Annotated in this window: 90 protein-coding genes and 2 pseudogenes (2 of these 92 only partly in view); 48 read left to right on the forward strand and 44 right to left on the reverse strand. The window is 60.2% G+C overall.

The genetic code is table 11. The features are described from left to right. A protein-coding gene (locus tag IH404_RS06340; protein WP_194440156.1) for an RHS repeat-associated core domain-containing protein crosses the window boundary here: on the forward strand, window positions 1–2,076 show its 3' end. It extends 2,655 nt beyond the left edge of the window; the window shows 2,076 of its 4,731 coding nt (coding positions 2,656–4,731); its start codon lies off the left edge, out of view; its stop codon occupies window positions 2,074–2,076. Window positions 2,077–2,141: 65 nt separating this feature from the next. On the opposite strand, the gene rhlB is transcribed toward IH404_RS06340, so the two are convergent. Both rhlB and IH404_RS06350 read right to left on the reverse strand, forming a co-directional pair. After that, window positions 2,142–3,608 (reverse strand): ATP-dependent RNA helicase RhlB, encoded by a 1,467-nt coding sequence (gene rhlB, locus IH404_RS06345; RefSeq protein WP_005785041.1) that lies wholly within the window; start codon window positions 3,606–3,608, stop codon window positions 2,142–2,144. Window positions 3,609–3,703: 95 nt separating this feature from the next. Next, the gene (locus IH404_RS06350; RefSeq protein ID WP_005785043.1) at window positions 3,704–4,360 is read right to left on the reverse strand and encodes an alpha/beta hydrolase; all 657 of its coding nucleotides are present in this window, start codon (window positions 4,358–4,360) and stop codon (window positions 3,704–3,706) included. Between the two features lie 346 nt (window positions 4,361–4,706). Here IH404_RS06350 and IH404_RS06355 point away from each other — a divergent pair, with 346 nt between their 5' ends. The 6 genes and pseudogenes from IH404_RS06355 (at window position 4,707) to IH404_RS06380 (ending at window position 10,473) form a co-directional block, all read left to right on the forward strand. Continuing rightward, window positions 4,707–5,738 carry an amino acid ABC transporter substrate-binding protein gene (locus IH404_RS06355; RefSeq protein ID WP_005785045.1) on the forward strand — a complete coding sequence of 344 codons (1,032 nt, stop codon included), beginning with the start codon at window positions 4,707–4,709 and terminating at the stop codon, window positions 5,736–5,738. A 72-nt stretch (window positions 5,739–5,810) separates the two neighbouring features. Continuing rightward, window positions 5,811–6,992: an amino acid ABC transporter permease gene (locus IH404_RS06360; protein WP_194440157.1), complete on the forward strand. Its 1,182-nt coding sequence runs from the start codon at window positions 5,811–5,813 to the stop codon at window positions 6,990–6,992. Between the two features lie 10 nt (window positions 6,993–7,002). Further along, a complete protein-coding gene (locus IH404_RS06365) occupies window positions 7,003–8,100 on the forward strand; it encodes an amino acid ABC transporter permease (RefSeq protein WP_194440158.1) in 1,098 nt (365 codons plus the stop codon). 11 nt (window positions 8,101–8,111) lie between these two features. Beyond that, window positions 8,112–8,876 (forward strand): amino acid ABC transporter ATP-binding protein, encoded by a 765-nt coding sequence (locus tag IH404_RS06370; RefSeq protein ID WP_005785051.1) that lies wholly within the window; start codon window positions 8,112–8,114, stop codon window positions 8,874–8,876. 187 nt (window positions 8,877–9,063) lie between these two features. Then, window positions 9,064–9,218 (forward strand): annotated as a pseudogene (locus tag IH404_RS06375) (GntR family transcriptional regulator); the annotation flags it as partial. After that, on the forward strand, window positions 9,208–10,473 hold the full coding sequence (locus IH404_RS06380) for a CynX/NimT family MFS transporter (protein WP_005785054.1): 1,266 nt from the start codon (window positions 9,208–9,210) through the stop codon (window positions 10,471–10,473). The pseudogene IH404_RS06375 and the gene IH404_RS06380, both read left to right, overlap by 11 nt. Here the strand turns inward: IH404_RS06380 and IH404_RS06385 are convergent. From IH404_RS06385 to IH404_RS06425, 9 genes are all read right to left on the reverse strand, one after another. Continuing rightward, on the reverse strand, window positions 10,470–11,114 hold the full coding sequence (locus tag IH404_RS06385) for a DUF1120 domain-containing protein (protein ID WP_005785057.1): 645 nt from the start codon (window positions 11,112–11,114) through the stop codon (window positions 10,470–10,472). The genes IH404_RS06380 and IH404_RS06385 overlap by 4 nt on opposite strands. 25 nt (window positions 11,115–11,139) lie before the next feature. After that, window positions 11,140–12,279, reverse strand: a complete 1,140-nt coding sequence (locus IH404_RS06390; protein ID WP_005785059.1) for a DUF1120 domain-containing protein — start codon at window positions 12,277–12,279, stop codon at window positions 11,140–11,142. An 11-nt stretch (window positions 12,280–12,290) separates the two neighbouring features. Further along, entirely contained in the window at window positions 12,291–14,717 is a 2,427-nt protein-coding gene (locus IH404_RS06395) for a fimbria/pilus outer membrane usher protein (RefSeq protein ID WP_194440159.1), read from the reverse strand. A gap of 120 nt (window positions 14,718–14,837) precedes the next feature. After that, window positions 14,838–15,542, reverse strand: a complete 705-nt coding sequence (locus IH404_RS06400) for a fimbria/pilus chaperone family protein (RefSeq protein ID WP_005785061.1) — start codon at window positions 15,540–15,542, stop codon at window positions 14,838–14,840. A 32-nt stretch (window positions 15,543–15,574) separates the two neighbouring features. Continuing rightward, window positions 15,575–16,258, reverse strand: coding sequence for a DUF1120 domain-containing protein (locus IH404_RS06405; RefSeq protein ID WP_005785064.1), 684 nt, complete (start codon window positions 16,256–16,258; stop codon window positions 15,575–15,577). A 3-nt stretch (window positions 16,259–16,261) separates the two neighbouring features. After that, complete coding sequence (locus tag IH404_RS06410; RefSeq protein WP_005785066.1) at window positions 16,262–16,882, reverse strand: DUF1120 domain-containing protein; 621 nt, start codon at window positions 16,880–16,882, stop codon at window positions 16,262–16,264. Between the two features lie 16 nt (window positions 16,883–16,898). Then, window positions 16,899–17,519, reverse strand: a complete 621-nt coding sequence (locus IH404_RS06415; protein ID WP_194440160.1) for a DUF1120 domain-containing protein — start codon at window positions 17,517–17,519, stop codon at window positions 16,899–16,901. A 33-nt stretch (window positions 17,520–17,552) separates the two neighbouring features. Then, window positions 17,553–18,170 carry a DUF1120 domain-containing protein gene (locus IH404_RS06420; RefSeq protein WP_194440654.1) on the reverse strand — a complete coding sequence of 206 codons (618 nt, stop codon included), beginning with the start codon at window positions 18,168–18,170 and terminating at the stop codon, window positions 17,553–17,555. 15 nt (window positions 18,171–18,185) lie between these two features. Continuing rightward, a complete protein-coding gene (locus IH404_RS06425) occupies window positions 18,186–18,809 on the reverse strand; it encodes a DUF1120 domain-containing protein (RefSeq protein ID WP_005785071.1) in 624 nt (207 codons plus the stop codon). Between the two features lie 404 nt (window positions 18,810–19,213). Between IH404_RS06425 and IH404_RS06430 the strand changes: the two genes are divergently transcribed. The 6 genes from IH404_RS06430 to dacB all read left to right on the forward strand — a co-directional run bounded on the left by IH404_RS06430 (window position 19,214) and on the right by dacB (window position 25,890). Then, on the forward strand, window positions 19,214–20,032 hold the full coding sequence (locus tag IH404_RS06430; RefSeq protein ID WP_005785072.1) for a response regulator: 819 nt from the start codon (window positions 19,214–19,216) through the stop codon (window positions 20,030–20,032). A 200-nt stretch (window positions 20,033–20,232) separates the two neighbouring features. After that, a complete protein-coding gene (locus IH404_RS06435; RefSeq protein ID WP_005785075.1) occupies window positions 20,233–20,868 on the forward strand; it encodes a response regulator transcription factor in 636 nt (211 codons plus the stop codon). A gap of 91 nt (window positions 20,869–20,959) precedes the next feature. Then, on the forward strand, window positions 20,960–21,430 hold the full coding sequence (locus tag IH404_RS06440; RefSeq protein ID WP_194440161.1) for a nuclear transport factor 2 family protein: 471 nt from the start codon (window positions 20,960–20,962) through the stop codon (window positions 21,428–21,430). 37 nt (window positions 21,431–21,467) lie between these two features. Then, a complete protein-coding gene (locus tag IH404_RS06445; protein WP_005785079.1) occupies window positions 21,468–21,740 on the forward strand; it encodes a GIY-YIG nuclease family protein in 273 nt (90 codons plus the stop codon). Between the two features lie 109 nt (window positions 21,741–21,849). Next, window positions 21,850–24,264 carry a TonB-dependent receptor gene (locus IH404_RS06450; RefSeq protein ID WP_194440162.1) on the forward strand — a complete coding sequence of 805 codons (2,415 nt, stop codon included), beginning with the start codon at window positions 21,850–21,852 and terminating at the stop codon, window positions 24,262–24,264. Window positions 24,265–24,432: 168 nt separating this feature from the next. Next, window positions 24,433–25,890 carry a D-alanyl-D-alanine carboxypeptidase/D-alanyl-D-alanine-endopeptidase gene (gene dacB, locus IH404_RS06455; protein WP_194440163.1) on the forward strand — a complete coding sequence of 486 codons (1,458 nt, stop codon included), beginning with the start codon at window positions 24,433–24,435 and terminating at the stop codon, window positions 25,888–25,890. Window position 25,891: 1 nt separating this feature from the next. Here dacB and IH404_RS06460 read toward each other — a convergent pair whose 3' ends face one another. Further along, a complete protein-coding gene (locus IH404_RS06460; RefSeq protein ID WP_005785085.1) occupies window positions 25,892–26,671 on the reverse strand; it encodes an IclR family transcriptional regulator in 780 nt (259 codons plus the stop codon). Window positions 26,672–26,791: 120 nt separating this feature from the next. Here IH404_RS06460 and hmgA point away from each other — a divergent pair, with 120 nt between their 5' ends. Genes hmgA through IH404_RS06480 form a run of 4 tightly spaced genes read left to right on the forward strand, consistent with a single transcriptional unit; the run spans window position 26,792 to window position 31,427 of the window. Further along, on the forward strand, window positions 26,792–28,075 hold the full coding sequence (hmgA, locus tag IH404_RS06465; RefSeq protein WP_005785087.1) for a homogentisate 1,2-dioxygenase: 1,284 nt from the start codon (window positions 26,792–26,794) through the stop codon (window positions 28,073–28,075). A gap of 3 nt (window positions 28,076–28,078) precedes the next feature. Continuing rightward, window positions 28,079–29,365: a fumarylacetoacetase gene (gene fahA, locus IH404_RS06470; protein WP_078820349.1), complete on the forward strand. Its 1,287-nt coding sequence runs from the start codon at window positions 28,079–28,081 to the stop codon at window positions 29,363–29,365. A gap of 12 nt (window positions 29,366–29,377) precedes the next feature. Continuing rightward, the gene (maiA, locus tag IH404_RS06475; RefSeq protein ID WP_005785092.1) at window positions 29,378–30,013 is read left to right on the forward strand and encodes a maleylacetoacetate isomerase; all 636 of its coding nucleotides are present in this window, start codon (window positions 29,378–29,380) and stop codon (window positions 30,011–30,013) included. A 52-nt stretch (window positions 30,014–30,065) separates the two neighbouring features. After that, on the forward strand, window positions 30,066–31,427 hold the full coding sequence (locus tag IH404_RS06480; protein WP_005785094.1) for an aromatic acid/H+ symport family MFS transporter: 1,362 nt from the start codon (window positions 30,066–30,068) through the stop codon (window positions 31,425–31,427). A gap of 265 nt (window positions 31,428–31,692) precedes the next feature. Here IH404_RS06480 and IH404_RS06485 read toward each other — a convergent pair whose 3' ends face one another. Further along, complete coding sequence (locus tag IH404_RS06485) at window positions 31,693–32,496, reverse strand: tetratricopeptide repeat protein (protein ID WP_005785096.1); 804 nt, start codon at window positions 32,494–32,496, stop codon at window positions 31,693–31,695. A 186-nt stretch (window positions 32,497–32,682) separates the two neighbouring features. Here IH404_RS06485 and IH404_RS06490 point away from each other — a divergent pair, with 186 nt between their 5' ends. Beyond that, on the forward strand, window positions 32,683–33,702 hold the full coding sequence (locus tag IH404_RS06490) for a Glu/Leu/Phe/Val dehydrogenase dimerization domain-containing protein (RefSeq protein ID WP_005785098.1): 1,020 nt from the start codon (window positions 32,683–32,685) through the stop codon (window positions 33,700–33,702). A gap of 55 nt (window positions 33,703–33,757) precedes the next feature. Here the strand turns inward: IH404_RS06490 and IH404_RS06495 are convergent, their stop codons facing one another. Further along, complete coding sequence (locus IH404_RS06495; protein ID WP_005785100.1) at window positions 33,758–34,018, reverse strand: YebG family protein; 261 nt, start codon at window positions 34,016–34,018, stop codon at window positions 33,758–33,760. Between the two features lie 294 nt (window positions 34,019–34,312). Between IH404_RS06495 and IH404_RS06500 the strand changes: the two genes are divergently transcribed. Continuing rightward, window positions 34,313–34,801, forward strand: coding sequence for a phosphate-starvation-inducible PsiE family protein (locus IH404_RS06500; protein WP_003188808.1), 489 nt, complete (start codon window positions 34,313–34,315; stop codon window positions 34,799–34,801). Here the strand turns inward: IH404_RS06500 and IH404_RS06505 are convergent. The 3 genes and pseudogenes from IH404_RS06505 to IH404_RS06515 form a co-directional block, all read right to left on the reverse strand. Then, a complete protein-coding gene (locus IH404_RS06505; protein ID WP_032877639.1) occupies window positions 34,798–35,115 on the reverse strand; it encodes a DUF3509 domain-containing protein in 318 nt (105 codons plus the stop codon). The two genes, IH404_RS06500 and IH404_RS06505, sit on opposite strands and share 4 nt — an antisense overlap. A gap of 267 nt (window positions 35,116–35,382) precedes the next feature. Then, window positions 35,383–36,670, reverse strand: a pseudogene (locus tag IH404_RS06510) (serine/threonine transporter). Between the two features lie 61 nt (window positions 36,671–36,731). Beyond that, window positions 36,732–38,108: an L-serine ammonia-lyase gene (locus tag IH404_RS06515; protein WP_005785108.1), complete on the reverse strand. Its 1,377-nt coding sequence runs from the start codon at window positions 38,106–38,108 to the stop codon at window positions 36,732–36,734. A gap of 137 nt (window positions 38,109–38,245) precedes the next feature. Here IH404_RS06515 and IH404_RS06520 point away from each other — a divergent pair, with 137 nt between their 5' ends. Further along, the gene (locus IH404_RS06520) at window positions 38,246–39,193 is read left to right on the forward strand and encodes a LysR substrate-binding domain-containing protein (RefSeq protein WP_194440164.1); all 948 of its coding nucleotides are present in this window, start codon (window positions 38,246–38,248) and stop codon (window positions 39,191–39,193) included. 212 nt (window positions 39,194–39,405) lie between these two features. Continuing rightward, on the forward strand, window positions 39,406–39,816 hold the full coding sequence (locus tag IH404_RS06525; RefSeq protein WP_005785111.1) for an HPF/RaiA family ribosome-associated protein: 411 nt from the start codon (window positions 39,406–39,408) through the stop codon (window positions 39,814–39,816). 54 nt (window positions 39,817–39,870) lie between these two features. Here the strand turns inward: IH404_RS06525 and IH404_RS06530 are convergent, their stop codons facing one another. Then, a complete protein-coding gene (locus tag IH404_RS06530; protein ID WP_194440165.1) occupies window positions 39,871–41,382 on the reverse strand; it encodes an MFS transporter in 1,512 nt (503 codons plus the stop codon). 106 nt (window positions 41,383–41,488) lie between these two features. Here IH404_RS06530 and IH404_RS06535 point away from each other — a divergent pair, with 106 nt between their 5' ends. Continuing rightward, window positions 41,489–42,361: a LysR family transcriptional regulator gene (locus tag IH404_RS06535; RefSeq protein ID WP_005785114.1), complete on the forward strand. Its 873-nt coding sequence runs from the start codon at window positions 41,489–41,491 to the stop codon at window positions 42,359–42,361. A gap of 135 nt (window positions 42,362–42,496) precedes the next feature. Here IH404_RS06535 and fecA read toward each other — a convergent pair whose 3' ends face one another. The 3 genes from fecA to IH404_RS06550 all read right to left on the reverse strand — a co-directional run bounded on the left by fecA (window position 42,497) and on the right by IH404_RS06550 (window position 46,350). Continuing rightward, entirely contained in the window at window positions 42,497–44,833 is a 2,337-nt protein-coding gene (gene fecA / locus IH404_RS06540) for a TonB-dependent Fe(3+) dicitrate receptor FecA (RefSeq protein ID WP_194440166.1), read from the reverse strand. Between the two features lie 90 nt (window positions 44,834–44,923). After that, entirely contained in the window at window positions 44,924–45,865 is a 942-nt protein-coding gene (locus IH404_RS06545; protein ID WP_194440167.1) for a FecR domain-containing protein, read from the reverse strand. Continuing rightward, the gene (locus tag IH404_RS06550; protein WP_005785119.1) at window positions 45,862–46,350 is read right to left on the reverse strand and encodes a sigma-70 family RNA polymerase sigma factor; all 489 of its coding nucleotides are present in this window, start codon (window positions 46,348–46,350) and stop codon (window positions 45,862–45,864) included. The genes IH404_RS06545 and IH404_RS06550 overlap by 4 nt, the downstream gene beginning before the upstream one ends. Window positions 46,351–46,520: 170 nt before the next feature. Between IH404_RS06550 and IH404_RS06555 the strand changes: the two genes are divergently transcribed. From IH404_RS06555 to IH404_RS06580, 6 genes are all read left to right on the forward strand, one after another. Further along, entirely contained in the window at window positions 46,521–46,823 is a 303-nt protein-coding gene (locus tag IH404_RS06555) for a DUF3649 domain-containing protein (RefSeq protein WP_032877631.1), read from the forward strand. After that, complete coding sequence (locus IH404_RS06560; RefSeq protein WP_194440168.1) at window positions 46,820–48,394, forward strand: PepSY-associated TM helix domain-containing protein; 1,575 nt, start codon at window positions 46,820–46,822, stop codon at window positions 48,392–48,394. The genes IH404_RS06555 and IH404_RS06560 overlap by 4 nt, the downstream gene beginning before the upstream one ends. Continuing rightward, on the forward strand, window positions 48,394–48,720 hold the full coding sequence (locus IH404_RS06565; protein WP_005785124.1) for a DUF3325 domain-containing protein: 327 nt from the start codon (window positions 48,394–48,396) through the stop codon (window positions 48,718–48,720). The genes IH404_RS06560 and IH404_RS06565 overlap by 1 nt, the downstream gene beginning before the upstream one ends. 7 nt (window positions 48,721–48,727) lie before the next feature. Beyond that, window positions 48,728–49,306 carry an RNA polymerase sigma factor gene (locus IH404_RS06570; protein WP_005785126.1) on the forward strand — a complete coding sequence of 193 codons (579 nt, stop codon included), beginning with the start codon at window positions 48,728–48,730 and terminating at the stop codon, window positions 49,304–49,306. Continuing rightward, window positions 49,303–50,280: a FecR family protein gene (locus IH404_RS06575; protein WP_194440169.1), complete on the forward strand. Its 978-nt coding sequence runs from the start codon at window positions 49,303–49,305 to the stop codon at window positions 50,278–50,280. Before IH404_RS06570 ends, IH404_RS06575 begins: the two co-directional genes overlap by 4 nt. 150 nt (window positions 50,281–50,430) lie before the next feature. Further along, complete coding sequence (locus tag IH404_RS06580; protein WP_194440170.1) at window positions 50,431–52,671, forward strand: TonB-dependent receptor; 2,241 nt, start codon at window positions 50,431–50,433, stop codon at window positions 52,669–52,671. Between the two features lie 90 nt (window positions 52,672–52,761). Here the strand turns inward: IH404_RS06580 and IH404_RS06585 are convergent, their stop codons facing one another. Both IH404_RS06585 and yejK read right to left on the reverse strand, forming a co-directional pair. Then, a complete protein-coding gene (locus tag IH404_RS06585; protein ID WP_194440171.1) occupies window positions 52,762–53,112 on the reverse strand; it encodes a glutaredoxin family protein in 351 nt (116 codons plus the stop codon). Further along, window positions 53,112–54,116, reverse strand: coding sequence for a nucleoid-associated protein YejK (yejK, locus tag IH404_RS06590; RefSeq protein ID WP_003171997.1), 1,005 nt, complete (start codon window positions 54,114–54,116; stop codon window positions 53,112–53,114). Before yejK ends, IH404_RS06585 begins: the two co-directional genes overlap by 1 nt. 397 nt (window positions 54,117–54,513) lie before the next feature. Here yejK and IH404_RS06595 point away from each other — a divergent pair, with 397 nt between their 5' ends. Then, window positions 54,514–54,795, forward strand: coding sequence for an HU family DNA-binding protein (locus tag IH404_RS06595; RefSeq protein WP_005785131.1), 282 nt, complete (start codon window positions 54,514–54,516; stop codon window positions 54,793–54,795). 78 nt (window positions 54,796–54,873) lie between these two features. Here IH404_RS06595 and rlmF read toward each other — a convergent pair whose 3' ends face one another. From rlmF to IH404_RS06620, 5 genes are all read right to left on the reverse strand, one after another. Continuing rightward, window positions 54,874–55,893: a 23S rRNA (adenine(1618)-N(6))-methyltransferase RlmF gene (rlmF, locus tag IH404_RS06600; RefSeq protein WP_005785132.1), complete on the reverse strand. Its 1,020-nt coding sequence runs from the start codon at window positions 55,891–55,893 to the stop codon at window positions 54,874–54,876. A gap of 203 nt (window positions 55,894–56,096) precedes the next feature. Continuing rightward, window positions 56,097–58,943 (reverse strand): valine--tRNA ligase, encoded by a 2,847-nt coding sequence (locus IH404_RS06605; RefSeq protein ID WP_005785134.1) that lies wholly within the window; start codon window positions 58,941–58,943, stop codon window positions 56,097–56,099. Between the two features lie 212 nt (window positions 58,944–59,155). Then, complete coding sequence (locus IH404_RS06610; protein ID WP_005785135.1) at window positions 59,156–59,530, reverse strand: hypothetical protein; 375 nt, start codon at window positions 59,528–59,530, stop codon at window positions 59,156–59,158. Window positions 59,531–59,538: 8 nt separating this feature from the next. After that, window positions 59,539–59,967 (reverse strand): DNA polymerase III subunit chi, encoded by a 429-nt coding sequence (locus IH404_RS06615; protein ID WP_005785137.1) that lies wholly within the window; start codon window positions 59,965–59,967, stop codon window positions 59,539–59,541. 51 nt (window positions 59,968–60,018) lie between these two features. Then, window positions 60,019–61,509 carry a leucyl aminopeptidase gene (locus tag IH404_RS06620; protein ID WP_005785138.1) on the reverse strand — a complete coding sequence of 497 codons (1,491 nt, stop codon included), beginning with the start codon at window positions 61,507–61,509 and terminating at the stop codon, window positions 60,019–60,021. 284 nt (window positions 61,510–61,793) lie between these two features. Here IH404_RS06620 and lptF point away from each other — a divergent pair, with 284 nt between their 5' ends. From lptF to tadA, 10 genes are all read left to right on the forward strand, one after another. After that, complete coding sequence (gene lptF, locus IH404_RS06625; RefSeq protein WP_005785139.1) at window positions 61,794–62,912, forward strand: LPS export ABC transporter permease LptF; 1,119 nt, start codon at window positions 61,794–61,796, stop codon at window positions 62,910–62,912. After that, entirely contained in the window at window positions 62,905–63,984 is a 1,080-nt protein-coding gene (gene lptG / locus IH404_RS06630) for an LPS export ABC transporter permease LptG (protein WP_005785141.1), read from the forward strand. Before lptF ends, lptG begins: the two co-directional genes overlap by 8 nt. A gap of 151 nt (window positions 63,985–64,135) precedes the next feature. After that, on the forward strand, window positions 64,136–65,935 hold the full coding sequence (gene lepA, locus IH404_RS06635) for a translation elongation factor 4 (protein ID WP_005785142.1): 1,800 nt from the start codon (window positions 64,136–64,138) through the stop codon (window positions 65,933–65,935). Between the two features lie 5 nt (window positions 65,936–65,940). After that, complete coding sequence (gene lepB, locus IH404_RS06640; protein ID WP_005785144.1) at window positions 65,941–66,795, forward strand: signal peptidase I; 855 nt, start codon at window positions 65,941–65,943, stop codon at window positions 66,793–66,795. Window positions 66,796–66,947: 152 nt separating this feature from the next. Next, window positions 66,948–67,637 carry a ribonuclease III gene (gene rnc / locus IH404_RS06645; protein ID WP_005785145.1) on the forward strand — a complete coding sequence of 230 codons (690 nt, stop codon included), beginning with the start codon at window positions 66,948–66,950 and terminating at the stop codon, window positions 67,635–67,637. Beyond that, the gene (era, locus tag IH404_RS06650; protein WP_005785147.1) at window positions 67,630–68,532 is read left to right on the forward strand and encodes a GTPase Era; all 903 of its coding nucleotides are present in this window, start codon (window positions 67,630–67,632) and stop codon (window positions 68,530–68,532) included. The genes rnc and era overlap by 8 nt, the downstream gene beginning before the upstream one ends. Window positions 68,533–68,686: 154 nt before the next feature. Continuing rightward, on the forward strand, window positions 68,687–69,376 hold the full coding sequence (gene recO / locus IH404_RS06655; protein WP_005785148.1) for a DNA repair protein RecO: 690 nt from the start codon (window positions 68,687–68,689) through the stop codon (window positions 69,374–69,376). A 51-nt stretch (window positions 69,377–69,427) separates the two neighbouring features. Beyond that, the gene (pdxJ, locus tag IH404_RS06660) at window positions 69,428–70,171 is read left to right on the forward strand and encodes a pyridoxine 5'-phosphate synthase (protein ID WP_005785150.1); all 744 of its coding nucleotides are present in this window, start codon (window positions 69,428–69,430) and stop codon (window positions 70,169–70,171) included. 225 nt (window positions 70,172–70,396) lie between these two features. Continuing rightward, entirely contained in the window at window positions 70,397–71,779 is a 1,383-nt protein-coding gene (locus tag IH404_RS06665) for a multicopper oxidase family protein (protein WP_005785151.1), read from the forward strand. Beyond that, window positions 71,779–72,276, forward strand: coding sequence for a tRNA adenosine(34) deaminase TadA (gene tadA / locus IH404_RS06670; protein WP_005785153.1), 498 nt, complete (start codon window positions 71,779–71,781; stop codon window positions 72,274–72,276). Before IH404_RS06665 ends, tadA begins: the two co-directional genes overlap by 1 nt. A gap of 140 nt (window positions 72,277–72,416) precedes the next feature. On the opposite strand, the gene cmoB is transcribed toward tadA, so the two are convergent. The 6 genes from cmoB to IH404_RS06700 all read right to left on the reverse strand — a co-directional run bounded on the left by cmoB (window position 72,417) and on the right by IH404_RS06700 (window position 81,551). Beyond that, window positions 72,417–73,373 (reverse strand): tRNA 5-methoxyuridine(34)/uridine 5-oxyacetic acid(34) synthase CmoB, encoded by a 957-nt coding sequence (gene cmoB / locus IH404_RS06675; protein WP_005785155.1) that lies wholly within the window; start codon window positions 73,371–73,373, stop codon window positions 72,417–72,419. After that, window positions 73,370–74,113: a carboxy-S-adenosyl-L-methionine synthase CmoA gene (gene cmoA, locus IH404_RS06680; protein WP_194440172.1), complete on the reverse strand. Its 744-nt coding sequence runs from the start codon at window positions 74,111–74,113 to the stop codon at window positions 73,370–73,372. Before cmoA ends, cmoB begins: the two co-directional genes overlap by 4 nt. Window positions 74,114–74,148: 35 nt before the next feature. After that, window positions 74,149–74,805, reverse strand: coding sequence for a lysoplasmalogenase (locus tag IH404_RS06685; RefSeq protein WP_194440173.1), 657 nt, complete (start codon window positions 74,803–74,805; stop codon window positions 74,149–74,151). A gap of 1 nt (window position 74,806) precedes the next feature. Next, on the reverse strand, window positions 74,807–75,196 hold the full coding sequence (locus IH404_RS06690; RefSeq protein WP_078820365.1) for a protease inhibitor I42 family protein: 390 nt from the start codon (window positions 75,194–75,196) through the stop codon (window positions 74,807–74,809). A 200-nt stretch (window positions 75,197–75,396) separates the two neighbouring features. Beyond that, window positions 75,397–77,817, reverse strand: coding sequence for an endopeptidase La (gene lon / locus IH404_RS06695; RefSeq protein WP_005785163.1), 2,421 nt, complete (start codon window positions 77,815–77,817; stop codon window positions 75,397–75,399). A 176-nt stretch (window positions 77,818–77,993) separates the two neighbouring features. Next, complete coding sequence (locus IH404_RS06700) at window positions 77,994–81,551, reverse strand: YncE family protein (RefSeq protein ID WP_194440174.1); 3,558 nt, start codon at window positions 81,549–81,551, stop codon at window positions 77,994–77,996. A gap of 350 nt (window positions 81,552–81,901) precedes the next feature. Between IH404_RS06700 and IH404_RS06705 the strand changes: the two genes are divergently transcribed. Next, on the forward strand, window positions 81,902–84,238 hold the full coding sequence (locus tag IH404_RS06705) for a GGDEF domain-containing phosphodiesterase (protein ID WP_194440656.1): 2,337 nt from the start codon (window positions 81,902–81,904) through the stop codon (window positions 84,236–84,238). Here IH404_RS06705 and IH404_RS06710 read toward each other — a convergent pair. The 4 genes from IH404_RS06710 to IH404_RS06725 form a co-directional block, all read right to left on the reverse strand. Beyond that, window positions 84,235–85,656: a pyridoxal-dependent decarboxylase gene (locus IH404_RS06710; RefSeq protein WP_005785172.1), complete on the reverse strand. Its 1,422-nt coding sequence runs from the start codon at window positions 85,654–85,656 to the stop codon at window positions 84,235–84,237. The genes IH404_RS06705 and IH404_RS06710 overlap by 4 nt on opposite strands. A 34-nt stretch (window positions 85,657–85,690) precedes the next feature. Next, a complete protein-coding gene (locus tag IH404_RS06715; protein ID WP_005785174.1) occupies window positions 85,691–86,536 on the reverse strand; it encodes a 2OG-Fe(II) oxygenase in 846 nt (281 codons plus the stop codon). 176 nt (window positions 86,537–86,712) lie between these two features. Further along, window positions 86,713–89,130, reverse strand: a complete 2,418-nt coding sequence (locus tag IH404_RS06720; RefSeq protein ID WP_005785177.1) for a glucose/quinate/shikimate family membrane-bound PQQ-dependent dehydrogenase — start codon at window positions 89,128–89,130, stop codon at window positions 86,713–86,715. Between the two features lie 380 nt (window positions 89,131–89,510). Further along, a complete protein-coding gene (locus IH404_RS06725; RefSeq protein WP_005785178.1) occupies window positions 89,511–91,529 on the reverse strand; it encodes a TonB-dependent receptor in 2,019 nt (672 codons plus the stop codon). A gap of 171 nt (window positions 91,530–91,700) precedes the next feature. Here IH404_RS06725 and IH404_RS06730 point away from each other — a divergent pair, with 171 nt between their 5' ends. Together IH404_RS06730 and IH404_RS06735 are read left to right on the forward strand one after the other, a co-directional pair. Continuing rightward, window positions 91,701–91,934, forward strand: coding sequence for a VF530 family protein (locus IH404_RS06730; protein WP_003188882.1), 234 nt, complete (start codon window positions 91,701–91,703; stop codon window positions 91,932–91,934). A gap of 4 nt (window positions 91,935–91,938) precedes the next feature. Next, on the forward strand, window positions 91,939–92,562 hold the full coding sequence (locus IH404_RS06735; RefSeq protein WP_005785181.1) for a Pr6Pr family membrane protein: 624 nt from the start codon (window positions 91,939–91,941) through the stop codon (window positions 92,560–92,562). A gap of 1 nt (window position 92,563) precedes the next feature. On the opposite strand, the gene IH404_RS06740 is transcribed toward IH404_RS06735, so the two are convergent. Further along, window positions 92,564–93,331 carry a siderophore-interacting protein gene (locus tag IH404_RS06740; RefSeq protein ID WP_005785183.1) on the reverse strand — a complete coding sequence of 256 codons (768 nt, stop codon included), beginning with the start codon at window positions 93,329–93,331 and terminating at the stop codon, window positions 92,564–92,566. After that, window positions 93,328–93,837, reverse strand: coding sequence for a PadR family transcriptional regulator (locus tag IH404_RS06745; protein WP_005785185.1), 510 nt, complete (start codon window positions 93,835–93,837; stop codon window positions 93,328–93,330). The genes IH404_RS06740 and IH404_RS06745 overlap by 4 nt, the downstream gene beginning before the upstream one ends. Window positions 93,838–94,330: 493 nt before the next feature. Between IH404_RS06745 and IH404_RS06750 the strand changes: the two genes are divergently transcribed. The 6 genes from IH404_RS06750 (at window position 94,331) to IH404_RS06775 (ending at window position 101,311) form a co-directional block, all read left to right on the forward strand. Next, window positions 94,331–94,828: a CS1 type fimbrial major subunit gene (locus IH404_RS06750; RefSeq protein WP_005785186.1), complete on the forward strand. Its 498-nt coding sequence runs from the start codon at window positions 94,331–94,333 to the stop codon at window positions 94,826–94,828. A 108-nt stretch (window positions 94,829–94,936) separates the two neighbouring features. Further along, complete coding sequence (locus IH404_RS06755; protein ID WP_194440175.1) at window positions 94,937–97,459, forward strand: CS1-pili formation C-terminal domain-containing protein; 2,523 nt, start codon at window positions 94,937–94,939, stop codon at window positions 97,457–97,459. A gap of 179 nt (window positions 97,460–97,638) precedes the next feature. Continuing rightward, complete coding sequence (locus tag IH404_RS06760; RefSeq protein WP_194440657.1) at window positions 97,639–98,733, forward strand: hypothetical protein; 1,095 nt, start codon at window positions 97,639–97,641, stop codon at window positions 98,731–98,733. 59 nt (window positions 98,734–98,792) lie between these two features. Then, a complete protein-coding gene (locus tag IH404_RS06765) occupies window positions 98,793–99,551 on the forward strand; it encodes a molecular chaperone (RefSeq protein WP_194440176.1) in 759 nt (252 codons plus the stop codon). A gap of 5 nt (window positions 99,552–99,556) precedes the next feature. Then, window positions 99,557–100,039, forward strand: a complete 483-nt coding sequence (locus IH404_RS06770) for a CS1 type fimbrial major subunit (RefSeq protein ID WP_194440177.1) — start codon at window positions 99,557–99,559, stop codon at window positions 100,037–100,039. A 36-nt stretch (window positions 100,040–100,075) separates the two neighbouring features. Then, window positions 100,076–101,311, forward strand: coding sequence for a hypothetical protein (locus IH404_RS06775; protein ID WP_194440658.1), 1,236 nt, complete (start codon window positions 100,076–100,078; stop codon window positions 101,309–101,311). A 99-nt stretch (window positions 101,312–101,410) separates the two neighbouring features. Here IH404_RS06775 and IH404_RS06780 read toward each other — a convergent pair whose 3' ends face one another. The 4 genes from IH404_RS06780 to IH404_RS06795 form a co-directional block, all read right to left on the reverse strand. After that, entirely contained in the window at window positions 101,411–106,591 is a 5,181-nt protein-coding gene (locus IH404_RS06780) for a DUF6543 domain-containing protein (protein WP_194440178.1), read from the reverse strand. Window positions 106,592–106,820: 229 nt separating this feature from the next. Next, window positions 106,821–107,402 carry a hypothetical protein gene (locus IH404_RS06785; protein WP_194440179.1) on the reverse strand — a complete coding sequence of 194 codons (582 nt, stop codon included), beginning with the start codon at window positions 107,400–107,402 and terminating at the stop codon, window positions 106,821–106,823. Next, a complete protein-coding gene (locus tag IH404_RS06790; RefSeq protein WP_194440180.1) occupies window positions 107,399–113,026 on the reverse strand; it encodes a membrane-targeted effector domain-containing toxin in 5,628 nt (1,875 codons plus the stop codon). Before IH404_RS06790 ends, IH404_RS06785 begins: the two co-directional genes overlap by 4 nt. A gap of 143 nt (window positions 113,027–113,169) precedes the next feature. After that, window positions 113,170–115,343: the end of a hypothetical protein gene (locus IH404_RS06795; RefSeq protein WP_194440181.1), read on the reverse strand. It continues 2,677 nt past the right edge of the window; the window shows 2,174 of its 4,851 coding nt (coding positions 2,678–4,851); the start codon falls outside the window, past its right edge; the stop codon is at window positions 113,170–113,172.

A 115,343-nucleotide genomic window follows, 5' to 3' on the forward strand; every position in this document is an offset into this window, starting at 1 on the left:
AGGCAGTACCGGCATGATCCGGTCAGTGGTCAGCCGACCTATTCAGAGAGTGGCACGCTCAAACATGAGTTGTTCCATGATGTGAACGGCTACCCGGAAAAAGAGATACAAACGGTCCTCGGTATGGCACTGGTCACGCAGTATGGTTATTCAATCGGCGGGCGTATGTTGCAACACATCTCGGATGATGGGCAGCGTAGCGAGTTTGAATATGACTCCATGGGCAGGGTTTGCACGATGACTGCTGGGACGGTAGTCATTGAACAGCGCTATGACATGTTTGCGCGACCTGACGTACTGACCACTCGCTACGCCGATACCGAGGTGGTCACGCAGGTGAGCTACGACCCCTTGGGGCGGGAGGCGCAGCGGCGCTTTTTGCACAATGGCGTGCTGCTACACATCATCAGCAGCACTTATCATCCCAACAGCCTGCTGGCCAGTCGCATCGTGCGTGACGCAGCCTCTGAATTGGTGATGGGGGAGACCTTCACCTATGACGCCTTCCTGCGGCTCAAGACTTACAAATGCGAGGGGCGTGAACATCCCCAGGACTCGCTGGGGCGCGACATCGTTGGGCAGCAATTTTGCTTCGACAGCCTGGATAACATCACGCACGTCGTGACGACTTTCGCTGACGGCGCGCAGGACATCAGCGAGCGGTTTTTCACCGACGCAGACCCCACGCGCCTGACCCGTGTGACCCACTCCAACCCGTTGCAGGATGATGCCCTGACCTATGATGCGGCGGGTAATTTGACCGGGGGGCCAGCAGGGCGAACTTACACCTACAACGGCTATGACCAGTTGACCTGCGTGCAGGAAGGTTCCCTGCAGTGCAGCTATCAGTACGATGCCGAGTCTCGACAAGTCGTGGCGACACGTGACAATGAATCACCGGTGGTCATGGTCTATGCGGGGGATCATCTGGATAGGTTGGTGCAGGGCAGTAGAAAACTGCGTTACTTCAACGTCGGGGGCCAAGTGCAGGCGCGTACCGGTGGCGTCGAGGGGCCGCAGCTGCATCTGAATGACGGGGCCGGTACCGTGCGCGGCGTGGTGGAACCTGGGCAAGCGCCTGTGCAGCGTCATTACGCGCCGTATGGCGAGGGCCAGGTTGTGCCGCAGGACGGCAGTGTGCGATCGATGGCGGATCTGCAACTGCCGGCGTTTAACGGCGAGCGTCTGGATGCGGCGGCAGGCCTTTACCATTTGGGTGCGCGTGCCTACGACCCGGGCTTGATGGTGTTCTTTTCGGCTGATCCATTGGCGCCTTTTGATGAGGGTGGGATTAACAGCTACGCCTACTGCGCTGGTAACCCGATCAACCTCATCGACCCGAGTGGGCTTTTTCCAAAGTGGCTGTCTTGGGTGCTGACCGGGATTGCGCTGGCCTTATCGGTGGTGGCGTTCAAGGTTGCAGTGGTCGGGATGGCGGCGGCGCTCGCTAAAGGGGCGGTAAAGGCGGCAAATATTCTGGGCGTCATCGCTACGGGCTCTAGCTCGGTAGGCGGCACGCTGGGGATTACAGGGCTGAGTATCGAGGCCGTCGACAAGCAAATGGGGTGGGATCGTTCGCAGCACATCAAGAACCTGGGATGGGCGTCTTTCGGGTTCTCCAGTGTTGGCGTCGTTGCCAGTGTCGGCCTTTCTGCCACATTGGGGGCTAAAGCCTTTGCAGCCGCAGCGGGCAGATCATCTGAAAAGACCATTGGATTCTTCTCCAGCCCCCTCGGCAGCGGGCTCGTTGCGGCAGGCAAAAACGCGACGGGGTTGTCTTACTCGCTCGCTGTCCCCGCCAAGATAACCACTGCCAGTCAACTTTTCGGCGGTGCCCGCTCGGTACTCAGATGGACTAACTTCGGTCGTGGCTTGGATGCGCGAACCAAAAGCCTGCAAGCTCAGCCGTCGGCCGACGACGAGCAGTCACAGCGCCAGCAGCAACCACAGCCGCGCCCCATAAGCCTGGGGCTGGCAGACATGCCGGGGAGCAGTTTTCAGTTCTATGGGGAATTTCGAAAAGAGGCCATGCGTATTCGTCAGCCTGTCTGGAGTGACCTGGGCGATAGTGACTGATCTGGACAAGGCAGTGGGCGCATAAAAAATGCCAGTCAGGCTCGCTGACTGGCATTGGTTCAACCTTACGGTCGCTTGCGTTCTACAGGACGCAGCAAATGCGTCGGCGGCGTCTCACAGCTGATCTTGCGCCCCAGCAGCGTCTCGATCGACGGCAACTGATACGAGTCATCTTCCCCGGCAAAGCTGATCGACACACCCGCCGCCCCGGCACGGCCGGTACGGCCAATGCGGTGCACATAGTCGTCCGGCACTTCCGGCAGGGTGAAGTTGATCACGTGGCTGATGCCGTCGATGTGAATACCGCGACCGGCCACGTCGGTGGCCACCAGCACGCGGATCTTGCCTTCGCGGAAGCCTTCCAGGGTTTTGATGCGCTTGTGCTGCGGCACATCGCCCGACAGTTGCGCAGCATTGACGCCGTCGCGCACCAGGCGTTCTTCGATGCGGCGCACTTCGTCCTTGCGGTTGGCAAAGACCATCACGCGTTCCCAGCCATTGTCGTTGACCAGGTTGTAGAGCAGCTTGTACTTGTCGGCACCGGCCACGGCGTAGATATGTTGCTCGACGTTTTCACTGGCAACGTTCAGCGCCTCGATCTCGACGATCGACGGGTCGGTGGTCCACTGTTTGGCGAGGTTCATCACGTCTTCGGTGAAGGTCGCGGAGAACAGCAGAGTCTGGCGCTCGGTTTTCGGCGGCGTCTGGCGAATGATCTGGCGTACTTGCGGGATAAAGCCCATGTCGAGCATCCGGTCGGCTTCGTCCAGCACCATCACTTCGACCATATCCAGATGCACGTCGCCGCGCTGGTTGAAGTCCAGCAGGCGGCCTGGAGTGGCGACCAGGATGTCGCAGTGACGGGCTTCGAGGTGCTTGAGCTGCTTGTCGAAGTCCATGCCGCCGACAAATGTCATGACATTGAGGCCGGTGTACTTGGTCAGGTCGGCGGCGTCCTTGGCGATCTGCACCACCAGCTCCCGGGTAGGGGCGATGATCAGGGCGCGCGGTTCACCCATGTAGCGTTCCTTGGGCGGCGGCGTTTGCAGCAGCTGGGTGATGATCGAGATCAGGAACGCGGCGGTCTTGCCGGTACCGGTCTGGGCGCGGCCGATGGCGTCTTTGCCGGCCAGGGTGAAGCCCAGCACCTGCGCCTGGATCGGCGTGCAGTACGGGAAACCCAGGTCCTGGATGGCGTGCATCAGTTCCGGGGCCAGCTTGAAGTCGTGGAAGCGGGTTTTGCCTTCCTGGGGCTCGACGACGAAGTCTTCGAGTCTCCACGGGGTCACCGGCGGCTTGGGCGCGCGCTCGCGACGAGGTTTGGCCGCAGGTGCTGGGGCGGCCTCAGCAGGCGTTACCTGTTCAGGCGGCGTCACCGTGGGTTTTTTCGGTGAGGCGGCAGGCGTAGTCCGGCCAGGCTGTGGACCGTCATTGCGGTTGCCGGGCTTGGGGGCAGGAGCACTGGGAACAGGCGCGAGCGGCTCAGCCTCGCTTTTGCCGAACATCTTCTTGAGTGCTTTGAGCACGGTCATCTCATTAATTGGTTAAGGAATGTACGCCGGCCAGTGTAATGCAAGAATCGGGCGCGGCGTAGTGCGTCTGTCATACGGCTACATAAACGCGGGTTTCAGCGCAGGCGTTCAGCCAGCCAGGTGCCGATATCGCGTATCTCTTCGGGTAACACTTCGTGGCCCATTGGGTATTCCTGCCATGTCACGGTGACACCACGGCTCTTTAAATGCTCGTAGGCGCTACGACCCATGGCGTTCTGGACGACGTCGTCGTACTGGCCATGCAGGCAGAGGGCGGGAATGCGTTGCTGGCTGGCGGACAACTCCAGCTCATCGTCAAAGGTCGGTGCATACGTGGAGAGGGCAATTACGCCACCCAATGGACCCTCCGAGTGTTTGAACGCCGTGTGGAAAACCACTGCGCCACCCTGGGAAAAACCCGCGAGAAAAATTCGCGAAGCGTCTATTCCGGTTCTCTTTTGTGCCTCGATCAAATCCGTGACCATTTTGGCCGAGGTTTCCAGTTCTTCCAGGCTGATCGAACGCGCCGGGCTCATGGCCTTGATGTCGTACCAGCTCGGCATCTCATAACCGCCGTTGATGGTCACCGGACGAGTGGGCGCCTGGGGCAAAACGAAGCGGGTGGTCAGCAAGCTTTCCTGCAGCGCCTCGGCCACCGGCAGGAAGTCGTAGCGATCGGCACCCAGGCCATGCAACCAGATAACGCAGGCGTCTGCGGGCTTGGCGGGCTGAAGAATCAAGGGGTCGGTCATGTCTGCTCCATATATGTGCGCACGCTTGGATTGGGGGCATCGGGACGGTGCGCGACAGGTTGATCTGTTAAGAGAATGTCGCAAGGTTGAATCTTTTACCACTGAACAGGACGGGCAGCGACTCGGCCAGCACTCTGGTACGCGCCTTGCTATGTGTAGGTCGATGTCAGAACTCTCCCAGGGCGGTAACACTATCAGTGACTGCCGCCGGTGGGAAAGCAACTGGAATTACCGCAAAAACCTCATGCTGCTTGACCCCAAAAAAAGCCAACACGGGTCGATATCGCCTCATAAGGGTGCGCTGAGGTTGGAGCTTGGACACAACAAGAGCAACTGGAGGTATGTAATGAAGGTATTGAAGTCCACCCTGGCCATCGTCACCGCGGCGGCTGTACTGGGTGTCAGTGGTTTCGCCCAGGCGGGCGCCACTCTGGATGCCGTGCAGAAAAAAGGCTTTGTGCAATGCGGCGTAAGTGACGGTTTGCCGGGTTTCTCGGTGCCGGATGCCAGCGGCAAGATCCTCGGGATTGACGCTGACTACTGCCGCGCTGTGGCTGCTGCGGTTTTTGGTGACGCCACCAAGGTCAAGTTCAGCCAGTTGAACGCCAAGGAGCGTTTCACCGCGCTGCAATCGGGCGAAGTCGACATCCTGTCGCGCAACACCACCATGACCAGTTCCCGCGATGCGGGCATGGGCCTGAAATTCCCGGGCTTCATCACCTACTACGACGGCATCGGCTTTCTGGTCAACAACAAGCTCGGCGTGAAAAGTGCCAAGGAACTGGACGGCGCGACCATCTGCATCCAGGCGGGTACTACCACTGAGCTGAACGTTTCCGATTACTTCCGCGCCAACAACCTCAAGTACACCCCGATCACCTTCGACACTTCTGATGAAAGCGCCAAGTCGCTGGAGTCCGGGCGTTGCGACGTGCTGACTTCCGACAAGTCGCAACTGTTCGCCCAGCGCAGCAAGCTGGCGGCGCCGAAAGACTACGTGGTGCTGCCGGAAACCATTTCCAAGGAACCACTGGGCCCGGTGGTGCGTAACGGCGACGACGAGTGGCTGGCCATCGTGCGCTGGGTGGGCTACGCCATGCTCAACGCTGAAGAGGCCGGTGTGACCTCCAAGAACGTCGAGGCCGAAGCCAAGTCCACCAAGAACCCGGACGTTGCGCGTCTGCTCGGTGCCGATGGCGAATACGGCAAAGACCTGAAAGTGAAGAAGGATTGGGTCGTACAGATCGTCAAGCAAGTGGGTAACTACGGCGAAATGTTCGAGCGCAACCTGGGCAAGAGCACGCCGCTGGAAATCGACCGTGGCCTGAACGCGCTGTGGAACAACGGCGGTATCCAGTACGCACCTCCTGTGCGCTGATCGCTGATGGTTCTATCACCCGGTGGGCCAACCGCCGGGTGATGTTCTGTTCCATTCCTTGCGGGGCATTCCATGCAAAATCTCATCGGCGCACCCAAGCAGAAGCTCAGCTTCAGCGATCCCAAAGTGCGCGCGTGGCTCTTCCAGATCATCACCATTGTGGCGGTGGTCTCGCTGGGCTGGTACCTGTTTCACAACACCCAGACCAACCTGCAACACCGGGGCATCACCTCCGGTTTCGACTTTCTTGAGCGCAGTGCCGGCTTTGGCATCGCGCAGCATTTGATCGACTACACCGAATCGGACAGCTATGCCCGGGTGTTTGTGATCGGCTTGCTCAATACCTTGCTGGTGACCGTCATTGGTGTGGTGCTGGCAACCCTGCTCGGTTTCATCATCGGCGTGGCGCGCCTGTCGCCCAACTGGATGATCAACAAGCTGGCGACGGTCTATGTGGAAGTCTTTCGCAATATCCCGCCGTTGCTGCAAATCCTGTTCTGGTATTTCGCGGTGTTCCTGACCATGCCGGGGCCGCGCAACAGCCATAACTTCGGTGACATGTTCTTCGTCAGCAGTCGTGGCCTGAACATGCCGGCGGCGCTGGCGGCCGATGGGTTCTGGCCGTTTGTCGCCAGCGTGCTGGTCGCTATCGTGGCTATCGTGCTGATGACCCGCTGGGCCAACAAGCGCTTTGAAGCGACAGGCGTACCGTTCCATAAATTCTGGACGGGCCTGGCGCTATTGATTGTGATCCCGACGTTGTGCGGGTTGACCTTCGGCGCACCGCTGCATTGGGAAATGCCCAGGCTTGCAGGCTTCAACTTCGTCGGCGGCTGGGTACTGATTCCGGAACTGCTGGCATTGACCCTGGCCCTGACCGTGTACACGGCGGCCTTCATTGCGGAGATCGTGCGTTCTGGCATCAAGTCCGTCAGCCATGGCCAGACTGAAGCGGCACGCTCGCTGGGCCTGCGCCCGGGGCCGACGCTACGCAAGGTCATCATCCCGCAAGCCTTGCGCGTGATCATTCCCCCGTTGACCAGCCAATACCTGAACCTGGCGAAAAACTCCTCGTTGGCCGCCGGTATCGGTTACCCGGAAATGGTTTCGCTGTTTGCCGGCACGGTGCTCAATCAGACCGGCCAGGCCATCGAAGTCATTGCCATCACCATGAGCGTGTACCTGGCGATCAGCATCAGCATTTCCCTGCTGATGAACTGGTACAACAAGCGCATTGCGCTGATCGAGCGGTGAGGAGACGCCCATGACTACGCATACGTTCAAACCTGATATGCCACCCCCGGGCAAAGTCTTCGGGCCGGTGGCCTGGATGCGCGCCAATCTGTTCTCAAGCTGGCTCAACACGCTGCTGACTTTGCTGGCGATCTACCTGGTGTACCTGGTGGTGCCGCCGATTTTGTATTGGGCGATTCTGGATGCCAACTGGGTCGGCACCACGCGCGCCGATTGCACCAAAGAGGGCGCCTGCTGGGTGTTCATCCAGCAGCGCTTCGGGCAGTTCATGTATGGCTATTACCCCGTCGACCTGCGCTGGCGCGTGGACATGACGGTATGGCTGGCCATCGTTGGCGTGGCGCCGTTGTTCATCTCGCGTTTTCCACGCAAGGCGATCTACGGCCTGGGCTTTTTGCTGCTGTACCCGATCATCGCCTACTGCTTGCTGCATGGCGGCGTGTTCGGGCTGAGCAACGTGGCGACCAGCCAATGGGGCGGCTTGATGCTGACCCTGGTGATCGCCACGGTGGGCATCGCCGGCGCCTTGCCGTTGGGCATTGTGCTGGCGTTGGGCAGGCGTTCGAACATGCCGGCGATTCGGGTGGTTTGCGTGACCTTCATCGAGTTCTGGCGCGGCGTGCCGTTGATCACGGTGCTGTTCATGTCATCGGTGATGTTGCCGTTGTTTCTGCCCGAGGGCATGAACTTCGACAAGTTGTTGCGTGCCCTGATCGGCGTGATTCTGTTTCAGTCGGCCTATGTGGCAGAAGTGGTGCGCGGTGGCTTGCAGGCGATCCCCAAGGGGCAATACGAAGCGGCTGCGGCGATGGGCCTGGGTTACTGGCGCAGCATGGGCCTGGTGATCCTGCCGCAAGCCTTGAAGATGGTGATACCGGGCATCGTCAATACGTTCATCGCACTGTTCAAGGACACCAGCCTTGTGATCATCATCGGCCTGTTCGACCTGCTCAACAGCGTCAAGCAAGCCGCCGCCGACCCCAAATGGCTGGGCATGGCCACTGAAGGCTACGTGTTCGCCGCCCTGGTGTTCTGGATTTTCTGTTTTGGTATGTCGCGCTATTCCATGCATCTGGAACGCAAGCTCGACACCGGCCACAAGCGTTAGGAGTTGTTTTAATGAGCCAAGCAATCAAGCAGCCGGTGAGCCCTGAAGGCATTATTCAGATGCAGGGCGTCAACAAGTGGTATGGCCAGTTCCACGTGTTGAAAGACATCAACCTCAACGTCAAGCAGGGCGAGCGCATTGTGCTGTGCGGGCCGTCGGGCTCGGGCAAGTCCACCACCATTCGCTGCCTCAACCGCCTGGAAGAGCACCAGCAAGGCCGCATCGTGGTCGATGGCGTGGAGTTGACCAACGACCTCAAGCAGATCGAAGCGATCCGCCGTGAAGTGGGCATGGTGTTCCAGCACTTCAATCTGTTCCCACACCTGACCATCCTGCAAAACTGCACGCTGGCGCCGATGTGGGTGCGCAAGATGCCCAAGCGCAAGGCCGAGGAAATTGCCATGCACTACCTTGAGCGCGTACGCATTCCAGAGCAGGCCCACAAGTTTCCGGGGCAACTGTCCGGCGGCCAGCAACAGCGTGTGGCCATCGCCCGTGCCTTGTGCATGAAACCGAAAATCATGCTGTTCGACGAGCCGACCTCGGCACTCGACCCGGAAATGGTGAAAGAGGTTCTGGACACCATGATTGGCCTGGCCGAAGACGGCATGACCATGTTGTGCGTGACTCACGAAATGGGCTTTGCGCGCACCGTGGCCAACCGCGTGATCTTCATGGACAAGGGCGAGATCGTGGAGCAGGCGGCGCCGAATGACTTCTTCGACAACCCGCAGAATGACCGGACCAAGTTGTTCTTGAGCCAGATACTGCATTGATCGATGGTTGAACACATAAACCCGGCCTGGTGCCGGGTTTATTGTTTGTCGGCTAGCAAGCCTTGAGCGCCTCTGGCTCCCGTGTTGAGGATATGAGTAAACCTGCGCAAATACCCTGGCCTAGCCACTCTACTGCTTCTTTTGCTAATCCAGGCACTCTGGTGCGTTGCCTTTGCAGGCAACTGCGAATAGCCTCGTCGGCGCCCAGTTACGTCAGGCCCTGAACATCTCACCGCGTCGCCAGGCTGTATTCGACCTGCATATCGCCTTGCTCGACGCGGTAGAAACCAAGACCGCGAACGTGCCAAATCCCTCTGCCGGCAGTTGATCAATGAACCTTGAAGCCAAACGTACGACTGAACTCGAAGAACTGTTGATCGACGCCGAAGCCGATGACGAGGCCGTCCAGCAGGCCCATCCGCGGGTGGTTCGTCCGTGGCTCCTGCTACTGGGCCTGGTACTGGTGGCGTTGAACCTGCGGCCGGCGCTGTCGAGCATGTCGCCACTGCTGGCTGAAGTCTCCAGCAGCCTTGGGTTATCTGCGGCCAAGGCCGGGTTGCTGACTACTTTGCCGGTCTTGTGCCTGGGCCTGTTCGCGCCCACTGCGCCGATCCTGGCCAGACGTTTTGGCGCCGAGCGCGTGGTGCTGGGCATCCTGCTGACCCTGGCCGCCGGAATTATCCTGCGCAGTTCGTTCGGTGAAGTGGGGCTGTTCGCCGGCAGCCTGATTGCCGGTGCGAGTATTGGCATCATTGGCGTGTTGCTGCCGGGCATCGTCAAGCGCGATTTTGCCAGGCAGGCGGGTGCCATGACCGGCGTCTACACCATGGCGTTGTGTCTAGGGGCTGCGTTGGCTGCGGGAGCCACGGTGCCCCTGAGCCAATATTTCGCAGACAGCTGGGCCATCGGCCTGGGGTTCTGGGTTATTCCGGCGTTGCTGGCGGCCTTGTTCTGGTTGCCACAAGTGGGGCAAAAGCACGGTGCCCATCAGGTGGCTTACCGGGTCAGGGGCTTGCTGCGTGACCCGCTCGCCTGGCAGGTGACTTTGTACATGGGCCTGCAATCGTCCCTGGCCTACATTGTGTTTGGCTGGTTGCCGTCAATCCTGATCGGACGTGGCCTGAGTGCTACCGAAGCCGGGTTGGCGCTCTCAGGCTCCATCATCGTGCAACTGCTCAGTTCCCTGGCCGCACCGTGGTTGGCCACCCGAGGCAAGGACCAGCGCCTGGCGATTGTGGTGGTGATGCTGCTGACCCTCGGCGGCCTGTTCGGTTGCCTGTATGCGCCGCTGGACGGTTTATGGGGCTGGGCGATTCTGCTCGGTCTGGGGCAGGGCGGCACCTTCAGCCTGGCGCTGACTTTGATCGTGCTGCGCTCGCGTGACGCTCACGTCGCCGCCAACCTGTCGAGCATGGCCCAGGGGATCGGTTACACCCTGGCGTCAATGGGCCCGTTTGCGGTTGGCCTGGTGCACGACTGGACCGGCGGCTGGGCGGCTATCGGCTGGATCTTCGCGGTGATCGGCCTGGGCGCGATTGTCGCGGGCCTGGGCGCCGGTCGTGCGTGCTACGTACAGGTCACCAGCGAGAAGCTCTAGAGGTAAACCACTTCCAGAGTGGCTGAACCGTCGAGCGGGGTTTCCACGCTCAGGTCCAGGTTTTGTCGAGCATTGATCACCGTCTGCACGGTGACGGTGCTCAGCATTAAACCGATGGCCGCGGGGCCGCTGACACTACCCTCTACGTCGGTAAAACCCAGGTAGCTCCTGGAGCCGATGTCGATGGGGTTGAGGTTGGACGTGCGCCACGCCAGGCCCCCGGTAGTGGACTCGGTGCCGTAGATCTGCGCAATGTTGCCGGCCTGGGTCTGTCGTGGGTCGAAGGTCATGGAGTAGACCCCCAGGCGGTTGCCGCTGACATCGAACCCCAGGCCGTAGTAAATCTCGCTGTCGACCATGGCCGAGCCGTCGCGGTTGTCGCGCATGCGCAGGGCAAAGCGAACCGTGCCCGTGCAGGCGATGCCGACGGTCAAGGTCTTGACGGGCAGACGCGTAGCGGTCTCCAGGTTCAAGTCCTGTTGGGCAATCTTGCCGTAGTCAATCAGGGCACCGCCGGGGAACTGCGGCATGCAGGCGGAGGGAGTGATCAGGCCTTTGACACTCAGGTCCACCGCCGAGGCGGCTAGCACAGAGGGCGTGCTGGTCAACAGCAACAGACTGGTAAAGAGGCGGGTTTTCACGGGACGAGTTCCTCATAGTGACGGGTCAGGGGTAGACGATTTCGATAGTGCCGGAACCATTGATATGCACCACCTCACGAAGATTCAGGCTTTGCATGGGGGCAAGGTAAGACTTGAGGCGCATCGTGCCGGTCAGGGTCTGGATGGCGACCGGGCCGGTGGTGACCCCCATCGTGTCGGTAAACCCCAGCAGGCTGTTGGCGGCCATGGGGATTTGCCGTGCGGTGGAACTGCTCCATGCCACGCCGTTGCTGGTGGAGTCGGTGCGGTACAGCGCGGGGAAGGTGTCGGCGCTGAATTCGGCCGGGTCGATAGTCAGGTAAAACCGCCCGATTTTGTTGCGACTGGCATCCAGGTCCAATCCATACGCGGTTTCATCGGTACCGCCCGTGGCTGAACCGTCGCGATTGTCTTTCATGTGCAGAGCAAAGCGGATCGGCGCATCGCAGGTCACACTCAGGCGCAGTGTGCGCATGGGCAGCGGTGTTTCAGTGGTGGCGTTGAGGTCTTTGGCATACAGGGTGCCGTAGTCCACCACGCCGTGGTCGGATAATGTCGGCAGGCAGGCGATGGGCGCAAAGTGCGCGCGCACGGTCAGTTCCCGGTAGCGTCCGTTTTGTGCGCTGTACACCATCCCGGAAACTTCCCAGGTGGTGTTGTCGCGCACTTGAGTGGCAGCGGGGTCGGCCCAGGCGCGCAGCGTCAGTTGCAACGACAGGGTGTTGCCCCTGAGCACCGCACCGTGTTCGACCGGCGCGACGCCATGGCCGGAGCGCCATTCCAGCTCCGTGCCATTGGCCACGGGCGCCTGGCCCGCAGCAGGTAGCAGCCCCAACTTTACGGCGCGACCATCGAGCACGGCGTTGCCGGCTTCGATGGCATAGCTGCCATGCGGGGTAAATTGCAGGCGCTGCGGGCTAGCGGCCAGTGCGCGATAGAACAGGCTCAAATCTTGCGCTTGCGGACAGTTGATGGTCACGCTCAGGCGCCGCTCGCCAAGCAAGCGTTCCAGTGCACTGTCGCTTTGTGCCAGGCGGCTCATCAAGCCGAAATCGATCAGGGGTTCGCTGACATTCAGTTGGCATTCTTCCAAGGCGTGGGCGGTGCCGGCACCGCCGATCAATAACCACAGGCACAGTTGGCGCATACATGTTGCGAAGGGCATGACGGGGATCCTCAAGGCGCGTGGCAACGCGCGGGAGCAGTTTCGAAGTACACCGTGGGGTCGGCTTTTTCCGGAAGTGAGTAACGCAATTCGCATCGACCGCCATCGGGCATGGTTATCCACAGCGTCGATTGGTCCAGCACGTTGGGTAGAAACACCTGGCTGCCGTCTTGCACCAAGGTGACGAACTCGCCGCTGGCGCTGCTGACTGAGGCTCCGGCAGGCAGAGGTTTACCCTGGTCGGTGCTGACGGTGAGCAATATGCGACGGGTCAAGCTGATGCCAAACTCCACTCGGTCAACAGCGCCGCGTCCGGCCGAGATCATCGCCAGGCCATTGTGGATGTCGGCATTGCGCGGCAGTGAACGTGTCTGCACTTCCACTGGGCTGCGCCCGTAGGCGGTGACTTGCGGCACCACGGCCTGGCCTTGCCAGTCGGTCCATACCGCGCCGCTGGGGGTGCTGAGCTTGATGCCACTCATATCGCCGACCGACGCCAGGGCAAAGGTGTCGCGCACCGGGTAGGGTGAAAAAGTCACGCCGTCGCCATGTATCACCACACCGCCGCGAGCGCCGCCTTGATAACTGGAGCGTTCGGCATCGGAGCGGCTGTAGCTGAAATCGAGCTGGCTGTAACGCGGCAATACCGAGACGCCCAGCGTGGTTTCCACTTGATGGTCGCTGCTGTCGTGTTCGGCGCTGACGCGATAGCTGAGTTGGTCGTCGATCTGTTCGGTGAGGCCCAGGCCGGTGCGGTTCTCACCGCCGGAATTGCGCACCCAGCTACGTAGCCGGCGACTTTCGCCCAACGGCACGCTGATATTGAGGTACACGGCGTTGTCCTGTTGCTGGCTACCGCCCATTTGCCACTCGGCACTGGCCGACAGTGACACAGCACCGATACTCGTGCCCCACGAGGCCAACGCACGGCTGCTGCTGTCGCCAGCGAAGTTGGCCGAGCGCGCAACCCCGGCGCTGAACGCACCCAGCAGCGGATGCGACCAGCCCAGGTTGAGGCTTTGCTGGTCGCGATAACGAGAGTCGCGGTTGCTGTCACCACGCTCATACGTGCTTTCTTCGAGTTCGCGATAGCCGATGCTGCGCCAGGAATTGGCGAGGCTGATCGACCACTGCTCGCCCAGGCGCTGGGACCAGGAAAGGTCGGTCTGTACGCCCGAAACCTTTTCCCACGCCTGGGTGTTGGACAGCTGCGTGGACAGTTGGATCTGGCTGTCCACCCACGGCAACCAGCCCAGGCTGGCGCCCACCGAGCGGTAATCGCTGGCTGCCAGTACACCGGTGCCCAGGGTCAACTGCGGGTGCAGCGCACCGGTCCAGCCGCCACTGACCACCCACGGATCAGCGCCTTTGGCGTCGCCCACATTACGCACCCGACCCGCCGCCACGGAGTAACCCGGTGCTGGCAACCCAAGGCCGAGCATGGCCGCCGGCACGGTGAAGCGCCGCTCACCGCCAGCGCTTTCCTTGACCGTGACCTCCACGTCCGAGCGCGTATTCAAGCGACGTACATCGGTCAGGGTAAAGGGACCAGCGGGCACGACGGTGGAGTGAATCAACGCTCCGTTCTGTCGTACCTCCACCTGGGCAGGGCTGTTGGCAATGCCCTGGATCCGCGCACCCTGGCCCTGTTCTTGAAGGGCGTGCTCGGTAAGCACCTGCACCCCGGTGATCTGCGCGCCGGACAGTACCGGGTTATACAGGTTGATTTGCCCAGCCTGCAGCACCGCCTGGTGGCTGGCAAAGGTGCGTTGGGCATAGGCTTGCAAGTGGGTGCTGCGTGACAGGCCATCCTGCCAGGTCTGTACTTGGCGGCTGCGCACGATCCAATCGCCGGCATTGAACCCCACCTCGGTGTTGGCCGAGCCAAAGCGGCTGGCGTCATCGCCGAAGCGGTTGTAGAAACCACTGAGGTCGTAGTTGAGCAGCCCGGCAAACCCGCCGGTTTCGTACCCCGAGATATCCTGTTGTATGGGGCGCAGCGCCTCGGTGGGTACCACCAGTGACACCGTCAGCGTCGCCGGGTCCGGTTCAACCAGGGTTTGTGGATATTGCGCAAGAAAATCCTGACAACCTGCCGTTTCATTCGGGATCACCAGGTTGGCGGCGTCCAGCAATGCGCGGTCGAAGCACAGGTTGCCTTGCTGATCGAAGGTCACATCCAGCCGGCCGTGTCGCTGACCATTGACCCGCAGATTGACCGTGTGTTGCCCGCTGGCGAAGCGCGGTGCTGCCAGCAGCAGGCTGGCCAGCTGTGGATCAATGCCGCGTTGATGCAAGGTCTGGGCGTCGAAGCTGGAGTTTTCGGCCCATGCCTTGGCGGGCATCAGCGCGCACAGCAGTAACACCAGCGGCAAGGTCGAGCTGACAGGGATGTCGGGCACGGCTTCGCCGTCACGGTAACTCAATACTGTTTTCACGCAAGGTACTCGAGTAGTGAACGCGCGGGCCCCGTGTGCCCAGGCGTTCTGGTGACGGTCAATGAGCCGTCACTTCGTTATTCAGGCGGCGGTCAGGGGGGCGACGCCTGCGGTTTTCAGTCAGAGGGTGATCGGTGCGTCGTAGGCCTTCACCGCAAAGCCGTACACAGTGGCCGGCTGCAACCTGACCGTGTTGGCCTTGCCGCCGCTGGCCGGCACGCTCAAGGCTTCGCCGGGCAGCACGTAAGTGCGCGGCAGCATCGCCCTGCCGTTGCCGGGCAACAGCAGCAGTTCCTGCGCCAGGCGTACTACATAGGGCGTGTCGTTACGCACCTGCAACTGGCCGTCGCGCAAGGTCCAGGTCAGGTCGGTCCAGGGCGTGCGATTGGGGGCAAGGCCTTTGGGATGCACGATCACCGGCAAGTTCTGGCGCACGGTCACACCCACGCGGGCATGCCCGGCGGCGGTCGCGTCACGGCCTTGGGGCATGCCTTCGAACACCGCGCGTTTAAGCCGTTGGGTGAGCAACGGCTTCCGGTTTTGCAGGATGAAGCGCACCAACTGGGATTTGGACGCCTCGACCCGTGAAAGCGGCGGGGTCACCACCAGCAGCGGCTCGGTGTCCTCCGGAATATCCTGCAGGGTCACATGCAGCAGCGCGAGTTGGCTGTCGGTGTTGGTCACTGACACTGCCGCTTCGCCTTCGGCTTCGAACACGATCACCACGGAGGTGTCCGGTATCATCCCGTCGGCTTTGACTTGATTGCCGAGTATCAGCAGCAGGGCGACAAGGCCGACAGCGGTGTTTGAGAATGTCGTCGTCATGACGGGTTTTCCATTAGGCCAAAAGGCATCGGTCAGAGGTAGCGCAAATCCAGGACGATGGAGCCGTCGAGGGGGACTTCCTGGTCCAGCGTCAGGTACTGCGAAAAGTTGATGGCGGTGACCACCTGAAGCTCGGCGGTCAGTTGGCTGATGAAATCCGGTTGACGGTCGCCCAGCGGTGCAAAGGCCATATAGGATCTTGGATAGGCGTTGGGGTCCGGCGACCAGGTTTCCCCGTTGTTGGTGGAGGCCAATACCTGCATGGGCTGCGCATCGCCCACCGCGTTGCGATAGGACAACGCCACGGAGCCGAGACGCTCCTCGGGGGCGTGGATGTTTCTGCCCAGTCCGTAGAAAAAGTCGGGGGCCAGCGAGGAGTCGGCGCGATTGTCGATGCCTACCAAGGCAAACAGCATGGGCCTGGCGCAGAGCACATGCAGTTCGAGTAGCTGGCTGGGCAGCACGGTAAACTCGTCTGCATTGAGGCTATGTGCGGGGATCTTGTCGTGCTCGATGATGCCGTCATTCGTCAGCTCGATATGGCAGGCATCCGGTGTCACCCGGCCGGTCACCGTGAGGTCGACGGTCGACGCTGCGTGGGCATCGGTCATCGCGGCCAGGCCAAGCACGATGGCCACGTTTTGCCCCCATGCCGCGAGCACGGGCAGCGCCAGACGCAGCCCATGCCTGCCGGCGCTCGAGGGGTGGGCGGCCATGGGTTACAGGTACTTCACTTCAAGGGTGGCGGAGCCGTCGATGGTCACCTCATTGCTGAGGTCCATGCCGGCAGTGCTCATGATGAAGGTCTGCACTTGCAGATCGACCTGCAGGTCTTTGACAGGCAGCGGCTGGCTGTCGTCATCCATTGCGGCGATCGACATGTACAGGCCCGGATCCCAGAACTTTTCTTTGAACCAGGTATTACCTTGGTCGGACGATGCAATGGGTTGCACCACTACACCATCATCGGCCAGTGGATTGGCAAGCGTGAGGCTGTATCCCCCCAGCTTCTGGGTGTCATTGATAAAGCCCAGGCCGTAACTCGAAGAGATACCTGAGGATGCACGGTTATCGATCGAGTGCAGGGCGAATTGGATCGGCGCATCGCAATTGACGGCCAGGACCAGGGTATGGTTGCCAATGACTGTCGGGTTGTCAGGTTTCAGGTCTTTAGCAGAGATCTTGCCGTGGTCGATCACATTGCTACCGTGAAAGGTGGGTATACAGGCGCTGGGCACGATCAGCCCTTTGACGGTCAGGTCGACGCTGGAGGCAGCGAAGGCAGTGGTTGAGCTGAGCAGAAGTACGCTGGCGGCCAGGGTGGTCAATCGAATGTTCATCGGGGGCTCCATATCCTTAGAGGTAATTGACTTGCACGGTGGCGTGGCCGTCGATAGGTACATCGTCGGTCAGCGTCAGGTTGCTGGCAGGCGCAATGTGAGTGATCAGGCGGATCTCGGCGTCCAGCTTCTGGATCGCAATCGGCACCAGGCCGTCGTTGTTGGCAACCGCCGTCAGCACGGTGTGGCTGAGCATCACGGAGGGCATCCAGGTTGTGCCGCCATCCCTGGAGATAATGGTGCGTACCGGCATGTTGTCGGCGACCGGCTGGTAGAGGCCAAGCCCGGCATCACCGACTTTTTCATCGTTGGGGGTCATGCCCAGGCCGTGCCAATTGAAGTGGCTGGCAGTGGTGCCGGCACGGTTGTCGATGGTGTTCAGGGTAAAAAACGTCGGCCCTTCGCAACGCACGCTCAAGAGCATGGTTTCTCGGGGCAGGTCGGTGTAGGTGTCGCTATTGAGATCCTTGACCGACACCTTGCCGAAGTCGACATTGCCACCGCCGGAGACCTCTGGCGCGCAGGCGCTTGGCGTGATGATGCCTTTGACGGTGAGGTCCAGGCTGCTGGCGGCCAGTGTGAGAGGCGAGGTGGTCAACAATAGGACGGCCAGGGGCGTGGCTCTTAAGTAAGTCATCGTTTGAACCTTCCTTAGTACGAAGATGAGGGGTTACAGGTACAGAACTTCCAAAGTTGCGGAGCCGTCCAGCGCCACTTCGTTGGCCAGGCTCAAGCCGTTGGCGGGTGCAATGGCGGTGTGCACGGTGATGTCCATGAGCGCGTTCTGCACGGGGTGCGGGGCCCAGCCGGAATCGGCACGGCTGCCCAGGGCCACCAACATAGCGTCTTGCAGCGGGTCCTCCGGATAGAGCGGCGCCCAGGGGCGCTGTTCGTACTGGTAGAGCAAGGTCGAAGGCGTTTCGGCGACGGGCTTACTGAACATCAGTTGGTACCCGCCGAGCTTTTCTGTGCCGTTGGCTACACCCAGGCCGTAGGCGCCGAACGTTGAGGAGCCGGCTCGGTTGTCGATGGGCTTGATGGCAAACAGCGTCGCCGCCTCGCAACTCACGCTCAGTTGTAATGTCTGGTCCTCAAGCCAGGTATGGCTGTCGAGGTTCAGGTCTTTTGCTGCGACTTTTCCATAGTCCACAGCCCCTGGCAGGTTCGGGGTGCAGGCACTCGGTGTGATCAAGCCCTTGACGGTCAGGTCCACGGAACTGGCAGCGAAAGCGGATGACGCCAGGGTGAGCAGCAGGGCGCTGCTCAACAGGGGCAGGCGGGTCTTCATCTGGGAAACGTCCATTTACAGGTACTTCACTTCAAAGGTCGCGGAGCCGTCGATGGCCACTTCGCTGGTCAAGGTCAGGTTTCTTGCAGGTGCAATCAAGGTGTGCAGCGTCATGTCCATGAGCGCCTCTTTGATCGGGTGGGGGGCCCAACCGTTCTCACCGCGGCTGCCCAGCGCCACCAGATCGTTGGGGGCAATGACCTCATCCTTAAGGAGTTCTGTCCATCGGCCCTCGGAGTTGTACATTGCAATCAGGGTGGATGGTGTTTCAGTGACGGGGTTGGTGAACGTCAACTGATACAGGCCGAGCTTCTGGTTTTCGTTGATCAAGCCCAGGCCAAAGGCGGCGCCAGACGCGGCGGAACCGGCTCGATTGTCGACGGGATGGATTGCAAACAGCGTCGCCGCGTCGCAATTGACGCTCAGTTGCAGGGTCTTTTTCTCAAGCGGCGTATAGCTGTCTTGATACAGATCTTTTGCGGCGATTTTTCCAAGATCGACGTCACCCGGCAGGCTGGGTGTGCAGGCGCTGGGCGTGATCAACCCTTTGACAGTCAGGTCGACGCTGCTGGCGGCGAAAGCGGATGACGTTATGGCGAGCAGCAGGGCACTGCTCAGTAGGGATACAGAGGTCTTCATTTCAAATTGTTCCATTACAAGCTGGCAGATTGAGATGCGGCAGAGCAACGCCCGATCGTGTGTGGACGGGTGGTTGCCTGGCGGTGATCTCGATGTTTTTTAGCGCTTGCCGGGGAGTGGCAAGCCGTCCCTCTTTGGGGTAGGCATAATCTAGCCAGGGGGATGCACGGGGGAAATACAACTAATACGACATTGGCAGGGGTACGAAGGACGTGCCGGGAGAGGGTGGTTCGGTAGTGCTTTTCGTAGTTGTTGTATCGACTCTGATTGACTCAAAGGATTATATGTTTTTTGTCGATAACCCCTGAAAGGGTATTTCGATCATTGCTGCATGAAAGGTCTCGAGGGCTATTGCACCAGTGCCGGAGATTACTGCCGGATCAATAGTCACGATAGAGGTACTGATGGGTTCGCTGGCAGGTTCAACAGCAGGAGCGAACCGCAAATTGAAGCCGCAAGGTGCCCCCCCGCTTCATTGGCAGCAGCTGAGCGTGCTGGTGGTGGAAGATCATTCGGCCTACCGCCTGTTGCTGGGTTGTTTGCTGCAGAAGTTGGGGCTGGGATACGAATTGGCCGACGATGGGTACTTCGGGCTGGTGGCCTTCGCCAGCCGGCCCTTCGACTTGGTGATCAGTGATTGCCAGATGCCCGTTATGGATGGCTACAGCATGGCTCGCGCTATTCGCCAGCATGAGTGTGACAACGGGCAGAGGCGAGTGCCGATCATTGCCTTGACCGCCAACCTGCAAAACGACAGCCCCCAGCGTTGCCGCGACGCCGGCATGGATGCCTGGCTGCTCAAGCCATTGACCCTTGAACAGCTGCACGCCGTGTTGGCACGCTGGTTGCCGGGCGAGGATGACGCGCATGTCGCCCAGAGAGCTGTTGCACCGCTCGCCGGCTGGCCAACCCGTGCCACGTTGGTCGCGATGTTTGGCAGCGAGCGTATCGTCGATCAATTGTTGGAAACCCTGTTGTTCGAGGCCTGGGAAGACCACCGCGTGTTGCGTCATGCCTGCTTGACGTTGAACTCATCACTGACGGCTGAGCGCCTCCATCGCTTGGTGGGCAGCCTGGTGTTTTTGGGTGGTACTGGCCTTGAATCAAGCGCCGTGAGGCTGATCGAACAGGTCCAGTCCCAGGGTGTTGCTGCGCACAAGGTGCAATTGGAGTTGTTCCTGGCGCGCTTGTTCGTCTATCTCGAGTACCTCTCTGAAGTCTGAGAGGCAGTGTTGGCGCAGAACGTTTTGCAATCCGTTGATCTTGTCTTTGCTGTAGGTATTTTCTTATTGTTTTGTAGGCAAAAAAGTGTGAGCTACTGAACATTGAGCGCGGCTGCCAGCAGCGCTTTGTTAGCGGTTGTTGATGAGCGCCAGCGGGGGTATTTTGCGCGGATTCAGTTTGCCATCATTCGTGGGAATCTATGCTTCGAGTAATTATTGCTGACGATCACCCTATTGTGCGTATCGGGCAGAAAGTCGTGATTGAGGCGCATGGCCGGTGCAAAGTGGTCGCGGAGGCCGACGGCCCCGATCAGTTGCTCGAAGTGTTGAGGACAACCCCGTGTGACTTGCTCGTCACAGACTTTGCCATGCCAGGCGGCCAGCAGGCCGACGGCTACGGGCTGTTGAGCCTGTTGCACCGCCAGTATCCGCAGTTGCCGGTGATTCTGGTGACCATGTTCGCCAGCGTCGCCACCCTGCGTGCTTCCTTCGCCCATGGTGCCAAGGCCGTGGTGGCCAAAAGTGCTTCCGCCAAAGAGCTGCCCCAGGCGATCAAGGCTGTGTGTGCCGGCCAGACGTTCGCCAGTGAATCCCTGCGGGTGCAAATGGTGGAGGCGGGCACGGGCGATCAGTCCCAGGTGCCGCAATTGTCCTGCAAGGAGCGTGAGGTGGTGCGCATGTTGGCCAGCGGCATGACCGTCAGCCAGATTGCGGCACAGGTCAACCGCAGTATCTCGACCATCAGTAAGCAGAAAAGCACGGCTATGCAGCGGCTGAGTATCTCCACCGATGTAGACCTGTTCGCCTACGCTCGCAGCACTGGGATGGTGCCGTAGGCTCATGCATTTGCCTGGCGAATGTCAGTAGCCAGCGCGGTCTGGGCAGCCTATCGTGCGCTTATTCTTTCGACACCTGCGGAGCCTGCCCATGAGTGATGCCCATAACGCCCTGATCACCGAGTTCTACAGTGCCTTCCAGCGCCTGGATGCCGAAGCCATGGCCGCCTGCTACACCGAAGACGTGGTGTTCAGCGACCCGGCCTTCGGCGAGTTGCGCGGGCGCGACGCTGGGGATATGTGGCGCATGCTCACCACGCGGGCCAAGGATTTCTCCCTGACCTTCGACCACGTGCGCAGTGATGACAGCACAGGCAGCGCGCGCTGGGTGGCGACTTACCTGTTCAGCGCCACGGGGAATACGGTGGTCAACGACATCGGTGCGCGCTTTGTGTTTCGCGACGGCAAGATCTGCGAGCACCATGATCACTTCGACCTGTGGCGCTGGTCGCGCCAGGCGCTGGGCTTGAAAGGGCTGCTGTTGGGCTGGTCGCCGGCGCTGAAAAATGCGGTGCGGGCCCAGGCACTTAAAGGCTTGAAGGCATTCCAGGCCGGTCGTTGATAAGATTGGCGCTCCTCTGGTTTACCGAAATTGCCCTGTGACTGATCCTGCAGAACCCAAACCCTGGTTCGTCTACCTGGTGCGTGCCGCCAATGGCTCGTTGTATTGCGGCATCAGCAATGACCCGGTGCGCCGCTTTGCCTGCCACCAAAGCGGCAAGGGCGCGCGGTTCTTCTTGTCCAGCCCGGCGGTGGCGTTGGTGTACACCGAACAATGCGCGAGCAAGGGTGAGGCGTTGCGCCAGGAGCGGCTGATCAAGAAGCTGAAGAAGAGCGCCAAGGAGTGTCTCGCGACGAGTGGCAAGCAATGATCGAAATTATTTGCTGATTCAGGTGAGGTAAATCCCCGGCCCATCCGTGTAGTGCATGAAACTGCGATCTATTCGCATTAACAGCGTTTTCTACACGGGTTCTCACAGCATGAAGTCAGCGGCGGGTGGTTGGGTAAAACAGTGGCTGGGAGCCTCGGTCCTGGCGGTGTCAGGGCTGGCGTTGCTGCCGTTGAGCGTTGCGCGTGCGCAGGAGCAGCAAAGCGCCCAGTTCAATTTTGCCCTGGCAGCCAAACCACTGCCCCAGGCCCTGAGCGAGTTCAGCCGGGTCACAGGCATCAGTGTGATCTACACCGATGAAGCGCCCTTCGGCCTCAATGCCCCGGCGGTCAGTGGGCAGATGAGCGCAACCCAGGCCCTGCAACGTCTGCTGAGCAATACAGGTTTCACCTTCCGCCAGATCGACGCTCGCACCCTGGCCCTGGAGCCGCTGCCCAGCGACGGTGCGGTCAACCTTGGCGCCACCACCATCAGCGCGGTCAACCCGACGCAGGACAGCACCAGCTATCAGCCGCCGCCCACCAGTTCGGTGATGCGCTCCCATGGGTTGCTGCTGGAAACCCCGCAAACTGTCAACGTGGTGCCGGCCCAGGTGCTGCGCGACCAGCAACCGCGCAACCTGGATGACGCCCTGGGCAATATCAGCGGCATCACCCAGTCCAACACCCTCGGCAGTACTCAGGACGCGGTGATGTTGCGTGGTTTTGGCGACAACCGTAACGGCTCGATCATGAAGGACGGTATGCCGGTGGTGCAGGGCCGTGCCATGAACGCTACCGCCGAGCGTATTGAAGTGCTCAAGGGCCCGTCCTCGCTGTTGTATGGCATCCAGGACCCGGGCGGCGTAGTCAATATCGTCAGCAAAAAGCCTGAGCTGGTGCAGTCCACCTCCCTGACCGCGCGCGGTTCGACCTTCGGCAGCGGCAAGAACGGCAGTGGCGGCAACCTCGACACCACCGGCCCCCTCGGCGACAGCGGCCTGGCTTATCGCCTGATCGTCGATCATGAAGACGAAGACTATTGGCGTAACTACGGCACCCATCGCGAGACCCTGGTGGCGCCGTCCCTGGCCTGGTACGGCGATACCACCCAAGTGGTGCTGGCCTATGAACACCGCGAATTTCTCGCGCCGTTCGACCGTGGCACCGCCATCGATCCCAAGACCAACCACCCGCTGAACATCCCCGCGACCCGGCGTCTGGATGAGCCGTTCAACAATATGGAAGGGCGCTCCGATCTGTATCGCCTGAGCGTCGACCACGATCTGAACGACGATTGGAAAGCTCACTTCGGCTACAGCTGGAATCGCGAAACCTATGACGCCAGCCAGGTGCGCGTGGTCAAGGTCAACACCAACGGCACTCTGACCCGTAGCATGGACGGTACCCAGGGCGCGTTGACCACCGATCGCTTCGCCACCGCCAGCCTTGAAGGCAAGGTCGATGTTGCAGGTATGCAGCACGATCTGGTGTTCGGCCTGGACGATGAGTACCGCAAGATCTACCGTGCCGACCTGATCCGCCAGGCGCCGCGGGGCACCTTCGATTACAACAACCCGGTGTACGGCAATGAAGTCGCCGGTTCCAAAGTCAGCGCGCCGGACAGCAACCAGACCGACCTGCTGCGCAGCGATTCGCTGTTCTTCCAGGATGCCATCCACCTCAACGATCAATGGATTCTGGTCGGCGGTGCGCGCTACCAGATGTACGACCAATACGCCGGCAAAGGCGTGCCGTTTACCGCCAACACCGACGGCAATGGCCAGAAGTGGGTACCACGGGCCGGGCTGGTGTATCGCTACACTGATCAATTGTCGTTCTACGGCAGTTATACCGAGTCGTTCAAACCCAACTCCACCATCGCGCCGCTGGCCAATAAAACCGTGTTGAGTGGCAGTTTGCAGCCGGAAGAATCCAAAGCCTGGGAGCTGGGTACCAAGTTCGACCTGCCGGGGCGCATCACCGCCAGTGCCGCGCTGTTCACCATCGATAAACGCAACGTGTTGGTGCAGGTAGGCGAGGGCCTGACCTCGGAGTACAGCGTGGCCGGCAAGGTGCGCTCTCGCGGTCTGGAGCTGGATGCCAGCGGCCAACTGACGGATAAATGGAGCCTGATTGGCAGCTATGCCTATACCGATGCCGAGGTTACCGAAGACCCTAAGCTCAAAGGCAATCGCCTGCAGAATGTGGCAAAAAGCACCGGCTCGTTGTCGGCGGTGTATGACTTCGGCAGTATCCTGGGCGGCGATCAACTGCGCGTCGGCGCCGGAGCGCGTTATGTCGGCGAGCGGGCAGGTGACGCGGCCAACAGTTTCGACCTGCCCAGCTACACCGTGGCCGATGTGTTCGCCAGCTATGACACCCGGCTTGAAGGGCAGAAGGTCAAGTTCCAGCTCAATGTGAAGAACCTGTTCGATCGTACTTACTACACCTCATCGGTGAATACGCAGTTTGTGTCCATGGGCGATGCGCGGCAGGTGTCGGTGTCCAGCACCTTGACCTTCTGATTCATTTATCTGTGGGAGCTGGCTTGCCTGCGATGGCATCGACTGGGTTTGCCTGATACACCGAGTTGTCTGCATCGCAGGCAAGCCAGCTCCCACAGGAAAGCGGTCGCCACATTGATAGCGAGCTGTTAGCGTTGCCGCCATTGCATGCTTATGGAAAACGCAACGATGCACTTTGTAAAATGGTTACGCACCGGCACCCTGCTGGTCGGTTTGAGTTTTTTACTGGGCGGCTGCGCCAGCGTCTCCCAAACTTCCACGCCGGCAACCCTGGATAAACTGTTGAGCGATCCGGCGCTGCAAGGCGCTACGGTCTCGCTGATGGTACGTGACGCCCGCACGGGCTCCACGCTGTATCAGCACAACCCGCGCACCCGGCTGGTGCCCGCGTCCAACCTCAAGTTGCTGACCACCGCCGCGGCGATGGATGTGCTGGGGCCGCAATACCGCTTCGCCACCCAACTGCTGAGCAATGGCATACGCCAGGGCGACCGTTTGACCGGCAACCTGTACCTGCGTGGCCTCGGCGACCCGACCGTTCAGTTTGCCGATTACCAGACCCTGGCCGCGCAATTGGCCAGCCAGGGCGTGCGCCAGGTGCAGGGCGACCTTGTGTTCGACGACACCTGGTTCGATGCCGAGCGGCTGGGGGTGGATTGGTCCCATGACGATGAAACCACCTACTACGGCGCGCAGATTTCGGCGCTGACCGTGTCGCCCAATTCGGATTTCGATGCAGGCAGCGTACTGGTCACCGCGAAGGCTGCGCTGCGGGCCGGCTCGCCGGTGAGTGTCGAGATTTTTCCGCCCACCGATTACCTGCAACTGAGCAACCGCGCCATCAGTGGGCCGGGTAACAGCTATGGGATCAACCGTCGCCATGGCACCAACCTGTTGCAGCTCAGCGGCGCAGTGGCGCCGGGGCGGCAGAGCCAGCAATTGGTCAGCGTCTGGGAGCCGACGCAACTGGTCGCGAATCTATTCGAACAAGCCTTGGCGCAACAGGGCATCACCGTATTGGGGCGTCGAGTGATGGGTGGGGCAAGCCCGGCTGCAGTGACGGTGCTGGCCGAGCACCAATCGGCACCGTTGCAGGAGCTGATCGTGCCGCTGCTCAAACTCTCGAACAACAACATGTCTGAAGCCTTGCTCAAGGCCATGGGTCGCCAGACCGCCAACAACGGCACGGCAGCGGCGGGCGCCGTGGCGGTGGCCGGGTTTCTCAAGCGTCAGGGGCTGGACACCAGCACGTTCAGTCAGGTCGACGGCTCCGGCCTCTCGCGGCGCAATCTGGTGTCGTCGCAAACCCTCACCGACCTGCTACTGGCCGCCAGCAAACAGCCGTGGTTCGACGCCTGGTACAACGCGCTGCCGATTGCCGGCAGCACTGACCGCATGACCGGCGGCAGCCTGCGCTACCGTCTGCGCGACACGCAGGCGCAAAACAACCTGCACGCCAAGACCGGCTCCATGGGCGGCGTGTCGTCATTGAGTGGTTACATCACCGACGCCGGCGGGCGCAAGCTGGTGTTCGCGATGCTGACCAACAACTACGTAGTGGCCGGCGCGCAGGTCAAGGCGCTGGAAGACCGCGTGGCCGTTGCGCTGTCGCGCAGCGACGATTGATTCAGGGCTGATAGCCCATGCGCCAACTCACGGCCCGGGTCGCCGCCAGCAGGTGCTGCGCCGCCGGGCCATCTTCATCGGCATGGAACAGTGAGGTCGGGCCGACCACGGTCATCACTGCCGCCACTTGCCCGACCGCATTGAACACCGGCGCCGACAACGCATCCACGCCGGGCATCAGCAGGCCATGCACAAAGTGCAGGCCACGGCTGCGGATTTGCTCGCACACCGTGGCGTAGGCCTGATCGTCCGCCAGCGAGTGGGCGGTGCCGGATTGAATCTCGCGTTCGCGCAGTTCCACCGTTTCCCGTGACGGCAGGTAAGCGCTGAACACCAGCCCGGTGGACGAACTGAGCAGCGGCAGCACTGAGCCCAACTGCGTCACCACGGTAACGGCGCGCACTGCCGGCTCGATCTGTACCACGGTCGCGCCCTGGTTGCCCCACACCGCCAGAAAGCAGGTCTCATTCAATTCATCGCGCAGCTCGGCCAGGGGCATGGCGCCGACTTTCAACACATCCATGCTGCCCAGCGCCGCCAGCCCCACGCGCAAAGCCTCCCGGCCCAGGCCGTAATGGTTGGTGGCGGTGTTCTGCTCGGCAAAGCCGGAGGCAATCAGCGCCTGCAAATAACGGTGGACCTTGCTCGCCGGCATCTGCACATGGTCGGCCAGGCGCGACAGCGAGGTGGCCGGGGACAATTCGGCCAGAGCCTTGAGAATATCGGTGCCGACTTCCGCCGAGCGGACTTTCTGTTTACCGGTGTCGCGGGGCTTTTCCATGGAAGGGCGAGAATCCGAGAGATGAATGGGCGTCTTTATAGCTTGACGGTCGATAGTGATCAAATTACGTTATGCGTAACTGGATTACGATAAAAACAACTTCTGTACAGAGGAAGATCCATGGACCTCGAATACCTGTCGGGCTTTGGCAATGAATTCGCCAGCGAAGCCTTGCCTGGCGCGCTGCCGGTCGGCCAGAACTCACCGCAAAAAGCCCCCTACGGGCTCTACACCGAACTGTTTTCCGGCACTGCCTTCACCATGGCACGCAGTGAAGCGCGGCGCACGTGGCTGTATCGCATCCAGCCGTCGGCCAATCACCCGGCGTTCGTCAAGCTTGCGCGGCAAATGGCCGGTGGACCCTTGGGCGCAGTGACGCCCAATCGTCTGCGCTGGAACCCGCTGGATATTCCGAGTGAGCCGACCGACTTTATCGATGGACTGGTCGGCATGGTTGCCAACTCGGGGTCGGAAAAACCTTCGGGCATCAGCATCTATACCTACCGCGCCAATCGTTCCATGGAGCGGGTGTTCTTCAATGCCGACGGTGAACTGCTGATCGTGCCGGAGCAGGGCCGCCTGCGCATCGCCACCGAACTGGGCGTGCTGGACGTCGAGCCGCTGGAAATTGTCGTGCTGCCCCGTGGCCTCAAATTCCGTATCGAATTGCTGGACGCGCAGGCTCGCGGCTACGTCGCTGAAAACCACGGCGCCCCGCTGCGCCTGCCCGACCTGGGTCCTATCGGCAGCAACGGTTTGGCCAACCCTCGCGACTTCCTCACGCCAGTGGCCCGCTACGAAGACCTCAAGCAACCGACCACGCTGGTACAGAAATTCCTCGGTGAACTGTGGGCCTGCGAGTTGGACCATTCACCGCTGAACGTGGTCGCCTGGCACGGCAACAACGTGCCATACAAATACGACCTGCGTCGCTTCAACACTATCGGCACGGTGAGTTTCGATCATCCGGATCCGTCGATCTTCACCGTGCTGACCTCACCTACCAGCGTGCATGGCCTGGCCAACCTCGACTTCGTGATCTTCCCGCCGCGCTGGATGGTGGCCGAGAATACCTTCCGTCCGCCATGGTTCCATCGCAACCTGATGAACGAATACATGGGCCTGATCCAGGGCGCCTACGATGCCAAGGCCGAAGGCTTCCTGCCCGGCGGCGCGTCGCTGCACAGCTGCATGAGCGCCCATGGCCCGGATGGCGAGACCTGCACCAAGGCCATCAATGCGGACCTGGCGCCGCACAAGATCGATAACACCATGGCCTTCATGTTCGAGACCAGCCAAGTGCTGCGCCCGACCCAGTTCGCCCTGGAGTGCCCGCAGCTGCAACCTGCTTACGACGCGTGCTGGGCCTCACTGCCCGCCACCTTCAACCCGAATCGGAGATAACCCATGACGCAACCAACGCAGACCCGCAGCTGGGTGGCCTCGGCCAACGGTCACGCGGATTTCCCCCTGCAGAACCTGCCCCTGGGCGTGTTCAGTATCAACGGCTCGGCCCCGCGCTGTGGCGTGGCGATCGGCGATATGGTCCTCGACCTGCACGCCGCGCTGGATGAATTTGACGGTGATGCCCGCCGTGCCGTTGAGGCAACAGCGGGTGGCCAATTGAACGCTTTTTTTGAACTTGGCCGTGGGCCACGCGTGGCGTTACGCGAGCGCCTGCTGGAGCTGCTGGCCGAAGGCAGCCAGCTGCAACAGCGCGAAGCGCAGGTGCTGCACCGCGCCGCCGATTGCCAGATGCACTTGCCGGCGAAGATCAATGACTACACCGACTTCTACGTCGGCATCGAGCACGCGCAGAACGTCGGCAAACTGTTTCGCCCGGATAACCCCCTGTTGCCCAACTACAAGTACGTGCCGATTGGTTACCACGGCCGTGCGTCGACCATTCGCCCGTCGGGCACGCAGGTCCGGCGCCCCAAAGGCCAGACACTGCCGGCCGGCCAGTCCGAACCGACGTTCGGCCCCTGCGCGCGCCTGGACTACGAACTGGAGCTGGGCATCTGGATCGGCCAGGGCAATGCCATGGGCGAAGCGATTGCCATCGGCGATGCGGCTGAGCACATCGCCGGTTTCTGCCTGCTCAATGACTGGTCGGCGCGAGATATCCAGGCCTGGGAATACCAGCCGCTGGGCCCGTTCCTGTCGAAAAGCTTTATCACCAGTATTTCGCCATGGGTGGTGACCGCCGAAGCGCTGGAGCCCTTTCGCAAAGCGCAACCGGCGCGGCCCGAGGGCGACCCGCAACCGCTGCCGTATCTGCTGGATAAACGTGATCAGAACGCGGGCGCCTTTGATATCGAGCTGGAAGTGCTGCTCACCACAGCCTCAATGCGCGAGCAGAACCTGCCCGCCCATCGCCTGACCTTGAGCAATACCGAGCATATGTACTGGACAGTGGCGCAAATGGTTGCGCACCACAGCGTCAACGGTTGCCAGTTGCAGGCCGGCGACCTGTTTGGTTCAGGCACCTTGTCCGGGCCGCAGCCGGGGCAGTTCGGCAGCCTGTTGGAAATTACCGAAGGCGGCAAGAAGCCGATTGAATTGGCCTCGGGCGAGGTACGTAAATTCCTTGAAGATGGTGACGAAATCATCCTGCGTGGCCGTTGCCGCCGCGAAGGTTTTGCCAGCATCGGCTTTGGTGAATGCCGCGGTACTGTGGTTGCGGCACGTTAAGAGGGCAGGGTCATGGAACTCTATACTTACTACCGTTCCACCGCGTCGTATCGGGTACGTATTGCCCTGGCGCTCAAGGGCCTGGATTTCACCGCGCTGCCCGTCAACCTGCTGGTCCCGGCAGGCGGCGCCAATCACCAGCCCGAGTACCTGGCGATCAACCCGCAAGGGCGCGTGCCGGCGTTGCGTACTGATCAAGGGCAGACGTTGATCCAATCGCAGGCGATCATCGAATATCTGGAGGAGCGTTATCCACAGGTGCCACTGCTCTCAAGTGATCCGGCAGCCCGTGCCCATGAACGGGCGGTAGCGTCGATCATCGCCTGCGATATCCACCCGCTGCACAACTCCAGCACGCAGAACCTGTTGCGCAAGTGGGGGCACGATGAGGCGCAATTGCTGGAGTGGATCGGGCACTGGATCAGTCAGGGCCTGGGCGCGGTGGAGCAGTTGATTGGCGACACAGGGTTTTGCTTTGGCGAGCAGCCGGGCTTGGCCGATACGTTTCTGATCCCGCAGTTGTACGCGGCCGAGCGTTTCAAGGTGCCCTTGGCGGCGTACTCGCGCATAGGGCGAGTGGCGGCGTTGGCGGCCCAACATCCGGCCTTCGTGCAGGCCCACCCCGCCAATCAACCTGACACGCCATAGCCCCTCCCACATTTGATCGTGCCAACCTAATAAAAAATAAAGGTACCTTGCGATGCACAATCAGATTGCCAGCTTTCGCGCGGCACTCGACGCCCGTCCGGTGTCGCGCTACCAGTGGTTGATTCTCGTGTTGCTGGCGTTGCTGCTGGTCACCGATGGCTACGACGCCCAGGTGCTGGGCTATGTAGTGCCGGCACTGGCTCAGGATTGGGGCCTGGAAAAAGCCGCGTTCGGGCCGGTATTCAGCGCCAACCTGCTTGGGTTGACCCTCGGCTCGCTGCTGGTGACACCGCTGGCGGATCGTTTCGGCGTGCGGCGCATCCTGTTGGCCTGTGTGCTGATCTACGCCAGCCTGACCGTACTGATGGTGTTTGCCAATTCCCTCACCACACTGATGGCGGCGCGGTTTATCTGCGGCATCGGCATGGGAGGCGCAATGCCCAGTGCCATGGCATTGATGTCTGAATATTCGCCGCCGCGCATGCGCACCTTGATGGTGACCCTGGCGGCCTGCGGCTTTTCGTTCGGCGGCGCGGCAGGCGGCTTTGTGGCGGCCGGGTTTATCGATAGCTTTGGTTGGCAGGCGGTGTTCCTGGCTGGTGGGGTAACACCGTTGCTGCTGTTCCCGTTCCTGGTGTGGCTGTTGCCCGAATCCTTGCCACGCCTGTTGCGCGATGCGCCGCCGTATCTGCGTCTGCGCAAAGTCACGGCGCGGATGCTGCCCGACTGGCAACCGCCGCCCGCGACCGAAGCTGAAAACCTGCAGGAACAAGGCAGCAAACTGACGGTGGTGGAGCTGTTTCGCAACGGCTACGCGCGCCCGACGCTGCTGATCTGGGCGACCTTTTTTGTCAGCCTGATTTTGCTGTATTTCATGATCAGTTGGTTGCCATCGCTGTTGCTCGAAAGCGGCCTGGCGCTGAACGAAGCCAACCTGGTCACGTCCATGTTCCTGTTTGCCGGCACCTTGGGCGCCATCCTCATGGCCTGGTTTGCCGACCGCCTGAAAAGCAAGGTGCGACTGTTGTCCGGCGTGCTGGCGGCGGCTGCGTTGTGCACCATCCTGCTGGGCTTGAACCACGACAATCCACGTTACCTGGTGGCCTGCGTGTTCGCTGCCGGGTTCTGCATCATCGGCGGGCAACTGACCCTCAATGCCTTTGCGAGCAATTTCTACCCGGCGCAGGTGCGCGCCACCGGCACAGGCTGGGCGTTGGGGGTAGGGCGTTTTGGATCAATCCTGGGGCCGCTGTTCGGCAGTATGTTGCTGGCGATGCATATACCGGTGCAGCAGATTTTCTTCTTCTGTGCGATTCCGGCCGTGATTGCGGCGCTGTTGATTATTCAGGTGCGGGCGCCGGGCTCCACTACGCTAAAAACGCCAGTGCCTGGCGATATTCTCAATCGCACCTAGGGGGGCGTTCTCAATTAGTTTCCCCGTCGCGCCGGGTCTGCTGTTGTGCAGGGCAAGGCGCGAGAAGCGTGGTTTGGTCATTCCAAATAAGCTTCGAGCAACGCAGCCCTGCACAACAGCAGGCCCTTCGGGTTGTGCCTTAAAGCGGGCCAGCCTGCGTTGCAGGCCTTGGAAAGGGAACAACCATTCCCTGCGGCCTGCGCCTTGCCTGGCCCGCTTTAAGGCGACAACGCGGCGGGGAAACTAATTGAGAACGCCCCCTAGGTCAATGCACCACTGAATTGGGCGGCAGGTGCCCCAGCCGCTCGGTCAGGCGCAGGCGCTGGATCGGGTCTTCGCTGAGCATCAGCGCATGTTCCAGGTCAAAGCGCTCGGCGCTCGGGCAGTCCAGGCGCTGGTACAGGCTGGCCCGCGCCAGGTAGTCGGCGGCGCTGGCATTGCCCAGTTCCAGTACGCGCTCGGCGTCCACCAGGGCAGCCAGGGGATCGTCGTTGGCGAGGTGCAGTTGGCGCAGGTTACGTGACAGCCGCTGCAGGATCGCCCTAGGCTCGGCGGTGTGCAGGTGGTCGGCGTGCAAGTTGAGTTTTGGCCCGTATTGCCGGTGCAGCAGTTCGCGACAATCGTTGGGGTACAAGCGTCGACCGCCGCACGGGTCCAGCAGGTGGTCGGCACCGGGTACGCGTAGCAGGAAGTGGCCGGGGAAATTTACCCCGACCATGGGGATATCCAGGCGCCGTGCCATTTCCAGGGCGATCAGGCCCATGGCCAAGGGTTGCCCGCGTTTTCGCCGCAGCACTTTGTCGAGCAGCGCGGCGGCGGGGCGCAACGGGGTCTGGTCATCCTGGGCAAACCCCAGGTCATTCAGGCGCCGCAGCAGCGGCTGGCCGAGTTCATCGGCCGGCAACAGGGGCATGCCCAGGCTGACCTGCTGTTGCAGCACACGCAGCTCTTGCAGGATCAGCAACGGCTGTACGCTGGCATCGTGTTCGGCAGCCATCCACAGCGCGGCTTCAAACAGCGCAGGGGGTGAACGGTCCAGGCAGGCGAAAAAGGCTGTGCGGGGATTCATCGCGTTCTCCGGCGGATGCCCCGTTTTAGCCTTGCCAGGAAATTTCGTCCAGTATCTTGAAAAATATCCTGCGTGCTTATGTCTTGGATCTTACGAAACAGCGCGGCTTATTCCAGTGAAATCCAGCAGTTTTCTGCCGCGAGCCTATACTTTGCCCACAACCAAAAGTGATTCGGGAGCTCATTGATGTTTGCGCTCATGCACAGCACCCGCCTTGAATCGCTGCACCTGAGCGTCGACCCGGTGACCGGGCTGAAAGCGATCATCGCCATCCATAACAGCCGCCTGGGGCCTGCCTTGGGCGGCTGTCGCTACCTGGCTTACCCCAACGATGACAGTGCCGTGGCCGATGCCGCGCGCCTGGCCCAAGGCATGAGTTACAAGGCTGCACTGGCCGGGCTGGCGGTGGGCGGCGGTACGGCGGTCATCATCCGCCCTGTGCACGTGGAGAGCCGCGCCGCGCTATTCGAGGCGTTTGGCCGCTGTATCGAAAAACTCGACGGCCGTTTCATTACCTCGATCGACAGCGGCACCTCGGTCGCCGACATGGATTGCATCGCCCAGCACACTCGCTTCGTCACCAGCACCACCGCCGCCGGCGACCCTGCGCCTCATGCCGCCATGGGTGTATTTACCGGCATCCGTACCACCGCCATGGCGCGCCTGGGCAGCGACAACCTTGAAGGCTTGCGCGTAGCGGTGCAGGGCCTGGGCAACGTCGGTTATGCCCTGGCTGAGCAACTGCACGCTGCGGGTGCAGAACTGTTGGTCAGCGACATCGACCACGGCAAGGTGCAACTGGCCATGGAACAACTGGGCGCCCACCCGATTGCCAACGATGCCTTGCTCAGCACCCCCTGCGACATCCTCGCGCCCTGCGGCGTCGGCGCTGTATTCAACCGCAACAGCGTCGGCCAGTTGCGGTGCGCCGCCGTGGCAGGTTCGGCCAGCGCACAATTGACCAACCTGGACATCGCCGACCAGTTGGAAGGCCGCGGCATCCTCTATGCCCCGGACTACGTGATCAACTCCGGCGGCCTGATCTACGTCGCCCTCAAACACGCCGGCACCGACCTGCCCGGGATTACCGCGCACCTGTCGAACATTGGCACGCGCCTGACCGAAATCTTCGCCCACGCCCAAGCCGAAAAGCGCTCCCCCGCACGGGTCGCCGATGAGCTGGCCGAACGTCTGCTGTACAAATAGGCCGGGCATTAAAAAGGCCCTGAATCCATGATTCAGGGCCTGTTCAATTCGGGCTTTACTCTGCCACCGCGTTCAGCAACTCGGACAACGCGTCCGGCTGGCTTTTGAATGCCTTGGCAAATACATCGCGGTTCTTCGCCATGTAGATCCCGGCTTCCTCCACCTGCTGCTCACTCAAAGATGGCACGGCTTTTTGCAACACCTCTGCCAGCAACTCAGCGAGTTCAAGCATCTTGTCATGACGGTCAGCTTCGGCTTTATCCATGAACAAACGCTCCAGATCTCGGCTGCTGCGGTATACCACTTCGACGGCCATTCACCACCTCACATGCCTTCACGATAGTTGTCTTTTGCGACTACTGTATTTGCATACAGTGAAAAGGATAAGCCAAACGCCGGGGTTTGGATAGTAGGTTTTTAATGTAGCTGGGAAAGGGGGGCGCTGCGCACCCCAGCGGGAGCAAGCTCTCTCGCCACAAAGATTGATTAAGTGCCTAATATCAGCCCGCCATCATCTCAATACCCTGTCTATGGCCTTTTTTCTGCATACAGAACAACCGTCACGTCCAACCCGCATTATCCGGTCGAACCGACCTAAGGAAGCATCATCGTGAAAATCAACTGGGCCGAAAGGCTGCGCCAGCAAGTCCACGGGCTGGCCGAATCCCTGGGCAATCTGTTTGTCGAGTCGTTTCACTACCTGGCGTTGTTTGCCATTGGTGCGGTGACCGCCTGGGCAGCGGTGATGGAGTTTTTGGGGATGCTGGAAAATGGGCACATCAAGATCGATGACATCTTGCTGCTGTTCATCTACCTGGAACTGGGCGCGATGGTCGGGATTTACTTCAAGACCAACCACATGCCGGTACGCTTCCTGATCTATGTGGCAATCACCGCGCTTACGCGTTTGCTGATCTCCAACGTGTCGCACCACAACCCGCCGGATGTAGGCATCATCTACCTGTGCGGTGGCATCCTGCTGTTGGCGTTCGCGATCCTGGTGGTGCGCTATGCGTCGTCGGCGTTCCCTTCGGTGAAGGTCGAAAGCCCGCGTCGCAAAGGCGAGGCGAGCCTGGAGACCGAGAAGGGCGAGCTTTAAAGCCCCACGCTGAAGGGCAGGGTGCGGGCGGGCGGTCGCTGCAGGAGTTTGTGGCTGTCGCCGTCCGTCATCAGTTCGAGGATTTCCACGGCGCTATGACCCTGTTCGATGGCGATACCGAACTGGATGCTTTGCACCAGGCGTTTGAGGCGCTGCGGGTCGTTGCGCTGTTCGGCGCTGATCATGCGCTTGGCCACCACGCCGGTCTCGTCCGAGAGGGTGAGCATGATGCTGCCGTCCAGCCGCTGGATGCTCAGATTGACGCGGTATTGGGGGGTGAAGGTGTCGGTGATGATCTGAAAAGGATTGTCCATGGTGCGTTACCGCCTGATAAGAACATGCAGTCATTGACGGCCGGTGTCAGGATTAGTTCGCATTGCCTGACCATCGGCCAAATTCCGTTTTCCTCAAAAGTTCTACAGCAAGGGCCGTGCCGTACAGGCGTTGGAAGCTCAATGTGGGAGGGGGCTTGCCCCCGATAGCGGTGTATCAGCCAATAAATACTCGGCTGAAAGACTGCTATCGGGGGCAAGCCCCCTCCCACATTGGGTCTGTGTTGTTACTCAGGCAGGTGAGCTATTTCAGGGCATCACGGAAAAAACGATCGCAGACAGCGCAATCAAACCCGATCACCACTACAAACACGTTCGACAGCTGGCCCGAATACTGGCGCAGCGATGGCACGCGGCGAATCGCGTACATCGGCATCAGGAACAGCAGGCACGCGATAATCGGTCCGCCCATGGTTTCGATCATGCCCAGGATGCTTGGGTTGAAGGTGGCCACGGCCCAGCAGGTCAGCACCATGAACAGCGCGGTGCAGCGTTCCAGCCATTTCGCCGACATCGAGCGGTTGCGCCCGCGCAGGGATTTGACGATCAAGCCCTGGAAGCCTTCGCTGGCACCGATGTAGTGGCCCAGGAACGATTTGGTAATCGCCACCAGTGCGATCAGCGGCGCGGCGTAGGCGATCACCGGGGTTTGGAAGTGGTTGGCCAGGTACGACAGGATCGAGATGTTCTGCGCCTTGGCGGCGGCCAGGTCAGCGGGCGATAGCGCCAGTACGCAACTGAAGCAGAAGAACATCACGGTCAGCACCATCATGGTGTGGGCGGTGGCGAGGATGCCGCTGCTTTTTCGCTCGGCCTGGGCGCCGTAGACGCGCTTCTGGTCCACGGCGAAAGCGGAGATGATCGGTGAGTGGTTGAACGAGAACACCATCACCGGGATCGCCAGCCACAGCGTCTTGAAGAACAGCGGCAGCGGCATGCCTTCGCTGGCGGAGGCGAAGAACGCGCCATTCCAGTTGGGAATCAGGCTGACAGCCAATAGCAACAGCGCAGCAACGAAAGGGTACACCAGCACACTCATGGCCTTGACGATCACACCCTGGCCACAACGCACGATGGCCATCAGGCCGAGGATCAGCACCAGGGACAAGATCGCACGGGGCGGTGGGGTCATGTGCAGTTGGTGCTCCATGAAACTGCCCAATGTGTTGGTCAGTGCCACGCTGTACACCAGCAGGATCGGGAAGATCGCAAAGAAGTAGAGCAGGGTGATCAGCTTGCCGGCGCCGACACCAAAGTGTTCCTCGACCACTTCGGTGATGTCGCCGGATTTACCCGACAACACAAAGCGCGTCAGCCCACGGTGGGCGAAGAAAGTCATCGGAAAAGCCAGCAGCGCCAGTACGATCAGCGGCCAGAAACCGCCGACGCCGGCGTTGATCGGCAGGAACAGGGTGCCGGCGCCGATGGCGGTGCCGTAGAGGCCGAGCATCCAGGTGGTGTCGTGTTTGGTCCAGCCGGTGGTCACGCTTGCTTCGGATACAGGATTTTCGGCAGCAGGTGTACGTACATCAGTCATCGGTATTGCCTCGTTATTATTTTTGCGCGGGCTCACGTTGGGGCGGGTAGCAGTGCTCCGATCAGCACTCCACCCAGCTGACCGCCAGGCCGCCCCGTGAAGTTTCTTTGTATTTGTCATGCATATCGGCGCCGGTATCGCGCATGGTGCGGATGACCCGGTCGAGGGAAATGAAGTGCTTGCCGTCACCGCGCAGGGCCATTTGCGTGGCGTTGATCGCCTTGACCGCGGCAATGGCATTACGCTCGATGCACGGCACCTGCACCAGGCCGCCGACCGGGTCGCAGGTCAGGCCGAGGTTATGTTCCAGGCCGATTTCGGCGGCGTTTTCCAGTTGCTCGGGGGTGGCGCCGAGAATATCGGCCAGGCCGGCCGCGGCCATGGCGCAGGCCGAGCCCACTTCGCCCTGGCAGCCGACTTCGGCGCCGGAGATCGAGGCGTTTTTCTTGCAGAGGATGCCGACGGCGGCGGCGGCCAGGAAGAAATTGACCACATCGTCGTCAGACGCGTCGGCGTTGAATTTCATGTAGTAATGCAGCACCGCCGGGATGATGCCGGCCGCGCCATTGGTCGGGGCAGTGACCATGCGCCCGCCGGCGGCGTTTTCTTCGTTGACGGCGAGGGCGAACAGGTTGACCCATTCCATCGCCGACAAGGTTGAAGTGATCACATTGGGTTTGCCGATTTCCAGCAGGCTGCGGTGCAATTTCGCCGCCCTGCGCGGCACGTCCAGGCCGCCGGGCAGGATGCCTTCATCGCGCAGGCCCTGTTCCACGCATTCGCGCATCACCGACCAGATGTGCAGCAGGCCGCTGCGGATGTCTTCGTCGCTGCGCCACGCACGTTCGTTGGCCATCATCAGTTCAGAAACCCGCAAGCCGTGCTTGTTGCACAACGCCAGCAGTTCCACAGCACTGGAAAAGTCGTAGGGCAATTGCACGTCGCTGGTCGGCGCAATGCCTGATGCGGCTTCGGCGGCCTCGATGATGAAACCACCGCCTACCGAGTAATAGGTCTGCTCGCTCAGCAGGCCGTTGTCGCCATAGGCGTGCAGGGACATGGCGTTGGGGTGGTAAGGCAGGCTTTCATCCAGCAGCAACAGGTCGGTGTGCCAGTTGAAAGCGATTGCCTGGGAGCCGGCCAACAGCAATTGACCCGACTCGCGCAGTTGCTGGATACGCGCATTGATCGAGGTGGGATCGACGCGGTCCGGCCATTCGCCCATCAAGCCCATCACACAGGCGCGATCAGTGGCATGGCCTACGCCGGTGGCGGACAGCGAGCCGTACAGGCGCACTTCAACGCGGCGGGTTTGGCTGAGCAAATGCTGATCGGTCAGGGCCTGGGCGAACGTCGCGGCAGCGCGCATCGGGCCGACGGTATGGGAACTGGAGGGGCCAATGCCCACCTTGAATAGATCGAAAACACTGATAGCCATGCTAAAGCCTTACAAGCAATGGAGTAGAAATCGCTGCCATGTTTTGTAGAGCAGGCGGAATTGGCGCGATACTGAGCCTCTGGATCGGCACTGACCAACGAATTATCCTAAGACACCCTTTAGCAGGACTAAACGCTATGACCCGCCCCCTTCACGGCCAGACCTATGTGTGGCTGCATGTGTTTTCTTGCGCTGCACGGCATCTGTCGTTCACCCGCTGCGCCGAAGAACTGCACATCACGCCGGGGGCGGTGAGCCAGCAGATTCGCCAGTTGGAGGAGCGCCTGGGCTTTCGGCTGTTTCATCGGCGCGCCCGCGGGGTTGAACTCAGCGCCGAGGGGCAGCGCCTGGCGGCGGTGGTCGGCGAGGCTTACGGGAGCATTGATGCGGAGTTGCAGCGCTTGGATGCCGGGATGATCAGCGGCACCCTGCGCCTGCGCTCGATCCCCTCGTTTCTCGGCAAGTGGCTGACGCCGCGCCTGCCACGTTTGCAGCAGCGCTTTCCCGACATCCAACTGCGCATGGTCGCCGAAGACAGCAGCATCGCCCTGCATGAAGGCGACTTCGACCTGGCCATCGACCTCAACGATGGCAGCTACCCCGGCTTGTTATCCACAGCCCTGTTGGACGAGCAGATATTCCCGGTGTGCGCCCCCAGCCTTCTACGTGGACGGCCGCCGTTGCATGGCCCGGCCGATCTGACGCATTTTCCGCTGCTGCACGACATCACTGCCTGGCGTGGGAGTTATGAATATGCCGAGTGGGAGTTCTACCTGAATGCCATCGGCCACCACGGTGCCGACGTGCGGCGCGGGCATACCTTCAACCGCAACCACCTGACCATCGAAGCCGCCATTGCCGGCATGGGGGTAGCGATTGCGCGGCGCACGTTGCTCAATGATGAACTGGAGCGCGGCACCCTGATTGTGCCGTTTGGCCTGGCCGTGCCCAACCATAAGCGCTATGTGCTGCTGTATGCGCCAGGTGCATTGAGCCACCCCGGCGTGCGCGCGGTGCACGACTGGCTGGTGGAGGAAGCAGGGATTTTTCGCGGTTTGCACCCGTTGGGAGAGGGGCAATTGTGAGGAAACAGGACGTAAGAAGTTGTAACTAACTCCCCACCCTACCAGCGTTTTTGCTCGTCGTCAGGGTTAATTTGTAATGTGGGATTTATCTTTGCAAAGGGGTTGAATTGTTTCAGCAGGTGCTCAATTGTGTAATCAAGAGGTCATGGTTTCACCACCCCGGTGTTGCAGTTTGTGATCTCTGGCGAGCTAGCTGAAATAAGGGAAGAACTATGCAAATCCAAGTCAATAGCGATAACCATATTGAAAGCAGCATCCGACTGGAGGAGTGGGTACGTACTACCATTGAGAGCACGCTCGAACGTTATGAAGAAGACCTGACCCGCGTTGAGGTCTACCTGCGGGACGAGAACGGCGACAAGCCCGGACCCCACGATTTAAGTTGCCGCCTGGAAGCACGGCCAAAGGGCCACCAGCCAGTTTCCGTGTGCCATAAAGCCGATACGCTGGAGCAAGCGATCGATGGCGCCGCCACCAAGCTGGATCATGCGCTGGAACACTTGTTCGGCAAACTGCAAGGCAAGCCTCGCGCTGCCGGGAAAAACCAGCCGATCAACAAAGTGAATGAAGACGCGCTGGAAGAGGAATTCCTGGAAAACGAAAACGCTGTCATTAACAGCTAACTGTTTTTTCATTCCCCACTGAAAACGGGCCTGCATATGCAGGCCCGTTTTCGTTCAACGCCGTCGCTGGAAGAAATACCGGCTCAGAGCGGCCAACCCGCAAGCGCCCAAGCCCGCAAACAGCATGGCCCAACCAGCGCCGCTACGCAGGGCCGTCTGTGCCTCCAGGCGTGTGAGTCCAGGCGCGTTCAGCTTGCCCGCCGCAATATGCTGGCTGAGGGTTGCCCAATCCGCCGCCGTGCTGGCCGGCAATACATTGGCCAGGTGATGGCTGATTCCGAGCAACAGCACCAGCCCCATCAATGCGATGTTGAGCGCCAGGGTGATCAGCCGTGCGCTGAAGTCGATGCCCGAGGCCATGCCTGCGCGGTCAGTCGAGACGGCGCCGGTGGTGGTATTGGTGGTCGGCGAATTGGTCAGTGCCAGCCCAATGCCGGCGATCGCGCAACTGAGCAGCACCAGTGCTGTGCTGGGCTGTTCGGCGTAATTAACCGCGGCCATGCCCAAAAAACCTGCGCCCATCGTCCCCAGGCCCAGGGGGATGATGCATTCGGCGCCAAAGCGCAGGGCCAGGCGTTCGGCCAATGGCGGCACCAACAAAGTGGGCAAGGTGTACGCGAGCAGCGCCGCGCCGGTGGTCAGCGTGTCGTAACCCAGGCCCGCCTGGAAATACAGTGGCAAGTAGATCATGAACGGCCAGAAGCTGAAGTTCATGCCGATTGAGCCCATCAAGGCGCCGTTGAAACGTTGGATGCGGAACACCGAGAAGTCGAACATCGGATGGGCGCTGCGCCGCTCAATCAAGATAAACAGCAGCAGTCCGAAGACCGACAGGCCGGCCCAGCCGAGCATCGCCGGGGTGCCGAAACCGTTCTCGCTGCCTTGGATGATGAAGTAGACCAGCGCAAACACCGCCAGCGTCATGGTCAACATGCCGGCAATGTCGAGGCGATGGCTGGCCGGGTCACGGGATTCCTGCACGCTGATGTGCAGCAGCGCCAAGGTAAACAAGGTCAGTGGTACATGCACCAGGAAAACCCAGCGCCAGTCCGCCACGGCCAGTATCACTGCCCCGATCATCGGCCCGAAACCCAGGCCCACGCCGGCAATCACGCCCCATATCGCGAAGGCTCGCGCCCGCGCCGCCGGTTCGCGGAACTGGTGGGACAAGATGGCAAACTGGCAAATCATCATCGCGCCGGCGCCAATGCCCTGGATGAATCGCGCCACGATCAGTGTCGGCGCATCGTTGGCCAGGCCACACGCCAGCGAGGCCAGGGCGAACACCCATAGACACAGCACCAGCACGCGCCGCCTACCGAAGCGATCCGCCAGCGTGCCCGCCGCCATCAGCACGCTGGTGCAGGCCAGGGTGTAGGCATTCATGATCCATTGGGCGTCTTGAAAGCCGGTACCCAATTCCTGTTCCAGCGTCGGCAGGATCACCGGCACGCTGGAGATTTCCAGGCCGAACATGAGGGCCACCAGGCAAACGGCGGTGAGGGCCAGGGCATTTCTGGCGGCGCTCGGCGGGTTGAGGGCCGATGCAGCAGCGGCGGACGGCATGACGAGTTCCTTTCAAATAGGGGAGGGCTCTATTCTCTCGGGAATCGAATTCGTTATTCGTGATAAGTTTTCCATCGATATGGGAATCAAGGGCGACAATTGACGCATGGCTACCCCGCGTTTTGATGGCGTTGAGCTGTTTTTGCAAATCGTCGAGAGCGGCAACCTGACCGACGCCGCCGAGCGCCTGAACCTTACACGCTCGGCCGTCGGTAAAGGCTTGGCGCGTCTGGAGGCGCGGCTGGGCACGTGCCTGTTGCAGCGTTCCACACGCCGCCAGCGGTTGACCGAGGATGGGCAGGCCTACTACGAACATTGCCTGCGCGCATTGGCCGAACTGGAAGCGGCCGAATCGGTGCTCGAAAGTGGCCGGCAACAACCACGGGGACGACTGAGGGTCAGTGTGCCGCTGGCGTTCGGGCACCACTATGCGGCACCGGCCTTGTGGGGCCTGATGGAGCGTTACCCTGAACTTGAAATCGAGATTTGCTTCTCCGACCGCATGATCGATCTGGCGCAGGAAGGCTTCGATATGGCCGTACGCATCGGCCCGTTACCGGACACCGACCGCCTGAGTGCCCGTCGCCTGGGCCAACAGGCCATGGGGCTGGCAGCGTCACCGGCGTATCTGCAGCGCAAGGGTGCCATTGAGAGTATCGAAGACCTGGCCGCTCATCGCGGCATTGCGTATCGCAGCAACACCACGCATCGCTCGCGCCTGGCTTCGCCCCTGATAGTGGACGACCTCCAGGCGCTAGCCGATGCCGCCATCGCGGGCGTGGGCCTGGCCTGGTTGCCGAGTTGGTTGATTGCTCACTATGCGCTGCGGGGGCAATTGGAAGCGGTGCTGCCCAGCTATCGCGAACAGCCTGCGCCGATCCATGTGGTCTGGCCGACGGCGGTGCATATGCCGGCCAAGACGCGGTGTGCCATCGATGCGTTGGTGGCCGCCACCCCCAGTTGCCTGGCGGGCAGCTGAAGCCACTGGGGGCCAATGTGGGAGGGGGCTTGCTCCCGATAGCGGTATATCAGTGGCAAATGTACCGACTGACACACCGCCATCGGGAGCAAGCCCCCTCCCACAGTAGGTTCTGTGTTGTTCTGCAGATTTGGGTCAGAACGCGATAGAGGTTTGCACATACACCGTGCGCCGCTCACCCACGTACTTGCCTTTGTTGTTGTCGTCAAACGAGCGGGTGTAGTACTGCTTGTTGAAGATGTTCTTCACCCCCACCGCCACATTCAAATCCGACAATTGCGGGCCGAAGTCATAGGCCGCGCGGCTGCTGAACAGCATGTAGCCGGGGATGCGTCCATTGGCACCGTCGGCGCTTTCGGCCTGGGTGTTGGCATTGTCGGCGAATTGGCTGCTCTGGTAGCTGCTGTCCACATTCAGCTTCCACGGGCCTTCGGTGTAACCCACGCCGAGGGTGCCTTTGTGCTTGGACGAGAAGGGCACGCGGTTGCCTTTGTTCGGGCCGTCTTCACGAATGGTCGCGTCGACATAGGCATAAGTGGCATACACATCGAAACCCGCCAGCGCCGGGCTCAGGCCGTCGAGCGCATAGTTGATGCTCGACTCGATGCCCTGGTGACGGGTTTCACCGCGGGCGATCACCGTGTCGTTGGTCTGGTTGCTGTCGTACTGGTTGTCGAAGTTGATCAGGAACGCGCCGATTTCGGCGCGCAGGCTGCCATTGTCGTAGCGCGTGCCGAGTTCCCAGGTGCGGGCTTTTTCCGGTTTTACTTCGCCGCTGTTCACGCGGTTGGGCATCTGGCTGTACTGCACGCTGCCGAACGAGCCCTCGGTGTTGGCGTAGAGGTTCCAGTCGTCAGTGAGGTGATAGAGCACGTTCAGCGCCGGCAGCGCGGTGTTGTAGTCGCCCTTGTATTTGACGTTGCTCAGATTGTTGGTTTGCTCAGACTTGATCATCTCGTAGCGCACGCCCGGGGTGATGGTCCACTTGCCGATATCAATGCGGTCGTCGATAAAGAACGCGTTGGCTTCAGTGCCGCCACGGGTGTCGCGGTCGTTGCGACTGTTGGTGGTGGGGATTTGCTGGTTGGCGGCAATCGGCGTGCGGTAGCGCAACTCGTGACCGGCTTCATTGATATAGCGGTAGCCGACACCCACTTCATGGCTGGTCGGGCCAAGGTCGAAGCCCTGGGCGAAGCGGGTTTCCAGGCCGCGTACCCAGTATTCGCGTGGCGACAGCGACAGGAAGCTGCCCTGGTCCAGGTAACCGCTGCGCAGGGTCTTGGTGAAGAAACTGTTGACCGTGAATTCGCGGCGGTCTTGCTCGTAGCGATAGCCGACGTTGAACATCGTACGGCGGCCCCAGAATTTATCGTAGGGGCGGGTGGACTGATACGGGTCGGCCTTGTAGTCCTTGACGTTCAAGCCTCCGGGCATGTCGGCCTGGCCTTCGTAGTACTGCGCCATGGCGTTGAAGCTGTTGGCGTCGTCCAGTTGGTATTTGCCCTTGAGGATCAGGTCGTCGATGCGCGTGTTGCTGTTTTCGCGCCAGTCGCCGCCGCGGGTGCCGGAGTACAGGATCGCGCCGCCCAGGCCATTGTCGGCAGTGCCGCCGGCGAGCAGGTTGCCGGTGGTCTTGAAACCGTCGTGGCTGGAAGACGGGCTGGTTTCGGTCTGCAAGCCGCCTTTGACCGTGGGCGCATCCGGGATAGCGCGGGTCACGAAGTTGACGATGCCGCCGACGTTTTGCGGGCCATAACGCACCGCACCGCCGCCACGGACCACGTCTACCGCGTCCATGTTGCCCATGCTGATCGGTGCAAAGGACAACTGCGGCTGGCCATAGGGCGCGAAGGGCACCGGGATGCCATCCATCAGCACCGTGGAGCGCGATGCCAGGCGCGGATTGAGCCCGCGAATGCCGAAGTTCAGCGCCATGTCATGGCTGCCAGTGCCGTTGTTTTCCGGGGCGTTGACGCCGGGAATGCGGTTGAGCACGTCGCGAGCTTGGGTTGCACCTTGGCGTTCGAACTCTTCGCGGCGGATCACATCACGGGCGCCGGGGTGTTCGAACACGTTGGTTTGCGCCGCGTCACCGAGCCAGTCGCCGACCACGTTGGAGGTTTGCAGTTCGAGGGTGGCGGGGGCGCCAGCCGGTTGCAGGCTGAAGGCGTTGTCGCCCTCGGCCCGGGCTTGCAGGCCGGTGCCCTCCAGCAGTTTGCTCAGGCCCTCGGCCGCGCTGTAATTGCCCGACAGGCCGTGGCTTTGCATACCAGCCGTCACATCAGAACCGAACGACACCAGCACACCGGCTTGGCGACCAAATTGGTTCAGGGCCGCTTCCAGGGTGGTCGGCGCGATGTGGTACGCCTTGGCGTCGGCGGCCATCACCGCAGGCAGCACGGTCAGGCTGAGGCTGGCGCCCAGTAGGAGTTGGCGCAAGGTGCGGGCAAGAAGCGTCGGTTGCTGGGGCATGAAGGTGGTCCTGAGAAGGAAGGATCAAGGTGGCTTTCCTTCTCTGTCACGCCAGGTGCGGAAAACGGCTCACACAAATGCAAAATAAATTCAGGCCCGGGCCTGCACGGTCACCCAATAGCGGGTGAAACGCCGAACTTTCACTGGCAGGCTGATTTCCAGCAGGTCCAGAATGCGTTCGCTGTTATCCAGCGGGTAGCTGCCGGACAGCAAAAGGTTTGCCACTTGCGGGTCACAATTGAGCTGGCCGCGACGATAGCGCCCCAGTTCATTCAAGAAGTCTTCAAGGCGCATGTGTGCAGCCACCAACATACCGTCGGCCCAGGCGCCGCAGTTGGCGTCGGTGGCGCGTGGGGTGTCCCAGCCCTTGCGGGTGAAATTGACCTGGCGTGCGGCATCGACGCTCAGCGGCAAGCCGCTGTAGTTGTTGGGCATCACCTCGACCTGGCCGGCCAGCACCGCCAATTGGGTGTGGTCGTTGAACTGGCGCACATTCAGGCGCGCCGCCTGGCTGCTGAGCAGGCCCTGGCCGGTCAGCACGCGCAACGGCGTATCACCGGCACGGGAGGTGAGCAGGATTTCCCCTTCGAGCAGGCGTACCAGGCGCTGCCGACCGTCGAAATGCACATCCACCGCGCTGCCGGTGTTGAGCTGTAACTGGCTGCCGTCGGCCAATTGCACCGTACGGCGCTGGCCAACCGGGCTGCGATAGTCGGCGCTCAGCGGCGGCAGAATATGTTGCTGACGCAGGCTCCAGGCCGCTGCCGAGCCAGCGCCCAGGATCAGCAGCAACTTCAGCGCCTGGCGTCGGCTGCTGGAGCGCGGTGCATTCAAGGCTGCATGGGCCAGGGGCGAGGGCATCCCGCGCAAGCGCTGATTGACCTGTTGAATCTGCTCCCACGCACGCTGGTGCTCGCTGTGGGCGTTCAGCCATTGTTGCCAGGCCGCTTGCTGGCGAGGGGTGAGCGCGCCTTGCTGCATTTCCAGCAGCCAGTGCACGGCTTGTTCGGCGACTTGGCTGGACACGTTCATAGGGCGAAGTAGCAGCGCATGGCGGCTTTGGTCAGGTGGCGTTTGACCGTGGCGATGGAAATGCCCAGTTCTGCGCTGATTTGCGCGTAGGTCAGGCCGTCGAGCTGGGCCAGCAGGAACGCGCGTTTAACCAGCCGGGGCAGGCCGTCGAGCAGTTGGTCCAGCTCCAGCAGGGTTTGCAGAATGATTGCGCGGTCTTCTTCCGATGGCGCCACCTGCTCGGGCATTTGCGCCAAGGCATCGAGGTAGGCGCGCTCCAGGTCCTGGCGGCGATAGAAGTTGCACAGCACGCGCTTGGCCACGGTGGTGAGGAAGGCGCGGGGCTCGATCAGTGTCGGGGTATCCCGTGCGCTGAGCACGCGAATAAAGGTGTCCTGGGCCAGGTCGGCCGCATTTTCCGGGCAGCCGAGCTTGCGTCGCAACCAGCCGGTGAGCCAGTGGTGATGGTCGTTATACAAAACTTCGACGGTGTTGGACGGCTGCAACGCGATCACTCCACAAGCATTGACATGCTTTAGAGAACAAGAATTGTTCGCATTGTAGGGCGGGTAACGAGCTTCGGCAATCGGCCAGGGCAGGTGATTCATCCGTTCTCTTTTGCTTATGAGAATATTTATCATTAATATTGCGCGTTGATGAACTTGGCGCCTGCCGCATGAAAAGCAAAACCGCATTGCCCATTTCCTATCGCCTCGCCGTCACCTCGCGCGTGCTGGCGGCTGTGATCGGTGGTTACTTGATGGCCTCCCTGGCCGCCATCTGCCTGGCGCTCTGGTTGCCCACTTCCCGCGCCGATGCGGTGGTCACCGGCATGATGAGTTCGTTCGTGTTCTACCTGCTGGCGGTGCTCTGGTGTTTCGCTTGCCGCACGGCCTGGCGCGCCTGGGCCGGGGTGATGGTGCCAAGTGCGCTGTTTGCCACGTTGGCCGGCGTTGGTTTCTGGGTGGCGCGCACATGAAAGAGGGCTTTCGCCAGGCCATGGCCTGGCTGCATACCTGGGCCGGATTGATCTTCGGCTGGCTGCTGTTTGCGATTTTCCTGACCGGCACCCTGGCCTATTTCAAAGACGAAATTACCCATTGGATGCAGCCCGAAGTGCAGGCCCATCCCCTGGACGACGGGCGCAGCCTTGCCGTAGCCCAGAATTACCTGCAACAACAGGCGCCCACGGCCGCACGCTGGTTTATTACCTTGCCTACCCATCGTGATCCCGGCCTGTCCGTGATGTGGCAAGACAAGGTTGAGCCCGGCAAGCGCGGCACCTTCATCCAGAAAACCCTCGACCCGGTCAGCGGCCAACCCGTGCAGGCCCGCGACAGCAAGGGCGGCGAGTTCTTCTATCGGTTCCACTTCCAGCTGCAAATGCCTTACCCGTGGGGCCGCTGGCTGTCGACCATCGCCGCGATGGTGATGTTGGTCGCGCTGATCACCGGCATCATCACCCACAAGAAAATCTTCAAGGACTTCTTCACTTTCCGCCCGCGCAAAGGCCAGCGCTCCTGGCTCGACGGGCACAACGCGGTGGGCGTGCTGGTGCTGCCGTTTCACCTGATGATCACCTACAGCAGCCTGGTGATTTTCATGAACATGGTCATGCCCGCGCCCATCATGGCGTCCTATGGCGACGACAGCCGGGCGTTCTTCGATGAGTTGTTCCCCGCTACCAACAATGCGCCGGCCCTCGGCCAGCCCGGTCAGTTGCTGCCGTTACTGCCGATGTACCAGCAGGCGCGCGAGCAGTGGGCGGGCGGCCATGTGGGGCGGCTGGCGGTCAATAACCCTGGTGATGTCAACGCCTCGGTGAATGTGTTTCGCGCTGGCTCCGACAGCGTGGTGCACGCCTTTGGCAATACCCTGTCGTTCAACGGCACCACTGGCGAGCTGTTGCGGGCCAGTGGCGAGCCGTCTTTGCCTGCGGTGATTGGTGGTAGTTTCTATGGTTTGCACATGGGCCATTTTGCCGGTCCCGTGCTGCGTTGGTTGTACTTTATCTGCGGCCTGGCGGGCACGGCGATGATCGGCACGGGGCTGGTGATCTGGCTCGGCAAGCGCCAGCTCAAGCATGCCAAAACTTCGGTGATGCCGTTTGAACTGCGGTTGGTAGAAGTGTTGAACATTGCCAGCATGTCCGGGCTGATGATCGCCATCGCTGCGTTTTTCTGGTCCAACCGACTGTTGCCGGTGAGTTTCGCCGAGCGTTCCGACTGGGAAGTACAAGCCTTCTTTACCGCCTGGGGCCTGAGCCTGCTGCACGCCATGTTGCGTCGCGGTCGCCAGGGTTGGGTCGAGCAACTGAGCTTCGGCGCGTTGCTGTTTGCGGCGGTCCCACTGCTTAACGCCAGCACCACCTCGCAGCATTTGGGTGTTTCTCTGGTCAATGGCGACTGGGCCATGGCCGGCTTCGACCTGACCTGCCTGGCCAGTGGCGCGTTTCTCGCCTGGGCGGCCTGGAAGATGCACCATCGCACCGCGCCGCAACCCAAGGCCGAACGTGCACGTGGCCTGACGCTCAAGCAGGAGGCCAGCTGATGCTGCTCGCGCTGCTGATGTGCTACGCCGGGTTTACTGCGCTATGCCTGTCCACAGACCGTCACCACGGCGAGCTGCTGCACAGCAAACCCACGCCCACTCGGCGTTTGGGGCTGCGCGTGGGCGGTTGGTTGCTGCTGATTGTCGCGATCTGGCCCGCGGTGCTTGCCGCCGGCTGGAGCCAGGGCCTGGTGCAGTGGTGCGCGGTGTTGATGCTCAGCGCCTTGCTGCTGGTGTTGCTGCTGCCTTATCGCCCAAGGCTGGCCTTGATCCTGGCGGGCCTGAGCCTGCTGGCCAGCCCTGTTGCGGCATTCGCCCTGTCCTGAGCCTGCCATGATGATCAGTCCACCGCCGGAACCCCAGGACAGCCCGCACACCGATGCGGCCGGTGGGCGAGCGCATTTCCTGCAGGTATTTTTGTCCCAGCGTTCGCAGATGGAGGCCCTGGTCAGCCGCCGCGTCGGTTGCCGCGCCACCGCGGCCGACCTGGTGCAGGATTTGTTCCTGCGTTTCTGGCGCCGCCCCCTGGTGCAGGTCGAAGAGCTCAGTACCTACCTGCTGCGCTGCGCGGGCAATATCGCCATCGATCATTTGCGCACTGAAGGCGCCCGAGTGCGCAGCAATGAAGGCTGGTTGCCGGAGCAGCAAGACAACCAGAGGTGCGAGTTCCAGGCGGCGCTGGAGGCCGGCAATGATCTGCGCCATGTCGAAGCCGCCTTGCGCAGCTTGCCCGAGCGCACCCGGCAGATTTTCCTGCTCAACCGCATCCACGGTCGCAAATATGCAGAGATCGCCAAGGCCATGGGGCTGTCCCAAAGTGCCGTGGAAAAACATATGATGCGCGCCCTCGAAGCCTGCAAGGCCAGCCTTCGCGAACCACCGCCTCCACGCACGCCAGGGAAAGCACCGTGAACGTTACGCCCACACCCGCCCAGGAACAGGCTGCGCTGGCCTGGCTGAGCCTGTTGCATGACCAGCCCAGCAGCGGCGACCAGGCTACTTTCAGCCGCTGGCTGCGCGCTGATCCCGCGCATGTCGAGGCCTACGCCCAGGCCCAGGTGCTGTGGGAGTTGAGCGAAGTGCCGGCACGTCAGCTGGCTGATGAGGATGCGCTGGCCTTGCAGGGCTACCTCAACAAGATCAACACCTCCAAGCGTTCACGTGGGGTGCGTTGGTCCGGCACCCTGGCGATGGCTGCAAGCCTGCTGCTGATGGTGGCGATGGGCGCCGGTTGGCAGCCGTCGCGCTGGGTCGATGAGTTAGGTGCCGATTACGTGACGGCGGCGGGGGAGGTGAAGACCTTTACCCTGGCAGATCAATCCCAGGTCACCCTCGACGCCGACAGCGCCATTGCCGTGGATTTCAGCCATGGCGCGCGGCATATCCAACTGCGTCGCGGTGCGGGATTTTTCAGTGTGACCCACACGGGTCAGCCCTTCGTGGTGGAGGCGGGCGGTGGTGAGGCGCGGGTGCTGGGCACCCAGTTTGAAGTGCGCCTGCAACCTGCCGGGGCAGAGGTCACCGTGTTATCCGGACGGGTTGGCGTGACGCCATCCAGACAGGGCCTGCAACAGGTACTGGCCGCAGGTCAGCAAGTGGCCTATGCCGACGGCGTAGCCGACACCCTGCACGCTGTCGACAGCCAGTCACGCCTGGCCTGGCGTGACGGCTGGCTCAATTACTACAAGGCGCCGCTGGCGGATGTGGTCAAGGACCTGAGCCGTTATTACCCGGGCCGCATCGTGTTGCTTAACGATGAGATGGGCGCCAGGCGCGTCAGCGGCAGCTTTCCAAGCAAGGATCCGCAGGCGGTGTTGAATGCGCTGCAAGCGGTGCTCGGCTTTGAACAACACTCGCTGCTGGGGCGCATGATCGTGTTGCGCTAGGGCGCGCTTCACCAAACCTTCATCGCAATCGCCAAAACCTGTCACCAAACGGTTACACGTGCCGTGGATCATCCCTGGGTTCCTGAACAAGTGGTCAGGAAGAGCACCTCTGCCCCATACAACACAACAATGTCAGTAAGGGATCTACACGTGAACTACAACACTCTTTATGCCCTGCTTATGGCATCGGGCCTGGGCGGCTTTGCGCCGCTGGTTCTGGCCGATGGCACACAGGATGTGGGGTCGGTGAACGTTACCGGCAAGCAGACCCTGGGCAACGGCCATATGATCCGCGAAGAAAGTGCCAAGGCGCGTTCCACGGTCACCAAAGAAGCCATGGATGAAATGTCGGGCACCGCCAACGCCATCGACAAGCTCAAGTACACCCCGGGCATCAACGTTTCCAGTGATGACGCCAGCGGCACCAGCGGCACCACCTTCACCATGCGCGGCATGAGTTCGGACCAGGTCGGGGTTTCGGTCGACGGCGTGCCGATCAACGACTCGGGCAACTACAGCGTGTATTCCAACCAGCTGGGTGACCCGGAAAACCTCGCCGAAGTGTTCGCCACCCAAGGCTCTTCCGAGGCAGACGGCCCGCACATTGGCTCCAGCGGCGGCAACATCGGCATGATCACTGTCCGGCCGACCAAGGATGCCGGGGTATTCGCCAAGCAGATCGTAGGTGCCAACGCCCTGCGCAAGACGTTTGTGCGGGCTAATACCGGCGATTTTGGCGGCCTGAAAACCTGGGTCTCGGCGTCGCACCTGGAAGGCGACAAGTGGCGCGGCAAGGGCACTCTGCGCAGCGACAAGATCGAGTGGAGCAGCTTGTTCGAAGGTGACAACGGCAATTCCACACTGGCCACGGTCAAGTACAACAAACAGGAAAACTACAACTACAACAGCCTGAGCAAATCACAGTTTGACACGGAGGGGCGGCGCAAGGACTACGCCGAAAGCCCGGTGTACAAGGCAGGTCTGTTGTCTGCGTCCTACAAGCTCAACCGCAACCCCTTCGAAAGCGTAAACGCCACGCTGACCCAGCGCTGGCAATTGCAAGACAACCTGTCGCTGACAGTCACGCCGTACTACTACTGGTCCAACGGCGGCAGCTTCAGCGGCCAGACCGCCTCCAACCTGGGGCCAAAGTCTGACAAGGCCGGCAACTACGACCTGAGTAACCTGCAATCGGCCAACTATTACCGCCCTTCATGGACCGAGACCTGGCGCCCGGGCGTCACGGCCAAAATGAAGTGGGACATCAACGAAGCGCACAGTCTGGACTACGGCTACTGGTATGAACGCGCACGCCAGCGCCAGACCCAGCCATTTATCGGGATCAACGGCGAGGGCGCACCCGATGATGTGTGGGGCGATTACAACAGCGGCGGGCAGGTGGTCGACAAGAATGGCGCCACTGTACAAGGCCGCCACTATTACACCGTCACCCCGGCGCAGAAACTCTGGGTACAGGACAACTGGCAAGCCACGCCGGACCTGAGTTTTGTCGCGGGCCTGGCCTACCAATACGTCGAGCGCGACGGCAACAATCTCGGCAGCCTCTACGACAAAGCGGAAAAACGTAACACCCGTTACCACCAGTTCCTGCCCAACTTCAGCGCCAAGTACCAGGTCGACGAAAGCAACCAGGCGTTCTACAACGTCACTCGCAATATGCGCACGCCTCCCAACTACGTGCTGTACAACAAGGGCGACTCCGTCAGCCTCAAGTCCGAATTGAGCTGGAACCAGGAACTGGGCTGGCGCTACACTGAAGACGACATGGCGCTGAGTGCGACCTTGTTCTATATCAGTTTCAAGGATCGCCAGGTGTCGACCACCGACGCCAGCGGTGACTACATGGTGCTTAACGTCGGCAGCGTCGATAACAAGGGCCTGGAGCTGGAGTGGAGTGGCTTGTTGCCGCACAACTTCAACTACTACGCCTCGTACACCTACACCCAGTCCGAGCAGAAGGACGACCTGCTCAGTAAGAATGTGCTGCTGCCAACGTCGGGCAAGCAACTGGCCAACGTGCCGGAAAACATGTTCAACCTGGTGTTCGGGTACGACGACTCGCGGTTTTACGGCAACGTCGCGGGCAAGTATGTCGGCAGCTTCTATGGTGATTTGACCAACAAGGAGAAGATCGAAGGCCGTACGGTGTTTGACCTCAATGCCGGTATTTACTTACCGGTGGACAAGAGGGTCATCAAGTCGGCGACCCTGCGCCTGTCGATGCTCAACGTCTTCGACAAGGAATACTTGAGTTCGGCGCGTACCGTGGCGTTCAACTCGGCGCCGGTCAACGGGTTGGGGGCGAGTACGGCGTATTACAACGTGGGCGAGGAGCGTACAGCGATGGTGTCGCTGGAAGCCAACTTCTAAGACCACCACAAACCAAATGTGGGAGGGGCGGTGCGACGATTCGACTTGCTCCCTCCCACATTTAGTTCTGCTGTGCTTTTGGGAAGGGGGTTACTTCAGCGCCGCCATGATCGCATCCGGGTTGTAGTCGCGAATCAAAGTCCCGTTCACATCCACAAACGGAATCCCACCCCCACCCAGCGCCTCATACGCCTTGCGCGCCTGGGCATCCTTCTCGATATCGACGGCCTGGTACGGGATACCCTTCTGGTCCAGAAAACGCCGGATCTGCTTGCAGTACCCACACCACTCGGTGGCATAGAGCACCACCCGCGCAGAGGCGCGTACCTGCTCCGGCACGACCTGGGACGGGTTGAACACCCGCTCGATCTTGCCCCAGTTCTGGATCACGACCACCACCAGCAACACCAGCAGGACCTTCTTTAAAACCCCGCCCAGCATCAGTTACGGCGCTTGAGCTGATCGGTCAGTTGGGTTGGCAGGCCCTTGATGATCAAGGTGCCGGCGGCTTCGTCGTATTCGATCTTGTCGCCCAGCAGGTGCGCTTCAAAGCTGATGGACAAGCCCTCGGCGCGCCCGGTGAAGCGGCGGAACTGGTTGAGGGTGCGTTTGTCGGCCGGAATCTCCGGCGACAGGCCGTAATCCTTGTTGCGGATATGGTCGTAGAACGCTTTTGGCCGATCTTCATCGATCAGGCCGGAGAGTTCTTCCAGGCCCATGGGTTCGCCGAGCTTGGCCTGGCTGCTGGCGTAGTCCACCAGAGTCTTGGTCTTTTCGCGGGCGGATTCGTCAGGCAGGTCTTCGCTTTCAACGAAGTCACTGAACGCCTTGAGCAGGGTGCGGGTTTCGCCCGGGCCGTCGACGCCTTCCTGGCAACCGATAAAGTCGCGGAAGTACTCCGAGACCTTCTTGCCGTTCTTGCCCTTGATAAAGGAGATGTATTGCTTGGACTGCTTGTTGTTCTGCCACTCGGAGACGTTGATGCGCGCCGCCAGGTGCAACTGGCCCAGGTCCAGGTGGCGCGAGGGCGTCACGTCCAGCTCGTCGGTGACTGCCACGCCTTCGCTGTGGTGCAGCAGGGCGATGGCCAGGTAGTCGGTCATGCCTTGTTGGTAATGGGCAAACAGCACATGGCCGCCGGTGGAGAGGTTGGACTCCTCCATCAGCTTCTGCAGGTGTTCCACCGCAGTGCGGCTGAAGGTGGTGAAGTCCTGGCCACCGTCAAAGTACTCCTTCAACCAGCCGCTGAACGGATGCGCGCCGGACTCGGCATGGAAGAAACCCCAGGCCTTGCCTTGTTTGGCGTTGTAGCTCTCGTTGAGGTCGGCAAGCATGTTCTCGATGGCGGCCGACTCGGACAGTTCGGAGTCTCGGGCATGGAGCACTGCGGGGGTGCCGTCGGGTTTTTTGTCGATCAGGTGGACGATGCAATGACGGATCGGCATAGGCTTCTCGGCTGGTTGAAGGGGGAGGGGGCGGCCTCCCCGAAAAGTCGCCCAGTGTACCGCACCCATTGGCCGTGACGTGCCCCGAAGGGCATTTTGGATGCCCTCCGACTGCCCATATGCCTTTTTTTCACGGTTTAGAGCGATAAAGCTGACCAAATGGGTATGTTGAGGCGGATATTTCCCCGTCTCTGTGCTAGTTTTGCCCCGTCTTACGCCAAGTCTCGGCGTTAAGCGTGCATTCAGCATTTGTCAGGTCGAACCAATCCCCGTTTCAAGCATCTATAACCCCGATCTCCGTGGTTATAGCCGGGGATGCCAGGCCATGACGGTCGGGCTCGACGGCTGACACTGCACTCTGCAATCCATATGAATTTGATAGGGAAGGAACACCACAATGGCTTTGACTAAAGACCAACTGATCGCTGATATCGCTGAAGCTATCGACGCGCCAAAAACCACCGCGCGCGCTGCTCTGGACCAACTGGGCCAGATCGTTGCTGATCAGCTGGAAAATGGCGGCGAAATCACTCTGCCAGGCATTGGCAAGCTGAAAGTAACCGAGCGTCCTGCCCGTACTGGCCGTAACCCTTCGACTGGCGCTGCCATCGAAATCGCTGCCAAGAAAGTTATCAAGCTGGTTGTGGCTAAAGGCCTGACCGACGCTGTTAACAAGTAAGACGCAGTAAAAAAAACCGTGCTCCGGAGTGATCCGGGCACGGTTTTTTGTTGCCTGCGGTTTTATTGTGATGAAAGGTTAATCGCGCACCCAGCGCTGGCGCCAGATCTGCTGTTCGTTCTTGGTCTGGAAGGTCCAGGCCACAAACCGGCTTTGCTTCTGCCCCTGAGACATCTCTACCACCTGGCTTTCCAGCACGCCGGCTTTTTTCAGCGCGGTTTCGATCGCAGGCAAGTTGGACGCTTTTGACACCAGGGTGCTGAACCACAACACCTTGTGGGCAAAATGCGCGCTCTCGGCGATCAACTGCGTCACAAAGCGTGCTTCGCCGCCTTCACACCACAGTTCAGCCGATTGGCCGCCAAAGTTGAGTACCGGCAACTTGCGTTTCGGATCCGCCTTGCCCAGGGCACGCCACTTGCGCTCGCTGCCCTTGGTGGCTTCATCCATGGACGCATGGAACGGCGGGTTGCACATGGTCAGGTCAAAGCGCTCACCGGGTTCCAGCAAACCCAGCAGGATCTGCTTGGGGTTGGGCTGCTGGCGCAGCTGGATAACCTTGCTCAGGTCGTTGGACTGCACGATGGCCTTGGCGGCGCTCACGGCGATAGGGTCGACCTCCGAGCCCAGGAAGTTCCAGCGGTACTCCATGTAGCCAATCAGCGGGTAGACGCAGTTGGCGCCCATGCCGATATCCAGCACCTTGACGATCGAGCCACGCGGGATCTTGCCGTCGTTGACGCTGGCCAGCAGGTCGGCGAGAAAATGCACATAGTCGGCACGCCCCGGTACCGGCGGGCACAGGTAATCGGCCGGGATGTCCCAATGCTGGATGCCATAGAACGACTTGAGCAACGCCCGGTTGAACACCCGCACCGCGTCCGGGCTGGCGAAGTCGATGCTTTCCTTGCCATAGGGGTTGATGATCACGAATTTCGCCAGTTCTGGCGTGGTCTTGATCAGCGCCGGGAAGTCGTAACGGCCCGTGTGGCGGTTGCGCGGGTGCAGGGTGGCCTCTTTGCGCGGTACCACGGGCTTGGCCGGGGTAGCGGATTTAGGCTTCTTGCGCGAAGGTTTAGGCGTAGTGGGGGCGGTCATGATGATTCTGGTGTTGGCTCAAAGTGGCGGCCATTGTCACACATCCTGAGCTCAACCCGGTCAAATGTGGGAGGGGGCTTGCTCCCGATAGCGGTGTGACAGTCAAAAATATTGAGACTGATACACCGCTATCGGGAGCAAGCCCCCTCCCACAGAGGAAAAAAAAGAGACCCGAAGGTCTCTTTCTTTACGCGACTCAAGCCTTACAGGCTGGAAATCCGCGCATGTTGCTCGGCCAGTTTGCCCAAAGCCTGTTCAGCTTCGGCCAACTTGGCGCGTTCTTTCTCGATCACCTCCGCCGGCGCCTTGTCGACGAATGCCGCGTTGGACAGCTTACCGCCCACGCGTTGCACTTCGCCTTGCAGGCGTGCGATTTCCTTGTCGAGACGGGCCAGTTCGGCGCCCTTGTCGATCAGGCCGGCCATCGGTACCAGCACTTCCATGTCGCCCACCAATGCAGTGGCGGACAGCGGCGCTTCGGCATCGGCAGCCAATACGGTGATCGACTCCAGCTTGGCCAGCTTCTTGAGCAACGCGTCGTTCTCGCTGAGGCGACGCTGATCTTCGGCACTGGCGTTCTTCACGAACACGGCCAGTGGTTTGCCCGGTCCGATGTTCATCTCGGCGCGGATGTTGCGAGTGCCGAGCATCAGGGTCTTGAGCCATTCGATATCGCTTTCGGCGGCCTCATCGATGCGCGCTTCATTGGCCACCGGCCAAGGTTGCAGCATGATGGTCTTGCCTTCGATACCGGCCAGCGGCGCCAGGCGCTGCCAGATCTCTTCGGTGATGAACGGCATGAACGGATGCGCCAGGCGCAATGCCACTTCCAGTACGCGCACCAGGGTGCGGCGAGTACCGCGCTGGCGTTCGACCGGGGCGTTTTCGTCCCACAATACCGGCTTGGACAGTTCCAGGTACCAGTCGCAGTATTGGTTCCAGATGAACTCGTACAGCGCCTGTGCAGCCAGGTCGAAACGGAACTGGTCGAGCTGGCGGGTCACTTCGGCTTCGGTGCGCTGCAACTGCGAGATGATCCAGCGATCAGCCAGGCTCAACTCATAGGCTTCGCCGTTCTGGCCGCAGTCTTCGCCTTTATCCAGCACGTAGCGCGCGGCGTTCCAGATCTTGTTGCAGAAGTTGCGATAGCCTTCGACGCGGCCCATGTCGAACTTGATGTCGCGACCGGTAGAGGCCAGCGAGCAGAAGGTGAAGCGCAGGGCGTCGGTGCCGTAGCTGGCGATGCCGTCGGCGAATTCGTCGCGAGTCTGCTTCTCGATCTTTTTCGCCAGTTTTGGCTGCATCAGGCCCGAGGTGCGTTTCTGCACCAGGGTTTCCAGGTCGATGCCGTCGATGATGTCCAGCGGGTCCAGGACGTTGCCCTTGGACTTGGACATCTTCTGGCCCTGGCCGTCGCGTACCAGGCCGTGTACGTACACGGTCTTGAACGGTACCTGCGGGGTGCCGTCTTCGTTTTTCACCAAATGCATGGTGAGCATGATCATCCGGGCAACCCAGAAGAAAATGATATCGAAGCCGGTGACCAGCACGTCGGTGGAGTGGAATTTCTTCAGGAATTCGGTCTGCTGCGGCCAACCCAGGGTGGAGAACGTCCACAGGCCCGAGCTGAACCAGGTGTCGAGTACGTCGTTGTCCTGTTGCAGCGCGATGTCGGCGCCGAGGTTGTGCTTGGCACGCACTTCGGCTTCGTCGCGGCCTACATAGACCTTGCCCGACTCGTCATACCAGGCCGGAATACGATGGCCCCACCACAGCTGACGGCTGATGCACCAATCCTGGATGTCGCGCATCCACGAGAAGTACATGTTTTCGTACTGTTTAGGCACGAACTGGATGCGGCCATCTTCCACGGCGGCGATGGCAGGCTCTGCCAGCGGCTTGGTGGACACATACCACTGGTCGGTCAGCCACGGCTCGATCACGGTGCCGGAGCGATCGCCCTTCGGCACTTTCAGGCCGTGGTCGTCGACGCTGACCAGCAAGCCGGCGGCGTCGAAGGCGGCAACGATCTGCTTGCGCGCTTCAAAACGGTCCAGACCTGCATATTCGGCCGGAATCTTGCCGTCGATGCTGTCGTTCAGCGAGCCGTCCAGGTTGAATACCTGGCAGGCCGGCAATACGGCGGCATTCTTGTCGAAGATGTTCAGCAGCGGCAGGTTGTGACGTTTGCCGACTTCATAGTCGTTGAAATCGTGGGCCGGGGTGATTTTCACGCAGCCGGTGCCGAATTCAGGATCGCAGTAATCGTCCGCAATGATCGGGATGCGGCGGCCAACCAGTGGCAGTTCGACGAACTTGCCGATCAGCGCCTGGTAGCGCTCGTCGTTCGGGTTAACGGCTACGGCGGCGTCGCCGAGCATAGTTTCCGGACGAGTGGTGGCGACGATCAGGTAGTCGTTGCCTTCAGCAGTCTTGGCGCCATCGGCCAGCGGGTACTTGAGGTTCCACAGGAAACCTTTCTCGTCGTGGTTTTCCACTTCGAGGTCGGAAATGGCCGTGTGCAACTTGGTGTCCCAGTTGACCAGGCGCTTGCCGCGGTAGATCAGGCCGTCTTCGTGCAGGCGCACGAAGGCTTCCTTCACGGCTTCCGACAGGCCGTCGTCCATGGTGAAGCGCTCGCGGCTCCAATCCACGGAGGAGCCCAGGCGACGGATCTGACGGCTGATATTGCCGCCGGACTGATCTTTCCATTCCCAGACTTTCTCCAGGAATTTCTCGCGGCCCAGGTCGTGACGGTTCTGGCCGGTGGCTTCCAGTTGGCGTTCCACCAGCATCTGCGTGGCGATACCGGCGTGGTCGGTGCCCGGCTGCCACAGGGTGTCGCGACCCTGCATACGGCGGAAACGGATCAACGCATCCATGATCGCATTGTTGAAGCCATGGCCCATGTGCAGGCTGCCAGTGACGTTCGGTGGCGGGATCATGATGGTGTACGAGTCGCCCGCACCTTGTGGGGCGAAATAGTTCTCGGACTCCCAGGTGTTGTACCAGGAAGTTTCGATAGCGTGGGGCTGGTAGGTCTTATCCATGCGCGGCGGGACCCTAGTTGGCATTTATTCAGGAAAGCCGGCAAGTATAACGGGGGAGGACGAGGAGGGCGAGTTGAAGACGGACTTAAGGCTGATGCAAAACTAATGTGGGAGGGGGCTTGCTCCCGATTGCTGAGTGTCAGCCACCGAATCATCGGCTGATACAACGCTATCGGGAGCAAGCCCCCTCCCACAGGAAATATCAGTGTCGTTTAGGACTGGTACTGGCTGAGCAACCGCTCCATCCGCGCATCCATCCGACGCTTGATCTCGGCTTCAATATGCGGCGCAAAGTCGTCGATCACATCCTGCATGATCAATTGCGCGGCAGCGCGCAGTTCATTGTCCAGGTGCAGGAGCAGGGCATCGGGGGCTTTTTCTGCGGCGGGAGCGGGTTCTGCAACCACAGGTTCCGGCGCGGCAGGCTTGCCGCTGACCATGTCGAACAGCAGCGGGATCTGTACCTCGCCGTCGGCCGTTTCGGTCAGCAGCGGCGGTTGCAGGTTGTCATCACCCAGCAACTGACGGATCGACTCCAGGTCGTCCAGCAGGTGGTCGTCTTTTTTCAGCGGGTTGGGAGTGTCCATCGTGTGCTCTAAAGTCGTTGTAGCCGGTGATCCTGCAGAGAATAGCCCTGTTCGCGATAGAAACGGAAACTCTCCCGCGCGGCCTGACGAATAGCCGGGTCCTCCACCACCACTTCCGCCACGCGGGCGAACGCCTTGGCAAAGGCCGGTACTTTCAGGTCCAGGTTGACCAGCAGGTCATGGTGATCGCCGCAACTGTCGCCCACACCCAGGACTACCAGGCTTTCAGGTTCGGATTCGGCGGGGCCGTGGGGCACGAAGCTTTCGCCCTTGAAGCGCCACAGGCGGGCATCCAGCTCATCGCGTTGGGCGGCATCGCTGCAATGCAGGTAGATGCGGTGGCCCATGCGCCAGGCTTTTTCGGTGAGCTTGCAGGCAAAGTCCAGGCGCGCGAGGGGATCGGCGCTGGGCAATATATAGAAGTCGACTTGGGTCATTGCGGTTCCTGAGGCCGGGGCGGCGGGATGGTCGCCCCGGCATCTTCAGTTTCAGGCCTTGGCGCGATCCAGCAGGTATTGGGTCAACAGTGGCACCGGACGGCCGGTTGCGCCCTTGTCCTTGCCGCCGCTGGTCCAGGCGGTGCCGGCGATGTCCAGGTGGGCCCAGTTGAAGTTCTTGGCAAAGCGCGACAGGAAGCAGGCCGCCGTGATGGTGCCGGCTTTCGGGCCACCGATGTTGGCGATGTCGGCGAACGGGCTGTCCAGTTGTTCCTGGTACTCATCGAACAGCGGCAGTTGCCAGGCGCGGTCGTCGGCAGCCTTGCCGGCGCTGAGTAGTTGCTCGATCAGTTCGTCGTTGTTGCCCAGCAGGCCCGAAGTGTGGGAGCCCAAGGCAACGATGCACGCGCCGGTCAGGGTGGCGATGTCGATCACGGCCTGGGGCTTGAAGCGCTCGGCGTAGGTCAGGGCGTCGCACAGCACCAGGCGGCCTTCGGCGTCGGTGTTGAGGATTTCCACGGTCTGGCCGCTCATGGTCGTGACGATATCGCCCGGGCGGGCCGCGCCGCCGCTCGGCATGTTCTCGGCACAGGCCAGGATGCACACCAGGTTGATCGGCAGCTTGAGTTCCAGCACGGCACGCAGGGTACCGAACACGCTGGCCGCGCCGCCCATGTCGTATTTCATCTCATCCATGCCCGCGCCCGGCTTGAGGCTGATGCCGCCGGTGTCGAAGGTGATGCCTTTACCCACCAGGGCGTAAGGCTTCTCGGATTTCTTGCCGCCGTTGTATTGCATCACGATCAGGCGTGGCGGCTGGTCGCTGCCCTGGCCTACGGCATAGAACGAGCCCATGCCCAGGTCCTTGATCTTCTTTTCATCCAGCACTTCAACCTTCAAGCCCTTGAACTCTTTGCCCAATGCCTTGGCCTGTTCGCCCAGGAATGTCGGGTGGCAGATGTTCGGCGGCAGGTTGCCCAGGTCGCGGGTGAACGACATGCCGTTGGCGATGGCCTGGGCGTGGGTCACGGCGCGCTGAACTTCAGCCTGGGCAGCCTTGATGGTCAGCAGGGTGATTTTCTTCAGGGCGCGGGGTTCGGCCTTCTGGCTCTTGAACTGGTCGAAAACATAGCCGCCGTCCAGCAGCGACTCGGCTAGCAGGCGGGTCTTGCCGTAGCTGTCACGGCCCTTGATCACGATTTCGTCGAGTGCCAGTGCCGCATCGCTGCCGCCCAGGCCCTTGAGGGTGGTAAGGATGCCGCTGATGATCTTGCGCAATGGACGGTCGCCCAGTTCGGCGTCCTTGCCCACGCCCACCAGTAATACGCGCTCGGCCTTGAGGTTGGGCAGGCTCTGCAGCAGCAGGCTCTGGCCGACTTTGCCGGCCAGGTCGCCGCGCTTGAGGATCGCGCTGATCGCGCCGCCGCTCAGTTCGTCCAGTTGCTTGGCGGCGACGCCGAGTGTGCGGCCTTCGCCGACAGCGACCACGAGGGTGGCGGTTTTCAACGTTTCGGGGCTAACGCTTTTTACAACCAATTCCATGTTCGGGTCCCTTATCAAGGTCTGTGAGCCTGGAGTTTGTACTCAGGCTTGAAGCTCGGCAGCTTGGTAAACCGCCAGCGGACAAAGGCCGCAGTTTGAACCTCGCCGGCGGAGCCTGACAACCCTTGGCGCACGCTTTGTGCGTGCGCATGAGTAAGCTCCGTGACAGGCGCGGTCAATCACAGGATAATGCGCCATCTTTTTAGCCGATCCGTGATAAACGGGTCGTCTCGGTATGCTTGCTTGTTTGGCCGCCTTAGCCTGACAACCCTGGAGTGTCTGGTTTGATCGTCTTCCGTTATCTGTCCCGCGAAGTCCTGTTGACCCTGAGTGCCGTGAGTGCGGTGTTGCTGGTCATCATCATGAGTGGTCGTTTCGTCAAGTTCCTGGCTCAAGCCGCCGCAGGCGCCCTGGATCCGGGGTCGTTGTTCTTGATCATGGGCTACCGGATGCCCGGGATGCTGCAGCTGATCCTGCCCCTTGGCCTGTTTCTCGGCATATTGCTGGCCTATGGCCGCTTGTACCTTGAGAGTGAAATGACCGTGCTGTCGGCCACTGGCATGAGCCAGCAACGTTTGCTGGCCATGACCATGGTGCCGGCCGCCGGCGTTGCCCTGGTGGTGGCCTGGTTGAGTATGAGCCTGGCGCCCCAGGGCGCCATGCAGTTCCAGCTGCTGTTGAACAAGCAGGATGCGATGACCGAGTTCGATACCCTCGAGCCCGGGCGCTTCCAGGCGCTCAGCGACGGCACGCGGGTGACTTATACCGAAACCATGACCGATGACCGCTCCAACCTCGGCGGCGTGTTCATTTCCCAGAAAAACCTTGGCCAGAACCAGAAGGACCGTGGCATTTCCATTCTGGTGGCCGACAGCGGCCGCCAGGAAGTGCGCCCCGACGGCAACCGCTACCTGATCCTGGAAAATGGCTACCGCTACGACGGCAGCCCTGGTCTGGCGGACTATCGGGCGATCAAGTACGACACTTATGGTGTCATGCTGCCCAAGCCTGAGATCAGCGGCGAGGTCACCGACCGCGACGCACTGCCGACTGCATCGCTGTTCGGCAGCCAGGAACTGCGCTCCATTGCCGAGCTGCAATGGCGTTTGTCCTTGCCGCTGCTGGTGTTTATCGTAACCTTGATGGCCGTGCCGCTGTCGCGCGTCAACCCGCGCCAGGGGCGTTTCCTCAAACTGCTGCCGGCGATCCTGCTGTACATGGCCTACCTGACCATCCTGATTTCCGCCCGTGGCTCCCTCGAGAAAGGCAAGTTGCCGCCAGCCCTTGGCCTGTGGTGGGTGCACGGGGTTTTCCTGTTGATCGGCCTGGGGCTGCTCTATTGGGAACCTATCCGTTTGAAAATGAAGAGCCGTCGTGGCCTGAAGGAGTTGGCCCGTGGCTAAGCTTGATCGCTACATTGGCAGCAGCGTACTGATCGCCATCCTCGCGGTACTGGGCATCATTCTTGGCCTGGCCTTGCTGTTCGCCTTCATTGATGAAGTGGGCAACGTCACCGACACCTACACGGTCACGGATGTACTGAGCTACGTGGCACTGACTGCGCCGCGCCGTCTCTACGACATGATGCCGATGGCGGCGCTGATCGGTTGCCTGATCGGCCTGGGCACCCTGGCCAGCAACAGCGAGCTGACCATCATGCGCGCCGCTGGCGTTTCCATTGGTCGTATCGTCTGGGCGGTGATGAAGCCGATGCTGCTGCTGATGGCGTGCAGCGTGCTGATCGGTGAATACGTCGCGCCCCCGGCCGAAGCCACTGCCCAGGCCAATCGCGCCCTGGCCCAGGGCTCGGGCGATGCGCAAAGCGCCAAGCACGGCCTGTGGCACCGCCAGGGTGATGAGTTCATCCACATCAACGCCGTGCAGCCAGGCGGCCTGTTGATCGGTGTCACGCGCTATACCTTCGATAAAGAGCGGCACATGCTGTCCTCCAGCTTCGCCAAGCGCGCGCAATACAATGCCGAGCAATGGCAGCTGAGCGACGTCACCACCACCTACTTCCGCAATGTGGGCCAGGGCACCAAGGCCAGCACCGAAGTGGTCAATGCACCGACCGAGCAGTGGGATATCGCCCTGAAGCCGGAACTGCTCAACACCGTGGTGATGGTCCCCGAAGCGCTGCCGATCTCGGGGTTGTGGAGCTACATCCATTACCTCAAGGAGCAGGGCCTGAACAACGGCCGCTACTGGCTGGCGTTCTGGGTGAAAGTCTTGCAACCGGTGGTAACCGCCGCGTTGGTGTTGATGGCGATCTCCTTCATCTTCGGGCCGTTGCGCTCCGTAACCCTGGGCCAGCGGGTATTTACCGGCGTGCTGGTGGGCTTTACCTTCCGCATCGCCCAGGATCTGCTCGGGCCGTCGAGCCTGGTGTTCGGTTTCTCGCCGCTGTTTGCGGTGCTGGTGCCGACGGCCATCTGCGCCGTGGCCGGGTTCTGGCTGCTGCGTCGGGCCGGTTGAAGCTGCGCTTATGCACAAAAAATGCCCCGCTCTCGTGAGTGGGGCATTTTTGTTCTGGTCAGCAAAGATGACGTCTGGCCTGAGCATCAGGTACAATTCCCGGCTATTTTTCAGCGGGCAATCTGCCTGCAGCCTTTTTGAGTGTTGATCCGTGAGTGATTTGAGTCATATCCGCAATTTCTCCATCATCGCCCACATTGACCATGGCAAGTCGACGCTGGCCGATCGATTCATCCAGATGTGCGGCGGCCTTGCCGAGCGTGAAATGGAAGCCCAGGTACTGGACTCCATGGACCTCGAACGCGAACGCGGGATCACCATCAAGGCCCACAGCGTTACTCTGTATTACAAGGCCAAAGACGGCATCACCTACCAGCTGAACTTCATTGACACCCCGGGCCACGTCGACTTCACCTATGAAGTCAGCCGTTCGCTTGCGGCCTGTGAAGGTGCCTTGCTGGTGGTCGACGCCGGCCAGGGCGTCGAGGCGCAGTCGGTTGCCAACTGCTACACCGCGATCGAGCAGGGCCTGGAAGTCATGCCCGTGCTCAACAAGATCGACCTGCCCCAGGCCGAGCCTGAGCGCGTCAAGGAAGAGATCGAGAAGATCATTGGCATCGACGCCACCGACGCCGTCACCTGCAGCGCCAAGACCGGCCTGGGTGTCGACGAAGTACTCGAACGCCTGGTGCACACCATTCCCGCGCCGACCGGCAACTACGAAGATCCGCTGCAAGCGTTGATCATCGACTCCTGGTTCGACAACTACCTGGGCGTTGTCTCCCTGGTCCGCGTGCGCCATGGCCGTGTCAAGAAGGGCGACAAGATCCTGGTCAAGTCCACCGGCAAGATCCACCTGGTGGACAGCGTCGGTGTATTCAACCCCAAGCACACCGCCACCGCTGATCTGAAAGCCGGTGAAGTAGGCTTCATCATCGCCGGTATCAAGGACATCCACGGTGCACCGGTGGGTGACACCCTGACCCTGAGCTCCACGCCGGATGTCGACGTACTGCCCGGCTTCAAGCGTATCCAGCCACAGGTTTACGCCGGCCTGTTCCCGGTCAGCTCCGACGACTTCGAGGATTTCCGCGAAGCCCTGCAAAAGCTGACCCTCAACGACTCGTCGTTGCAGTACACCCCGGAAAGCTCCGACGCCCTGGGCTTCGGCTTCCGCTGCGGGTTCCTGGGCATGCTGCACATGGAAATCATCCAGGAGCGCCTTGAGCGCGAGTACGACCTGGACCTGATCACCACGGCGCCGACCGTTATTTTCGAGCTGTTGCTCAAAACCGGTGAAACGATTTACGTCGACAACCCGTCCAAGCTTCCGGATCTGTCGGCCATCGAAGACATGCGTGAGCCAATCGTGCGGGCCAATATCCTGGTCCCGCAGGAGCACCTGGGCAACGTCATCACCCTGTGTATCGAAAAGCGTGGCGTACAGCGCGACATGCTGTTCCTCGGTACCCAGGTGCAAGTGACCTACGATATGCCGATGAACGAAGTGGTCCTGGACTTCTTCGACCGTCTCAAATCCACCAGTCGCGGCTATGCTTCGCTGGATTACCATTTCGATCGTTACCAATCGGCTAATCTGGTGAAACTGGATGTGCTGATCAACGGCGACAAGGTAGATGCCCTGGCGCTGATCGTGCACAAGGACAACGCGCACTACAAAGGTCGCCAACTGACCGAGAAGATGAAAGAACTGATTCCGCGCCAGATGTTCGACGTTGCGATCCAGGCCGCCATTGGCGGGCAGATCATTGCACGGACTTCCGTCAAGGCTCTCAGAAAGAACGTACTGGCCAAATGCTACGGCGGTGACGTAAGCCGTAAGCGCAAGCTGCTTGAGAAGCAAAAGGCCGGTAAAAAACGCATGAAGCAAGTAGGTAACGTGGAAGTTCCACAAGAAGCCTTCCTTGCGGTGCTCAGGTTGGATAGTTAGGTCCTATGTCACTAAATTTCCCGCTGTTGCTGGTTATCGCCGTCGCCGTTTGCGGCCTCCTGGCGTTGCTCGATCTGGTGTTCTTCGCCCCGCGTCGGCGGTCGGCCATTGCTTCCTATCAGGGCAGTGTCAGCCAGCCCGATGCGGTGGTGGTCGAGAAGCTGAACAAAGAGCCCTTGCTGGTTGAATACGGCAAGTCGTTCTTCCCGGTGTTGTTCATCGTGCTGGTGCTGCGTTCGTTCCTGGTGGAGCCGTTCCAGATCCCTTCTGGGTCGATGAAGCCGACCCTGGACGTGGGCGACTTTATCCTGGTGAACAAGTTTTCCTACGGGATCCGCTTGCCGGTGATCGACAAGAAAGTCATCGAGATCGGTGACCCGCAGCGCGGCGATGTGATGGTATTCCGCTACCCGAGCGACCCTAACGTCAACTACATCAAGCGTGTAGTCGGCCTGCCGGGCGACGTGGTGCGCTACACCAGCGACAAGCGCCTGTTCATCAACGGTGAATCGGTGGCCGAGAAGCTGCTGGGCGCCGAGCCGAACACCCTGGGCAGCGCCGAGCTGTACCAGGAAAAACTCGGTGCGGTAGAGCACGAGATCCGCAAGGAAATGAGCCGCTACCGCGCAATGCCTGATGGCCAGTGGAAAGTACCCGCCGGGCACTACTTCATGATGGGCGACAACCGCGACAACTCCAATGACAGCCGTTACTGGGATGACCCCAATATTCCCAAGGACCTGCTGGGCATGGTGCCCGACGAGAACATCGTCGGCAAAGCCTTCGCGGTCTGGATGAGTTGGCCGGAGCCCAAGCTCAGCCACCTGCCGAACTTCTCGCGGGTCGGGCTGATCAAGTAATACAGGCGGCGCTGTGAACACAGCGCCGAATGCTTTTCTGGGGTTTGGACAATTAATCGTCCGGCCCCATGCAGCACCAACCAGGATGTGAATTTGAACACTGCGTCAATCGTCGATGGCCGCCGGTGCCACCAACTAGATATGGATAAACCGTGACCGTTTCTCTAAGTCGTCTCGAGCGCCAGCTCGGCTACACCTTCAAGGACCCCGAATTGATGGTCCTTGCCCTCACACACCGCAGCTTTGCAGGGCGCAATAACGAGCGCCTGGAATTCCTCGGTGATGCCATCCTCAATTTCGCCGCCGGTGAGGCGCTGTTCGAGCGTTTTCCTCAAGCGCGCGAAGGCCAGCTTTCGCGCCTGCGGGCGCGCCTTGTGAAAGGCGAGACCCTGGCCGTGCTGGCCCGAGGTTTCGGCCTGGGTGAGTACCTGCGGTTGGGGTCCGGTGAGTTGAAAAGCGGCGGTTTTCGTCGCGAATCGATTCTGGCCGATGCCCTGGAAGCCTTGATCGGCGCGATCTACCTCGATGCAGGGATGGAGACGGCCAAGGAGCGCGTGGTCGCCTGGCTGGCTTCTGAAATCGAAAGCCTGACACTGGTCGACACCAACAAAGATCCCAAGACCCGCCTGCAGGAATACCTGCAGTCCCGCGGTTGCGAACTGCCACGCTACGAAGTGGTGGATATCCAGGGTGAGCCCCATTGCCGCGTGTTCTTCGTGGAATGTGAAATCACCTTATTGAATGAAAAAAGCCGAGGTCAGGGTGTGAGCCGTCGTATTGCCGAACAGGTAGCGGCCGCTGCAGCACTGATTGCCCTGGGCGTGGAGAATGGCCATGACTGATTCAACCGCAACACGCTGTGGCTATGTTGCCATCGTCGGCCGCCCGAACGTGGGCAAGTCCACGCTGCTCAACCACATCCTCGGTCAGAAACTCGCGATCACTTCGCGCAAGCCCCAGACCACTCGTCACAACATGTTGGGCATCAAGACCGAAGGCAACGTGCAAGCGGTGTATGTCGATACCCCGGGCATGCACAAAGGCGGTGAGAAAGCCCTGAACCGCTACATGAACAAGACCGCTTCGGCGGCGTTGAAAGACGTCGACGTGGTGATCTTCGTGGTCGACCGCACCAAGTGGACCGACGAAGACCAGATGGTTCTCGAGCGTGTGCAGTACGTCACCGGCCCCTTGATCGTCGCGTTGAACAAGACCGACCGCATCGAAGACAAGGCCGAGCTGATGCCGCACCTGACCTGGTTGCAGGAACAACTGCCGAACGCCCAGATCATGCCGATCTCGGCCCAGCACGGCCACAACCTCGAAGCCCTGGAGCGCGTGATTGCCGGTTACCTGCCGGAAAACGAGCATTTCTTCCCGGAAGACCAGATCACCGACCGCAGCAGCCGCTTCCTCGCCGCCGAGCTGGTACGCGAGAAAATCATGCGTCAGATGGGTGCCGAGCTGCCATACCAGATCACCGTGGAAATCGAAGAGTTCAAGCAGCAGGGCAAGACCCTGCATATCCATGCGCTGATCCTCGTCGAGCGTGACGGCCAGAAAAAAATCATCATTGGCGACAAGGGCGAGCGCATCAAGCGCATCGGCACTGAAGCGCGCAAGGATATGGAATTGCTGTTCGACTCCAAGATCATGCTTAACCTGTGGGTGAAGGTTAAGGGTGGCTGGTCCGATGATGAGCGTGCGTTGCGCTCACTGGGCTACGGCGACCTTTAAGAACACCGCAGGGTAAAAAATGTGGGAGGGGGCTTGCTCCCGATAGCGGAGGGTCAGTCACTTATTTGTTAACTGACCCACCGCCATCGGGAGCAAGCCCCCTCCCATATTAGGTTGTGTGGTTTTCAAAATTGCATTCCAGCAGTGAGTTCCCATGTCTCAATCCCCACCTCCCAGCCAACTCGCCTACGTGCTGCACAGCCGCGCCTATCGCGAGACCAGCGCGCTGGTGGACTTCCTCACGCCTCAAGGCCGCCTGCGTGCGGTGCTGCGCAGCGCACGGGGTAAGGCAGGTACCTTGGCGCGGCCATTCGTGGCGCTGGATGTGGAGTTTCGCGGCAAGGGCGAGCTGAAAAACGTCGGCCGCCTGGAAAGCGTCGGCACTTCCGCCTGGCTTAACGGTGATGCACTGTTCAGCGGCCTTTACCTCAATGAACTGCTGATCCGCCTGTTGCCCGCCGAAGACCCGCACCCGGCAGTCTTCGATCACTACGCTGCCACCTTGCTGGCCCTCGCTGAAGGCCGGCCCCTGGAGCCGCTGCTGCGCGCCTTCGAATGGCGCTTGCTCGACGACCTGGGCTATGGCTTTGAATTGCACAACGACCTGCACGGCGATCCCGTCGCCGCCGACGGCATGTACCGCCTGCAAGTGGATGCGGGCCTTGAACGCGTGTACCTGTTGCAGCCGGGGCTGTTCCAGGGCAGCGAACTGCTGGCCATGAGCGATGCGGACTGGAGCGCGCCGGGCGCCTTGTCCGCCGCCAAGCGCCTGATGCGCCAGGCCCTGGCCGTGCACCTGGGCGGGCGACCGCTGGTCAGTCGCGAGTTGTTTCGAAAGCCCTGACATCCCCGTGTATGCTGTGCACCGATTCTTTCCCTTTTCAGGAGCGCTTCCGTGACCACCAGCAATCGCATTCTTCTTGGCGTCAACATCGACCACGTCGCCACCCTGCGCCAGGCCCGGGGCACCCGTTACCCTGACCCGGTCAAGGCCGCGCTGGACGCCGAAGAAGCGGGCGCCGACGGCATTACCGTGCACCTGCGCGAAGACCGCCGCCACATCCAGGAGCGCGATGTGCTGCTGCTCAAGGACGTGCTGCAAACGCGCATGAACTTCGAAATGGGCGTCACCGAAGAAATGATGGCGTTCGCCGAGCGCATTCGCCCGGCGCATATCTGCCTGGTGCCCGAAACCCGCCAGGAGCTGACCACCGAGGGCGGCCTCGACGTCGCCGGCCAGGAAGCGCGGATCAAGGCCGCGGTGGAGCGCCTGTCGAAGATCGGCAGTGAAGTCTCGTTGTTCATCGACGCCGACGAGCGCCAGATCGAAGCCTCGCGCCGGGTTGGTGCCCCGGCCATCGAATTGCACACTGGCCGTTACGCCGACGCCACCACCCCGACTGAAGTGGCCGACGAGCTGCAACGCATCATCGACGGCGTGAACTGCGGGCTCAACGAAGGCTTGATCGTCAACGCCGGCCATGGCTTGCACTACCACAACGTCGAAGCTGTGGCGGCGATCAAGGGCATCAACGAACTGAATATCGGCCATGCGCTGGTGGCCCATGCGTTGTTCGTCGGTTTCAAAGGCGCCGTGGCCGAGATGAAAGCCCTGATTCTGGCCGCTGCCAAGCATTAATAAACAATGAAGATCAATGTGGGAGCTGGCTTGCCTGCGATAGCGGAGTATCAGTTGATGCATTCGTAGCTGACCCACCGCAATCGCAGGCAAGCCAGCTCCCACATGACGAGTCTTCGGCGTTTTCAATGTGCGGCAATGCGAAGCCTTACTGTTTAGCCGACGCAGGTGTATCGTATCAGCCCTTTGCGGGCCCTTGGCCTGCGGCAGATACGCGAGGTTGTTGTGTCCCGATCCTTTTCCCGTCGACAAATCCTGGGTGGTCTTGCTGGCCTGGCCGTAGTAGGCGTCGGTGCCGGCGGTGGCTACCGCTACTGGCTGGGGAAAGTCGCTGAGTCCGAGGCCGGGCACGATTACGAGTTGATTGCGGCGCCCCTGGACGTAGAGTTGGTACCGGGGTACAAGACCCAAGCCTGGGCATTCGGCCCTTCCGCGCCTGGCACCGAGTTGCGCGTGCGCCAGGGCGAATGGCTGCGGGTACGTTTCATCAATCACCTGCCGGTCGCCACCACCATCCACTGGCACGGCATCCGCCTGCCGCTGGAAATGGACGGCGTCCCCTACGTTTCGCAATTGCCGGTGCTGCCGGGCGAATACTTCGACTACAAATTCCGCGTGCCCGATGCCGGCAGCTACTGGTATCACCCCCACGTAAGCAGCAGCGAAGAACTTGGCCGTGGCCTGGTCGGCCCATTGATTGTGGAAGAGCGAGAACCCACCGGTTTCAAATACGAACGTACCTTGAGCCTGAAGAACTGGCACATCGACGAAGAAGGGGCGTTTGTCGAGTTCAGTATCCCCCGTGAAGCGGCGCGGGGCGGCACTGCAGGGCGCCTCTCCACCATCAACGGCGTGCCCCAGGCGGTCATCGACCTGCCCGCCGGGCAAATCACTCGCGTGCGCTTGCTCAACCTCGACAACACGCTGACCTATCGCCTCAACATCCCCGGCGTCGAAGCACAGATCTACGCACTTGACGGCAACCCCATCGAGCCGCGCCCGCTGGGCAAGGAATACTGGCTGGGCCCGGGGATGCGCATCTGTCTGGCAATCAAGGCCCCGCCGGCGGGTGAAGAATTGTCGATCCGCAACGGCCCGGTGCGCCTGGGCACCTTCCGTTCGGTGGCCAACACCGATGCGCCTACCCAGTGGCCACCAGCATTGCCGGCCAACCCGGTTGCCGAGCCGGACCTGGCCAATGCCGAGAAACTCAACTTCAATTTCGAATGGGTCGGTTCGGTGTCGGTCAATGTCGAAAACGGTAAGCCGCCCAGCCTGTGGCAGATCAACGGCCAGGCCTGGGACATCACCGACAAGACCTGTGCCGACCGCCCGATTGCCAGGCTTGAAAAGGGCAAGAGCTACATTTTTGAATTGAAGAACATGACCCAGTACCAGCACCCGATCCACCTGCATGGCATGAGCTTCAAGGTGATCGCGTCGAACCGCCACAAGGTCATCCCGTATTTCACCGACACCTACCTGCTGGGCAAGAACGAACGCGCCCGCGTGGCGCTGGTGGCGGATAACCCGGGAGTGTGGATGTTCCATTGCCACGTGATCGACCATATGGAAACCGGCCTGATGGCCGCTATCGAGGTGGCGTGATGCGCCAGATTCGCCCCAGCGCGATTATCGACCGCAGCCGCGACCAGGACTTTATGCGCGAAGCCCTCGCCCTGGCCGCCCAAGGCGCCGCACTGGGCGAAGTGCCGGTGGGTGCGGTGCTGGTGCAGGATGGTGCAATCATCGGCCGCGGCTTCAATTGCCCGATCAGCGGCAACGACCCCAGCGCCCATGCCGAAATGGTCGCGATCCGCGCCGCTGCGCAAGCGATCAGCAACTATCGCCTGGTGGGCAGCACGCTGTATGTGACCCTGGAACCGTGCAGCATGTGCGCCGGGTTGATCGTGCATTCACGCATCGCAAGGGTGGTGTATGGCGCACTGGAGCCCAAGGCCGGGATTGTGCAGAGCCAGGGGCAGTTTTTTACCCAGGGTTTTCTCAACCATAAGGTACTGTTTGAAGGCGGCGTGCTGGCCGAGGAGTGCGGCACGGTGTTGAGCGAGTTCTTCAAGGCTCGCCGGGCCAAGCCACCACTCTGAAGAACACTTAAGTATCAATGTGGGAGCTGGCTTGCCTGCGATAGCTATCTGTCAGTCACCCCAATCTTGACTGACCCACCGCTATCGCAGGCAAGCCAGCTCCCACATTTGATCTCCATTTTTTCAGGAAGATAGTGGACTTATTTGCGAGCGATGATCACCGCCCGCATCGGCGCCGGCAGCCCTTCGATGGTCTTGCTGTGATCTTCGGGGTCGAGGAAGTCACTGAGCGACTGATATTTCATCCATTCTGTTCCACGCTGTTCCTCAACCGTGGTCACGCTCACATCCACGCACCGCACCTCACTGAAGCCTGCACGGCGCAGCCACAGCATCAACGCCGGCACCGAGGGCAGGAACCACACGTTACGCATCTGTGCATAACGGTCTTCCGGCACCAGCACCTGCTGCTGATCGCCTTCCACCACCAGGGTTTCCAGGACCAGCTCGCCGCCCTTGACCAAGGTGTCTTTGAGCGCCAGCAAGTGCTCGATCGGCGAGCGGCGATGGTAGAACACGCCCATGGAGAACACCGTGTCGAAGCCTTCCAGGTTCGCCGGCAAGTCTTCGAACGGGAACGGCAGGTGCCAGGCTTTGGGCTCAGACAGGTAACGTTGCACTGCCTGGAACTGGCAGAAGAACAGCCAGTTGGGGTCCACGCCAATCACACTGTCGGCGCCCGCGCCGAGCATTCGCCACATGTAGTAACCGTTGCCGCAGCCCACATCGAGGATGCGTTTGCCCTTCAAGTTCAAGTGCGGCGCAACCCGCGACCATTTCCAGTCCGAACGCCATTCGGTGTCCACATGCACGCCGAACAGGTGGAACGGGCCTTTGCGCCATGGGCTCAGCCCCATCAGTGCCGAGTGCATCCGGGCGCGGGTTTCGTCGTCGCAATCGGTGTCCAGCACCAGGCCGTTCAACAGGTCGACTTCGTTGGGCTGGATCTTCGGCAGTGCGTCCAAAGCACTCTGCCAACGCTCCAGGTCGCCGTGACCTTTTTCCATCTTGCTGTCGAGCTGCGCTTGCAGGCCCTGGGCCCAAACGGCCAAAGGAGTGCCGACCAGATGGCGGGCGAGGGGGGATAAATCAATCATGGCAAGGCAATCAACGAGGCAAAGTTAAGACACTGGAACCACGGCACGACTTTCGAGAACCCGGCTGCCAGCAGGCGTTCGCGGTGTTCTTCGAGGTTGTCGGGTTTCATGACGTTTTCGATGGCGCTGCGCTTCTGGGCGATTTCCAGTTCGCTGTAGCCGTTGGCGCGTTTGAACGCGATATGCAGGTCGGTCAGCAGTGCGTGTTCTTCAACATCGTTAAAGCGCAGCTTTTCCGAGAGGATCAACGCCCCGCCCGGCAGCAGCGATTGGCGGATACGCCCGAGCAACGCCAAACGTTCGTCAGGGGCGATAAATTGCAGGGTGAAGTTCAGTGCTACCACCGATGCCGGCTCAAATTTCAGCGCGAGGATATCGCCCTCGATCACCTCGACCGGCAGCAGCTCCTGGAACATCGAGTCCTGGCCGTTGAGGTATTCGCGGCAGCGCTCGACCATCGCCGCCGAGTTATCCACCGCGATCACCCGGCAGCCATCGGTGCGCACATGGCGACGCAGGGCTTGGGTCACGGCACCCAGGGACGCGCCCAGGTCATACAGCACGCTATCCGGCTGGGCAAATTGCGCGGCCAGCACGCCGAGGTTCTCGACGATGGTCGGGTAGCCCGGTACCGAGCGTTTGATCATGTCCGGGAACACCCGCACCACATCCTCGTTAAAGGCGAAGTCCGGCACCTGGGGCAGGGGCTGGGCGAATAGGCGATCGGGTTCTTTGCTCACGGTTGTTCCGGCGACGAGGGGGAAAGGCCGGCATTTTAGCCAAGTTGGCCCTCGGATGCGCGGGTTGTCTGATGGAAAGCTGAGGCGGTGATGCCCCATTGCCCGAGCCAATAAGTGGCGATCAACAAATAGGGCGCCGCATCGAAGGCCAATACAAACCGGTTGATACCGATCAACGTATCGGAAAACACAAACGACACTGCACCCGCTGCCGCCAGCAGTGCCGAGCGTTGCGGTACCGCGCTGCCCAACCTTGCCAATGCACGCCAGAGCATGGCGCTGATCACCAGCGCGTAAACCACCACCGGTATCAGCAACTCGCCTAAACCGTGGGAGATCAGGATGCCCAGCAGGATCGCCCCGACAGCCAGGGCCAGCACCAGCGGTACTATTGCCAGACGCCGACAGTCGCTGAAATAGGCTTTGAGGTAAGCCAGATGCGCACACAGAAATGCGCCCAGGCCAAAGATAAACAGGTCCCCCGGCCAGGCGAGCAATACGTCGCCCACCACGGAAAAAATCAACCCCAGGCTGATCCAGCGTCGATAATCGGTAGGCGGCGCGTCATGCAGCCAACCCAGCAGTGCCAGAACCGGCAGTGGCTTGACCAGCAGGCACAGCAGCGTCGCGTGAGTCGCCAGGCCGTAGATAAAGGTACCGGCGCCCATCAAGGCAAGGATCAGCCAGGGCATATCAGTTCACCGTAATGGCGCAGTCAAAGGTTTCGACAGGTTCGGCTTCCGGCTCCCAGGGTTGCTGGGAGGTCAGGCGCAAACGGCCTTGCCCTGGGGCGAATGCCTGGAAGCGCCAGGTCGATTGACCACCGCCGCCGATCACACCTGATTCGGTGCTGCTATAGACCTCGGGGCTCAATGCGCGCAGAACACCGCCAGCGGAGTCCTGGATGGCCCAGCGGTAGCCGGTGGTGGGATTGCTGGGCAAGGTAAGGATCAGGTTTTGATTGGTTTTAAGCTGGAGCGGGCAGGCACTCTGGTTGTCCACGGTGACGTTTTGCTTCGGCGCACTGGCGCACGCGGCCAACAGGGCAAGGCTCAAGGGGAGAAGCAGGCGGGCAGCGGTCATGGAGGCTCCGTTTATACACGACGAAGGGCGAGCATAACCGAAGATGAGCCAGGGTGTGACAAGGAGGGTATGTGTCGCGGCCACTCACGCCATCGGTGGCAAGCCCCCTCCCACATTTGACCGCGTTGTCATCCACGACGCCGGTTCCCTGTGGGAGGGGGCTTGCCCCCGATGAGGCCGGTTCAGGCGCTAGAGCTCTATCAGAACAGCACCTTCGCCACATCCGCAAAGCGCTTGGCGAAGTGCACCGTCATGCCTTCCTTCAGGTACTCCGGCAACTCTTCAAAGCTGCCACGGTTGGGCTCCGGCAGGATCAGCTCGTGGATCTTCTGGCGCCGCGCCGCAATCACCTTTTCACGCACCCCGCCAATCGGCAGTACATGCCCGGTCAAGGTCAGTTCGCCAGTCATGGCCACGCCTTTCTTTGGCGGCTGGTTGCGTGCCAGCGACAGCAGCGCACTGGCCATGGTCACACCCGCACTCGGGCCGTCTTTCGGCGTGGCGCCTTCTGGCACGTGCAAGTGAACGAAGGCTTCGTCGAAGAACTTCGGATCACCGCCAAACGACTTCAGGTTCGAGCTGATGTAGCTGTAGGCGATTTCGGCGGATTCCTTCATCACTTCACCCAACTGCCCGGTGAGCTTGAAGCCGCGATTGAGCGTGTGGATACGCGTTGCTTCAATCGGCAAAGTGGCGCCGCCCATGCTGGTCCAGGCCAGGCCGGTGATCACGCCGGTGCCGGACAGCACCTGCTCGTTACGGAATACCGGCATCCCCAGGGAGCTTTCCAGGTCCTTGTTGCCGATCTTGATTATGCTGTCGGGCTCATCCAGCAGCTTGACCACCGCCTTGCGCACCAGTTTGCCCAGTTGTTTCTCCAACTGACGCACCCCGGCTTCCCGCGCATAACCGTCGATCAACGCACGCAGCGCGCCGTCGCTGATGGTCAGGCTGTTTTTCGCGACGCCGGCTTTTTCCAGCTGTTTGGGCCACAGGTGGCGCTTGGCGATGGCGACTTTTTCTTCGGTGATATAGCCCGACAGGCGAATCACTTCCATGCGGTCCAGCAACGGGCCCGGAATCGAGTCCAGGGTGTTGGCGGTGCACACGAACAGCACTTTGGACAGGTCCAGGCGCAGGTCCAGGTAGTGGTCGAGGAATTCGACGTTCTGCTCCGGGTCCAGGGTTTCCAGCAGCGCCGATGCCGGGTCGCCCTGGAAGCTCTGGCCCATCTTGTCGATCTCGTCGAGCATGATCACCGGGTTCATGACTTCCACGTCTTTCAGTGCCTGCACCAGTTTGCCGGGCAGGGCGCCGATGTAGGTGCGGCGATGGCCCTTGATCTCGGCCTCATCGCGCATACCGCCGACGCTGAAACGGTAGAACGGTCGGCCCAGGGACTCGGCAATGGATTTGCCCACGCTGGTCTTGCCCACGCCCGGCGGGCCTACCAGCAACACGATGGAGCCGGCGACTTCGCCTTTATAGGCGCCCACCGCGAGGAATTCGAGGATGCGACTCTTGATGTCATCCAGGCCCGCATGGTGTTTGTCCAGCACCTTGCGCGCGTGTTTGAGGTCGAGCTTATCTGCGCCGTACACGCCCCATGGCACCGAAGTGGCCCAGTCCAGGTAGTTGCGCGTGACGGCGTATTCCGGCGAGCCGGTCTCCAGGATCGACAGTTTGTTCAATTCTTCATCAATGCGTTTTTTCGCCTGGGCCGGCAGCACCTTGCCTTCCAGGCGCTGCTCGAACTGCTCGACGTCCGCACTGCGGTCGTCCTTGGTGAGGCCCAGCTCCTGCTGGATGACCTTGAGCTGTTCCTTGAGGAAGAATTCGCGCTGGTGCTCGCCGATCTTGCGGTTCACTTCGGCAGACAGTTCTTTTTGCAGGCGCGCCACTTCGACCTCTTTGCGCAGCATCGGCAGCACTTTTTCCATGCGCTTGAGCATGGGCACGCAGTCCAGCACTTCCTGCAACTCATTGCCTGTCGCCGAGGTGAGGGCGGCGGCGAAGTCGGTGAGCGGCGACGGGTCGTTGGGGCTGAAGCGGTTGAGGTAGTTCTTCAACTCTTCGCTGTACAGCGGGTTGAGCGGCAGCAGTTCCTTGATCGCATTGATCAACGCCATGCCGTAGGCCTTGACCTCGTCGGTGGGCTCGCTGGGCTGATGCGGGTATTCGACCTCCACCAGATACGGTGGGCGATGGTGTTTGAGCCAGGTCTTGATGCGCACACGGGTCAGGCCCTGGGCGACGAATTGCAGCTTGCCGTTCTCGCGGCTGGCGTGGTGCACCTTGACCAGGGTGCCGTACAGCGGCAGGGCCGAGGTGTCGAAGTGCCGCGGGTCTTCTGGCGGCGTGTCCATGAAAAACAGGGCAAGGGAGTGGTGGTCGGATTTGCTCACCAGCTCGAGGGTCTCGGCCCACGGCTCTTCATTGACGATCACCGGCAGCACTTGCGCCGGGAAAAACGGCCGGTTGTGGATCGGGATGATATAGACCTTGTCCGGCAGGTTCTGCCCAGGCAGCGCCAGGCCGGTGTTGGACGAGGCGGTTTCGGCGTTTTCGGGGTCGGCGTAATCGTTGAGGTCGTAATCAGGGACGTCTTGCTGGTCGCTCATGGGGCACCTGCATAAGGGAGTATGCAGGTTAGATGGGGCGGGGGAGCAGTGGTTTCAATGGTGGGGGTGAGATAGCAACATATTGCATGAGATTTCCGGGCATGGCGCAGATGGCCTCCGGCGCTGTAGAGCGGTTGAATGCCGCGTCCTGAGGCAGACGCGGCATTTTTCGGTGCTTACACGTTGACCACTGCTACGGTGTTGTTGCCGAAGTTGCAGACGAACAAGTACCTGCCATCCTCGCTGCACGCGAGGCCCGTGGGTTGATTGAAGCCAGGGATACTGCCCACCAGTTCCTCGGTCGTGGTGTCGATGATTCGGACGGTGTTGCTGGCGAACTCCGTCACGTAGGCCAGCGGTTTGACTGGGTGGAAGGCTACGCCCCGTGGGGTGGCAAGCCCAGTGAGGGATTTAACGAAAGTAAGGCCGTTGTTATAGGTGTTATAGATATCTACTTTTGATAAGTTAGGCACGCATACAAACAGCCGTTCGAGGGAGGCGAACAGTGGGGAGTGTGCTAGAGCACTTGCGATTCCGTTATTAGCGACCGAGTGGGTGCGAACTCTGCTATTGATATCAACACGCTGTGTGCTCTCGCTAACTGAATAAAATGCTGTGCCTTGAGGGTTAGTTATTATCGCTCTGGAGCCGGCTTGGACTGTGTTGGCGGCATTACCCTCGTAGCGCTCTGTTACGGCGTTCCAATAGTAAATATGAGTGCCGGCTGGAGTCCCTACAAAGAGTCGTGTTCCGCCTGGATTTAGGCATATTGCACGGGTATTGCTGCCTAGCCAGTTGGGATAGCGGAAAGTGAAATTACTAATGTTGAGAATTGGGGTGGATTGAGACGTTGGAGCTCCCTCTACCGAAAAATACAAGTTCGAATTCGAAGGATGCAACGCCAATCCATTAATAATAGAACCCACCGTATTTACCGTCCGCGCCGAATTGTTCTCCAGATCAATCACCGAAATCGACGGCGTACGCCCATTCCCCACACACACCTGTTTACCGTCCCGGCTGACCACGATATAAGTCGGCCCATTCCCCACGTCGATCTCCCGGACAATCCCCCCCGCCGCCCTGCGTACGCGGTATATGCCCACGTTAAAGCGCTGGGCTGTTTCCTCGCAATTGTACCCATCCATCGATACCCAGCCTTCTACGCGGACATCGGTGTCATCGGCGAAGTCTTCAAAATACTCGGTCGGTATCCGATCAAGCGTACGCCCGGCACTCACTTCTGCCGGTGTTACATCAATCGCGCGCCGCAGCGCCAGGTCGGTCGTGCTGTAGAGGTTGATCCCTACCGCGCGGCCGGCGCGGAAAAACGGCCAGGCCCTGATTTGTACCGAATTGGCTTTGTCAGGGTCGATCACCCCGTTCACCGCCTCCGGTACGCTCAGCAGGTTAAGCGTTTGCGCAGGGAAACGTTGCACCTGAACGGTAAGCCGAGGCGATTCAGTCGTGTCGTTGTCGCGCAGCACTTCGAAGTACACCTCGAAGGATTCGCCTGGGTACGCAGCGATAAAGTCACTGAGCCAGGCAAACGTGATGTAGTCATGACCCGCATCGGGAACACCACGTTTAGGCGGAATCTGCGGCGTGCCCACACCGGCTTTTCCCTCTATTTTCAGGGTGACCCAGTCATTGCGATCCATGGGGTAAGTGACCCTGAATGTAGTTGTGCGAGCAAACGGGGTCCATACGCGCAGGGGATCGAGGCTGACCCTGCAAGACGACACTGGGTCTGCTTCCACCAGGGTCGGGCATTCGGTCAGTTGCAACCCCACACCGACTTTGACGATCAGCGGCAGGGACCTACGCACGCTGACCGAGGGCGGAGTACGTACTTCCCAACGCAGCGTCACGGTTCCGTGTCTATTGTTCAGCAGTAGGGTGCGCGGGATGTAGAAGGGAAGGGTGTCGCCATACCAAGTGCCATCAACTTTGAGCCACGAGGTGGGAACCGAGTCGTTCGTCTTGCTTCCTTCGGCAAGTATCCTTACCTCATCGTTCAGAGCGATGCTCGAATGCCACTCGACGTTCGCTCTGAGATTGCCTTTGGTTACCAACTCATCAAACCGATGTTCAGGCGGTGGCGCGTCCGGTGACACGGGAGCGGGCAGGGGGAGAGCGATGTCACCGACCGGTACGGTAACCGCTTGCGAGGGGTTCTCGGCGTCTCGATTGACCACGTATTTTGCAGTGAACGCCGATCCCTCCAACGGCTTGAACACCAGTTGGTATCTGAACGAGAACCAAATGTAGTCCGGGTCATCTTCGGTTACGCGTAGGACGTCTGACGCATACACGTCGTCGCCGGAAGGTGTTTTACCGGTAATGGACAATTCGATCCTGTCATCTTTGATCAGCCTGCCGCGGGGCACTTTAATCCATACAGGGTCGATATTGGGCAGCGTGCCGTTGACCAGGCCTTCGACGATGGGCGCTGGGTATCGGTTGTCGACGGGTGTACCTCGAACCTTGTAAATAACGGTTTCGGACGGGACATTCTCTGGCTCTCCGGGGCGCACGCGTTCGTGGTAGGCAATCAGTGAAACGCCTACCAGTTGTTTGACAAAGGCCAGTGGCAGCCGGATGTCAACGCGCAGCAAATCCGGGCGCAGCACCGGATAAGTTTCAATGTGTTTGAGTGCTCCCGCCGAGGTCAACCCAAAGTAGGTGACGTGTAACTCATCGTTGATCTGCCAGCCGTCACCGTTCAGGCGGACCTTATAGTTCAGGTCGCGCGCGTGAGCATCGGCGTCGATGTAATACTCGTTATTGTCTGCATCGTACTCGTGTTCATGAACTTCCCCGGCGCTCAGGCTGGTGCCCGCGTACGTTCTGTTCTGTATGGTCCTTGGGATCGAAAAGCCGAAAGACTGGTTACCCACCCGGTCTCTCACATACCAGAGGGCGATATTCGCGCCCTTGGTCATCTCCATCCACTTGCCGTGTTCGATCGTCATGATGACCGGCTCGTTGCTGGCTGCCTCCGCGTTGGTCACTTGATGAGTACTGACCACCCCCCCAATGTTCACGTGGATGACGTCGCCCTCTTTGCGGTGATAAACCTGATCTACCGCCTGATTCACCGGGTATTTGGCGATGCGGATCTTGACGCCGTTGGTGATGTGTCCACTGTTTACGATGCCTGTGCTTTCGATGATGGGGTCTACGAATTCAATCCGCGCCAGGTTTTCGTTGGTCAACTCAGTACTGCCATCGGGGTCCAGGCCACCGGGCGCTTTGCTGTCCACCAAGATGCTGAATTCTCTGGTAGTGCCGCTGTTCACGCCTTTGACTACGCCTTGAAGTTTGTTTTGTGCCTGGTCGACAAACTTGAAACGATCTATCGTCAGGGTCACGGACCTGCCAACCCTGACGTCTTCCTCTGTGACGTTGTAATGAGCCGCTTCGATATCGTTAACATTAATGGATGCACGGTCGTCATAGGCCATATTGATCCAGGGTCTGAAGGTGCAGTTGACGCCCGAGGGGTTGACTATCAGCGCTGCGTTGTTGAGGCCTCCATCGGTACCCGGTATTGGGGTGATGTTCGCGATATTCAGCACCAAGTCGGAGAACGGAACTTTTTCCTCTTCTTCCTCTTCGAGCAACGTTGGGTTTGCAGGGTCTCCCGAAAGTCCTCCAGCAGGCTTGTCGCTTGAATCTGCAGAACGGGGGGCGCTGGGCACGTGTAACAGATGGTCTGGATCGTAAGACATGGCGGGCACCTGATTGTGATTGAGTCAGAAGTGCGACTCGCAGCCTGTGCTTGATCGAGCCGTAACTCATTCAATCCGACCCTTTTCACTTCGCCTAGCTGTGAGAAATGACAGTGCCGACCGACGGTACAGTGGGTTTTGCAGTGATGACGAAGACTTTTATGTCAAAAATATGGCGCGCCGGCCCCTGTTTTTACGGGTTTTACTTATCTCTAGTCCCAGCTAATCTGCGTGAATTGAATATTCGCTCTAAATGAATGTTTTTTTGACGGCGGATCAGGTCGCCAGGGACAGGTATGAGAACAGGATGGAGTCACGCGCAGCGGCGGGTGATACCCGAAGGCACGGCCATGCACTGGCTGCACACCTTTCAAACCCGGATTGCCGGAGTACTGGCGCTGTTGTTGCTGGTGGTGGTGGCGGCCACATATTTCGCCGTCAAGGCCGCTACTACCCGCGCCGTGGAGAACCAGGCCCAGGTGCAGTTGGACACTGGGCGGCAGGTGTTCGAGCGCTTGTTGGACCTGCGCGGCCGCCGCCTGCAATATGGGTTGGACTGGCTCACCATCGATGGCCCGTTCAAGCAGGCCGTGGCCGGTGGCGCAACGGTGCCGATCCTGGAGGCCCTGGGGCGCCACGGTACGGGGGTCAATTCCAGCGAAGTGTTCGTGTTGGGCCTGGATGACAGGGTCATGGTCAGTACCTTGCCGGCGATGAAGCAAGGGGAGGCGTTCCCTTATGCCAATGCATTGCGCAGCGCGCGCCGCAGCGGCCAGCAAATGTTGATCGTCGCCATGGCTGGGCGCCCCTACTTGCTGGTGCAGAAGGAAGTCCTTGAACCTGCGCCCATCGCCCGAGTGATCATGGGCTTTCCCATGGATACGCAATTTGCCCATGAGTTGCGCTCCATGAGCAACCTTGAGGTGTCGTTCCTCAGTGTGCAAGGCGGCCATGTCGGCCAGCTCTTCACTACCCAGCCGGGCAGTGTGCGCCCGAGCGTCATCGACCTGCTGCTGGGCACGTTGATCGATCCGCAGGCGCGGGTCCATGGGTTCCATGGCCAGCGCGTGCTCAGCCAGGTGTTGCCCTTGGCCAATAGCGGCGAAGGCGATGAAGTGCGCGTGCTGCTGCAAAGCCCGCTGGACCACGCCCTGGAATCCTTCGCACCGCTGGACCGGCAGTTTCTGGTGATTGCCGTGGCGGTGCTGTTGGTCTCGCTGGGGGCGGCGTTGTTTCTTGCGCGGCGTGTATCACGCCCGCTCAATGCATTGGTGCGGGCCGCTGAGCGGATCGGCGCCGGTGACTACCACACGCCGGTGCGGGTGCGCAGCCACGATGAGTTCGGCCTCTTGGCCCGCGCTTTCAATGCCATGCAAAGCGGCATCGCCGTGCGCGAACGACAGTTGGCCCATAACGCCTTGCATGATGCGCTCACCGGCCTGCCTAATCGTGCCCTGGCCATGGAGCGTCTGGGCAGTGCGATCAGTGCGCGGCGGCCGGTGGTGTTGCTGTACCTGGGGATTGAAAACTATCGGGTCATCAACGAAGGCTTCGGCCCCCAGGGTGTGGAAGAAATGTTGTGCGAAGCCAGCCGCTGCCTGTCCATGAGCCTGCTGGCCAGCGACACCGCCGCGCGCATTGCCGGCAGTGAGTTTCTGCTGTTGCTGGAAAACACCGAAATCGACTCCGCCGTCGCCCGTGCCGACCGCGTGTACGGGCTGCTGACCGAACCCCAGCGCATCGGTAACGATGAAGTGCGTCATGAAGTGAGCATCGGCATTGCCGCGTATCCCGCAGACGGTCAGCAGGTCGAGGAACTGATCAACCGCGCCGCCATCGCTCGGCATGACGCGGCCACCATGCCGGGGCATTTGCAGATCTACCAGCCTGATCGCGACCTCGCTCACCAACGCCAGATTACCTTGATCCGCGATCTGCGCCGGGCGGTGGTCGAAGGCGAGTTGTTCCTGTGCTATCAGCCCAAGCTCGACCTCAAGCACGGCCATGTGGGCCAGGCGGAAGCCTTGCTGCGTTGGCAACACCCGACCCTTGGGCAAGTGTCGCCCACAGAATTCATTCCCCTGGCCGAACGCACCGGCAGCATGGGGCCCCTGACCTTATGGGTGATTGAGGAGGCCATCCGCCAGATTGCCGAATGGGCGCTGCGTGGCCTGGTGATTCAACTGTCGGTGAATATCTCGGTGAACGACCTGGTCGATGACGACTTGGCCATTCGCGTCACTGCGCTATTGATCCACTACGAGGTGAGCGCCGAGCATTTGCTTTTCGAAATCACCGAAAGCGCCATCATGCACAATCCAAAGCAAGCCCTCAGCGTGCTTGAACAACTGCGCGGCTGCGGCATCAGCCTGTCGGTGGACGACTTCGGTACCGGTTACTCATCACTGGCGCAGTTGCAGCGCCTGCCGGTACAGGAGTTGAAGATCGACCAGTCGTTCATACGCAACCTCGACAGCACCAGCGGCGACGGCGTGATCGTGCGCTCCACCATCGAGATGAGCCACAACCTGGGCCTCAAGGTAGTGGCCGAGGGGGTGGAGTTCGAGCACAGCCTCACCCTGCTCAAGCACTGGCAGTGCGACACGGCCCAGGGCTACCTGATCAGCCGGCCACTGAATGCCATGGCGTTCGAGCGCTGGATGCGCCGTGCGCGGGTGTCGACCTAAGAATGCGTTTGCTCGACCAGGCTTTGCAGCCGCGTCCATAACCGTTCGACATGCTGGCGCTCGGTGCCCAATGCTCCGATGGACACCCGCACCATCCAGCGCTCTTCGAGGAGGGCCGGGGTGACATAGGCATGACCGGACTGGTTGAGCTTTTCTGCCCAGGCCCGCGTGTGCTGATCCAGCGCCTCGCCGTTCAGCCCTGGCGGTTCATGACGAATACACAGGGTTTGCAGGGCTGGCGCGGCCACCAGTTTCCATTGCGCGCTGCTTTCGATCTGTTCAGCCAGCCAGCGTGCATTGGCCAGGTCGCGCCTCAGCCGTGCCTGCAAGCCGCTGACGCCTTGTTCGCGTATCAGAAACCACAGCTTCAGGGCGCGGAAGCGGCTGCCCAGTGAAATCCGCCAGTCGCGGTAGTTTCTGACCTGGCCGTCGGCACTGGACTGCAAGTAGCTCGGGTTGGTGGTCATGATGCGAATCAAATGCTCGGGGTCGCGCACGAAGTACACCGAGCAATCGAAGGCCGCGCCCAGCCATTTGTGCGGGTTGAGCACCAGGGAGTCGGCTTTTTCGATGCCCTGCCACAGTGCCCGGCATTCCGGCAGGATCATCGCAGCGCCGGCCATGGCCGAGTCCACATGCAGCCACACACCGTGGCGTTGGGTCAGGTCGCCAATCGCATCCAGAGGGTCGATCGCCATGGCGGCTGTGGTCCCGGTGGTAGCAATTACTACGCAGGGGCGATTGCCGGCGGCCAGGTCCTGTTCGATGGCGTGCGCCAATGCCTGGGGCGACATTGCATTGTGTTGGTCGGTGGCGATGGTGCGGATATGGTTCTGGCCGAATCCGGCCAGGATCGCCGCCTTGTTGACCGAGCTATGGGCGTGGGCTGAGGTGTAGACGATCAGGGGCGCGCCGCTGTTTTGCAGGCCGTCATGCATCAGCGCGTAATCGGAGCTGCGCTCCCTGGCGCTGATGAGGGCCACCAGGGTGGAGGTGGACGCGGAGTCCTGGATCACGCCGCTCCAGGCGCTGCTCAGGCCGAGCATGTCGCGCAGCCAATCGGTGGTCACTTCTTCGATTTCGGTGAGGGCCGGACTGGATTGCCAGGACAAGCCCACCACACCCAGGCCAGTGCTCAGGCAATCGCCCAGCACCGAAGACAGCTCCACGTTGGAAGGGAAGAAGCCGAAAAAACTCGGATGCTGCCAATGCAGCAGCCCGGGCATGATCAGCTTTTCGACATCGCCCATGATCTGTTCGAACGGTTCGGCGCTGTCAGGCGGGCTCGCTGGCAGGGCGGCCTTGATTTCGCCAGGCACCGTGGTGGGCTGCACGCCGCGTTGCTCGATGTTTTCTCGATAGTCTGCGATCAGGTCGATCATGGCGTAGCCATGGCGACGGAATTCTTCGGGGGTCATATCAACATGTCCATTTGCAAGCGCGATAAAAGGGTTAGCACCAGAAGTAAAACGGTTCGCCAGGAACGTAGCCGATAAACGATTGCATGCTGATGCGTGTGCCCGAATCGAATCCGCAAATGGCGTGGGGGCGGCGTGTGTTGATGATCACCAGTTCGTTTTTGCGTGGCTGAATGCGCAACGGCTTTTGCAAGCGCTGCTCGGGCAGTTGGGCGCCTTCGAAATGCTTGACCTCGTCATAGGCAAACGCTGGGGTATCCCAAATGACTAACTCTCCTCCCGAAGGTGGTGTCTGAAGGTAGATATTGGCGCTGAACTGATGTTCCAGATCAGCGATCAAGCGGGGCAGGCAATCCACGTGAGGAACGGTTTCAGAGAGGTGCGCCGTCTCGGGGAACATGGCGCGGATGATCCCGCAGAACATCGGCTGGCCCTGGAATGCAGCGGCTTGTGCGCCTTGCGGCCAAATGCTCTGGAACTGCTCCATCAAGTCTTGAATGGGCGGCTGTTGCGGGGCGCAAATGCGGTCGATCAGGCTGCGCATATGGGCAGCGTCAGCGTAATACTTGCGTTGGGCATCACTGCCCGCAACCTTGCCATAGGTGGAATTGAACGGCGTGCCCCAGCGATGCACGCCATAGAAGTGCTGTACGACGTGCCCGCCCTCGTAGGTTTCGTGGCTGTATTGCTCCAGCGTGGCGGTTTCGCTGATGCTCTGAATCAACCGTGCACTGGTTTTTTCGTTGGCGAAGTCGGGCACTCGAATGGCAAGCACTTGCCCGCTGATCAGCTTTCTTAAACTTGGACTGTCGAGTTGTTCCAGTTCCAGGATTTTTGTCGAGATACACAGGTTTGGTTGTACAGCGCTATGGTCCGTCATAGTGAAAAGCTCCATTTGAATTTCATCCGTGCACCCAGATGTTACGCAGGGCTTGTGCACTAAATTACTGACAACGGGCAGCGGGCAAGTAGGATTTCTCTTTGCGTGGTGGTTATCAGGGACGAAAAAAAGCGGCTACCCATCAGGTAGCCGCCTTCATTGACCGCCGATGCTGCTTAATCCGGCAGTTTGAACGCCATCACATAGTCACCCTGCTTGGTGCCCAGCGAGCCGTGACCGCCAGCCATGACCAGCACGTATTGCTTGCCGTCCTTGCCGGTGTAGGTCATCGGGGTGGTTTGCGCGCCTGCTGGCAGGCGGCCTTCCCACAGTTGCTTGCCGTTCTTCACGTCATAGGCACGCAGGTACTGGTCCAGGGTGCCGCTGAGGAACGCGACGCCACCGGCGGTGGTGAACGTACCGCCCAGGCTAGGCACGCCCATGGTCAGCGGGATCGGGACCGGCGAGCTGTCACGCACGGTGCCGTTCTTGTGCATCCAGATGGTCTGGTGGTTGGTCAGGTCGACCGCTGCCACGTAGCCCCACGCTGGCGCCTGGCACGGCAGGCCCATCGGCGACAGCAGTGCTTCAAGGATCACACCGTACGGCGCGCCTTTGTTCGGCTGTACGCCTTCGGTTTCGCTGACGCGTGGGCCTTGCTTGGCGATGTCGGCTGCCGGGATCAGTTTCGATTTGAACGCCATGTAGCTTGGGTTCACGAACGCGATCTGACGCACCGGGTCAACCGAGATGCCGCCCCAGTCGAACACGCCGAAGTTGCCTGGGTACACGATCGAGCCTTGCAGCGATGGCGGGGTGAACGGGCCGTCGTAGCGCATCGACTTGAAGTCGATCCGGCAGATCAGTTGGTCGAACGGCGTCACGCCCCACATGTCACGCTCCTTGAGGGGCGGCGGCATGAAGTTCAGGTCGGACTTGGGTTGGGTCGGGGAGGTGCGATCGCCGGCCACTGCGCCTTGCGGTACAGGGATTTCGTTGATCGGAACCACTGGCTGACCGTTGCTGCGATCCAGCACGTAGATGCTGCCTTGCTTGGTCGATGCCATCACCGCTTGCTTGACGCCGTCAGCAGTCTTGATGTCGATCAGCGAAGGCTGGCCGCCCACGTCCATGTCCCACAGGTCATGGTGGGTGAACTGGAAGGTCCACTTCACGTGGCCGGTGTCGATGTCCAGAGCGGTCAGGCCAGCTGCGTATTTCTCGGAATCATCGGTACGGTCGCCGCCGTACTGGTCGGGCATCTGGTTGCCCATCGGCAGGTACAACATGCCGAGTTTTTCATCCACGGCGAACATGGACCACATGTTCGGCGAGTTGCGGGTGTAGGTCTTGCCCTCGGCCAACGGGGTGGTGTCGTCCGGGTTGCCGCTGTCCCAGTTCCACACCAGCTTGCCGGTGTGCACGTCGAACGCGCGGATCACACCGCTAGGCTCGTCGATGGAAACGTTATCGGTCACATGGCCGCCGATCACCACCAGGTTCTTGGTCACGGCCGGTGGCGAAGTGGAGTAGTAGCCGCCTGGGGCGAAGCTGCCGATGTTGGCACGCAGGTCGACCTGGCCTTTGTCACCGAAGTCTTCGCACATCTTGCCGGTGTCGGCGTTCAGGGCGATCAGACGGGTGTCGGCAGTCGGCACGAAGATGCGTTTCGGGCAGGCAGTCGGTGCCGCAGCCGGGCTAGCGCTGCCAGTCGGGCTCTGTTCGGAAGCGTAGGCGGCGTCATCGTGATACGACACGCCACGGCAGGTCATGTGCGCCCAACCCTTGAAGTTCTCGGCGCCCTGGCTGCTGATCTTCGGATCGAAGCGCCAGATTTCCTTGCCGGTGTCCGGGTCCAGCGCGATCACCTGGCTGTGCGGCGTGCACACGTAGAGCATGCCGTTGACTTTCAGCGGGGTGTTTTCCGCGGTGGTTTCACCCGGATCGTTCGGCCCCGGGATATCGCCGGTGCGATAGGTCCACGCTGGCACCAGTTTGTGGGCGTTTTCCGGGGTGATCTGCGCCAGTGGCGAGTAACGGTCACCGAAGGCCGAACGGCCATAGGAGTTCCAGTCGCCATCGGCTTGGGAGGGTGCGGCGCTGGCCATGCCGGGTACCGCGTCGCGGTCCAGTTGGCCGGTCTTGACCATTTCACCTGGGTTGGTGAACTGGCTGGCCAGGGCGGTTGCGCCCGCCAGCACCACGGCCACGCTCAGCGCGCCAGTGCCCAGCGGCGCGGCTTGGCCACGCAGCAATGGCCGGCGAAACCACGGCAGCAGCATGACGATGCCCAGGGCGAACAGCAGGGCCAGGCGCGGCACCAACTGCCACCAGTCCAGGCCCACTTCCCACAGGGCCCACACGGTGCTGGCGAACAACACCAGTGCATACAGGCCCAGCGCAGCGCGGCGGGTAGCCAGCAGCAACACGCCGGTCAGGGCAATGCCGATACCGGCCAGCAGGTAGTACAGCGACCCGCCGAGCATACTCAGCTTGACGCCGCCGGCCAGCAAGGCCAGCCCCATGATCAGCAGCAAGACCCCCAGCAGCCTGGGCAACAGGCGGCTTGGGCTTGAGGCACCATCAGTGCTCATAGTGTGTTTCTCCGTTACGTTGGAATTATGTAACCCCGTGCTTCACTCACTGTAGATGACGATTCGGCTCGGGCTTGGTTCATCGTTATTTTTGGTTTTTTCTGTGGATAACTCGGTTATCCACAAGCGGGCAATAAACCCTCGGCGCTGGTCGATTCAAGACAGCGCTGTCTTTGTGCAGGAAGAGATTCGGCAAATGGGGCGACCGGGAGGTGAAGCGTTTCAGATTGTTGCGAAGGATAATGCGGCGGGGCGTTTTGAGAAAGGGTGAATCGCAAGATGCATCATTTCAGTTTTGGTAACAGTGACAGATAGTCGCTGGCTAATCTAATAATGTGGGAGGGGGCTTGTTCCCTCCCACAAAGGGTTTTCGGTGTTGGTCAGAAGGTGGTGCGGATGCCGAACTGCACACTGCGTCCCGGTGCTGGTGCGATGTCGCGCAGGATCGAGCTGGCGTAGCGCACGGTCTGGTTGGTCAGGTTTTCACCGTTGACGAACGCCAGCCACTGGCTGCCACCGACGTTGAAGCGATAGCCCGCGCTTGCTCCCAAAGTGGTGTAGCCATCGGTGCCGCTCTCGTTATCCGGCACGCGCCCTTGGCCCGCGGCATGTTCCACATCGATACGTGCCTGCCAGCGATCCAGTTCCCACAGCAAGCCGCTGTTCAAACGCAGGGGCGCAATGCGTGGCAAGGCTTCGCCGCTGTCCAGGTTGGTAGCGCGGGTGTAGTCGCCCGACAGTTCCAGCGCGAACTTGCCGTAGGCGCCTTCGCCGAGCTTCCAGTGATCCTGGGCTTCGAAACCGGCGAAACGCGCACGTACGCCGGAGTAGCCGTACTCGGGAATACCGCCAGCATCCTCTTCACCCTCGTCGTTCAACGTGCGGCCAGTGCCGAGCAAGCCGATGTAGTTGGAGAAGCGGCTGTAGAACACGCCAAAGCTGCCCTTATGGGTGCCATTGTCAAAACGCAGGGCCAGGTCGCTGGACACGGCTTTTTCTTTCGACAGGTTGGCGTCGCCCAATTCATAGGTGCCGGTGGCGACGTGGGCACCGTTGGCATACAGCTCGTAGAAGGTCGGGGCGCGCTCGGTGTAGCCCAGCGTCGCGGCCACCGACCAGATGGGCGTAAGCGTGTAGACCGCACCCGACGACAGGCTGCCAGCGGTGAAGTCGCTGGATTTATCCGCAGTGGCAAAGCGCGCATTGCCCTTGCCATCCGGGTCGACGTTGGTGTGCTCAAGGCGCGCACCCAGGCTGAGTTTCAAGCGCTCGGTGGCTTGCATCTCTTCCAGGATAAACAGGGCGCCAGCGTTGGTATCGGTCTGCGGTACGAACGCTTCCTCACCCAGGGCCGAAAATTCATTGCGGGTCACTTGGGCGCCGACCACGCCGTCGAACGGCCCGATGGGCTGGTGACGCGCCTCCACTCGGGCTTCATAGCCTTTGTTCTTGAAGGTGGTGCCGGTTTCGCCGCCTTCGATTTCGCGGTGCTGATACTCGGTGTAGCCCGCGTCGATCTTCACCGAGGTAAACGGGCCCTGCAGGTTGCGGATTTCGGAGGCAAAGGCGTAATGATCCTGCTTCATGCGGATGCGTACATCCTGCTCGGCGGGGGAGCCATAATTGCTGTCGTAGTTGCTGTAGGACAGGCCCGCGTAACCATCATCCCAGGTGTAGGAACCACCCACCGCACCGCCGTCCTGACGCCCGTTGCTGTTACCCAGGCGGCCGTTTTTGCCGGGGCCGTTTTCGCTCTCCGGCGCGTGGCGGCTGCGCGCATAACCAGGGATTTTCAGGTCGTTGAATTCCCGCGCATTGGCGTCCAGGTGCAAGGCGAATGTGCCATTGCCGGCCTCCAGCTTGCCCGCGCTGCTGCGGGTGGTGTCGGCGCCGCCGTAGCGCAGTTCCCCCGCACCGTGGATGCCTTCGATGGCCTCGGTGGGGATGCGGTTGTCGAAGGTGTTGACCACGCCACCGATGGCACTGCCGCCGTACAGCAGTGCTGCGGGGCCGCGCACGATTTCGATACGGTCGACATTGATCGGGTCCAGCGGCACCGCGTGGTCATAGGACAGCGACGACGCATCCAGCGCCCCCACGCCGTTGCGCAGGATGCGAATCCGGTCGCCATCCTGGCCGCGAATGATCGGGCGGCTGGCGCCTGGGCCGAAATACGACGATGACACCCCGGGCTGCTTGTTCAGGGTTTCGCCGAGGCTGCCTTTTTGTTGCAGGGTCAGCTCATCACCTTCCAGCACAGTGGTGGGCGAGGCCAGTTGTTCGCTACCCAGCGGGTTGCCAGTGACGACTTGGGGGGGCAGTTCCAGGGCATAGGCTTGTGAGCTGATCAACAAGGCGGCGGCGAGAGGGGACAAGCGCCAGAGAGAAGGCAGGGACATCGGATATTCCTAGGCAAAACGTCTGATAGATATAGTTACAATATAACATCTCTTTTTTCGTCAGGAAGGGGAACTTTTCCTGGCGGGCTATATTCAATGCGATGCTTCCACCTGCACGCCTCGTCGGCTAAGGTGCGCGGCTGTGTTTCCTCTTTTTGCAAAAGGCCTGGCATGACCGCGACAAGCAACGACCCGCTCCACGGCGTGACCCTGCAACACGTGCTCACCACCCTGGTGGAGCATTACGAATGGAGCGGCTTGGCCGAACGTATTGATATCCGCTGCTTCAAGAGCGACCCGAGCATCAAGTCGAGCCTGACCTTCCTGCGCAAGACGCCTTGGGCGCGGGAAAAAGTCGAAGGGTTGTACGTCAAGCTGATGCGCACCAAACGCCCGCTGGACTGAACCCATGAAGCGTTTTGTCGCGACGGCGGCGCTTGCCGGCTGGGTGGGGTTGACGATCCAGCAGTACCTGATCCTTTATTCACGCTGGTCCATTGAAGCCAGCCTGCTGGGTGGGCTGGTGAGTTTTTTCAGTTTCTTCACCGTGTTGACCAACACCCTGGTGGTGGTGGTGTTGAGCTACGCCTGGGTCAACCGGGAGTCAGCCGGCAAACGGTTTTTCCTGGCGCCTCACATCAGCAGTGGAGTCGCCGTGAGCATTGTGGTGGTAAGCCTGGCCTACAACCTGCTGCTGCGGCATTTGTGGAGCCCTGAAGGCTTTCAATTTATCGCCGATGAATTGCTGCACGACGTGATGCCGTTGCTGTTTCTGATTTATTGGTGGCGCTGTGTGCCCAAGGGTTTTTTGCGCCTCAAGCACATCGGCGCCTGGGTGATTTACCCATTGATGTACTTCGCGTATGTGCTGATGCGTGGGCATTTGCTTGGGCAGTATCAGTACCCGTTCATCGATGTGGACCGCCTCGGTTATCCACAAGTGTTTGTGAATGCCGGGGGGATTCTGGCGGGGTTTGTGGCGATAGCGTTGGTGATGGTGGGGCTGGATAAATTCATCAAGCCCCGGCCCTGACTCACTCTTGCGAGCTACCGTCGGCGCGCCAGTAACCCACGGCCTTGAGGTATTCTTCATTGACTTTGTGGGTGTCCAGCAACACCCGCCGTACCTGGCGCGACAATCTGGTTTCGGTCGCCACGAAGCTGTACAGCGTGCCGTCGGGCAGCGTCAGGTTTTGCACCACCTCAAGCAGGTCATCGTGGCCACGCAGCACCCAGATCACCTCCACATCGGCCGCACTTTGCAGCGTCTGTTGCTCCGCCGCATTGGCGATTTCAATCACTGCAATCACCTTGCGCCCAGCGGGCAACTCCTCCAGACGCCGCGCAATGGCGGGCAGGGCGGTTTCATCGCCGATCAGCAGGTAGCTGTCGAAAATGTCCGGCACGATCATCGAGCCCCGTGGCCCACCGATATACAGGTGCTGCCCGACCTGCGCCTGCTCGGCCCAGGTGGACGCAGGGCCATCGCCATGCAGCACGAAGTCGATATCCAGCTCGCCGATTTCCAGGTCGTAGCGCCGTGGCGTGTAGTCGCGCATGGCCGGTTGCGGGCCGTCGCCCTTGATGGCGAATGTCGGGCTTTCAAGCGCTGCTTGCTCGGCGGCGTTCTGCGGGAACAGCAGCTTGATGTGATCGTCGCTGCCCAGGCTGATAAAGCCCTCCAGCTCAGGCCCACCCAGTGTGATGCGGCGCATGCGCGGGGTGATGTCCACCACCCGCAGAACATCCAGGCGGCGGCGTTTGATTTCGTGGGTCACGCGATGAATGGCTTGTGTGTTCATTGGTCTGTCCCGTCGGCAATGGCTTGAGCGGTGCGATTGAGCAGCGCCGCGACACGAATGATTTCTTCCGGGCTCCAGTGCCCGTTGTGCGAATGCAAGGCGTGGCGCAGGTTGTGCACCGCCTCATGGATCTGGGGTGGGCGGTCGTGGCCACGCAGCGAGCGCTTGCTGACATCCAGGCGCATGCGCACGCCATCCAGGGCAACGGCTTGTTCGCTTAAGAAGAGACGACCGGCGTCGGTGATTGTGTAGCGTTTTTTTCCACCATCGGCGTCGCCGCTGATCAGCTCGCTCTCTTCAAGAAAGGTCAGGGTGGGGTAGATCACGCCGGGACTGGGGCTGTAGGCGCCGTCGAACAGGCTTTCGATGCGGCGGATCAGGTCGTAGCCATGGCAAGGTTGCTCGGCGATCAATGACAACAGTAGCAGCTTCAGGTCGCCGGGGGCGAATACCCGTGGGCCGCGGCCGCCGCGTTTTTCAAATTCGCCGCGATGCTCGTGTTTCATGCGCAAGTCCTCTGAATAGGTTTAGATATAACTTAAGATATATCTTTGTACGGAGGATAGCCCTTGGCGACCAACGGTCAATGGGGTAGCCGCGGGTTTCGGTCATAAATGAAACAAGTCCGATTGGATCTTTTTTATTTATAGAGCTATAACTTTAATTAGAGTCATGACTCGAATTCTTATCTAACCCGTGGTTGTGCAGGCGCTTTTGAGTTAGTGTGGTCTGCGTCTTACAGTAACTTCTTTATCGTGTTTTTAAGTGTGTAGCCTGTTTCCTACGGATACTTTTAAAGTTTTGGCGAAATGCCATCTTTTTCGCTCAACCGCTGTTTACAAGGGCTACGCTAATTTTAGAATGCGCCTGCATACCTGCCTCTAGTTTCGATTGATCATTGTTTGGCATTGCTTGTTCCAACTAATCGGCAATGTAATTCGTTGTTAGGGATCTCCTTCGCAATGAACCAACCAATGTTGTCAACTACAGGTATTGACCATGTTCAAGAAGTTTGCTGTTGCTGTTCCCCTGGCTGTTCTGGCGCTGTCTTCCTCGGTAACCGCTATCGCTGCCGGTGAAGCCAGCCACACCGTCAACCTCAAGGCAAACATCCCGACCACCGTGTTCCACGCCCAGCCGCGTGATCCGAACTGGGGCCGTGACGAGACCATGACCTACAACCTGGTCAGCGGTGAATTGGCGCCCCTGAGCGCCATCTACGACATCAAGAACACCAACGGTTCGGTTGCCGCCTACATCGAAGGTGGCCCGGCGGTGCTGTTCAACGGTGATGCCGCGCAGAACATCCCGCTTACCACCACCCTCAATCGTGTGGCCCTGTCCGGCACCCCGCAGGAAGTGCTCAACGAAGCCGACTCCACTCCAGGTGCGGGTGTTGAACTGAACATCTCCGCTGCCAGGCCTACGGCGACTCAGCGTGGTTCCTACACTGCCGTGATACCGCTGGTATTCGACGCCGTACTGCCAGCCCTGTGATGCCAATGAGTGCCTGTTAATCACGGGCATTCACTTGCAGGTCGGCTGATTCCCTTCTCTGTCCGCCGACCTGATTTTTTTATCTCTTGGCATTCAGGGTATCCGTTCATGTTTCCGATGACGCCTATCGCGGCTGCGCTTGCGCTGTTGATGTGTACGAGTGCGCTGGCTGCACCCGCTGCCTCCGGCGCTGCAACCCCTGGCAGCTTGATTACCCAGGCCCAAGGCCTGCCCGCAGGTTTCAGTGATCACTTTTTCGACGTGCCGTTGGCGGTGCGTGTGGACCTTGACCAGCAACCGCTGGGCGAGGCTCTGATTGTGCTGTCGCGGGATGATCGCGTGACCTTGCTCGAATTCACCGACACCGGCGACAGCAAAGTACCGGCCGCTACCCGTGATACCTGGCAAGCCCTGTTGGAAAAAGGCGTGGCCCTGGGCGCCTGCACCCAGGCCTGCCCGGAAAAAATGATCTCGGCGTTCTACAACCTGGAAAACTCCCAGTTGGCGATCCTGACCCAGGACGTCGAACGCAGCGACGACATTCCGCGTTTCTATGACCAGCCCGAAGGCGGCAGCCTGGGGCTGATCATTAACAACCAGCTCAACCTCAACGGCAGCCAGGAAGACAGCCTGGGCGGTCGCTATGGCTTGCAAGCCAGTTCCAGCGTGGGTAACTGGAGCCAGGTATTCAACCTGCAACTGGCGCGTCAGAGTGGCGACAACGAACCCATGCGCCACGCGATTCACGAGCTGTACACCCAGCGCGAACTCGAAGGGCAATTTTTCCGCCTGGGTCACTTCACCCCCAATTCCGACGGCCTGACCCGTCAATTGCGCAGCTTCGGCGCCAGCCCCGATACGGCGTTGGGTCTGATGTACGGCAGCTCCGACAGCCTGGCCATCAACAATTCCAAGCCCAGCGTGTATCCGATCTACGTTACCGCCAACCGCCAGGCGGCGGTGGAGATCTACCGCAACGGCTTGCTGATCAATACCCAGGCGGTCGCGGCAGGCCTGCAAACCCTCGATACACGGCCACTGCCCGGCGGCATCTATGAAGTGGAAGTGCGCCTGGTGGAAGACGGCCTCACCACCAGCACCACCCAGGAGCTGGTGTACAAGCCCAGCAACTGGCGCAACGCCGAAGACCGCTGGCGCTACAACCTGTTCGCCGGGCGCGAGACCAAACTCTTCAGCAACTGGGATGAGCAAGCCTCGGGCGCGATGACGGCCGGTGCGTCGCTCAACTATCTGGTACACCCGCGCGTGATCCTTGGCCTGTCGGCCCGCCAGGTGCGCGAGCAACTCCAGTACGGCGGTTCGATGGACTGGACGGTGGCCAACAACACCAGCGTCTATGCCAACCTGTACCAGACTCAGGACCACGGCACCGGCATGGACCTGCAAGGGCTCTACACCTTCGGCGCGACCAACCTGGTGTTCAGCCACAACCGCAGCTGGCTCGACACCCGCGACACCTACGAAACCCTACCCGACGGCACACGTCTGCGGCGTAATACCTTTGTCGGCGAGGCCAGCAACACCGCGTTGTCGGTCAACCACCGGCTCGACGCGAAAAACACCCTGAACATGCGCCTGTCCCACAGTGAGGGCAATATCGAGGGCGCGGGGTTGGACCTGGGCTGGAGCCGCCACGACAACCTGTTCGGCAGCGATGCCAACTGGCGCTTCTCGGTGTTCGATCGGCCCGGTAGCGCTGGCACCAACGATGCGCGCAATCGCGGTGTGGACGTGAGTGTCAGCATGAACCTGGGCCGCGATGGCCGGCAGATTTCCGGCAGCATCGGCACCCGTACCGCCCGTGATGGCGGGCGCGACAATAACGCTTCGGTGACCCTGCGCCAGGACCTCACCGACCACGTGCTGCAAAGCATCTCGGCGACCGCGATCACCGATACCTACGGCGTCGGCCTATCAGGCATGACCAGCTTCAGTACGGACGTGGTCAGCGGTGACGGCTTTATCCAGCGCAGCTCCTTCAATGGTGATTTGAGCGGTGGCCTGAACCTCAACAGCACCTTTGTTGCCGGTGCCGGGAAAATGCTCCTGAGCAGCCAGTACCAGGGCAACGGTGCCGGGATGATCATCGACGTGGAAACCGACCTCGACGACATCGCCCTGCGCGCCGACGACCTCGGCGGTGGCGGCGCCATCTTGCGTCCGGGGCGCAATTACGTACCGGTCTCGGCCTACAAGAGCAGCAGTGTGAGCTTCGACTTTGAAGGCAATCATCCGCCCGCCGCCAATATCCAGCCGACCCGCGCCAGCTATCACCTGAACAAAGGCGGCGTGGACTACCGGAAAATCACCGTGATGAAAACCGTCACCGTGCTCGGCCGCTTGTTGGATGAACGCGGTGCACCGCTCAAGGGCCATCACGTGATCAACCATGCCAGCCGTGGGGTCAGCGAAGTGGACGGGTTCTTCTCGATGGAAATGAGTTCCAGCGCACCCACCTTGCAAGTGCGCTACCAAAACCAGTTGCTTTGCCAGTTTCGCTTGGACCCCAGCAATGCGCCGAACGAAAACGACGTGTTAATGATTGGCGACTTGCGTTGCACCCCGGATACGTTGGCCGAGGTCGGTCGTGCGTCCGAGGCGGCCGGATGAACTTCCTAACCAGAACGATGTGTGTTCAGAGGCATGAGTTGACCAGGATGAGCAATCCAATCAAGAACCTGACTTGGCGAGCAGTGTCAGTGGCCGCAGCATTGTGTGCGTTTACGCCGTTGTCCTTGGCTGCCACGCAAGACATTACCGCTGAGTTCCGCCCTGACCCCGGTAACCCGATGGTAAACAAGTTCACCAACACCACTCCACAAAGCGGGGTATGCCCAGGGCATATGCCGGCAAGGTGCGAGGCGTTGGGGATTTTCAGTATTCGAACCTGGGATATCAACTTTGTCGCCAGCGGTCCGATAGAGGCCAACCATGCAAACCCGCGTCAAGGTTTGATGTTCAAGGTCCCCTCCGAGTGGCGAAGTTTTGAGGTGGTTTCATCCAAGGGCGACCGAAAAACAGTGGAAATGCGTATTTCCGGGGTTGGCAGCCGCTTCAATACGACTAATCCGCCGGGCGTTCAGGCCTGGAGTTCGTTACCCGCCAACTGGACGCAAGCACCGGCTCCGTGCCAGTACACCGGCATGTGGGCAGCTGCCCCCACGTTAAGGCTGTGGTTCTGGCTCGTACCGGAAGGCGCCGGTGCTTGTAATCTGGTGACGCCGTTTGATGTGCCCACCTCCAGTTTCAGCATGCTTGAGTACACGTACGAATTGCGTACGCCTAATCCTTTGGATATGGAAGCGGGGGATTACAGAGGGTCGATTACTTACCGTGTCGGGCCGTATCAGGATTTCGATTTTGGTGACTTGTACCTTCCAAACGATGATGTGTTGACCTTCAACTTCGATCTTCGGGTAGAGCACAACCTTAAGGTGGACCTGCCACCGGGGGGCAACCGCGTGGAGCTATTGCCCGAGGGCGGCTGGCAGGCTTGGCTCAACCGCGGGCGCCAACCATCGCGCCTGTTCCGCGACCAGACCTTCGTCATTTCCGCCAGTACCCGCTTCAAGATGCAACTCGAATGCGGCCTGACCATCGGCAACACCTGCGGCCTGCGCAATAGCGCGGGGGACGAAGTGCCGCTGCAGGTCGGTGTGACCTTGCCTTTTGGCTTGCAAGACCAGTACGGCCAGGCCGTGAGCAAGTTGCCTTTGCGTCTTGACGGCACTGGCACCGAGCTGTTCCAGCCTGGCCATTACGTCAATAACCGTCCCGCAAGCCTGCACTTTGCCGTGGAGCGAGACGACGTGAAAGAGATGCTCAAGCAACCCGGCAGCACCTACACCGGCGTGGTCACGGTGATCTGGGATTCAGAAGTCTGAGTGGGCATTGGCCGCATATCAGCCGTTGGCTGGGTTCAATCTATAAGGCGTAATCAAACATGAAACATGCAGTGTTAGCGGTGGGGCTGTTCCTGATGTCGTTGGGCGTTTATGCGGGGCCGGCGATCAACGTTGGGGTGGTCTATGACTATCTGGACGGCGACCGTAGCTCTTACCTCAAGCGGGTCTACAACGGCGGCACCAGTACCGCATTTATCAAAGTCAATGTGCTGGAGATCGTCTACAACGCCGACGGCACGTCCCGGGAAGTGCCCGTCGCATCGATGACCGACGCCAAAGGCAGCACCACCAATCGCGACGGCCTGATGGCCAGCCCGGCGCGCCTGATCGTACCGGCCGGTGGGCGTCAGGGCACACGGTTGCTGTACATGGGCGAACGCGACACCGAGCGTTACTTTCGTGTGCGCTTCATCCCGGTGGTACCGGAAAAGGAAGATGACTTTGCCGTGACCGATCAAGAGCGTGCCGAGTACAAAGACGCGCTGGCGGCCGGGGTCAATGTCATGGCGGGCTACGGCACGGTGTTTTTCGTCAGGCCCAAGGACACCCGTTTCGATACGCAAATCAGCGAGACCAGCAGCCAGTACACCCTGCGTAATGCGGGCAACAGCGTGGTGGTGCTCGATGAGTTCCGCGATTGTTCGGTGGCGAAAAAGACCGACTGTGAGGCCACCACCAAGCACCACATCCTGCCCGGTCGCCAGTTGGTGCTCGAGAAAAAGCCGGAGCGCCAGTTCAACTTCCAGATGATCGAAGGCCGCAACAAAAAACCGATGTCGATCAGCAGTAACGGGTGATGACTATGTTCAAGCAACTAACGGTACTGGCGGTACTGATGGCGCCTGTGCTGATGGGCGAACGGGCGCTGGCGTTCCAGGAGCGCCACACGTTTGATGTGTCGGTGACCATCCCGATCCATGAGGCTTATGTGCTGCCCTCCGAGCCCGACTGGATGGGGCATGACCAAGTGCTGGCCTGGGACCTGGCGACTGCCCGGCTGGGACGCCTGCGCAAGAACTTCGACGTGAAGAACATCAATGGCGGGGTGGCCGCGCGCCTGGGTGATACGCCTTACCTGTTGAGTGGCCGCAACCGTATCGAACTGCAGGTGTTGTTCAACCGGGTGCCGCTGACGCTGGATTCGACCCTGGTCCTCAGCGCCGACGAGGCACGTGCCGGCCGCCGTGCCGAGCTGGAAATTGCCGCCATCGAACCGGCGGACGGTTACAAGGGCGGCGAGTATTACGACACGGTGCACCTGTTGTTTGATTTTCCGGCGCCTTGACCGCGTGGCGCTCAAAATTGGTTTACGAGTATGAATATGACGTTGCTGTGTGTGATCAGAAAGCTGCTGGCACCTTGTGGGATAGCGTTGGTACTGGGCAGCATGAGCCTGCCCGCGCAAGCCGTGGTTCAAGACGTCACGGCAATGTTCCGTCCAGACCCGACCAACCCCATGAGCAACAAATTCAAGAACACCACACCCCACAGTGGTGTATGCGCCTGGCATGTACCCGCCAGGTGCGAGGCGTTGAACACGTTCAGTATCCGGCACGAGGGCTTCTCGGCCAATTTGGTCGAGCCCATTCGGGCCTATCATGAAGATCCGCGCAAGGGGGCTTACTTCAAAGTTCCATCTTCCTGGCGCGATGTTCAGGTGACCCACATGGAGACAGGTGAAACTGAAACCGTGCAAATGCGCATCGCGGGTATTGGTACGCGTTGGGACGTACCAGGTGTCAGTGCCTGGGCCACCACTGATAAAGGCTGGAGCTACTATTGGCATAACGGAGCACCTCCATGCCAGGGCGTTAACTACCTGGCGGCGTCAACTACGTTCGCATTGTTCTTCTGGATCGTACCGGAAGGTGCGGGGGCCTGTTCGGTAACTCCAGGGCTGGATATCCCGCGGATGAGTTATCGTCACCTTGAGTATGGTTATGAACTCAGAACTCCCAATCCGCTGGGCATGAGTGCGGGTGAATATCGGGGCACGCTGTCATACAGCATAGGACCAGGGCTCGATTTTGATTTCGGCGATGTAATGGTGGTCGACGACAATATCGTCACCTTCAACTTCATCTTGCAGGTAGAGCATATCCTCACCGTGACCCTCCCGCCCGGCGGCAACCGCGTCGAACTATTGCCCGAAGGCGGCTGGCAGGCCTGGCTCAACCGTGGGCGCCAGCCGTCGCGTCTGTTCCGTGACCAGACCTTCAGTATCTTCGCCAGCGGGCGCTTCAAGATGAACCTCGAATGTGGTCTGGCAATTGGCAATACCTGCGGCTTGCGCAATGGCGCGGGGGATGAAGTGCCGTTGCAGGTGGGGGTCAGCTTGCCGTTTGGTTTGAACGACCAGCATGGCCAGGCGGTGAACAAACTGCCCCTGCGCCTGGACGGCTCGGGCAGCGAACTGTTCCAGGCCCAGCACTACGTAAACAATCGTCCTGGCACCCTGCACTTTGAGATCGAGCGAGACGATGTGAAAGACATGCTTAACCATCCAGGCAGCACTTATACAGGCGTTGTGACCGTCGTCTGGGATTCGGAGGTTTAGGCCTTGCGTCTGGATGAAGTTAAACATCCAGGCCAAGCCCCGGCGAAGTTGCAGTCGCAGCTTCGCTGGGGCGTGAACGGCAGGAATGCTTGCCCGCTATCAAGTCCGGTTTTTACGTGCCCCAGCCCGCTTCAAAGCGGCGCGGGTCAGGTCCCGTAGCCACTGTTTATGACGGTATCCCAGCTCGTTGAGTGTGGTGTCGTATTGCGTGGTGCTCATGAAGGCGCCGGATAACACGCTGGTCTCATCCAACTCCAGCGCTTGAGCCAGGCTGCGCAGTTTTGCGCGTAGGGTTTCTTTATCCGTCGCGGGCAGGTCCTGCGAGCCTGCGTATTGCTGTTGCAGCGCTTGCAGTTCGTCGAGTTGAGCATATTTCAGGTCGAAGGCGGTGTCATTGTTCCATTTGGCGGTTGGGTTGTGCTGCTCGAGGTAACGCTCCCAGCCGTTGTCCAGCAGCATCTGATTCACCAACCCGTCACCTTCTTCAAGCCTGGCGACTGCGTTGGCCACTTTCTCGATCTGTTCGGGTGTCACGTCAGCCAGGGTACGATAGGTCATATGGGTCGATAACCACGGTAGGTCCAGTCGGTCTGCCAGTGTGCTGCGATAGGCCAGATGAATGCCGGCCTCATCGACCTCTCCATGCTCGCCGTCGACGACCTGCGACCATAGCCGTTGCCCCTTCCCCCCCTGTTCTTTGGGTTTGAGGCGCTGGGCGATATCTTCACCAATGGCTTTGCCCATATAAGCATCGCGCGCGGCTCCGCGGGCCAATACCACCAGCCTGGCCTCAAGCTCCGCCGGTGATGTGCTGGTCCGATAGGCTTCGCTGGCGAGTACTTCGATGCCCAGTTTCTGAAAGATCAGCGCGCCCGCATCGGGGCACAATCCAGGGTAGCGGGTATCCTTGAACACGCGTTCGCGCAATTCACTGTCGGCTTCCACTGCTCTGAGCAGGCGCCAGACTCTCTGGCTCAGTTCAGGGTGATTGCTATGGTAGGCCAAGCGGTCCTCCTCGGCTTGAAACGCATCCGGCTCCTCAAGGGACTTGATCACTTCAAACAAGCCCTGGGAGCCCGGCTCTTTTTCAATCTCATCCCAGAGTTGCCGGTGGCGTTCAACCTCTTCAGGCTTGATGTAGGTGAGCCAGGGCGTGCTCTCGCCTTTGGGGGCGTAGAAGCGCAGCGGGTCCAACCCCACGGACTCGCGGTATTCGGCGAGCAAGTCTTGAAAGTCCGAGGTGAGCTTGCCCTGGTCCAGGCGTGTACGAGCGATGATGTCGGCATCATCCGAGCCTGGCGCCACATGGGGTAACTGGGTAATCGGGTTCTCGCTCAGGTCCAGTTGGAACCCCCGGGCGCGTGATTGGCCCACAAGTCCGGCAGGCCAATCCTTGATGTGTGTGTCGCGCAGGTTCAGCAAGGTCAAGTTCGGCATCTGGCTGATATCCGGGGGTTGTCCCAATGGGTTGCCGGCCATCTCAAGCTGTTTGAGGCGCTTGAGGCGCTTGAGCGTGGCAATGGCCGAGTCATCCAGCATCAGGGCATTTTTTTCCAGGTGCAACCGCCGCAGGCGTTTGAGGTTGCCGAGGGACTCGGGCAGCTTGGTGATGCGGTTATGGCTCAGGTCCAAGTCACGCAGATGAGGGAAGTTGCTGAGAAAGGCGGCGTGACTGTCTGAAAAAGCGCAACCGCGCAGGTCCACGTCGCTGATGTGGTTCAGCGGCACGCTAAGGGTAGATAGCTCATCGGGCATGTTGGTGTTGAATAAATCGAGGGCGATCCCGCCACGATGGTCGAAGCTTTCGTCCAGGTGAACCGTCAGGCCGTTGCTCCAGCCTTCGTAGAGGCGTATTGCGACTTCGGATCGACGTTTGCGTACTTCCGGCTCCAACAGTGTCGATTCCCTGTGGGTCGGGCCCTTGATGTAGGCATTGAGCTGCTGGAATAGCTGCTGTTTTTGCGACTCCATCTGCGCCAGTGTCTGCTCGCCTTCGAGCGTCCCCAGCGTGCTGGATAAGCGTCGGACGCCGTCTTCGCTCATGTTGGGGAGGAGCAATTTGATACGTTCGGCAATCGTTTTTGGCCGCGTGTTATCGCTGTCGGTTCGGCTCATCTTGCAGCATGCGCCGCCGCCCAGCAGCACTTCGGTTTCGGCGGCGGGTTGCATCCGCACGGGCGGTTCGGCCAATGCCAGGCGTCGTTCGGCCGGTGCCTGATTGTGCTTGATCACCCACTGCCTGAACCGCTCACCTTCGCCGACGGCATAGGGCGGGGTGCGTTGCGGAACCTGCGCCAGGGTCCAGAGCACAGATTCGTACAGGTCGGCGGTGTGGTTCAGCGGCCTGGCTGCGGCATCGAACACTTCATAAGCCCCTTGAGCGTTGCGCACCAGGGTGCGCGCCTGTGGAGCATCGCTTTCCCCGACGCTGCAGCGCAGGGGGCCGGTGGGATTGTTGTCACGTATATCGATTTTCAGGTCACTGAATGAGTCGCTGTGTAAACGCAGGGTGTTGAGCAGCAACCGTTCGCTTTGCGCCGACGGTTGCAGGGGAGGGTAAAGCCCTTCGACTGCACGGCAGGCCTTGTTGTCGAAATCCAGCTCTCGCGCCAGGCTTTTGAGGCGCAAGGGCAGGCGCTGTTCATCGGTCATTGCCTTTAATTCTTCAGGCCATGCCTGTTTGAGCAGCGCTTTGGCGCTGCTCAGCGCCAGCTCGGGAAAGGTCTGGCGCAGCAGGGCTATGTGCGGATCGCTGCTGGCCTGGCCCGATTGATAGTGACTGTTGGCGATGTGTCCGCCAAAGCCATCCACGTAATTGGCTAATTTATTGCGCAGCGCCTGGGTCCGTTGGGCCTTGGGTAAGGTTTCGCCCAGCAACGTATTGACTTGCTGTTCTTCGAGAAAGCCCAACACACGCTCAGGCAGTTTGGCCGCCATTACGTCGGCCAGGCTGATGGTCAGGGTATCGCCTGGCAGGGCGGTGGTATCCCCGTATTTGCGCGACTGCCCGCTCAGGTTACTGTTGTGAAACACCTCCAGGGCTTTGCTTGGCGGCCAGCCGGGGAGTTCTGTGACGGCTTGTTCGAACCAGTAGGAATACGGTTCGAGTGTCTGGCCTGTGCGTATCCTGCTGGCCGATTCTTCGGCAAATCGGCCGGCGCGAAAGCGTTCGAGGGTATCGACCAGCAGCGGCGGGGACGGTTGGTTGCGCACGTACATGTGGCGTAGATGGTCGGGCTCGCTGCCACTGATGATACGGATCTGTTCGAGCTGCTCGGTCGTGAGCGCCTGGGTGGCGGGGCTGATACGGCGCATCAGCGTGTCATCGTCCCAACTGCGCGGTTGTTCGCCTTCATGCACCCAGGCACCGTTGCCATTGAAGCGTACTTTCGGTCGGTAGGCTTGCGGTCGGTTGGGGTGCATGATCCGGTGGTAGGGCAGGTGCGGGTCAGGCTTGACCTGATAGTGTTTGCCAGCATGTACCAGCCAGTGTTTTTGAGCATGCTGATACAAGCCTTGTGCGTCAGGCTCGATGCCTTTGGCCAGCCTGATGCTGTGCTGGTAAGGCGCAAGATCCGGGGCCCACAAGCGTTTTTCGCCGCTGGCAAGCTCCACCGGGTGCAGGCTTTCGACGAAGGGCGATAGCCTGAGGGCGAGGGGCTGGCCGATCGCTCCGGCCGCCGCCCATCCCCCCAATTGCACCACCGTCTCCACTACCTCCATGACGTGACCGATGGCTTCCAGCCCTTTGCCCTGCGCCCAGTCAACGATACCTTCGAACACATCGTTGGCCACCTGGTAGGCGGTGTAGGCGAGCATCAACTCGCCCAGGAACGGCACGAACGGGGTGACCACCAGTAGCGCGGCATTGAAGATGTCCGACAGGATCTTGCTCAGGTTGTCCCACCAGGCCCAGCGTGCCATCAGGTCTGCATAGGCGGTGGTGATGGCAATTTCCCGGGTATCGTTGACGATCTTGTTGAGTTTGACCCGGTACAGGTAATGCCACAGCGTATCGGGCTCGGAGCGGCCTGAGGGTGGGCGGTTCTGGTAATCGTCAAAGATGTTTTGCACGCTGAAGTGCAACTGCGGCGTGTCGACTGCAAGGGTTTGCCAGCTGGGGCCGCTGTCGGTGCGTGCCTTTTGATGCCACTGCACTTTGTACAGGCGGCTTTGCAGTTCAGTGAAAAAATGCCCGCGTTGTTTGTGGTCGATAAATTGACTGAAGAATTGCCGGTAGGTCGCCTTGGTCGGCGTTTGGCCTGTTGCATCGAGGGGCGAGGGGCTGTCGCGCAATTGACGCGTCAACTCGTTCATGAAGGCGACCGGCGAGGCGTATTCCTTCAACGGATGCTCGGGGTCCTCGGGGATGTAGGCGATCAAGCGTTCGAGGTGTTTGTCGCGGCCTTGTGGCGCAGCAATCAGCAGGACACCGCTCAACCGGGCAGCCAGCAGGCTCAGGTTGTAGTACTCCACAGGTATGCCACCCAGGGATGGGGTGGGCTTGCCTTCTACGATATCAAAGAGCAAACGCCTCGCATCGGCTTTGATGTGCTGCTGTGAAAAGGCGATGCAGGCGGCATTTTTAAGCGAGGCTTTGTCGCAGGCAATCACGTTGAGCCGTAGGGTCTCGGCCTGAAGCTTGTTGCTGAAGCCCAGGATGCTGGATAACCGTGTTTGGTATTGCCGGCCAATATCGAGCCTGCGGCACAAGGTTTTGAAACCCTGCGCCGTCAAAGGTTGGCCGCTGGTGTTGGAGGTCAGCGCCAGGATGTTCCGCTGGCCGCGAGCGTCGGCGCTGGACAAAAACGCATAGTCGGCAAACTGCTCACGGGCGCAAAAGTTGTGCAGTGCCGCATCCAACAACGACACGGTTCGGCTGGTCACACCTTTGTGTACGCCAATGACCCACCAGCTGTTTTTAGCGGGGGCATAAAGACGAATAAAGGTGTTTTTTACATCAATATTGCCGTATTCCCGTAAGGCTTTTTTGAGCAGAGGCTCGGCGAATGCATACACGTCCTTTATGTATTTGAGTTGTTCATCCAAGGCGTTCCTGGCTGCCCAATGTTCGGCCATCGCTTCTCTCGGGACAGGGTCTGGAGGCACGTCCAAAGCCTTGAGGCGGGTATAGACAGAAGGGCTGGCGGCCCGCACTGCGCGAACGCGGGTCAGTGTGGCAGTGCTGAGCCAATCCGGAATTGCACGCTGGATAAAATCAAAATGAATGCCCTGTTTGGCGTGGCTGGCAGCGTGGAGGTAGGGGCGTTCGAGTAGCATGGTTGTGGTGCCTTTGAATGAATAGTCGGATGATCAACTCGATCTACACTAATCACCCCACGAAAAGGGCAGGCCTACATAACCACTACATCGCCCTTGCCGCTGACGCACGGTCTGTGGTCGGTAGTGCGTGGAGCCACTAACGGGTCGCGATGGTAGACCGGTCTGCCCCTCAACGGTCAATAAAGCCCCGCCCCAGGAACGGGCAGGGCCAACACCGATCACGGCATTACAAAGCGGCTTTCAAACCCACGACCTTTATGAGGGCATCAATCAAATCATCCAGTGTTGCGTAACGTTTGTTTTGCAACTTCGACCAATGATCATTATCAATATAGAACTGCCGCTGAGCATCATTTTTAATAGGGGTGGAATATATTTTTAAATCACCGGAACGGTGGAGTAGGGTGGCTTGAGGCGACGAAGCCTGTTGCTCAACCACGAAGTCACCTGCCGATACCAACCGCGCTCGGGGCGAAGCCGTAGCGGGGACAAATGTCAAATTGACTTCTTTCTTAAGTGCCTCGATCAACTGTTCGACCGTCTGGAAGCGCCTATTATCCATATTCCAACGTTTAATAAAGAACTTGTTATTGATGAAGTCCTGTTCAATAGGCGTGCGAACAATCTCTCCGTTTCCGGAATTGTGGACCAACCAGGTCTCAAAAGATGAAGGCCGTTCGATCAGGGCGTACTTGGCCTTGTTCAGCCGTGCGCTCGGCAGGCTCGCAGCGGAAACGTGGGACATATACGCATCGCCACTAAGTGCCTGGCTTACCTGTTCCAACGTTGTGAAACGTTTATCTTTCAATAGCGGAACTCTTCAATAAAGAACTTCCCTGTGTCGTCAATTCTAATAGGGGCGCTCTCGTTCCCTCCGAAAGGGGTGCGGTAGACCACATTGGCTTCGGTGTTTGAGGGTTGCTCGATCAGGAAGTCGTCGACATTTCTCAGCCATGCCTGATCCGTTGCAGTTCTAGACGGCAGCGCGGGCGTACCGGCAATACCGACGTGCAACTTGAAATCACTGCGCAGGGCTCTTGTTCCGGAGGCGCCCGGCTCGGGCCCGACGATAGTCCATCCTCCCCGCTGCAAAGGTAATGCCTGGGAGGGAGGGACATCGAGTATCCTCAAGCTGACCGCTTCCTGCAGTTGCGCGATGCCCGGGACACCCAGGAACGTATCGCAGTGGGAGTCGCCTATGAGCGCTACCCAATTATGCGGGCCCTGTGCCAACTGGTCGGCCTTGATTACCTCATTGGCGAAATAGTTGAAAAGGTTCGTGCGGGCGTTGTTCGTGTTCATGCCTTTAACGTGATAGCTGGCCGTACAATCGAGCGCACGCACGCGAATGCCTGCCTTGTTCGCGGCTTTGACCACATTGGTGTAAGTATCGTCGCCGGTATAACGGGGCATTCGGCGGGCATCTAGCTGTTTCAGATAACGTTTCAGGTTTTCCGGCATTGTGCTCGTGAGGTTAAAAAGATCCAGCTCTGCCTGATGCAGGTCGGTGAGCAGGTGCTCCAAGTACAATGTCTTGACGCCCTTCTGCTTCAACAGCTTCATATACTTGATCAGGAACCGTTTGCTGTAAGTATGAGAATGGACTTCGCCGATGAAAAGTCCCCGTATCTTTTTACACAGTTTCTCGATAAACGCCTCCTCAGTGGTCGCCGTGGCAAGGTCAGCGAAGTCGGCGCGTGGAGGTGGCGTGTATTCGGCAAAAGCTTTTTGGGCGGTTTCACCCAGGCTACTGCGTTTTTGCTTGAAAGCCTCGAATGCCGAATGGTCTGGGGCTCCAGTTGCAGGTGGGCGGGGCGTGTTAAAGCTGTCACGTGTAAGCAGCATGTCGTTCAGCGTTGGTTTATGCACCTCGGGCAGATCAAACTCGCTGTAATGAGAGGCAGATGGGGGGGCTTGTACCGCTCTCGAGGGACCTGCCGTCGGTAAGGTTTGTGAGGCTGGGGCCATTGTCAGCCTGTAGTCACCCCGGGATAGCGAGGGGGAGAATGTATCAGGCAGGATGCTCTCTACTTGGCCTGGGGCAACCTCCTCCACACGCAGGGCGACGGCATTCTGCAAATCGGCCAGGCCCGGCACCTCGTTCGTGCTCCCTATTCGAGCCTCATCAACCAGGGCGATCCAGCCATCTTCGTTTTGCCTAAGGGCTTTGTGGGAATAGAAGTTTCTAAGTTGGTTGGTGCGCGGAGCAAACCGCTCTAAGTTAGAAAGCTCCAGCACGTGTTCCATATGATAAGAACTTGAGGCGTCCACGCCGTCGATCGCGATCTTGTTCTTGTGGGCTTCAATCATCAGTTTACGGTAGGTAAAAGGCGCATTCTTGTCCCAGCCCAAGCTTGTGTCGACCTGCTCCAAATGCTTCTTGACCCGTTTCAAGGCATACGGGACATTGCCCGGGGTTTCGCCGTTGATGATTTTGAGTTTGTTCCGGAAGACATCTGCCGGCAGGTTTTCGATGCACACACGCCTGAGTCCTTGCGCTCTCAAGGCCGGCAGGCTTTCGATCAGTAATTGCTTACTGGCAACGCTGGCGTTGGGTGCGCCAATGATCAGCCTCATTTTGTGTCGGAACAGAGTGACAAGCGCAGTAGACCGGTTGGAATCCTGCGCTAGCTCCGGTAAGCCGGTGCGGTCCGGGCGCGCGGGAGGCGAGGTGTAAAGCGCTTGCGCATCTTTAGCCAGCTCATCCACCTGTTTGGAATAGCTGTCGCGTAGAGGCTTCAAATGAACATAGAACGCCGGAAATGCGTTCTCTTGAAGGACGTCGTCCGGGTGGGCGAGGGTTTCCAGGTACTCAAGGTCGAGCGCGCTTCTGAAGTACCTCCCTTGCTCGGGCGCAATCTCGTAGGGCACCAGTGACTGGTCGACCTCCTCCTGCAGTGGCATATGCGTCTGTCTGCTCCCTCCTCCCTTAATCCCGGAGCGTACCCAATTGCCATCGGTGTTCTTGATGACCAAACGTGTAGTCGACTGCATTTGCCCGGTGACTGGGTCATAGCGAAACAGCAGATGTCGCCCCAGAGAATCTGGTGTGTTCTTGATCCAGAGCGGTTTGCCCTTGAACATTACCGGTTGCATTCCAGCAGCAATCCCAGGGTCAATATCGTTGACCAGCGTGGCCTGCTTTATCGCTTTCGTCACCGGCCGGACAGGCAGTGCTTTAAGGGCCGGGCGAAAGTCAAACAGCACAGCACCGCCCACATTGGCCAGGTAGCCGATGTAGTGTTTCAAGGCGCCAGCCGTGTCCCCCTGTTGGTAGGCACTGATGGCGAGCATCGCGTCCTTGAACGCCAGCAAGCCACCCAGGGCCAGGCTCAATACGGGAAAAGGGATGGTGGCGATGACGGTGACCAGTTCGACGCACGTCCAGAGAATCCCCGTGATCATCTCCGTGCGATTGACCGTGGTGGCAATCACATCATCAATTTTTCGCTGCAACACCATGTTGTAGAAGTCATTGCGCAGGTCGGTCAGGGTTGTGGCGGGGGTTGTGCGGTCATAGCGCGCCGGGCTGGGGGTCGTACGGTCAATCGTCTCGGGCAATCCGTCGCGGGCAGTCTTCAGAAATGTTCCGATCCGTACTTGGGATTGAACCGGCACCCGCCCTTGCAGGTAACCCGACACGCCGTCGACTTTTTTCAGCCAGTAGTTGAACAGCTTTGCCTCACGAAAGCTGATGCCATCGGGAGCATTGGGGGTGTAGAGCAAAACCGGGTTGCCTGCATGGCTGAACAGGTAGTTGCCGATTACCCAATCGCCGTCAATCGTCAGGCGATGTACCTGATAAGTGGTGCGGGTCGCAGCCACCGTGCTGCCAAGGCTGTCGATGGCACGCTCCAGCCAGGTCAAGTCTACCCGGGCGATCAGGCCACGCAGGCAGCAATCGAGCGCCGCGTATTTCATCTGCAGTTGTGTAATCGCCAAGGTGGCGTCGCGGCGTTTGGCGTAACCGGGGCTGCTCGCGCTTTGCAATTTGGCGCGCACTTCGTCGGTGTAGCGTTGACCGATCCATACACCGGTCACCGACCGTGACACGTTTTGCGGGGTCAGGGGCCCCAGGTCGATGCCCTCCGGCCCGCTGAACGTGGCCGAGGTGGAGAATTTCGGGTCGATGAACCCGATGTTATCCGTGTAACCGTCTCTGTACAGCCGGGTATAGGTGATGGGCTTGGGCAGGTCACCCAACAGCGGCCACGGTGCCGAAATGTATACGGTGTCCGGGTCAACATCATTCTGAGGGCGGCCCAGCAGCGTATTCAGGCTGAGTTTGGCCTTGTCGTGCAGATAGGTATCGAAGGTAATGAAGTTGGCTTCAGAGTCGGGCAGGGCGTTATAGGTGCGCAAGGCACCTGCGGTATCTTCGGCAAGGCTGGTCAAACGGACTCGGTCTGCCGCCTGGACCGAGCGATACCATGGCGGCGTGCTGTAGTCGTAGTCGTCCTGTGCAGCGCTTTGCGCATGCACGACCATGGCGTCCAGGCAGACCGTGTGGGAGCACACAGGGCCGAATGTCACCTCTTCGTGTTCCTTTGTGTCGGGCTTGAAGCCTAGCCCTGCGAGGAACGTGCCCATCTTCGGGCGAAAACGCAGCGGGCATTGTTCCAACAGGTAGTCGCTCATGGTGCGACCCTTTAACCGCGTTTTGTCATCGGCCCAGCCGAGGATATGCGTCTGGCATTCGCGCTCGGTGGTGAATGCCAGGAACTGTCGCTCGCGTGGCGAATCCGGGGTGCACAACAGCGAACGCCGGATTTGGCCGTTGGCATCTTCCTCGCGCAATAACCACAGGTCTTTGAGTTGCGCACCATGCAGCAGCACGGTGCGTGCGCACAGGAGCGGGTTCGTACCGGCCCGCAACGTTTCGAACAAGGTATGGTCTGCCTGGCTCAGGTCGCCGCGCAACCGGGCGACAAAGGCAAGCAACACCAGGCGATGATCAAACACGTCGCGAGCAGCCTTTTTGAATTCAGTCTTGGCCTGCATTTCTTTTTGTAGCGCAGCAAAGTCCAGGCGCGGTTGCAGGCCTGGTTCGCGAAGCATGTCGAGCAGACCCTGCGCATTCAGATCGGCATGGTCGCCTTGCAGTGTCGCGTTCGCATAGGTGAGGGTGGTGTTGGCCAAAAAATCAGAGCCGGGCAATTCGTCGCCGGTGTGCAGCCCGTCATAGCTTAACTGCACCAGATTGCGGGTCTGCTCATAGGTGCCGACATTGGCGACGTTGCGGCGAGTGGTGATGTTCAGGTGGTAGGGGTTCAGGTCGTGGATTTCCAGCGCGTCGTCCAGATACTCGGTCAACTGGAAAGCCGTCAGGGCTTGAGGCGAAGCGACAGGCCCCAGCAGCTCGATATAGGTCGTCCGAGCCTGATTGTAGTCCTGTATGCAACGATTCAGGGTTTGCTGGTCCGTCGCTGCCGCGTTGCGATACCAATCCGGCAGGCTGTTATAGACGCTGCGCTCCAGTAGCTGCTGGCGCCTGAACGCCAAGCGTGACGACAAGTCTGGCAGCGCTGCGGTCACCGCGTTGTCCAGTGCTGACTTGAGCAGCGTTGCGTCGTGCAGCGGGTTTTCAACCAGGCTCAACGCCCATTCGATGTCCTGGCTGCGCTTGTCGATGATCGCGTTGTAGGTATGTTCGAACAGTGGCTCGCCGTCAATGGGCAGCAATTGCAAGGGCCAGATATCGTCGACATCCAGCGCCTGATAACGCACAGGCAGGTGCCGGCAGAACTCCTCGCGACCTGCCGGCAACGCCAGCGTCGCCTTGAGTCGCTGGTCGAGTTGCGCCAGCGAGTCAAAGGCCTCCAGGCCTCGGTTTGGGGTGAACAACAGGACCTGGCCGAGGTTTTCTCCCGACGTCAGGCTCTCTACGACTGGGTTGGATTCGCGCGTAAGCACAAAGGCTCCGGCGAACTCGACGGTTTTATCCTGGTAGCTGAAGTTGAGCGAATACATTCCCGGTCGATAGGTCGGGCCTCGGGAGCAGTCTTCAACCATGCGCTGTTCGGCGGGGCTCAGCAGGTAATCGCGCACATCGAGCTTGGCCTGCTGTTCCAGCGCGCCAAGGCCTGCCGCCTGCGCAAGGTAGCTCTTGCGGCCTTTGTCGCCAACGGTGCTGACTTCATCAAGACCTAGCAGGTGGGTGTTCAAGTCGGTTTTGAGCTGGGCGAGCAAGGTCTTGCCGGCTTCTTGGGTGAGGTCTGCCTGCGTCAATGCCTCAAACAAGCTGCGTGACCGCGCCAGCAGGACGGTGTTGGCGCTGATCAGGGTGGTGTTGAGTTTTTCCAGCGCAAGCAGTTCGGGTGGTAATGCGACAGGCTCCTGGGTTTGCGTGCGCAGGTCCGGGTCGATCTCCAGCAGGTGCGTGCGAACTTCCTGAAGCGTCGGTAAGGTTGGAGCGGAGGTTGGCGTGCTCATGGGCATCGTCCTCATGCTGATGGAGTGAACCCTCAGCATGAGGTTTGAGCGGGTTGTGTCGGCGGTAACTATTCAAGGGACCGGTCAAGGTATCGTCGGTAATGACTGGCGCTTGAGCCCAAAAGCGTCGCACCAGGGCGCGATCAGAGCGGAGCCTGGGCGGAGGGGCCTGGTGCTGAGAAGTCGATAGGGGTTGTTTGTGGCGCTGTAGCGGGAATTCCCAGGCGCTCAAGGCGCTTTGTTAGATAGCGGGAGCTCGTGAAGAAGGCGCCGTTTCTGGGGGATACGTATGACAGCCAGGAGTCTATGTGAATGTTATTTTTTAATGCGTACATCGTAACCTCCTCCCGTGTGATGGGCGTCGTTCTCAGGCTTTCCGGTCGAAGATGCAACCTGTCCCAATCCAGAAGATGTTGGTCCGTGATCTTGCCATACCCGCCCGATGGACGCTTGAGCAGCCTGATTTGTCGGGTTATGCCGAGGTCGGTCAATTCACCGCTTTTTGCAATGTACCTTGCCCACACTGTTGGGTTGATACGATGTGTCTGTACAAAGGCGTCTGCGGCTGCCGTGGTTTTATCACCGAGCCCTACCCAGGTGCTGAAAAGCTCGTCTTTAAAAGGTTCGTACCCTTGCGGGGGGGCTGGTCTGATTCTGGCTAGTCCCGCCGCGTTTATTTCGCCGCTTTGCCTTACATATTTGTTCCACGTCTTGACTGCGACCGCTCGGCTTTTGAAAAAGTCTGCGGGGTTCAGCGTTGTCAGGGGGTTGGCTGACTGGGCATTGGCGGCGACGTGAGCGTTCCAGTCCCTGAGAGCAACGGTGACTGCGCTGTCGACTTTTGGCCCTCCGCCGGGCACACGGTTCAGCGTGTCCAATGCCCAGGATTGGTTGGCCAGTTTGCGCAGCTTGAAAGACGTGCCCCCGCCGCGAGGGGTGAGTACCGGGACGACCAGCCCATGGGGGTCGTAGAGGTTGAACGAGTTCTGAATTCGAAACACCTGCTCTTTACCTTGCCCATCGGCGGCGTGGACCAACCAAGTGGGGGGATTGCTGGTGGTGCGATAGATGCCTGTGCCTTCGGACAGAGACGAGCCGGCCGGAATGCCATCCTTGACCACCAGGGCGGGAGACTCTTGTTGGAAGGCTGCCTCATAGGCCGTCAGGTCGGGCTTGCGCGTGTTTTTCGCGGGCCTGAGTAGCATCTGTAACGGCTTGATACCAATACCGGCGGTGCGTGCAGCTCCGCTGACCGTGGTGGTGGCTGTTGCGAACTCGAACAGGACCTGTCCGCTCCTCCTGCGTATAACCAACCCTGCAACGATTTGCCCCACTTTGCGTAAAGCCTGGACCGTGGTACTTCCCATCTGGCCCAGCCACTTGAAGGCGGAAGATGTCAGGTGCCCGGCCCAGGGGAACCCACCTAGCACCGTCATCACGACTTCAACGCTGAACATCACTTTGTTAAGCGTGGACTGGTAGGTCAATTCCTCGTTGGTCACGCTTTCAGTATCGGTTTTGTCCAGCAAATACAGGTGGTTTTGCCGGTACAGCCCCTCCAGTACATCGCCTGGATAGGCGATCAGGCGATGATTGAGCAAGCGGGTGTTGGCGGGTAAACGTGCCTGCAGGTAAGCCTGCCAGGCCGAAGTGCGCATCAGTTTGATCAGTTCAGCTTCGCTGGCGACTTCCCTGAGCTCCACGCTGTCGGGCGAATGCGGGGTATAGAGCACCAGCATTTCATCGACGGCGGTGGAGAGTATCAAAACGCCGTTCACGGTTTGCCCGCCGCGTCCCTCGGGAGCGTCGTTGGCGGGGTTGAACATCAGGGCATTGGCGATGATTGCCTGCCCGTCGACCGGTTGGCGTGCCTTGGGGTCGGTAGCGGCGAGCACTGCCGCCATCCAGGCGGCGCCTTTCTTTTGGGCGGGGTCACTGGCCAATACTGTGCTGTAGGCATCCGGACTCAGGCGGGCCAACAAGGTTGCATAGTCCAGGGTCGCCGCCTGGCTCGCCATCCAGGCTTTTTTCACGGCCGTCGCGGTCTGGGGGGCGAGGTGTTTTTTGAGGACGTTCTCGGTGTACGCGTGACCGATGTTCAGCTCTTTGACCCACAGTTCGAGGCGTTCCTTGTCCACGGTGATGGCTTTACCTTGGGCGTCACGTAGCCAGTTGCCCTGCGAGGTGGTCAGGGTGGCTTCCAACGTGTCGTCTTCTGTCCACGATAAGCTCCTGGTCCATGGTTTGTTGTTTTTCAGCAGCAGGTTGGTCAGGCTTATGGGGCTCGACCTCACAGTTTCATGTACTGAGCCAAAAC

This window comes from Pseudomonas sp. OST1909 (assembly GCF_015277575.1).
In the GTDB taxonomy this organism is placed as follows: Bacteria; Pseudomonadota; Gammaproteobacteria; order Pseudomonadales; family Pseudomonadaceae; genus Aquipseudomonas; species Aquipseudomonas synxantha_A.

Excerpts from the sequence above, each read along its gene's own strand:
- rhlB (WP_005785041.1), bottom strand. The coding sequence starts at position 3,608 with ATGACCGTGCTCAAAGCACTCAAGAAGATGTTCGGCAAAAGCGAGGCT.
- IH404_RS06350 (WP_005785043.1), bottom strand. The coding sequence starts at position 4,360 with ATGACCGACCCCTTGATTCTTCAGCCCGCCAAGCCCGCAGACGCCTGC.
- IH404_RS06355 (WP_005785045.1), top strand. The coding sequence starts at position 4,707 with ATGAAGGTATTGAAGTCCACCCTGGCCATCGTCACCGCGGCGGCTGTA.
- IH404_RS06360 (WP_194440157.1), top strand. The coding sequence starts at position 5,811 with ATGCAAAATCTCATCGGCGCACCCAAGCAGAAGCTCAGCTTCAGCGAT.
- IH404_RS06365 (WP_194440158.1), top strand. The coding sequence starts at position 7,003 with ATGACTACGCATACGTTCAAACCTGATATGCCACCCCCGGGCAAAGTC.
- IH404_RS06370 (WP_005785051.1), top strand. The coding sequence starts at position 8,112 with ATGAGCCAAGCAATCAAGCAGCCGGTGAGCCCTGAAGGCATTATTCAG.
- IH404_RS06380 (WP_005785054.1), top strand. The coding sequence starts at position 9,208 with ATGAACCTTGAAGCCAAACGTACGACTGAACTCGAAGAACTGTTGATC.
- IH404_RS06390 (WP_005785059.1), bottom strand. The coding sequence starts at position 12,279 with ATGCCCTTCGCAACATGTATGCGCCAACTGTGCCTGTGGTTATTGATC.
- IH404_RS06400 (WP_005785061.1), bottom strand. The coding sequence starts at position 15,542 with ATGACGACGACATTCTCAAACACCGCTGTCGGCCTTGTCGCCCTGCTG.
- IH404_RS06405 (WP_005785064.1), bottom strand. The coding sequence starts at position 16,258 with ATGGCCGCCCACCCCTCGAGCGCCGGCAGGCATGGGCTGCGTCTGGCG.
- IH404_RS06410 (WP_005785066.1), bottom strand. The coding sequence starts at position 16,882 with ATGAACATTCGATTGACCACCCTGGCCGCCAGCGTACTTCTGCTCAGC.
- IH404_RS06415 (WP_194440160.1), bottom strand. The coding sequence starts at position 17,519 with ATGACTTACTTAAGAGCCACGCCCCTGGCCGTCCTATTGTTGACCACC.
- IH404_RS06420 (WP_194440654.1), bottom strand. The coding sequence starts at position 18,170 with ATGAAGACCCGCCTGCCCCTGTTGAGCAGCGCCCTGCTGCTCACCCTG.
- IH404_RS06425 (WP_005785071.1), bottom strand. The coding sequence starts at position 18,809 with ATGAAGACCTCTGTATCCCTACTGAGCAGTGCCCTGCTGCTCGCCATA.
- IH404_RS06430 (WP_005785072.1), top strand. The coding sequence starts at position 19,214 with ATGGGTTCGCTGGCAGGTTCAACAGCAGGAGCGAACCGCAAATTGAAG.
- IH404_RS06435 (WP_005785075.1), top strand. The coding sequence starts at position 20,233 with ATGCTTCGAGTAATTATTGCTGACGATCACCCTATTGTGCGTATCGGG.
- IH404_RS06440 (WP_194440161.1), top strand. The coding sequence starts at position 20,960 with ATGAGTGATGCCCATAACGCCCTGATCACCGAGTTCTACAGTGCCTTC.
- IH404_RS06450 (WP_194440162.1), top strand. The coding sequence starts at position 21,850 with ATGAAGTCAGCGGCGGGTGGTTGGGTAAAACAGTGGCTGGGAGCCTCG.
- dacB (WP_194440163.1), top strand. The coding sequence starts at position 24,433 with ATGCACTTTGTAAAATGGTTACGCACCGGCACCCTGCTGGTCGGTTTG.
- IH404_RS06460 (WP_005785085.1), bottom strand. The coding sequence starts at position 26,671 with ATGGAAAAGCCCCGCGACACCGGTAAACAGAAAGTCCGCTCGGCGGAA.
- hmgA (WP_005785087.1), top strand. The coding sequence starts at position 26,792 with ATGGACCTCGAATACCTGTCGGGCTTTGGCAATGAATTCGCCAGCGAA.
- fahA (WP_078820349.1), top strand. The coding sequence starts at position 28,079 with ATGACGCAACCAACGCAGACCCGCAGCTGGGTGGCCTCGGCCAACGGT.
- maiA (WP_005785092.1), top strand. The coding sequence starts at position 29,378 with ATGGAACTCTATACTTACTACCGTTCCACCGCGTCGTATCGGGTACGT.
- IH404_RS06480 (WP_005785094.1), top strand. The coding sequence starts at position 30,066 with ATGCACAATCAGATTGCCAGCTTTCGCGCGGCACTCGACGCCCGTCCG.
- IH404_RS06485 (WP_005785096.1), bottom strand. The coding sequence starts at position 32,496 with ATGAATCCCCGCACAGCCTTTTTCGCCTGCCTGGACCGTTCACCCCCT.
- IH404_RS06490 (WP_005785098.1), top strand. The coding sequence starts at position 32,683 with ATGTTTGCGCTCATGCACAGCACCCGCCTTGAATCGCTGCACCTGAGC.
- IH404_RS06495 (WP_005785100.1), bottom strand. The coding sequence starts at position 34,018 with ATGGCCGTCGAAGTGGTATACCGCAGCAGCCGAGATCTGGAGCGTTTG.
- IH404_RS06505 (WP_032877639.1), bottom strand. The coding sequence starts at position 35,115 with ATGGACAATCCTTTTCAGATCATCACCGACACCTTCACCCCCCAATAC.
- IH404_RS06515 (WP_005785108.1), bottom strand. The coding sequence starts at position 38,108 with ATGGCTATCAGTGTTTTCGATCTATTCAAGGTGGGCATTGGCCCCTCC.
- IH404_RS06520 (WP_194440164.1), top strand. The coding sequence starts at position 38,246 with ATGACCCGCCCCCTTCACGGCCAGACCTATGTGTGGCTGCATGTGTTT.
- IH404_RS06525 (WP_005785111.1), top strand. The coding sequence starts at position 39,406 with ATGCAAATCCAAGTCAATAGCGATAACCATATTGAAAGCAGCATCCGA.
- IH404_RS06530 (WP_194440165.1), bottom strand. The coding sequence starts at position 41,382 with ATGCCGTCCGCCGCTGCTGCATCGGCCCTCAACCCGCCGAGCGCCGCC.
- IH404_RS06535 (WP_005785114.1), top strand. The coding sequence starts at position 41,489 with ATGGCTACCCCGCGTTTTGATGGCGTTGAGCTGTTTTTGCAAATCGTC.
- fecA (WP_194440166.1), bottom strand. The coding sequence starts at position 44,833 with ATGCCCCAGCAACCGACGCTTCTTGCCCGCACCTTGCGCCAACTCCTA.
- IH404_RS06545 (WP_194440167.1), bottom strand. The coding sequence starts at position 45,865 with ATGAACGTGTCCAGCCAAGTCGCCGAACAAGCCGTGCACTGGCTGCTG.
- IH404_RS06555 (WP_032877631.1), top strand. The coding sequence starts at position 46,521 with ATGAAAAGCAAAACCGCATTGCCCATTTCCTATCGCCTCGCCGTCACC.
- IH404_RS06560 (WP_194440168.1), top strand. The coding sequence starts at position 46,820 with ATGAAAGAGGGCTTTCGCCAGGCCATGGCCTGGCTGCATACCTGGGCC.
- IH404_RS06565 (WP_005785124.1), top strand. The coding sequence starts at position 48,394 with ATGCTGCTCGCGCTGCTGATGTGCTACGCCGGGTTTACTGCGCTATGC.
- IH404_RS06570 (WP_005785126.1), top strand. The coding sequence starts at position 48,728 with ATGATGATCAGTCCACCGCCGGAACCCCAGGACAGCCCGCACACCGAT.
- IH404_RS06585 (WP_194440171.1), bottom strand. The coding sequence starts at position 53,112 with ATGCTGGGCGGGGTTTTAAAGAAGGTCCTGCTGGTGTTGCTGGTGGTG.
- yejK (WP_003171997.1), bottom strand. The coding sequence starts at position 54,116 with ATGCCGATCCGTCATTGCATCGTCCACCTGATCGACAAAAAACCCGAC.
- IH404_RS06595 (WP_005785131.1), top strand. The coding sequence starts at position 54,514 with ATGGCTTTGACTAAAGACCAACTGATCGCTGATATCGCTGAAGCTATC.
- rlmF (WP_005785132.1), bottom strand. The coding sequence starts at position 55,893 with ATGACCGCCCCCACTACGCCTAAACCTTCGCGCAAGAAGCCTAAATCC.
- IH404_RS06605 (WP_005785134.1), bottom strand. The coding sequence starts at position 58,943 with ATGGATAAGACCTACCAGCCCCACGCTATCGAAACTTCCTGGTACAAC.
- IH404_RS06610 (WP_005785135.1), bottom strand. The coding sequence starts at position 59,530 with ATGGACACTCCCAACCCGCTGAAAAAAGACGACCACCTGCTGGACGAC.
- IH404_RS06615 (WP_005785137.1), bottom strand. The coding sequence starts at position 59,967 with ATGACCCAAGTCGACTTCTATATATTGCCCAGCGCCGATCCCCTCGCG.
- IH404_RS06620 (WP_005785138.1), bottom strand. The coding sequence starts at position 61,509 with ATGGAATTGGTTGTAAAAAGCGTTAGCCCCGAAACGTTGAAAACCGCC.
- lepB (WP_005785144.1), top strand. The coding sequence starts at position 65,941 with ATGTCACTAAATTTCCCGCTGTTGCTGGTTATCGCCGTCGCCGTTTGC.
- era (WP_005785147.1), top strand. The coding sequence starts at position 67,630 with ATGACTGATTCAACCGCAACACGCTGTGGCTATGTTGCCATCGTCGGC.
- recO (WP_005785148.1), top strand. The coding sequence starts at position 68,687 with ATGTCTCAATCCCCACCTCCCAGCCAACTCGCCTACGTGCTGCACAGC.
- tadA (WP_005785153.1), top strand. The coding sequence starts at position 71,779 with ATGCGCCAGATTCGCCCCAGCGCGATTATCGACCGCAGCCGCGACCAG.
- cmoB (WP_005785155.1), bottom strand. The coding sequence starts at position 73,373 with ATGATTGATTTATCCCCCCTCGCCCGCCATCTGGTCGGCACTCCTTTG.
- IH404_RS06685 (WP_194440173.1), bottom strand. The coding sequence starts at position 74,805 with ATGCCCTGGCTGATCCTTGCCTTGATGGGCGCCGGTACCTTTATCTAC.
- IH404_RS06690 (WP_078820365.1), bottom strand. The coding sequence starts at position 75,196 with ATGACCGCTGCCCGCCTGCTTCTCCCCTTGAGCCTTGCCCTGTTGGCC.
- lon (WP_005785163.1), bottom strand. The coding sequence starts at position 77,817 with ATGAGCGACCAGCAAGACGTCCCTGATTACGACCTCAACGATTACGCC.
- IH404_RS06700 (WP_194440174.1), bottom strand. The coding sequence starts at position 81,551 with ATGTCTTACGATCCAGACCATCTGTTACACGTGCCCAGCGCCCCCCGT.
- IH404_RS06705 (WP_194440656.1), top strand. The coding sequence starts at position 81,902 with ATGCACTGGCTGCACACCTTTCAAACCCGGATTGCCGGAGTACTGGCG.
- IH404_RS06710 (WP_005785172.1), bottom strand. The coding sequence starts at position 85,656 with ATGACCCCCGAAGAATTCCGTCGCCATGGCTACGCCATGATCGACCTG.
- IH404_RS06715 (WP_005785174.1), bottom strand. The coding sequence starts at position 86,536 with ATGACGGACCATAGCGCTGTACAACCAAACCTGTGTATCTCGACAAAA.
- IH404_RS06720 (WP_005785177.1), bottom strand. The coding sequence starts at position 89,130 with ATGAGCACTGATGGTGCCTCAAGCCCAAGCCGCCTGTTGCCCAGGCTG.
- IH404_RS06725 (WP_005785178.1), bottom strand. The coding sequence starts at position 91,529 with ATGTCCCTGCCTTCTCTCTGGCGCTTGTCCCCTCTCGCCGCCGCCTTG.
- IH404_RS06730 (WP_003188882.1), top strand. The coding sequence starts at position 91,701 with ATGACCGCGACAAGCAACGACCCGCTCCACGGCGTGACCCTGCAACAC.
- IH404_RS06735 (WP_005785181.1), top strand. The coding sequence starts at position 91,939 with ATGAAGCGTTTTGTCGCGACGGCGGCGCTTGCCGGCTGGGTGGGGTTG.
- IH404_RS06740 (WP_005785183.1), bottom strand. The coding sequence starts at position 93,331 with ATGAACACACAAGCCATTCATCGCGTGACCCACGAAATCAAACGCCGC.
- IH404_RS06745 (WP_005785185.1), bottom strand. The coding sequence starts at position 93,837 with ATGAAACACGAGCATCGCGGCGAATTTGAAAAACGCGGCGGCCGCGGC.
- IH404_RS06750 (WP_005785186.1), top strand. The coding sequence starts at position 94,331 with ATGTTCAAGAAGTTTGCTGTTGCTGTTCCCCTGGCTGTTCTGGCGCTG.
- IH404_RS06755 (WP_194440175.1), top strand. The coding sequence starts at position 94,937 with ATGTTTCCGATGACGCCTATCGCGGCTGCGCTTGCGCTGTTGATGTGT.
- IH404_RS06760 (WP_194440657.1), top strand. The coding sequence starts at position 97,639 with ATGGTAAACAAGTTCACCAACACCACTCCACAAAGCGGGGTATGCCCA.
- IH404_RS06765 (WP_194440176.1), top strand. The coding sequence starts at position 98,793 with ATGAAACATGCAGTGTTAGCGGTGGGGCTGTTCCTGATGTCGTTGGGC.
- IH404_RS06770 (WP_194440177.1), top strand. The coding sequence starts at position 99,557 with ATGTTCAAGCAACTAACGGTACTGGCGGTACTGATGGCGCCTGTGCTG.
- IH404_RS06775 (WP_194440658.1), top strand. The coding sequence starts at position 100,076 with ATGACGTTGCTGTGTGTGATCAGAAAGCTGCTGGCACCTTGTGGGATA.
- IH404_RS06780 (WP_194440178.1), bottom strand. The coding sequence starts at position 106,591 with ATGCTACTCGAACGCCCCTACCTCCACGCTGCCAGCCACGCCAAACAG.
- IH404_RS06790 (WP_194440180.1), bottom strand. The coding sequence starts at position 113,026 with ATGAGCACGCCAACCTCCGCTCCAACCTTACCGACGCTTCAGGAAGTT.